Raw genomic sequence first — 111,364 nt, forward strand, 5'->3', positions numbered from 1 at the left:
CACGCGTTGTCCCGGCACGGTTCGTGGCTTGGTATCTGGGGGTAAGCGGCCCCGATGAACGTACTTTGCAGCACTGGATGCGGGCCTTGTTCTGGGACCTATTCCGAAATTTGAGTAACGAGTTGAAAACGGTGCAGGCGGCAGATGAGGCCGCGATGGCACTCGAAACGCACTTATCTGCAGCTATTACCGAACGCAAAGCCGCCATCGCGGAGGGCAAGACGATACCGGACGACGTCATGACACGCTTGCTGCGACTGCAATCCGCGTCATCATTAGCTCTTGACGATGACGGTATCCGTCGCAATCTCACGGGACTGGCGGTCGGCGCCGTCGATACCACAAGCGAGTGTGTTGCCAACGTGCTGGACGTACTACTCGATCATCCTGACATGCTGGCGGCCGCTCAAGAAGCGGCTAATCGCGACGACACGACATTAGACGGCTTTGTCTTCGAGGCGCTGCGCTTCAAACCGCAACACCCGTTCCTTTATCGGGTCTGCGCTTCCGACTGCACGATTGCACGCGGGACTCCGCGTGAGGCTCACATCCCGGCCGGCAGTTTTATTGTGGCTGCAGTGTGGTCGGCCATGTTCGATGAAGCGGTAGTAGATAACCCGGAATCGTTTCGACCGGGGCGCCCGGCTGGCGATTACCTGCTGTTTGGCAGTGGCCGACACACTTGCTTCGGAGCCCACATCAATCGCGTCCAGATATCGGCAATCTGCCGAAGCGTGTTACGAAGGAAGGGGCTTCGACGCAAGGCGGGACAGGAGGGGCAGATGAAATACGACGGACCGTTTCCCGACAGTCTGCTACTGGAATTCGATACTTGACCAAGGCACAAGGAGGGACACATGAGTACGCCAGACAACGATGCTATCGAAATTGGGTCGAGGCAGGCGGATGAGGCTTACGAGTACCGCAGTCAGCAGATTGGTCTAATGGGACTAGCCCCCCCCGGAGCTGGGACTCTCCTGGCTGAGGGCGACTCTTGGTTTGATTATCCGTGGCACGATGTCCTATCGGAGCTCGAAGACCATCACGGCTTCGATGTCGATTCTGTCAGCCATCGAGGCGACCGGATTGAGGATATGGCCTACAACACGGGGCAGCTCATTCCGTTAGTGCGCAAGTTGGAGAAAATGATTCGGTCCAACAAGACGCCGAAAGCCATCCTGATTTCGGGAGGCGGAAATGATGTGGCGGGAGAGTCTTTTGCAGCGCTTTTAAATCACGCCAAAAGCGGGAATCCGGGCCTTAACCAACAGGTAGTGAGCGGTTTTTTGGATGTGCGAATTCGCTCAGCCTACATAACTATCCTCTCGGCCGTGACGGAAATAACAAAACGGCAGTTGGGATATCCCGTACCCATTCTTTTACATGGCTACGATTATGCAGTCGCAGACGGAAGGGGTTACGTGGGCGGTTGGGGACCGTTACCGGGACCATGGTTGGAACCTGGATTTCGGGAAAAAGGCTATGAGGATCCGGTTCAGCGCCAACAGATTGTGACTCAACTAATTGATCGGTTGAACGAAATGCTGGCTTCACTAGGTAATGTCAACGGGCTAGGGCATGTGCGCCATTTGGACTTGCGTGGCACATTGAAAAACGACCACACATACAAAGATTGGTGGGATAACGAACTGCACCCCACGCGACGTGGGTTCCGAGCCGTAGCTGCAAAATATGCAGAAGCACTAAGTTTGTTGCCGCCGACCGAAAACTGACCCAATAGAGGCGCAGAGCGACGTGTTTTCTTGGATCCTCACAGAGGTCGCTATTCGCATTGGTGATCGGCGACTTCAGCCCGAGCAGAGCTGGCAAGCATGCTCGAGCCTTCCTGTGCCATTGGAGCGGCAATCTGGTCTGCAATGACTTCGCTGGCTACAAGGCAGGCTTTGTACTGGGCGTATGGAGATCGGCTGCATGGCCCATGCGCGTCGCAAGTACTTCGATTTGCACGCGACCAACAAGAGCTAGAGCTTCGGGCTGTTCTCCTAGATCTATTCTATTTGGGTTGAGTGAGCTTGGCTAATCCCTGCTTGATGTGCCCGGTGTTCTCGCGGATCGTTTCCAGTGCGCCCCTGACGTTACCGCCTATCTCGATCGCGCTTGACTCTCAACCAGCAGCGTTAGCTCCATAATGGCGGCCTCCAAGGCGTGTTGATTTTCATGCATGCGTTCAAGTACATCGGGGAGAGAGTATTCATTGGTGGCCATGGCTTCGACTCCGTTCGAGGGAGTTGAAAGCGTAGCAGTGATGAGTGGGAATGGAAAAGCCTGCTGCGGGCCGGGCTCATGTGACTTTAAGGGCATGGCTACTTCGGTTTGCGCTCCGTAGTCTTCGATAATCTGTTTGGAGGTATCCAATTAGAGTCAGTGCATGTTCTCATCCGTCTTGAGCAGTTCAATAATCGCGTTATCCATGGTTTCCGCGTTAAATCTCAGGTCGCCAGCACGAACCCTAAGTTTTTGCGCGGTCTCAGTTGCACCCTCCTTTTCCAGCCAGGCCGCGATCTCCTCAAAGGCTTCGCCGATCATCATCTGGTTCAATTGAAGGCTGGCCAGCACGGCGGGAACCAGTTTTGGGTGGGCCATGGTTCATTCCTCCCACAGGGCATTGGGCGCGCAAACAGCAAAAAGCCCACACGTGGCGGGCTCTCTGTCGAAGGGGGCTGATCCATCAGCTACCATCAGTGTAGATGGCGTTTACGGGCGGACAAGGCGGAATCCCCAGTTGTTCAGCGGAATGCGGATTAACGTCTCACTTAGCATCGGCTTGTTACCAATCTGTCGTACTAATTTTCATTCTTTCGCATTTGTTTCGAAAACCTACAACGGCTCACTACATAGGTTGCGAAGTGCCTCAGTGGGCTCTGGAGGATTGTCCAGTAGTTGATACGCCGTGTTGGCATCAAGTACGGTCATGCCCTCGACGTCAAAATCAGCAGCCTTCTCTTCATGCGCAACGGAGCGCATGGCCAATGCCGCAACGACTTTCTTGAGCTCTGCCAGCTCGCGCTCGACGTTCGACAAGTGTGGCGGCCGCACTGAGCGAGTCTTGAGCCCCCCGCTTTGACAAAGAGCGCTCCATGCGAGGCTTTTCGTGGCATGCCGCTCAACCACGGCGTCAGCATTCGAAAGAAGAGCCGTGATCCTACCGCCCTTGCTACGACTGGTAATCGACGTATTCTTTTCGGCGGCGAACCGCGTAGTTTTTGGTTGAGCTGGTTTGTCCACGGTGTATCCCTCTGTGTGTCTGTACTCTACTACATTTCGTTTGACGCCTACGTCCCAGCCCGCCGATGCCAGCAAAGGTAACCGCTCCTTGAAGGGGGAGCGATCCCTACGGTGGCGTTAGTAAGCCTTAGTTTATCTGGTGGCTCGGGCTACCCTACCGCTTGTCACTGGGGCGAATAACGGTTTCTATCAGTCGCATTAAATTCGAAAATTTCGCAGCTATTTCGAAAACCGACACCCGCCACCCACCAGCGCCGGACCGGAAGCCGAGTGGTGTGGCTGGCGAAACGGGCGTTGCGGCCAATGGCTCAAGGGCACGCAACTGGCCACCGACTGGATGGCTGCGACCTCCAGGGCCTCGCTCTCGGCCAGTGGCGGCAACAGTCCTGGCAAACGGCTCGCCAGCAAGGTCTTGCCGGTACCCGGTGGCCCGCTGAACAACAGGTTGTGAGCCCCCGCGGCGGCAATCAGCAAGGCCCGCTTGGCCCCGGCCTGGCCTTGTACTTCATTCAGGTCGGGGTAGGGCTTGCTGGCCGAGAGCAGCCCATTGGACACGAACGGCTCGACCGGCGTGTGGCCGTTGAAATGCGCCACCGCCTCGAGCAGGTGATCCACGGCGATCACCTTCAGCCCCGAGGCCAGGCAGGCTTCCTCGGCATTGGCCCGTGGCACCACCAGCATGCGCCCGGCCTTGCGCGCCGCCAGCGCTGCGGGCAATACCCCACGCACCGGACGTACCGCGCCGGACAAGGCCAGTTCACCCAGGCATTCCACGTCGTCCAGCGTCAGGGTCGGCACTTGCACGCTGGCCGACAGGATCCCCAAGGCGATGGCCAGGTCGAAGCGGCCGCCGTCCTTTGGCAGGTCTGCCGGCGCCAGGTTCAGGGTGATGCGCCGCGCCGGAAAATTCAGCCCCGAGTTGATGATCGCGCTGCGCACCCGATCCTTGCTTTCCTTTACCGCCGCCTCCGGCAGGCCAACCATCGTCAGCGACGGCAAGCCATTGGCCAGGTGGACTTCAACGGTAACGGCAGGAGCCTCGACCCCCACTTGGGCGCGGCTGTGGACAATGGCGAGCGACATGAATCGTTCCTTGAGTGAATGGGAGGCCGCGTCCTGCGACTTTTGAAGGGTAGTCGTGGGGATGAACTTGGGCGCAGCAATTGAGGGGAGAAAATTTGGCAGGATGTTTCGACTGTCAGTGACAGCCGGGGCGGCAAGCGCGATACGGTTCAGCCGATGCCATCCTTCACCCGCCCAGGCGAAATGCCCGGGACCGGCCTAGACTCCGACTTGCCCAGTCGGCACTTGGCGGTATCAACGGCACAGGGAGGAAGTGGCCATGAACGATCTGCTGGCTCTGTTAACTGACAAGCGCTTTATGCCCCATGGGCACTGCTACATGTGGCGGCCGGATCTGCTGTGGACCAATGTCATTGCCGATGGTTTGATCACCCTGTCCTACGTCACCATTCCCTTCACGCTCCTGTACTTTATCCACAAGCGCAAGGACGTGCCGTTCGACTGGATGCTGGCGGCCTTTGGCGTATTTATCCTGGCCTGCGGGACCAGCCACGTGATGGAAATCCTGACCATTTGGCAGCCTTATTACTGGTTGTCGGCGCTGGTCAAGGTGATCACCGCGATTGCCTCGGTGATTACCGCCATCCTGCTGGTCCGGCTGGTGCCGGCGGCCCTGAAGATCCCCAGCCCGCAGCAATTGGCCAAGGTCAACGAAGAGTTGCGCGAGGCGCAGGCCGAGCTAGTGACCACTGCGCGCCGGGCCGGCATGGCGGAGATCGCCACCAATGTGCTGCACAACGTGGGCAATGTGCTCAATAGCGTCAACGTGTCAGCCCAGGTCCTCTACGAGAAGGTGCACACCTCCAAGGGGCCCGGGGTGGCCAAGGTCGTCCAGTTGATGAAGGAGCATCCCGACGACCTCGGCGACTTCATCAGCAGCGATCCGAAAGGGCGCGCACTACCGGACTATCTCGACAAGCTGGCCGACGCGCTGGCCGTCGAGCAGCAGGGCATGATCGCCGAGTTGGCGCAGTTGACCCGCCGAATCGACCACATCAAGGAAATCGTCGCCACCCAGCAATCCTATGCCGGCAATGCCAGCGTTCTGGAGCCGGGCTCGCTGCGAGAGCTGGTCGAGGATGTCGTGCGCATTTGCGATGTGTCCCTGGCGCGCCACCACATCTCGCTGATCAAGGAGTTCAGCGATATACCGCAAATGCCACTGGACAAGCACCGAGTGCTGCAGATCCTGGTCAATCTGATCAACAACGCCAAGCAGGCGCTGGACGCCGGTGTGAACCGGCCGCCGCGGATCATCCTGCGCCTGAAGGTCGTTGACGATGGGCGCGTGCGGGTCGAGGTCGAGGACAATGGCGAGGGGATCGCGCAGGACAATCTTGCGCGGGTGTTCGAGCACGGCTTCACCACGCGTGTCGACGGTCACGGCTTTGGTTTGCACAGCTGCATTCTGGCGGCGCACGAGATGGGCGGCGATCTGACCGCGCAGAGCGCCGGGCCAGGCCGCGGCGCGCTGTTTATCCTGGAGCTGCCGCTGGTACTGACCCCGGCTCCCTCTCAGCGGACGGCGGGTGGTTGAACAGGCCTTACACCTCCCTCAGCAATTGATCGGCGATACGAATGCTCAGTGCGGCCCCAGTCAACGTGGGGTTCACACAGGACGATGACGGCATCACGCTGGTCCCGGCGATAAACAGGTTGGCGTGGTCGTGGCTACGGCAGTCGCGGTCGACCACCGAGTTCTTCGGGTCGTCGCCCATGATGGTGGTGCCCATGATGTGCTGGCGGTTCTGGAAGTTGACGTCGGTGCTGAGGATGTCGGCGTCGAGCAGGTGGGCGAACTGCTTGAGGTCTTCCAGGGCCTTTTCCTTGCCCGCGTGCCAGTAGTCGGGAACGCTGTAGTAGATCTCCGGTACCGGCAGGCCAATCGCGTCGAAGCGAGTCTTGCTCGGGGTGACGCGGTTTTCCGGCAGCGGCAGGGTTTCGAAGTCCACCGCCCAGTTCAAGGAGCGCGCCGACTGCAGGCGGATCTGTTCGTCGAGCTTGGAGCCCAACACACCCTTGGCGATCAGGTTGGTGGTGATCTGCGAGGTGGGCACCGTGTTGCGAACCTTGATCTTGTAGCTCGGGTAGTCCTTGCGGAATGCGCCGTCGCGGCTGTTCAGGTAGACCAGCAACTGGGTCGGTCCCTCGCCGGGCCACATGTCCTCCTTGGTCATCACGTTCATGCTCACGCCGGTGTGGTCCATCAGGTTGCGACCGACCTGATCGGAAGTATTGGCGATGCCGTTGGGGTATTTCTCGGACGTGGACATCAGCAACAGCTTCGGCGATTCGATGCCATAGGCCGCCAGCACGAAGTACCGGGCGGTCAGGCGATGCTGGGTCTTGTCGGGGCGCATGTACCAGATCGCGCTGATCTTGCCGTCATCGCCGGCCTCGATCTGGTACACCACCGAGTTGTCCAGGACCTTGGCGCCATGACGCTCGGCCTCGTCGATATGCATCGAGCCGTCGTACTTGGCGGCAATCGGGCAGACCGGGTTGCAGTTGTTGTTGCCCGCGCACGGTGGGCGTTTGCCATAGGGGCGGGTGGCGCGGCCATTGGGTTCGAGGATCGGGTTGTAGCCGCCCTTGCTCAACAGGCTCGAGAGGCGCTTGAACATGTAGCTGGGCTTCAGGCCTTCCATCGGGTAGGGAATCGAGCGCGGTGGGTAGGCCGCGCCACCCTGGCCACTTTCATCCTGGCCGTCGACCCCGGACACGCCCAGCTCGGTCTCGGCGCGGGCGTAGAAGGGTTCCAATTCGTCATAGCTGATCGGCCAGTCACGCCCGCGTCCGTAGAGGGAGTTGAGACGGAAGTCGTTGGGCAGCATGCGCCACAGCGAGGAGCCGAAGTGCCAAGTGGTACCGCCGACCACCCGCAGGTAGGAGGTGTTGTATTTCACCGGGCCGACCTGCTGCAGGTAGTCGCCATAGGTGGAAGGTGCATGAGGCAGGCTCGGATAGGGCGAGCCGGCACCCTGCAGCTTGGCGTTGGCCAGCGAGAGCTTGACCGGCGCATTGCGGAAGGTCTCGACGATGTCACGGCGGTTCACCCGTGGGCCCGCTTCGAGGACGATCACGGATTTGTTCGCCTTGGCCAGCTCGCTGGCAATCAAGCCACCCATCACGCCGGAGCCGATGACGACCACATCGGCGTCGTAAACAACGCTGCTCATAGTTTGAAATCCTGCGTGTCGGCTGGCTTGGCGCCCCAGGATTCGGGGCCGCCACCGTAGGTTGGAATGATGAGGATGCCGTGGGTCGGGCGATACATCAGCGCCTCGGAGTAACTGATCAGTTCGGCATCGGCGAGCTCGCCGACGATGCCCAAGTACCAGGCCGAGATGATGCTGGTGGCCGTCGCTTTCAACGATGGGTCCGGGTTGGCCTGGGCCAGGTATTCATCCACATGCTTGAAGCCCTGCCCATCGACCAGTTGCTTGAGGGCGCCGACATTGCCGCTGAAGTTCGGTGCGCGCTGGCTCAGGGCGCGGTAGTAGCGCGCCGCCAGGACCGGGTTGACCGGACGGCTGACAAGGAATTGCGACAGGGCGATAAAGTCCTGGTCGCCCTCAGCCATCACCGATTGCCAGGGGCCGAGGCCTCCGGCCAGGGCCACCAGGCCCAGGGTGACCGACCCGCGCAGCAGGCTACGGCGGGACAGTCGGGCGGTGGGGGTGGATGAAACGGGCATGTGGGTGTCGGTCATTGAAGTTTCCATTGCTCAGGCCTCCTGCAGCCGGCGACGAGCCTTGAGTCTGTAAAGCCCCAGGAGGATCAGCAGGCCGATCACAACCAGGGCCGGTACGCTGTAGCGCGCCAGCACGGCGATGGGGGCCTTGGGTCCGCCTTCGCGTACCTGTGCCACATCGGCGGCAGTCACGTTCAAGCCGGCGTTGCCGTAGCGGGACAGGACGTAGTTGCTGACGTCGGCGATCTGCTGGTCGTCGAGGCGATCGGTGAACAGCGCGCCCGGACCGAAGGCCGGCATGTCGATTGCCACGCCGTCGACTTCGCGATGCACGCCGTAGACGATGGTCGCGATCAGGTTGTCGCGGCGGCTGGTCGCGGTGTTGTGGAACAGTGACGGATACTCACGGGTGCCCTCGCCGTTGGCCTGGTGACAGTTGGCGCAGGTGCCGCTGAAGATGTGCCAGCCTGGATTGTCCTGCGGCTTGCCGCCGCGCAGGTTGAGTTCGTCGTTCGACGCCTGGCCGAAGGTATGGCGGGCCTGGCGTTCGCCGGTGGCGATTGGCTGGGTCTGCAGCAAGTAGGCGGCGATGGCCTTGAGGTCCTCCTCGCCGAGGTACTGCAGGCTGTGCTCGACCGCCTCGGCCATGGGCCCGGCAGCTTGCGCCTTGCCCTCCACATGGCCGCTGCGCAGGTAGGCAACGAGCTCATCGCTCGACCAGGCGCCGATACCGCTGGTCTTGTCCGAGGTGATGTTCGGGGCGTACCAGGCCCCCAATGAGCCACCGGCAAGCGCCTTGGCGTTATCCGCCGCCATCAGGACATTGCGTGGGGTATGGCAGGTGTCGCAGTGGGCCAGTGCATTGACCAGGTAGTCGCCGCGATTGACCTGCGCGGACTTGCCCGGATCCGCCTCGAAGCGTTTCTGGCTATGGAACAAGGCGTTCCAGCCGAGCATCGAGGCGCGGATATTGAACGGAAAGTCGAGCTCGGTCTTGGGGCTGGGCGTATCCACCGGCGCGACTTCATCCATGAAGTACTGGTACAGGGCGGCGACGTCGCTGTCGGTCATCTTTGCGTAGGAGGTGTAGGGCATCGCCGGGTACAGGTGGGTGCCGTCCGGGGTTACACCGTCGCGCACGGCGCGGGCGAAGTCTGCCTGCGTGTACTGGCCGATGCCGGCGCTCCTGGAAGGGGTGATGTTGGTCGAATAGATGGTGCCCATCGGCGAGTTGAGTGGGTAACCGCCGGCAAAGGGCTTGCCACCGACGGTGCTATGGCAGGCCACGCAATCGGCGGCCACCGCCAGCCGCTTGCCGGGCGAAGCGCTGGTGTCGAGTGTCTCGCCGTGGGTCGCCAGGCTGACCGTCATCAGGACCAGGCCGCCCGCGAGCATATTCATCATGGACTTCACCTTGCCCACGCCGGGCAATGGCTGATCCCTCCTCTGCGGATACATGTGTCACTCCTCATGGATTTCGACGCGTGGCCTTTGGCTCGGCTCGTTAAATTTTCATAGTTGTACGATGTCTTGCGTTGCGATAAAGATTTCACATGATGTAACATTTTGCAACGATTATGGCTAAGAGCTACTATCCGTTTGTTTTTATTACACGGCTCTAGTACGGGCTTTTCAGAAATTGATGAGCAAGATCGTCGTCAACGAGACGAGCAAGAAAGAAAGGAAAATGCTTCATCCAGATTGAGGGTGAACAGAGGGGTGTGGCTTACATTTTCGTGATGTTGTACGACGTCATGACGAAAAAACCATCAAGCGGCACGCCAACGATGCCCTGTCGGCAGACGAGCCCGAGCGGCGATGGAATCAGGACACAGGCCCTTAACCTGGCGTTACGCGGGGCAGGGAAATGCACACATGACCGGGCTGCTGGACCAGCATCCCATGAGGATCCACCGATGAACTGGCTCAACGACGCAAAACTATCGACCAAATTGATCACCTCGTTTTTCCTCTGCGCCCTGATAACGCTCGCCGTGGGCATGCTTGGCGTCAGTGGAGTTTCCGCGCTGTCGACGCGTTTGCAGGGAGTGTTCAACAACAACCTGGTCTCGGTCGCCAATACGTCGCAGACCAAGACCAAGGCGGTCGGCCAGACGCGCGACATGTACCGGCTGTATGTCGCTACTGCCGGCAATGCTCCGCAGAGCATGAAGGATGAGTTTCTCGCTTCGATGAAAGCCAATCAGTTGGCCAGCGAAAAGGCTTTCGCCGATTACCGCAAAGGCAATCTGGCTGAAGACGAGCGCATCGCCGGCGACCAGATGGCCCGCGATTGGCCGGTCTACCAGGCCATGGTGCAGCAGTACGTGGCGATGATGGCGGCTGGCGACCTGGAAAACGGCCGCACTCTGTTGCTCGGTGACTTGCAGAAGACTTATCGCAAGGTGATGGACCAGTTGACCATCATGATCGACTCCAATGACCGTCAGATCAGCGAAGACGCCAAGGCCGCCACGCAGCAGGAGCTGACGGCCAAGACCGTGTTGTACAGCGGCATCGTCGTGGCGTTTATCGCCGCGCTGCTGTTGGGCATGTTTATCAGTCGCCTGATCAGTCGACCGATTGCCGTGGCGGTCGATTGCGCACAACGCATCGCCCAGGGCGATCTCACTCAGCACATCACCAGCAACAGTCGCGACGAGGCCGGCCAGTTGCTCAAGGCCCTGGGTGACATGCAGACGAGTTTGAAGACCACCATCCAGCAGATTGCCAGCGCTTCGGACCAATTGGCTTCCGCCGCCGAGGAGCTGACGGCGGTCACCGATGATGGCAGTCGTGCCTTGATCCGACAGAATGATGAAATCCAGCAGGCCGCCACGGCCGTGACCGAGATGACTTCCGCCGTCGAGGAAGTGGCCCGCAACGCGGTCTCCACTTCACAGGCTTCGCAATCGACCAGTTCACAAGCCAGCGATGGGCGTGATCAGGCCCGTAGCGCGGTGCAGGCGATCAATACTGCAACCCAGGAAATCACCGCGTCCACCGGGCTGGTCAGGGATCTTGCCGTGCAGGTGCGCGATATTGGCAAGGTGCTGGATGTGATCCGCGGGATCGCTGAACAGACCAACCTGCTGGCGCTCAATGCGGCCATCGAGGCGGCACGCGCCGGGGAACAGGGTCGCGGTTTTGCCGTGGTGGCCGATGAGGTTCGCGCCCTGGCGGCCCGCACCCAGGCGTCAACCGGTGAAATCGAGAGCATGATCCACGCGGTACAGGACCGTGCCGACAGTGCGGTTGATGCGATGGGCAAGAGCCAGGCGCTGGTGACCGAGACCCAGGGCCTGGCCCGGGCCACTGGCGAGGCGCTGGAGCAGATCGCCGACGGCATCTCGCAGATCAATGACCGTAACCTGGTGATTGCCACGGCGTCCGAGGAGCAGGCCCATGTGGCCCGCGAGGTTGATCGCAACCTGGTGAATATCCAGGATCTCTCGACCCAGACTGCGGCTGGGGCGAACCAGACCAATGCTTCGAGCCAGGAGCTGTCCAACCTGGCCCTGTCATTCAATACCCTGGTTGGCCGTTTCCGTCTCTGACCCTTCAGGTTGAATACGCCTGGGCTACCGGGCGTATGTCGCAGGCGCGCTGCTTATTTATTCCTGGGCTGGAGCCAGTCGTGCTTCCAGCTCAGCGACCTTGGCCTCCAGGCTTTCGAGCCGCGCTCGGGTCCGGGCCAGCACGACCATCTGACTGTCGAATTCTTCCCGGCTTACCAGGTCCAGCTTGCTGAAGCCGCTTTGCAGCAGGGCCTTGAACTGGCTTTCGATTTCGCTTTTGGGCAGCGGCGTGTCGCCACTCAAGATACGGGAGGCGTGGCCGCTCAGGGCGTCGAGGAGGTCTTTGGGCGCAAGCATGTGCAGGTGTCCTGGAAACGATGGCGGGCAGTGTACCACGCAGTGTCTATAGTCAATTCGCCAGCCAGGGATGCACGCTTTTCGCGCATGGGGCCGGGCGGCGCTGCACTGTTGTTGTGCGTATCGCTGCGGTTCGTGGTGCGGTGCACGTCGAGCCGGTGGCCAAGGGACTGAAATCAGAGGGTTTGGGCACAGATGGCAAGGTTTCTGCTTAGAGGCTGATGACCCATGCACTGATGCAGTCGCTGTGACGAATGCAGTGCAGCAGGCGGAACGGGGAGTTTCGTCAGGATCGGTTAACTGGCACCTGTCGGGCAACTTGGGCCGACGACGCGTTACAAAGCCAGGCACTGCGCTTAGACTTGAGTCGGGTTTGTTTTCCTGGGGCAAGTCCACCAATTCGGGAGAAAGTTTCATGAAGCTAGTCACTGCCATCATCAAGCCGTTCAAGTTGGACGACGTGCGCGAGTCGTTGTCCGAGATCGGCGTGCAGGGCATTACCGTTACTGAGGTCAAAGGCTTCGGTCGGCAGAAGGGCCACACCGAGCTGTATCGCGGCGCGGAGTACGTGGTCGATTTCCTGCCCAAGGTGAAGATCGATGTCGCCATTGACGACAAGGATCTGGACCGGGTGATCGAGGCAATCACCAAGGCCGCCAACACCGGCAAGATCGGTGACGGGAAGATCTTTGTGGTCAATCTGGAACAGGCTATCCGCATCCGTACCGGCGAAACCGATACCGACGCTATCTAAGCCGCCAAACCCAACGCCCCAGGAGAAAACAATATGACTCTGCGTAAATTCGCAGGGCTAGGAGCCCTGTTGTCCTTCGCAATGCCTGGCCTGGCCATGGCAGAAGAAGCGGCAGCCCCCGTCTTGAACTCCGGCGACACCGCCTGGATGCTCACGGCCACGATTCTTGTACTGTTCATGACTATTCCAGGCCTGGCCCTGTTCTACGGTGGCATGGTCCGGTCGAAGAACATTCTTTCCGTGATGATGCAGTGCTTTGCCATTACCGGTCTGATCAGCGTCCTGTGGGTCATCTATGGCTACAGTATCGCGTTCGACACTACCGGCATGGAGCAGGGCGTCGTCAACTTCAACTCCTTCATTGGCGGTTTCGGCAAAGCGTTCCTGGCGGGTGTCACGCCAGCCAGCCTGACCGGCCCGGCGGCGCTGTTCCCTGAAGCGGTGTTCATCACTTTCCAGATGACGTTCGCCATCATTACCCCGGCCCTGATCGTCGGTGCATTCGCCGAGCGGATGAAGTTCTCCGCCATGCTGATCTTCATGGGCGTGTGGTTCACCCTGGTGTATGCACCGATTGCGCACATGGTCTGGTCCGGCAACGGCGGCCTGCTGTGGGATTGGGGCGTGCTGGACTTCGCTGGCGGCACCGTGGTGCACATCAACGCCGGTATCGCCGGTCTGGTGGCGTGCCTGGTATTGGGCAAGCGCAAAGGCTTCCCGACCACGCCAATGGCACCGCATAACCTGGGTTACACCCTGGTGGGTGCGGCCATGCTGTGGGTCGGCTGGTTCGGCTTCAACGCCGGTTCCGCTGTCGCCGCCAACGGCACTGCCGGCATGGCGATGCTGGTGACCCAGATCGCTACCGCTGCGGCGGCGCTGGGCTGGATGTTTGCCGAGTGGATCACCCACGGCAAGCCAAGCGCGCTGGGCATTGCCTCGGGCGTGGTGGCCGGCCTGGTTGCAATCACCCCGGCTGCCGGCACCGTGGGCCCAATGGGCGCCCTGGTCATCGGCCTGGCGGCGGGCGTGGTGTGCTTCTTCTGCGCCACCACCCTCAAACGCAAGCTCGGTTATGACGACTCCCTGGATGCCTTCGGCGTGCATGGCATCGGCGGTATTCTCGGCGCGATCCTGACTGGTGTGTTCGCCGCACCGGCCTTGGGTGGCTTCGGCACCGTGACCGATATCGGCGCGCAAGTGTGGATTCAATTCAAGGGCGTGGGTTTCACGGTGGTCTACACCGCGATCGTCACCTTCATCATCCTCAAGGTCCTGGACGCCGTCATGGGTCTGCGTGTCACCGAGGAAGAAGAGGCTGTGGGCCTGGATCTGGCCCAGCACAACGAGCGTGGCTACAACCTGTAAGTACACGCAACAAAAAATGCCCGGTTCGCCGGGCATTTTTTTGTCTGGAATTTGTCATTGCTCACAAGGTGTGGCGGTTTTTCCGACGCCTTTTGTTGTGGATGCGACATGGGTTTTTATACCGCCAAAGGCTTACATCGAAGCAAGAATATTAGGGCCTTTGTTTTTTCCCAGAGCGCGCTAGAATGCGCGCCGAACGTGCGGAGATCTGTATGTGGCAACAGACGCTGATAACCCTGCGGGCGAGGCCCCGGGGCTTTCATCTGGTGACGGACGAGTTGCTGGCCGGCCTGCCTGAACTCCAGGCGTGTCGTGTCGGTCTGTTGCATCTGTGGCTGCAGCATACCTCGGCCTCGTTGACCATCAACGAGAACGCCGATCCGGCGGTACGTCGAGACTTCGAACGATTTTTCAATCGGCTGATCCCACAAGGAACCGCCGGCTATGAGCACAACGACGAAGGCTTGGACGACCTCCCGGCGCACTTCAAGGCCAGTGTGCTCGGTTGCCAGCTCAGCCTGCCGGTTACGGCGGGACGGCTGGCATTGGGAACCTGGCAAGGTGTTTATCTGGGCGAGCACCGTGATCACGGCGGTGCTCGTAAAGTCCTCGCCACCTTGTACGGTGAAGGGGCATAACCGCTGATTGCCAGCGGATGTTGAATTTTTTCTGGCAGCCTTCGAACAGATGGCGAAGCTGGGCTATAACTAATCTGCTTTTCGCAAGTCATGAGGTAGAACATGAGCGACGATGATCTGGAAAACGACGACCTCGAAGTAGGCGACGAAGACGAGACCGAAGAAGGCCTTGAAGCGGTAGCTGAAGACGTTGCCGACGACGATGGGGCCGATGTTCCGGCACCTACCGCCAAGGGCAAGGCCAAGGCCGCGGTGTCGGTCGACGAGTTGCCGAGCGTAGAGGCCAAGAACAAGGAGCGTGATGCGCTCGCCAAGGCCATGGAGGAGTTCCTGGCCAGGGGCGGTAAGGTGCAGGAAGTGGAAGCCAACGTGGTCGCTGATCCGCCCAAGAAGCCTGACAACAAGTACGGCAGCCGCCCTATCTGAGTATCGGCTTCTTGCTTGCTGAAAAAGCCCGCCGTCGCTGCGGGCTTTTTCATGGGCGCGATTCTACTCCGGGCCAGGCGCAGCCCCTGTGGGAGCGAGCTTGCTCGCGATAGCGGTGGGTCTGTTGGCATTGATGTTGGATGTGCCGCCGTCATCGCGAGCAAGCTCGCTCCCACAGGTTTCTTTGCCGGGCGGGGAGCTGCGGGACATAGCCGCTCCAGGGTAGGAGCGAGCTTGCTCGCGATAGCGGTGGGTCTGTTGGCATTGATGTGGATGTGCCGCCGTCATCGCGAGCAAGCTCGCTCCCACAGGTTTCTTTGCCGGGCGGGGAGCTGCGGGACATAGCCGCTCCCACAGAGGGGCTTTGGCGGCTGTGAGGCAGGGTTCAGGGTTGGCTATGCCAACCCGTCAACAGCCCCGGCAGTTCGGTCAGGCTGCGAATTTCCGCATCCGGTACATGGTCGGCATTCCAGGGCTTGCCTGCCGGGTTGAACCACACCGCGCGCAGGCCGGCCTGTTGGGCGCCGGCGATGTCGTCGCCCGGGTGATCGCCAACGTGCACGGCGGTCTGTGCCGTGGCGCCGCCGCGCTGCAGGGCTTCGTGGAACAACCGGGCGTCAGGTTTGGCGATGCCGATGTCTTCGGCGCACAAGGCGAACTTGAAGTAGTCCGCCAGCCCCAGGCGTCGCACGTCGGCGTTGCCATTGGTGACCACGCCGAGGGCGAAATGATTGGCCAGGATTTCCAGGGTGGGCTGCACCTCGGGGAAAATCTCCAGCTGATGACGGGCGTGCAGGAACGTCTCGAAGGCCTGGTCCGCCAGTTCAGAGGCGTGCCACTGGTCGTAGCCGGCTTCCTGCAAGGCACGGAACAGCACCCGCCGGCGCAGCGCACTGATGCGATGCTTGAGGTTGGGTTCTTCGCGCAACACCTGCTCGCGAATCGAAAAAAGATGCTCCACCGGCAGCCCGCCCAGGATCGGTGCGTTGTCGCTCAGCCATTGGCGGAGTATGGCTTCGGCGCTGGCGATTACCGGGGCGGTGTCCCACAGGGTGTCGTCCAGGTCGAAAGTGATGAGTTCGATGGTCATGATTCGTCGCCCTTGATGCGTTTGGCCCTGGGGTGGGCACTGTCGTAGACCGTCGCCAGGTGCTGGAAGTCCAGGTGGGTGTAGATCTGTGTCGTCTTGATGTCCGAGTGGCCCAGCAGCTCTTGAACGGCGCGCAGGTCCTGGGAGGATTCCAGCAGATGGCTGGCGAAGGAGTGCCTGAGCATGTGTGGGTGCAGGTTCTGCCCCAACTCGCGTTCGCCGGCGGCCTTGACCCGCAACTGAATCGCCCGCGGGCCGAGGCGCCGACCGCGTTGGCTGACAAATACCGCGTCATCGGCGGGGTTGGCCAGGACCCGCAGGGGCAGCCACAGTTCCAGGGCTTCACGGGCCTTGCGGCCGACGGGCAGCAGGCGGGTCTTGCTGCCCTTGCCGAGCACCTGGACCATGCCGTCGGCCAGGTCCAGTTGATCCAGGTTAAGCCCCGTCAGCTCCGAAAGCCGCAGGCCGGAAGAATAGAACAGCTCGAGAATCGCCTGGTCGCGCCGGGCCAGGAAGTCATCTTCGACGGCGCCTTCAAGCAATTGCAGGGCGCGGTCGGTGTCGAGGGTCTTCGGCAGCCGGCGTTCGCCCTTGGGCGGTGCCAGGCCGGTGGCCGGATCGTGATCGCACAGGCCTTCGCGATTGAGGTAGTGATACAGGCCGCGCACCGCCGACAACAGTCGCGCCAGGCTGCGGGAGGACTGTCCCTGTTGATGCAGGCGGGCGATCAGGCTGCGCAAGCGCTGGATGTCCAGGGCCGACCAACTGCCGATGTTCTGCTTCTGGCACCAGCCCAGCACTTTTTCCAGGTCGCGGCGATAGGCCAACAACGTGTGGGGCGACACCTGGCGCTCACTGCGCAGGTGTTCGCAGTAGGCGTCCAGTTGCCGCTCCATCATCAGCGTACCGAGCGCAGCGAACCGGCGACTCTTGGCAGCACCCGGCCGGTGACTTCGGCGATGTAGCTCAAGAAGAGCGTGCCCACCGAACTCTTGTAGTGCTGCGGATCGCGGCTGGCGATGGCCAGCACGCCGTGCACGCCCTGGTGGGCGATGGCGACGACGGCGGTGGAGCCGATCTGCTTGCGCTGTTCTTCGCCGAACAGGAAGTCCAACTCATGTTCGCGCAGGCTGCCGCTGACGCTTTTGTTTTCCGTGAGCAGGCCGCCGATGGCCGTCTGCGCTTCGGCGTGGGTCACCCAGCGGCCCACCGGCATGGCGTTGTCGCCAAACAGGATCAGGCTGACAAAGGGCACCTGGAAATCCTGGCGCAGGCTGTCTTCGACGCTCATGACCAGGTCTTCGAGGGTGCTGGCGTCCATCAGGGCCAGGATCAGCCGACGGGTCTTGTCGAAGAGCCGGTCGTTGTCCCGGGCCACGTCCATCAGGTGCGAAAGACGATGGCGCATTTCGATGTTGCGCTCGCGCAGGATTTTCATCTGGTGCTCCACCAGCGACACGGTGTCGCCGCGCCGGTGGGGGATGCGCATCGTCGCAAGCAGTTCTTCATGCTCGACGAAGAAGTCCGGATGAGCCTCCAGGTAAGCGGCCACGGCCGCGACGTCTGGAAGGCTGGGAGATTCGTCGGGCTGTGGGGCTGGAACCTGTGGCTGATCGGTCATGGGTTTGGCTCACTCAAAGACGAACTTGTCCTTCGTATACGCGCACTGCCGGGCCGGTCATCATCACCGGTTGGCCAGGGCCTGCCCATTCGATGGACAGGCGCCCGCCGGGCAGGTCGATCAACAATGGCGAATCCATCCACCCCTGGCTGATCGCAGCGACGGCAGCGGCACAGGCGCCGGTACCGCAGGCCTGGGTTTCCCCGGCACCGCGTTCCCAGACGCGCAATTGTGCGCGGTGACGGTCGATGACTTGCAGGAAACCGACATTCACCCGCGCGGGGAAGCGCGGATGGTGTTCGATTTTCGGCCCCAGCTCATGCACCGGGGCACTGTTGATATCGGCCACTCGCAGCACGGCATGGGGGTTGCCCATGGAGACTGCCGCCAGTTCCACCGTGTTGCCATCGACTTCCAATGGATAGCTCAGGGCCTGGGCCGGCGCTTCGAATGGAATGTCCGCCGGTACCAGGCGCGGAGCACCCATGTTGACGCCGATCTGGCCGTCGCTGCGCACATCCAGTTCGATGATGCCGCTCTTGGTCTCGACGCGGATCTGCCGCTTGGCCGTCAGGCGCTTGTCCAGCACGAAGCGGGCGAAGCAGCGCGCGCCGTTGCCGCATTGCTCCACTTCCGAGCCGTCGGCGTTGAAGATCCGATAGCGGAAATCCACGTCCGGGTTGTTGGGCGCCTCGACGATCAGCAACTGGTCGAAACCGATACCAGTGTGCCGGTCTCCCCATTGCTTGGCATGCTTGGGCAGGATATGCGCGTGCTGGCTGACCAGGTCGAGGACCATGAAGTCATTGCCCAGGCCGTGCATCTTGGTAAAACGCAGCAGCATGGTTTTACTCCGGCAGCAGGCTTTCGCCGGCAAACAACTCGGCTACCGTCTCGCGGCGACGCACTTCGAATGCCTGATCACCGTCCACCAGCACCTCGGCGCAACGGCCGCGGGTGTTGTAGTTGGAACTCATGACAAACCCGTAGGCACCGGCCGAATGCACGGCCAGCAAGTCGCCTTCTTCCAGCGCCAGCTCCCGACCCTTGGCCAGGAAGTCACCGGTTTCGCAGATCGGCCCGACGATGTCGTAGGGGCGGGCCGCGGTGTCGCGAGGGCGCACGGCGGTGACGTCCATCCACGCCTGGTACAGCGCCGGGCGGATCAGGTCGTTCATCGCCGCATCGACGATGGCGAAATCCTTGTGCTCGGTGTGCTTGAGGTATTCGACCTGGGTCAGCAGCACGCCGGCATTGGCCACGATATAGCGGCCGGGCTCGAACATCAGCGCCAGGTCACGGCCTTCGAGGCGCTCGCGCACCGTCTTGATGTAGTCGGCCACCAGGGGCGGCTCTTCATCGCGATAGCGCACGCCGACACCGCCACCCAGGTCGATGTGGCGCAGGTAGATGCCGCAGTCGCCGAGGCGGTCGACCAGCGCCAGCAGGCGGTCGAGGGCATCGATGAACGGTTCGAGGGTGGTCAGTTGCGAGCCGATGTGGCAATCGACACCCAGCACTTCCAGGTTCGGCAGCTGGGCGGCGCGTACGTACACGTCCTCGGCGTCGGCAATGGCGATGCCGAACTTGTTTTCCTTCAGGCCGGTGGAGATGTACGGGTGGGTGCCAGCGTCGACGTCCGGGTTCACGCGCAGGGAAACCGGCGCGCGAACGCCCAGCTCGGCGGCGACAACCTGCAGGCGCTCCAGCTCATCGGTGGATTCGATGTTGAAGCAGTGCACGCCGACTTCCAGGGCGCGACGCATGTCTTCGCGGGTCTTGCCGACGCCGGAGAACACGATCTTGTCGGCGCTGCCGCCCGCGGCCAGCACACGCTCGAGCTCGCCACCGGAGACGATGTCGAAACCGGCACCCAGGCGCGCCAGGACATTGAGCACACCCAGGTTGGAGTTGGCCTTGACGGCGAAACACACCAGGTGCGGCATGCCGTCGAGAGCATCGGCGAACGTCCGATACTGGGCTTCGATGTGGGCACGGGAATAGACATAGGTCGGCGTGCCGAAACGTTCGGCGATCGCGGACAGGGCAACTCCTTCCGCGAACAGCTCCCCGCCACGGTAGTTAAAAGCGTCCATGGCGTTCCCTTAGTAAGTGGTGTGGGTGTCGTGCGAGTGTGTCTTGGATTGCGACGACTTGGCCTGTTCTTCAGGGGACTTGCTGTCATCAGGCAGGTACAGCGGACCTTTTTGACCACAGGCTGTCACGAGGCAGGCAACCGCGACGAGCGCAGCAAGGGAAGAGATCAGGCGCTTCATGGCGAAATCCTTGAAAATGCATTAATTGCGCCGGAGTATACCGGCCACCCGTCAGCTTGCCTATGCAACGGGGCGCCCGTCCGGCGGCACTGTTGTCGTTGATCGGTATATCCTTTGCAATCGCCGGGCGGCGTCCGTATCTTGCGGCGCTTGAGCATGAGCAGACATTTTCGAGGTTGCCGCAAATGAGTTTGACTGAAGCCCGTTTCCACGATCTGGTCGATGCGACCCAGCAAACGCTGGAGGATGTGTTCGATGACAGTGGCCTGGACATTGACCTGGAAATCTCCGCCGGTGTACTCACCGTCAAGTTCGAAAACGGCAGCCAACTGATCTTCAGTCGCCAGGAGCCGTTGCGGCAGCTGTGGCTGGCGGCGGTCTCCGGCGGCTTTCATTTCGACTACGACGAGGAAAGCGAGCACTGGATGTGCGACAAGAGCGAAGAGCAACTGGGCGAGATGCTCGAGCGCATCGTCAAGCAGCAGGCGGGCGTGGAGCTCGAGTTCGAAGGCTTGTGACGGCGTGATCCAGACCGCCCCGCCACGGCCTCCCAAGCCGCTCTACAGCAACGTCAGCCCCGCCGTGCCGTCGCCGTGTACCAGCGTGTGCAAGCTGGATGAACAGAAGGTCTGCCTCGGCTGTTTCCGCCATGTGGAGGATATCCGCGAATGGCGCTCGGCCGATGATGAGCGCCGGCGGGTCATCTGTGCCGAGGCGGCTAAGCGCAAATCTCTGGGGTAACTTGTTTATTTATTGAGCTGTGATAGTGTCCGGTTACGCCTCAATTCGTCGAGGCCCGTGAAAACCCCGCCTTTTTGTGGCGGGGTTTTGCTTTTTTTGTGCAGAAGAAAGGAGTCTGCCTGGATCATGACCGCACCTTCCATCACCCTTACCCGCCTGGACGTACAGCGTCTGGAACGCCTGATCGACAGTCTTGATGAAACGCTGCCAGGCGTGATTGCGTTGCAAACCGAACTGGATCGCGCCGAGAACGTGGTGGGCCACGAAGAAGTGCCTGCCGATGTCGTGACCATGAACTCGCGTGTGCATTGCCGCGAAGAAAGCAGCGGCAAGGACTATCACCTGACGTTGGTTTATCCACAGGACGCCAATGCCGACGAAGGCCGGATCTCGATCCTGGCGCCGGTGGGCAGTGCCTTGCTGGGCCTGAAGGTCGGCCAGCACATCGACTGGCCGGCCCCGGGCGGCAAGACGTTGAAGCTGACCTTGCTGGACGTCGAATACCAGCCCGAAGCAGGCGGCGACTTCCACCTCTGAGTGCCCGGGCGCTTCAGACCAGGGCCAGCGCCTCGTTCAGGGCGCGTTCCAGGTCGGCCTTGTAGCGCAGGTACAAATTGCTTGAGCAGGCCCCATCGCCCACCAGCCCCGAGAGGTCCAGGTCGGTGATGTAGCAGCGATAGCGCTGGGCTTCGCGGCGCTGTTCGACGATCTCCCTGGCGACCACACGGAACAGTTGGTCGCCATGTTCCAGTTCGGAAAACTCCTGCTGATCGCAGTACAGGGTGACGTGCACCTGCCCGTGCGCCGCCTTGCCGATGATCGCCTGCACGTCATAGAACGGCTTGTTGACCGGTGTCTGTGGGGCTTGCCGCGCTTCGATCCGGCGCGCCCGGCCACCTGACGGCAGCAACTGGTAGTACAGGGTTTCCAGGGTCAGCGGCTGGGCGGCGTCCAGCGGCAGCAGGGCGTCGCGACGGTACAGCACCGATTGCAGAAAGCGCTGCAGCGGTACCAGCAGGCTTTGTTCGTCGTGATAGGGCACGTGTTGTTGCCACAGCGCGTTGAATTCATCGAGCACGTACAGATCGGCTTCGTCCTCGTTGGTCCGGTAGAACACCTGGATGCACTCGGGCTGGCCCATGGGCAGGATCAGCGCCAGGTCGTGGTCTTCCAGGGCCATCGGGTCCAGATGCAAGGGGCTGTAGGCCGTCAGTTCCTCGCCCAGGTAATCCATCAGCGCCGACAAGCTGCCCAGGGCTATGTGATTGACTTGGCCGGGCACCAGTTCCAGCACGTGGTAATGCTGCTGGACCTGAAGCAGGTAGCGGTGATTGAGCCTGCTCAACAACAGGGTCTGCGCCGTTTCGATGACTTCCTCGACACGCCGCGCAATGAACTGGGCGCGGTTGTGGCAGAAGCAGCGCACCTGCAAGCGCGGTTGGCGCTGGGTGACGGGCAGGTCGTTGAGGTAGTCGCGCAGGCAGTCGAGCAGGGCGTGTTCACCGTCGAAACGGTTGACCAGCACTTCATTCCAACTGTTGAGCGTAACCTGGTCGAGGGTCAGCACCAGGTTTTCCCGGACCCCGGCGTAGCTCAGGGAGTCGGTACGCTCGGTGGTCATCAGGATGTTCAGGTCGCGATGGTGCTTGAGCGGGTCGACGCCGACGTTCACCAGGATCAGCACTTCGCTGGGCACGCTGGCGCGCAGCAACTGCGCTTCATCCACCGTGACCAGGGGCAGGGCGATGGACTGTTGCAGGCTACCCAGCAGGTTGAACAGTTCGAACTCGCTCAGGTCGCTGTCACCTGGGTGTAGCGCCAGGCGCGTGCTGCTGTCGATCACGCCGTTGCGATGGCACCAGGTCAACAGCTCCAGCAACTCGCGGCAACGCTTGATGGGCGCGAAATTCTCCCACTCCAGGGCGTTGAGGCTGCCGTTGTACAGGCCCCACTGGTTCTGCCCCGGTTCCTTCTTGTTGGGTGACTGGACCAGCGTCAGGGTGTCTTCGGCCAAGTCCGGCGCGATACCGGGGTTGATGAACTCGACCTTGTCGGCCTTGCGCTCGAAGGCGGCATACAAGCGCCTGCCAAGCACGTTGAGATCGCGCTTGTTGATCAGGCTGACGGTTTTCTCGGTGCGGGCGAACTGGGTCAGGAAGCGGTAGCTGTGGGTGAGTTCGTTGACCAGTGCGCGCCGCTCGTGGCTGACCTGGCGGACTTTCCACTGGCTGCGGCTGTCCAGCAATGCCAGTTGACGCTGGTCCCAGCCCCATTCCCGGGCCAGTCGCTCAAGCAGTACCCGCTGCCAGCCACTGCTGCGCGCCTGGCCGGTGAGTTTGCGATTGACTTTCAGGTACAGCGCGCGGCGGATCAACTCCAGGCGTTCGGGTTCGCCACGGGCATCGAGGTATTCCTCGATGCGGCGGTAAACCAGCATGTACGGGTCCAGCTCTTCCAGGTCCAGGCGATTGGCGAACACAGCCTGTTTGAAGCGCAGGCTCAGGCAGCGCACGTTCGGGTGTTCGCTGGCATAGACCTCGGTCAGCAGCAGCTTGAGCACGGACTTGTAGGGCGATTCGATACCCTTGAACAGCTGCCAGAGCCCGGCGCCGACGAATTCGCCCGGCGGAATATAGGCCAGGTGTCCCAGGTCCAGGGTTTCATCCGCGCGAATGAAGCGCTTGGACATCAGCGTATGGGTGTACTGCTCGTAGTTCTCTTCTTCATAGACCGGCACCAGCCACCAGATCGGCGTGCGCCCGGCCAGCCAGATCGCAGTGCGGTAGAACTCGTCCAGCAGCAGGTAATGCTGGGTGGTGCCGCAATCGTCGGAGCTGAGCTGGTTGTCCCGCTCGCCCCGCACGAAACGCGCCGGGTCGATCAGGAAAAAGTGGGCTTCGGCGCCCTGGGTCGCGGCCCAGATCTCCAGCAACTGGCATTTCTTGCGCAGCTCGGCCAGTTCATCGTCGCTCAGGTCCGGCCCGTGGCACACCCACACGTCCATGTCGCTCTGGTCGGCCTGGGCCAGGGTGCCGAGGCTGCCCATCAGGAACAGGCCAAGGATCGGCCGCGGCGGGTTGCTGCCGTGCCGGGGCTTGTAGGAAAACGAACGGGTCAGCCGCTGGGCTTCGGCAAGGACGTTGGCGTCAGGCTCGTAGTTCGACAGCCCGGCGGGCGTGCTGCCGGAGACGTAGCCGGGCAGCAGCGGATGGTTGACGTGGAAAAACAGCGGCAGCAGCGTCAGTACGCCTTGCTGGCGGGGCGACAGGCCTTCGAGGGCGCGCTCCAGCCGCACGGTGTTGAGCTTGAGAAAACGTGCGCGCAATTGGCTCAGCACCTTGCGGTCGATTCCCTCGTCCAGATCGGGGCGTATTTCGTGATTGCGGGTCATGTCAGCTCAAACCGGCTCGCGGCGTCGAACGTGGGGTGATGGCAGGTTAGCGCCCGGTCTTGGGAATACTTAAGCTGAAAACAGGATTTTTGATGCCGGTTCTTTACGCCGGGCGCCAGTGCGCCTGCGGAAATCCCGTAGAGGAGATTTCCGTGGGCGGCAGGGGGATCAGGCGGCTTCTTGTTGAACGCTGAGTATCGTCAGGACGGTTTGGACATTTTGGGCGGCATCCCGTCCCAGGCTGGTCAGGTAACCACCGTCGGGCTGGGTGATCAGGTCTTTCTCGTACAGGCGTTGGGCAGCGGCAATCGCTTTAGGGGCAGCGGTCTGATGAATTTTCAGGCCTTCCTGGGAACTGTCCAGGTTGAAGAGTGCAAGGATTTCCAGTTCGGCAACCAGCTCAGGGGTAAGCGACATAAGGACTCCAGACTTTCTAGGAATTTGGTCGACAGCGTCACTAAGGTGAGCGCACTCGGCCGAGCTGTCCAGTGTCAGTGGCATGCTTTTTTTGTTTCGGGTGACCAGGGGAGCCATTTGTTGTGGCGAGGGAGCTTGCTCCCGTTCGGCTGCGCAGCAGTCGTTAAGCTATTGGGGCCGCTTCGCGCCCCAGCGGGAGCAAGCTCCCTCGCCACAGAAGCAACTTTGCCTGTTGGTTCAGTTCTTTTCCGGCGGCAACTCGGGAAGGGCGCGCAGCGCCGTTTCGTACCATTGGGTGTCGAACGGGCGGTCTTCTTCGAGGATGGCGTCGATCTCATGGGCCAGTACATGGGCCATGAGGTTGAGGATTTCTTCGCGCTCGTAGCCCACCAGGGTCAGTTTGTTGAACGTGGCCTTGGCCGCTGGCGGGTTGTCGCTTTCGATCTGGTTTTCGATGGCTTCGATCAGCGTGTTCTCGACAAAATCTTCTTCGTCGGTGTCGATATCGGTTGGCTCGCTCATGGCAGGCTCCTGTAAGAAAGGTCGCCAGTTTACCCGCATTCAGCGGCGTGATGCGCCTGGCAAGAAACCCCTCGACGGTCTATAACGCAAGGCTGCCAACCCCCCGCACGGCCTGGAGGCATTTGTAATGCTCAAGCTTTATGGTTTCTCTGTCAGTAATTATTACAACATGGTCAAGCTGGCACTGTTGGAGAAGGGCGTGCCTTTCGAAGAAGTGCAGTTCTTTGGCAACCAGACCCCGGAAGTCCTGGCCATCAGCCCGCGCGGCAAGGTGCCGGTGCTGAAGACCGAGCAGGGTTTTATCAACGAGACCAGTGTCATCCTTGAATACATCGAGCAAACCCAACCGGGTAAAGCCCTGCTGCCGACCGACCCGTTCGAGCGCGCCCAGGTGTTGGCCTTGTGCCGGGAAATCGAGCTGTACATCGAGCTGCCGGGGCGGGCCTGCTATGGCGAGGCATTTTTCGGCATGACGGTGGCCGATGCCATCAAGGAAAAGTCCAAGTCCGAATTGTTGCTGGGGTTCGCCTCGCTTGGCCGGCACGGCAAATTCTCGCCCTATGTGGCGGGCGACAGCCTGAGCATTGCCGACCTGTATTTCTACTACAGCCTTTCGCTGGCCTTGCAAGTGGGCAGGAAGGTCTTCGATATCGATTGGCTGGCGGACATGCCGGCGGCCAAGGCGCTGATGGAACGCTTGGAGCAGAACCCGAACGTACGGCGGATCGCTGCGGACAGGGAGGCAGAGATGCCGGCGTTTTTGGCGATGATTGCCGCCAAGAAGTGAGCTTTTCGGTGATTTGAAGTCAGCTATCGCGAGCAAGCTCGCTCCCACATCTGAATCTCTGAATGCTCACAAGGCGTGTGTTCACGGGAGATCCATTGTGGGAGCGAGCTTGCTCGCGATGCTTCTGGCTTTTAGCGGCTGGCGAGCAACGCCTGGCCGCGCACAACCGCTGCCTTGACCTGCGCCGGCGCGGTGCCGCCGATGTGGTCACGGGCATTGACCGAGCCTTCGAGGGTCAGCACGGCAAACACGTCCTGCTCGATCTGGTCGCTGAACTGGCGCAGTTCGTCCAGGCTCATTTCCGCCAGGTCCTTGCCGGTGTCCACGCCGTATTTCACGGCATGGCCGACAATCTCGTGGCAATCACGGAACGGCAGGCCACGGCGCACCAGGTAGTCGGCCAGGTCGGTGGCGGTGGAGAAGCCGCGCAGGGCCGCTTCGCGCATCACCGCATGCTTGGGCTTGATGGCCGGGATCATGTCGGCGAAGGCCCGCAGCGAGTCGCGCAAGGTGTCGGCGGCGTCGAACAGCGGCTCCTTGTCTTCCTGGTTGTCCTTGTTGTAGGCCAGCGGCTGGCCTTTCATCAGGGTCAACAGGCCCATCAGTGCGCCGAACACCCGGCCGCTCTTGCCGCGCACCAGTTCCGGCACGTCGGGGTTTTTCTTTTGCGGCATGATCGAGCTGCCGGTGCAGAACCGGTCGGGCAAATCGATGAATTGGAACTGCGCGCTGGTCCACAGCACCAACTCTTCGGAGAAGCGCGACAGGTGCATCATCGCGATGCTCGCGGCGGCGCAGAATTCGATGGCGAAATCGCGGTCCGAGACGTTATCCAGCGAGTTGCCGCCCACGGCGTCGAAGCCCAGCAGTTGCGCGGTGTATTCACGATCGATCGGGTACGTGGTGCCGGCCAGCGCAGCGCTGCCCAGGGGCATGCGGTTGGTGCGCTTGCGGCAGTCCACCAGGCGCTCGTAGTCGCGGCTGAGCATTTCGAACCAGGCCAGCATGTGATGCCCAAACGTTACAGGTTGAGCGGTTTGCAGGTGCGTGAAGCCCGGCATGATGCTCTCGGCCTCGCGCTCGGCCTGTTCCAGCAGGCCTTTTTGCAGGCGCGTGATTTCGCCCAGGATCAGGTCGATTTCATCCCGCAGCCACAGGCGGATGTCGGTGGCGACCTGGTCGTTGCGGCTGCGGCCGGTGTGCAGCTTCTTGCCGGTCACGCCAATGCGGTCGGTCAGGCGTGCTTCGATGTTCATGTGCACGTCTTCAAGGTCGACGCGCCAGTCGAATTGGCCGGCCTCGATTTCCGTCTCGATGGTCTTCAGGCCATCGATGATGCTGTCGCGCTCGGCATCGGTCAGCACGCCGACCTTGGCCAGCATGGTGGCGTGGGCGATCGAACCCATGATGTCGTGGCGATACAGGCGCTGGTCAAAGTTGACGGAGGCGGTGAAGCGGGCGACGAAGGCGTCGACGGGTTCACTGAAGCGGCCGCCCCAGGACTGATTGGTCTTGTCAGTGCTCATGAATTCGCTCGTGATCGGCTGTGGAAAAAGTAGCGGTTAAAGGCTGCGGCGGATGATAGCAGGGTTGCCGGGACTGGCGCTGGCACTGGTCGGCAGGTTTTTTCGATCTGGACCCGGGATCCAACCGGTTTTCGCATAACGATATTTTTCGATTGAGCAATATCATCGTGGCAACCGTCTACAGTGGACGGTAGGACTTTTGCTTTTTCCATCCATGGCGCACCGGACACATAGAAAAAGGGGGAGCTCATATTGGTCAGATCGACAGTTAACAATCCCTACGGCAACGCCGTGCGACAACGGGCCTCGGGCATCGGTCGGCAAGCGCTGGTAAAGATAGGCAACCGCCTCGCGGCACTTTTTGGCCCTCGAGCGAGTCTTAGCGTGGATCGCGGTGACGGATGTCACTTCCCCTGTCTACGCTATCCTTGTGCGAGACTCACGCAGGAATCCAGCGCAATATGAATGTCCTGATCGTTGATGACGAACCACTGGCCCGCGAGCGCCTGAGCCGAATGGTTGGCGAGCTCGAGGGTTACAGTGTCCTGGAGCCGAGCGCCACCAATGGCGACGAGGCATTGGCCCTTATTGACAGCCACAAGCCGGATATCGTGCTGCTCGACATTCGCATGCCTGGCCTGGACGGCCTGCAGGTGGCGGCGAAGTTGTGCGAACGAGAGTCGCCGCCCGCCGTGGTGTTCTGTACCACCCGGGACGACTTTCCACCCGAGGTGTTGCAGGCCGGTGCCGTGGGTTACCTGGTCAAGCCGGTGGCGTCCGAGGCGTTGCTCGAAGCCTTGCGCAAGGCCGAGCGACCCAACCGCGTGCAACTGGCGGCGCTGACCCGTCCGGCCGCCGAAAGCGGCAGTGGCCCACGCAGCCACATCAGTGCGCGCACCCGCAAAGGCATCGAGTTGATCCCCTTGAACCAGGTGGTCTACTTCATTGCCGACCATAAATACGTGACCTTGCGCCATGAGAGTGGCGAGGTGTTGCTGGACGAACCTCTCAAGGCCCTTGAAGACGAGTTCGGCGAACGCTTTGTACGCATCCACCGCAACGCCCTCGTGGCCCGCGAGCGCATCGAGCGTTTGCAACGCACCCCCCTTGGGCATTTCCAACTGTTCCTCAAAGGCCTCAATGGCGACGCGCTGATTGTCAGCCGGCGGCACGTGGCCGGCGTGCGCAAGATGATGCAGCAGCTTTAAGCCAGGCGGTCCAAGGCGTTCAACGCGTTTCATTTCCAGGATCTGGCGGCCAGGGAGGCCTTGGGGTCGTGATTCAAATCAAAGCGGTTTTGACTGAGCTGTTATTATCTGCCGTATCTTTTAAGTACGGATTGATCCATGTCCCCTCGCGAGATCCGCATCGCCACCCGTAAAAGTGCCTTGGCCCTCTGGCAGGCCGAATACGTCAAAGCCCGCCTGGAAGCGGCCCATCCCGGCCTGATCGTGACCCTGGTGCCCATGGTCAGTCGCGGTGACAAGCTGCTGGACTCGCCGCTGTCGAAAATCGGCGGCAAGGGCCTGTTCGTCAAAGAACTGGAAACCGCGCTGCTGGACAACGAAGCCGACATCGCCGTGCATTCGATGAAAGACGTGCCCATGGACTTTCCCCAAGGCCTGGGGCTGTTTTGCATCTGCGAGCGGGAAGACCCGCGCGATGCGTTCGTCTCCAACACCTTTGCCAGCCTTGAGGCGCTGCCTGCCGGGAGCGTGGTCGGCACGTCCAGCCTGCGTCGCCAGGCCCAATTGCTGACGCGTCGTCCGGACCTGCAAATCCGTTTCCTGCGCGGCAACGTCAACACGCGCCTGGCCAAGCTCGATGCCGGTGAGTACGACGCCATCATCCTCGCCGCCGCCGGCCTGATCCGCCTGGGCTTCGAAGACCGCATCACCTCGGCCATCAGTGTCGACGACAGCCTGCCAGCCGGTGGGCAAGGGGCGGTGGGTATCGAGTGCCGCAGCGCCGACAGCGACATCCATGCCCTGCTGGCACCGCTGCACCATACAGACACCGCCACGCGAGTATTCGCCGAACGCGCGCTGAACAAACACCTCAATGGCGGCTGCCAAGTACCGATTGCCTGTTACGCCGTGCTGGAGGGCGAACAGGTCTGGTTGCGCGGCCTGGTGGGGGATCCCAACGGGGGCCGGCTGCTCAGCGCCGAAGCCCGGGCACCGCGCCAGGATGCCGAGGCGTTGGGCGTGCGGGTGGCTGAAGACTTGTTGAGCCAGGGCGCCGCCGACATTCTCAAGGCGGTCTACGGCGAGGCCGGCCACGCGTGACGGGTTGGCGGCTGTTGCTCACCCGGCCGGCGGACGAGTCGTCGGCGCTGGCGGCTGTCCTGGCCGAAGCGGGGGTCTACAGCAGCAGCTTGCCGTTGCTGGATATCGAGCCGGTCCCGCTGTCCGATGCCGGGCGGGCGATATTCCAGGCACTGGATCAATACTCTGCCGTGATCGTGGTCAGCAAGCCGGCCGCACGCCTGTGCGTCGAGCTGCTGCGCCAACACTGGCCCCAGCCTCCAGACCAACCCTGGTTCAGCGTGGGCGCGGCCACCGGACAGATCCTTGCCGATGCCGGCCTCACGGTGTTTTATCCCGATAACGGCGACGACAGCGAAGCCTTGCTGGAACACCTGGTCTTGCGCCAGGCTGTTTCGCGGCCCGACCCCAAGGTCTTGATCGTGCGGGGCGAAGGCGGGCGTGGCTTGCTGGCAGAGCGTTTGCGCGAGCAAGGTGCTAGTGTCGATTATCTGGAATTGTACCGCCGCCACTTGCCCAGTTACGGTGAAGGGGCGTTGCCGGCGATAGTCGAAGCGGAACGCTTGAACGCACTGGTGGTCAGCAGTGGGCAGGGCTTCGAGCATCTGCAGCGGTTGGCCGGCGATGCGTGGCCAGCCCTGGCGCGGTTACCGTTGTTTGTTCCAAGCCCAAGGGTTGCCGAGATGGCGCGTGCCGCCGGGGCCCGAACAGTTGTGGATTGCCGTGGCGCCAATGCCGCGGCTTTGCTGGCGGCGTTACGGGAACACTCCGTGCCGTTTTCTAATGCAAAGGATGGATACGTGAGCGAAACAGCCTTGCCAAAAGAAGATCTAGACCAGCCAGCGATCGATGCGCCGGTTGAACCCCCGCCCCCAGTTGCGCCGCGCCGCGGCAACGGGTTGGCCATTGTTGCCTTGCTGCTCGGCGCCGCCGGTGTCGCTGTGGGCGGTTGGGGCGTGTGGCAGGTACGTCACCTGCAAACCAATAACCAGCAGCAGTCCGCCCAGGTCCAGGCGCTGAACGACCAGGCCCAGACCCTCAAGCTCAACGAGCAACGCCTGAGCGAGCGCCTGGCGCAATTGCCCCCGGCCGAAGAGCTGGAGGAGCGGCGGCGCCAGGTGGCCCAGTTGCAAGGTGATCAGCAGCACCTGAACCAGCGCCTGGAAACCGTGCTGGGTGCCAGCCGCAAGGATTGGCGCCTGGCGGAGGCCGAGCACCTGTTGCGCCTGGCCAGCCTGCGTCTTTCCGCCCTGCAAGACATCGACAGTGCCCAGGCGCTGGTCCAGGGCGCTGACGAAATCCTGCGCGAACAGAACGACCCCGGTTCGTTCGCCGCCCGCGAGCAACTGGCCAAGACCCTCGCTGCGCTGCGCAGCACCGAACAACCGGATCGTACCGGGCTGTTCCTGCAACTGGGCGCCTTGCGTGACCAGGTGCTGCAACTGACCGAACTGGCACCCGAGTACAAGGATCGGGGCGAGTCGCTGCTGGGCCTGACCGCCGACGGCGATGGGGCCAGCCGGTGGGCGCAGTGGTGGGACCAGATCTCGCGCTACATCCGCATCGACTTCAACGCCGACGAGAACGTCCGTCCGCTGCTGGCCGGACAAAGCCTCGTGCAAGTGCGCCTGGCCTTGAGCCTGGCGCTGGAGCAGGCGCAATGGGCCGCCCTCAATGGTCAGGCGCCGGTATACACCCAGGCGCTGACCGAGGCCCGGGACGTATTGGCGAACAACTTCAACCAGGACAATCCGCAAAGCAAAATCATGCTCGAACGCGTGGGTGAGCTGTCCAAGCAGCCGGTGACGGTGGTCACCCCGGACCTCACGGGCACGCTGAGCAGCGTCCAGGCCTACCTTGAGCGTCGCAACCTCAATGCCCAGGAATCGGTCAAGCCGCTGCCCGCGCCAGGCGCGCAGGAGGCCACGCCATGAAGCGTCTCTACGTGATTCTGTTCGTGGTCATCGCTGCCGCAGCTTTGCTGGGCGTAGCGATTGCCGAGCATTCGGGTTACGTGTTGGTGGCGTACAAGAACTTCCGTTATGAAGCTGGCCTGTGGGTCACCCTGGCCCTGGTGGCGGTGCTCTGGCTGGTGTGGCGAGGCCTGAGGGCGCTGATTGGGCTGGTGACCACGTCCAGCGGCGTGGTCAACCCGTGGTCGCGACGCAACCGCAGCCGTCGGGTGCAAGTGGCGATCGAACACGGCCAGTTGGACCTGGCCGAAGGTCGCTGGGCCAGTGCCCAACGCCATCTGCATCGTGCCGCCGAAGCCGAGCGCCAGCCGCTGCTGTATTATCTGGGGGCCGCCCGCGCGGCCAACGAACAAGGGCTTTACGAACAGAGCGACAGTTTGCTCGAGCGCGCCCTGGAGCGTCAGCCCCAGGCGGAACTGGCCATTGCCCTGACGCACGCGCAATTGCAGATGGATCGAGGTGACACGGATGGCGCATTGAGCACGCTGCAAGCCATGCATGAGCGTCACCCCCATAACGCCCAGGTCCTGCGCCAATTGCAACGGCTGCATCAGCAGCGCGGCGATTGGTCGGCGGTGATCCGGCTGTTGCCGGAGCTGCGCAAGGATAAAGTCCTGCCGCCGGCCGAACTGGCTGAACTGGAGCGGCGTGCCTGGGGCGAAAACCTGACCCTGGCGGCCCACCGCGAGGAGGACGGCAGCGTCGGTTTGCAGTCGCTCAATCGCGCCTGGCAACAACTGACCTCCGCACAGCGCCAGGAGCCGGCGCTGGTGCTGGCCTATGCCGAGCAATTGCGCCAGTTGGGCGCCCAGGTCGAAGCCGAAGAGGTGCTGCGCAGCGCGCTCAAGCGTCACTATGACAGCCATCTGGCGCGCCTGTACGGGCTGGTGCGCGGCAGTGATCCGATCCGCCAGTTGCAAGCGGCCGAAGGCTGGCTCAAGGACCACCCGGCCGACCCGAGCCTGTTGCTGACCCTGGGGCGCCTATGCCTGCAGAACAGCTTGTGGGGCAAGGCGCGGGATTATCTGGAAAGCAGTTTGCGCGTCCAGCGCAATCCCGAAGCCTGCGCCGAACTGGCACGCCTGCTGGCGCAACTGGGGGATGCCGAGCGCAGCAACCAGTTGTTCCAGGAGGGGTTGGGGCTGTTGGATGAGCGTCTGCTGGCCGCGCCGCTGCCGGTTCCGGCCCAGGTCTTCTCCACTTGAGATGAGTCATTGTGGCGCTCCCGCATGGGTGGGAGCAAAGCTTGCTCGCGAACAGGCACCTCGGTTTCTCAAAGACCGCGTCGTCTTCATCGCGGGCAAGCCTTGCCCCCACCGGTGACACCCGTTTGTTTTTGGAGCTTTGGTCATACCTTCAGCAAAGTCCTACAGCTGACCGCGCCGAATCCTCTTCGACCTGTCGGGAATTCCCTACACCCCTGATGAAGTGTCTGCGCGGGGCTGCCTTGAAAGGCCCGAGGGCTTTCCTCTACCGTAACTGCTTGTCTCTTCTGTTACGGAATCGCCATGTCTTTGGCCAGCTCACGCTTCTCGTTTCTCATGGCTTCCATCGCCGCCGCCCTGGCTTTGGGCATCAGCACTTATCTGGAGTATTCGGCCGGCCTGACGCCTTGCAGTCTGTGTGTCTTGCAGCGGTTGTGCCTGATGCTGTTCCTGGCGAACAGCCTCGTAGCGTGCGTACACGGTCCAGGCCAACGAGGCAGTCTCTTCTATGGCGCCGCAGGATTGGTTTTTGCGACCGGGGGCATGACCCTGGCGTGGCGTCAGGTCCTGATGCAAAGCCGCTCGTTCGAGTCGTTATCCGATTGTGCCGCACAGCTCAACCCGACGAGGTCATGGTGGTGCGCGTTGCATCGTGTCCTCGACGGCGACGTCGACTGCGCGAATATCACGTGGACGCTGTTCGACCTGAGCATCCCCGAGTGGAGCCTGTTATTTTTTCTCGCGGTGTCCAGCGCCATGACTTACCTGCTGCTGCGCCTTGCCTGGAGTGCTCTGGTACGACCGCTCAGCGGCGAGACGTCGCAGTTGGTCCGGGCCCTGGATTAAACACTTGTATGAACTTTATCTCCTGCGTACCTTGAAGCCGTTGTCGTGCGGGCATAATCTGGCCCGCACGTGTTATTGGAATTGTGCCGCTCGATCATGTTGTGTCTGGCTTGTCCCTGGTCATCAGGCGTGCACAGGCTGCGAGGGGGCATGACTCACAAGGGAAGAAATCACCATGCTCGAAAGTTGTCAGAATGCTCAGGAACGCTGGGGTGGAGTGCATCTGCTGATCGATCGCTGGCTGCAGGAGCGTCACGAACTGGTTCGGGCCTACGATGATCTCGGCGCCAAGCCTGAAGCCCTGAGCGAAAGCCGCAAACCCTTGCAGGATTTCTGCGGCGTGCTGGTCGACTATGTGTCTGCCGGTCATTTCGAGATATACGAACAACTGACGGGCGAGGCCAAGGCCTTCAACGACAAGCGCGGCCTTGAACTGGCCGAGACGATCTACCCGCGCATCGATGTCATCACCGAGAAGCTGCTGGCGTTCAACGACCTGTGCGATGAAGGCAAGTGCGTAGCGGAAAAATTCAAGGAGCTGGGCGGCTTGCTGCACGAGCGTTTCGAGTTGGAAGACTGCCTGATCGAAGTGCTGCACAACGCTCACAAGGAAGAAGCTGCGGTCCAGGCCTGAGGGTTCGCGGTCATGAAAAAACGGTGCGCATTGCGCACCGTTTTTCGTTGGGTCAGGGCCGGCGTCAGGTCGTCGCGCCCAGCAACTCGATTTCAAACACCAACGGTGTGTACGGCGGGATCACATCCCCGGCCCCTTCAGCGCCATAGGCCAGGGACGACGGAATCACCAGCCGCCATTTCGCGCCGACCGGCATTTGCGGCAATGCACTGCGCCAACCATCAATCACACTGTCAAGATTGAACCACTGTGCCTGGCGGTTTGAATCGAAGACGGTGCCGTCTGGCAATCGACCGGTATACAGCACCTGGACCTTGCCGTGAGGGCTGGCTTTGGCGCCATGGCCCGGCTTGATTTCGGTCAGCAGGATGCCGTCAGCCAGTTGCTGGACCCCGGGCCGGTTTTTTTCTTCGGTGAGAAATTTCTGCTCGGTTTTCAACGCAGCTTCGGCCTGCGGCGTTGTCGATGGCGCGTTCAGTTGCGCCTGGTGCTCGGCCAGGATCTGTTCGATGCGTTCATCTTTCAGGGCCAGCGGTTTGCCCAGGTAGGCCTGTTGCAAACCTTCGACCAAGGCTTTGATCTGCAAGTCCGGCACGTCCTGGCGCAGGCGTTCGCCGAGGCTGGCGCCCAGGCTGTAAGCCAGATCGTGGGCATCGTTTGCGCTGGTTTTTTCAACGGCCTGGACCGTGGCGCAAGCCATGCACAGGAATAAAAACAGGTGACGCGACATGTGTGCTCTCCGGCCTCGAATCGAGGAATTATGCCAGTGTCGATATCTGTAGAGGTGGATTGCCAAGGCACTGGCGCAGAAGATTTTTCGTCCCTTGCAACGCAACGTCTTGTGTACTGTCAACATGCCCTAGCGGCGGTTGCAGCAGAGGTCTAGTATGAGCCGCACTCACGTCAGTCAGGAGGTAAACCATGTCGGCCACCAAGAAGCCTGTAAACACTCCGTTGCACTTGCTCCAACAACTCTCGGGCAGCTTGCTCGAACATCTGGAAAACGCCTGCTCCCAAGCCCTGGCTGATGCTGAAAAACTGCTCGCCAAACTGGAAAAGCAACGCGGCAAAGCGCAGGAAAAACTGCACAAGTCGCGCACCAAATTGCAAGACGCAGCTACCGCTGGCAAGGCCAAGGCGCAAGCCAAGGCCAAAGATATCGTGAAAGAGCTCGAAGACCTGCTCGATGCCTTGAAGGATCGTCAGTCCGAAACCCGCGCCTACATTTTGCAACTCAAGCGTGATGCCCAGGAAAGCCTGAAACTGGCCCAGGGTGTCGGTCGTGTGCAAGAAGCTGCGGGCAAGGCGCTGTCGCTTCGTGCTGCCAAGCCTGCCGCTGTATCGGCCAAGAAGCCGGCGGCTAAACCCGCCGTGGTAAAAGCACCGGCCAAAGTCGCAGCCAAACCTGCCGCCAAGGCACCGGCCAAGGCGGCCAGCAAACCAGCTGCCAAACCCGTCGCTGCCAGCGCTGCAAAACCTGCGGCAAAAAAACCAGCCGTCAAGGCTGCTGCCAAGCCAGCCGCAAAAACGGCGGCCGCTAAACCTGCCGCTGCCAAGCCCGCTGTAAAAGCCGCCGCTAAACCAGCAACAAAAGTTGTAGCCAAGCCTGCCGCTAAAACCGCCGCCGCAAAACCTGCCGCGCCGAAAACCGCTGCCGCTAAACCGGCTGCCAAAGCGGCGGTAAAATCCACTGCCAAACCTGCTGCGGCCAAGCCTGTTGCGAAAACGGCTGCCAAGCCCGTCGCTGCCAAAGCAGCGACTAAACCCGCTGCCAAACCAGCCGCTGCCAAGCCTGCTGCCGCGAAACCAACGGCTGCCAAACCAGCCGCTGCCAAGCCTGCTGCCGCGAAGCCAACGGCTGCCAAACCAGCCGCTGCCAAACCTGCTGCCGCGAAGCCAACAGCTGCCAAGCCCGCTACGGCCAAGCCAGCTGCCGCCAAGCCCGCCGCCAAGCCCGCCGCTAAACCGGCCGTGAAAAAGCCAGTCGCTGCAAAACCTGCGACTGCGCCAGCCGCCAAGCCTGCGACACCGGCTCCGGCTCCGACCGCGACGCCTGCGCCTACCGCCAGCACTCCGGCCTCGGCGACCAGCCCAGCCGCCGTTGCGCCGACCACCAGCAGCACCCCAACCAGCGCTTCCTAAGTGCCGGACACCGCGACGCGCAGCTGATGCAGCGCGTCGCGGCTCGCTGGTTCGGCATTCGCCGCCAGCCGTTGCAGCCATAGCGCTGAATCGTTCCGTTGTTCCTCAGGCCAATCCTCGGCCGCCGCCTGCAATCGTTCCAGCAATCGTCGTTCGGCTTCCAATTCCAGTCGCTTGACCTGTTCGCGCAGGCTATCGAGTGCCGTGTCTTGCCGGGCACCGGTTTTCCACTGGCTGCGAAGCGCGCGCAAGGGTCTTACCACCTCTGCCTCCCAAGGCTCGGTCAATTGTCGAAGCTGTTGCAGCCGTTGTTCATTGCAGGCCACGCCGCGTCGTTCCAGCCACAGTCCGCAAAGCAGCAGGCAGACATTGACGCCGGCGCTCTGCAGCGTCAGGCACGCAGGCTCCACGCCAGGCTTGGCATAGAGGTCGAGGGAGAAACTCCACAGGTCAGGGGACATCGTGCTACTCGCGCCAGTTGCGAGCGAAGCTGGTAGACTCCGCCGCCATTATGATCCGACTTCAGAACCTGACTTTACAGCGTGGCCCGCAACGTCTGCTAGAAGACGCCGAGCTGACCCTGCACGCCGGCCACAAAGCCGGCCTCATCGGTGCCAACGGCGCCGGCAAATCGAGCCTGTTCGCCTTGCTGCGAGGCGAGCTGCACCCGGACTCGGGCGATTGCCTGCTGCCGGCCGACTGGCGTATCGCTCACATGCGCCAGGAGGTCGACACCCTCGATCGTCTGGCGGTGGACTACGTGCTCGATGGCGACCTGCGCCTGCGCCAGGTGCAGCGTGACCTGGCGGCAGCCGAAGCGGCCCACGACGGTGCCGCACAGGCCCGCCTGCACGCGGAACTCGACAGTGCCGACGGCTATACCGCCGATGCCCGCGCGCGCAAGCTGCTCGCTGGCCTGGGTTTTACCAATGAACAGATGGACCGCCAGGTCGGGGACTTCTCCGGTGGCTGGCGGATGCGCCTGAACCTGGCGCAGGCCCTGATGTGCCCTTCGGATCTGCTGCTGCTCGATGAACCGACCAACCACTTGGACCTCGACGCCATCATCTGGCTCGAAGACTGGCTCAAGGGTTACCCGGGCACGCTGCTGCTGATTTCCCACGACCGCGATTTCCTCGACGCGGTGGTGGATCACGTGGCCCATGTCGACCAGCGCAAGCTCACCTTGTACCGCGGCGGCTACAGTGCCTTCGAGCGCGCCCGTGCCGAACGCCTGGCCCAGCAACAGCAGGCCTACGAGAAGCAACAGGCGCAACGTGCGCACATGGAAAGCTACATCGCCCGCTTCAAGGCCCAGGCCACCAAGGCCCGCCAGGCCCAGAGCCGGATCAAGGCGCTGGAGCGGATGGAAGAGCTGTCGGCGGCCCACGTCGATTCACCGTTCGATTTTGTCTTCCGCGAATCGACCAAGATTTCCAGCCCGTTGATCGACCTGTCCGACGCGCGCCTGGGTTATGGCGACAAGACCGTGCTGGAGAAGGTCAAGCTGCAACTGACCCCGGGTGCGCGGATCGGTCTGCTGGGCCCCAACGGTGCCGGTAAGTCGACCCTGATCAAGAACCTCTCGGGCGAACTCCAGCCATTGGCTGGCCGCTTGACCCGAGGCGAGAACACCGTCGTTGGCTATTTCGCCCAGCACCAGCTCGATTCCCTGGATTCCAAGGCCAGCCCGCTGCTGCACCTGCAACGCCTGGCGCCAACCGAGCGCGAGCAAACCCTGCGCGATTTCCTCGGTGGGTTCGATTTCCGCGGGGCGCGCATCGACGAGCCGGTGTTGAATTTCTCCGGTGGCGAAAAGGCGCGCCTGGCGCTGGCGTTGATCGCCTGGGGCCGGCCGAACCTGTTGCTGCTCGACGAACCGACCAACCACCTGGACCTGGAAATGCGCCTGGCCCTGACCATGGCCTTGCAGGAATTCACTGGCGCGGTGTTGGTGGTGTCCCATGATCGGCATTTGCTCAAGAGCACCACGGATAATTTCTTCCTGGTCGCCGACGGCAAGGTCGAGGAGTTCGACGGTGACCTGGAAGACTATGCCCGTTGGCTGGTGGAATACCGCCAGCGCAACGCGCCGGTCAGCAGCACGCCGGTCAACCCGGACAAGACCGACAAAAAGGCCCAGCGCCAGGCCGCCGCCGCATTGCGCCAGCAACTGGCGCCGCACAAGCGTGAGGCCGACAAGCTCGAAGCCGAGCTGGGCAAGCTGCATGAAAAGCTGCAGAAAATCGAAACCAGCCTGGGCGACAGCGGTCTCTACGAGGCGGCGCGCAAGGATGAGTTGCGTGACCTGCTGGCCGAACAGGCCAAGCTGAAGGTTCGGGAAGCGGAGCTCGAGGAGGCGTGGATGCAAGCGCTGGAACTGCTGGAAAACCTGCAAGCGGAGTTGGAGGCGTTGTCCTGATGGAAGCGTTGGCGTTGCCTGTTCCTGTCATGTGGATCGAGCCGATCTGGCTCGGTGTGCAAATCCTGCTGATCCTGGTGGCCGGTTATGTCTCGCAGCGCTTCGTCGCGCGTGCGCTCACAGGCCTGGGTGAGCGTTACCCGCTTCCACCCCAACTGGTGATTATCCTGCGGGGCGTGCTGCGCTGGCTGATCATGGGGACTGCGGTGCTGGTGGTGCTCGAACGCCTGGGCGTCTCGGCCACGGTGCTGTGGACGGCTCTGTCGGGTTTTGTCGCGGTGGCAGCGGTGGCGTTCTTCGCCATCTGGAGCGTGCTGTCCAACCTGTTCTGCGCCGTGTTGATCTACACCGTCGGACCGTTTCGCCTGGGCGATGTGGTCGAGTTGGTGGATACCACCGACAAGCCCGGCATCAAAGGGCGCGTGGTGGCGATCAATCTGCTGTACACCACGCTGATCGAGCCCGAGGAACTCGGCACCGGCAGCGCCATGGTGCAAGTGCCCAACAGTCTGTTTTTCCAGCGTTCGGTACGGCGCTGGCGTGGCAGCGAAGCGTTTCCGGTGGGTGGGTTCGTCGAATAACCTGGTCTCGCCGATTGGCTTTTTTTTGCAAAAAAGCGATGGTCAATCCTGCGGCGGCGCATTAGCTTAGTCGTTTTCGACGAGTCCGAGCCGAGGTGTGCAATGGTGCTGGAAACATGGCTGGCGTTTTTCGCCGCCTGTTGGGTGATCAGTCTTTCCCCGGGCGCCGGTGCCATTGCATCGATGTCCAGTGGCTTGCGCTACGGGTTTTGGCGCGGTTACTGGAATGCCCTGGGCCTGCAACTGGGCCTGGCGCTGCAAATCGTGATCGTCGCCGCGGGTGTTGGCGCGATCCTCACGGCGTCGGCCACCGCGTTCTATGCAATCAAGTGGTTCGGCGTGGCCTACCTGGTCTACCTGGGGGTCAAACAGTGGCGAGCCATTCCCGGTGACATGACTGATGACGCGGCCCCGCGGCCCATCGGCAAACCCCTGGCACTGGTGTTTCGCGGCTTTCTGGTCAACGTCAGCAACCCCAAGGCGCTGGTGTTCATGCTGGCGGTGTTGCCGCAGTTCATCAATCCCCATGCACCGTTGATCCCGCAATACCTGATCCTGGGCGTCACAATGATCGTCGTCGATCTCATCGTCATGGCCGGGTACACCGGGCTGGCGTCCAAAGTCCTGCGCCTGCTGCGCACACCGAAGCAGCAACGGCGGATGAACCGCGCCTTCGCGGGTATGTTCATTGGCGCGGCGGGTTTGCTCGCGACGATTCGCAAGGCTGCGGTGTAGCCGGCTTATACACAACACCTGTGGCGAGGGAGCAAGCTCCCTCGCCACAAAAGCACCTACCTATCCCGCGGTGTGGCTCAGCGCAGGATCACCGGCGCGGTATCCCGGGGCAGATTGTTGCGCTGCATCGGCTCGCCGGGCTGTTGGTAGCTCGGGCCACCGAGTTGTTCGCTCAGCTGCCGCGCCACGTCTTCACCCAGGGCCTTGGACACTTCGCGCACCACCCGTGGACGGTTGAGGCTGATGCGCACGTCCCGGTGGTTCAACAACTTGGTGTCCTGGCCTTCGCCCATGGCCGTAAAGGCCGAGGTGATTTCGTAGGTCTTGGTGTTGATCAAGCTGAAGTCCGCCACCAGGGTCAGCGCCAGCACGGCCGAGTAGCTGTCGGTGTTGGCCAGTTCGTTGATGTCGCGGGTGAAGTCGATGTCCGACACCGTGCCGAACAGCACGTAGTCGGCACCCTTGAAGTTCCCGGCCTTGATGCGCTTGATGACGTCATAGACGTCGCCACTGGACGCCGCCGTGTGGGGCGTGCCCTGGGTCAGCTGGAACATCCCGCTGCGCAGGATCTCGCCCTTGATGTCGCCGGTGAATTTGCGCAGTTCACCCTGCTCGATGTAGCTGCTGGTGGCTTCCATCTCGTCGTAGCTCGAGGAAGCGCTGGCGCTGTAGGGGTTCGCCTGGAAGTTGCTCTGCGCTGAAACGGTGTGGATGTATTCCTCCACCCGCTCCTGGTACGCCAGGTCGGTCACCGCGACTTTTGGGGCCGCCTGCGCGCTGAATGCGCAGGCCAGGGCCATGATGCCTATCCATGTGCGCATGGCTTAGCGCTCCGTGGTCTTGCGGATTTCTTTTTCGTCCATCCACTCGGCCAGACCGCTCTCGACGTCGATCAATTGCAGGCTGAATTTGTAGAAGACGTCCTTGTAGTCGCTGCTGCGCTTGACGATCGAGCTGATGGAGCCCTCGAGGCGGTACTTGGCCGCGATCATGTTGCCGGTCTTGGCCACGGTGCTTTTCTTGTACAGGCCGCTCTGGTTCTGCAGCTTGAGCTGGTCGACCTGGCTGTCCATGGCGGTGTTGTCGCTGGCGAAACGGGCAGCGCCGGTCTTCATCAGCTGGGTCTTGATGCTGGTGGTGATTTCGCGGGTGTCGATGTATTCGCTGGTCTTGTTCTTCACGTCATAGACCTGGACCACCGGGCGACCCTGCAGGATGCCGGACTGGGCCAGGGAGCGGGTCATGGACTCGGCGATCATTTGCAGGTCGGTGGAGCCGAACTCGTTGGTCACGGTTTCCACGGCCTTGGTATCGCCGTAGCTGATGTTCTTGTTGCCCAGGACCGGCGAGTTGTTGGCACAGCCGCTGACCAGCAGGGCGGCGAGGGCGAGGGATGAAATGCGTACGAACATGTAGGGGCTCTCGAAAACTGAAAAAGGGATAACGCGTCACTCGGGCGTTTTTGTGGGAGCGAGCTTGCTCGCGATAGCCGTGTGTCAGTCACATCATGGCTGGCTGATCCAGCGCTATCGCGAGCAAGCTCGCTCCCACAGTTTTTTGCGTTTTTAAGGGGTATTGATTTCCAAGCGGAAGTCCACGGCCTTGGGCGTCGGGGCGATGGCCGGCAGGAAGCTGGTCTGTTCGCCGTACAGCGTCAGGCTTTTCCAGGTTTCTTCCTCGGCGATCGGAAAACCTTCCGGCCCCAACCAGGCAAAGCGGTAGTACATCGTCTTGTTGTTGTAGCTGGTGTTGCTCAACTGGACATTGACGGTCATGTAGCCGTTTTCCCGGGCCACGCGCATGGCGCCGACCACGATGTTCTTGGTCTTGCCCATCGCCACGACCTTGCTGGCGGCGCTGCCCGGCTCCGGTGGCGGCGGGGTGGCGCAACCGGCCAGCAAGGCCAGGGCGCCGACGGCGATCAGTTTTAAACGCATGTGAACAAGACTCCGTTCTTAAGGTTGCTTGAGGGCAATGGCGGTCGGGTTGGCGCTTGGCATCACCTGGGCCGCGAGGCCACCGGCGAACACTTGGTTACCCACCGCGCGAAGGCTGATGACCTGGTAGCGCTGGTCGACGGTGACCTTGACCACCGAGCCGCCCACGGCGCTTGGCAAGGTGACCTGGTGCTCGCCTTTCTTCAGGCGCAGGCGCACCACCTGGGTGTAGTCGGGCAGGGTGCGCCAGGTCCGGGTGTCGGCCCCTTCGAATACCGCCGAGGTCAGGCCGACGGCCAGGCCGGCCAGGGGATTGGTCTCGTTGATCTGCTTTTGCGCCACGCCACGGGTGACGGCGCGCACGGTGGTGCGCAGGATGATGCCCGGCATGTCGTCGCGCAGGGCCCGACGGGACATGGCGGTGGTGCTGTTGAGTTGGGTCAGGTCCAGCTGGCGGCCGTCGACACCGATCTGGCCGAAGGTGGCCGTGGAAGTGTCTGGCTTGATCAGTGGGAACGACAACGGCGTGATGACCAGGTTGCCGCTGATTGGCAAAGGCAAGGGAATGCGGATCGAGTCCCGGGACGGTGCCAGGCCACTCTGCACCACGATCAGGATGTCGCTGTCGTCGCTCTTGGCGGCGGGCTTGTCGAGGTCACGCAGGGCCTGCTCCAGCAACGGTGTGTTGGGGCGCAGTTCGGCGGCCTTGCGATAACCCGGTGCGGCCAGGTCCTTTTCACCCAGGGCTTCGTAGACGAAGCCGGCCAGGTAATGGCTGAACGCGCTCTGGTAGCTGTTCTTGAGGCTGACCACTTCCGGGGCGTCGAGGCTGGCCACCGGGTAACCCTGGAGGTCCTTGTACTCGGTCTTGACCCCTTGTTTCTCGGCTTCTTCCTCGCGCTTGAGGTATTCCTTGTCCCGCAGGTCGGCGATCACCGCTTCGCGTTCGTGGGTCTTCTTGATCTGGGTCCGCGCGCCGTCGAAGTCATTCACCGCCAGCAGATTCAGGGCCATCTGCGTGGTCAGCATGACCTTTTCGTAATCGTAGCCTTCGTAGCGACGGACTTTATCGTTGACCAGGAAGCTGCCGAACTGAGCCAGGTACTTGGCCGTGTCGAGCTTGACCGCATCTTCCCACTGGGCAACTTGTTGGTCGGCGCTGCTCCAGGCGGTCGGACAACAAGGTGATCGCGCCGAGGGCGACCGAAAGAACGGCACGGGATGCCATGAACATTTTCTTCCCTGATAGCAGCCGGGGTGTGCGGGTCGGGCTGGAGCGATCCCACGGACAAGCGTCGGTACGCTGTCGGTTCCTCATAAAAAGAGGAGCTTTTATGCCATCGAATGATAAGAAGGCGGCGGGATTATAAACATGGCGCTTGGCTATGTAATGGCTTTTCAATGCCTAAATGCCGTTTTTGTGACATCACCTCCAAAGCATGAAAATCCGATGAAAATCGGCTCCCAAGCCACATCCGCCCTTGAGCCGAAGCCATTGGAAGTGAACAATGTGTTACTTCTTATTACCAACTGAGAGTCATTCATGACTGCGCCGTACCGTTTCCTGGCCTGGCTTGTACTGCCATTGCTTGCTTTGTGCAGCACTGCGCTGCAGGCCGACACCCTCGAGAGTGCCCCCCAGGCGCTGCATTTATTGGATTACATCGGGGCGGATTACCCGGCGACGGTCGAGGCGGGCAAGGTCATCGACGAGGCGGAGTACCGCGAGCAGTTGGAATTTACCCAGGCGCTGGAAGGGTTGGTCGCCGGGTTGCCGGCCAAGCCGGAAAAGACTGAGCTGGTCCAGGGCATCGGCACCTTGCGCACGGCGATCACCCAGCGCCAGGACGGCGGCGATGTTGCGCGCCTGGCGCGGCAACTGGGGGCCAAGCTGGCGGTAGCGTATGAAGTCAGCCAGGCACCGGTCATCACGCCCGACCCGACCCGCGGCGCGCCGCTGTATGCGCAGAATTGCTCGGTGTGCCACGGCGCCAGCGGTGCCGGCGACGGTCCTGCCGGTGTTGGCCTGGAACCGCCGCCCGCCAACTTGCGCGACGCCCAGCGCCTGGATCGCCTGAGTCTCTACGCAATCTATAACACCCTCGGCATGGGCATCGAAGGCACCGACATGCCGGCCTTCGCCGATCAGCTCGACGACCGTCAGCGCTGGGACCTGGCAACCTACATCGCCAGCTTCAGCGCCGACCCGGCCGCGGCCAAAAGCGAACAGGTCTTCAATCTCGCTGACCTGGCGCGCCAGACTCCAGCCGAAGTGCTCGCCGCGCAAGGCCCCGCAGCGGCGGCGACATTCCGTGCCCAGCGCGCCCAGCCGCCGCAGGTGCAACGTGGCCCGGCGCAGTTGCTCGACTACACGGCCGCCACCCTGGATAAAAGCATCGCGGCGTATCGCGCCGGTGACCACGACCAGGCCTATGACTTGTCGGTAGCGGCTTACCTGGAAGGTTTCGAGCTGGTGGAAAGCTCGCTGGACAACGTCGATGCCAACGTGCGCAAGGACACCGAAAAGGCCCTGATGGCCTACCGTCAGTCGTTGCAGGACGGTTTGCCGGTGGAGCAGGCCGTACAGCGCCTGGACGCGGCCAAGGCCAAGTTGAAGGAGTCCGCTGGCCTGCTGGGTGGCGATGGCTTGAGCTGGTCGCTGAGCTACATTTCCGGGTTGCTGATCCTGCTGCGTGAAGGGTTAGAGGCGATCCTGGTGCTGGCGGCGATCCTGGCGTTCCTGCGCAACACCGGTCAGCAGTCGGCGGTGCGCAGCGTCAACGTCGGTTGGGGCCTGGCGCTGCTGGCCGGCCTGGCGACCTGGGGGCTGGCGGCGTATGTGATCGACGTCAGCGGCGCCCAGCGCGAGCTGCTCGAAGGCGCGACGGCGTTGTTCGCCAGTGTGATGGTGCTGTGGCTGGGCGTCTGGATGCACGACCGTCGTCACGCGGCAGCCTGGCAGGATTACATCAAGAGCAGCCTGGTGGGCGGCGGTGGTCGGTTTGGTTTTGCGATCCTGGCGTTCTTCTCGGTCTATCGTGAACTGTTCGAAGTGATCCTGTTCTACGAAACCCTGTGGTTGCAAGCGGGTCCTGCCGGGCATAACGCAGTATTGGCTGGCGGCGCGACGGCGCTGGTGTTGCTGGTGGGGCTGGCCTGGGTGATCCTGCGCGGCTCGGCGAAACTGCCGCTGGCGCTGTTCTTCAGCATCAACGCCGCGTTGCTGTGCGCACTGTCGGTGGTGTTTGCCGGTCATGGCGTGAAGGCGTTGCAGGAAGCCGGGATCTTCGGCACCCACCCGGTGGCGTTCTTCGACTTCGACTGGCTGGGCATTCATGCCGATGCCTATTCGCTGGCCGCTCAAGTGGTGGCGATCCTGGCGATCGTGGTGCTGTATGGGCGCAGTTGGGTGGCGGAGAAGCGTCGGGTCCAGGTTTCCTGAACAGCGGCATTCGCTGCGCTCATGATCGCGAGCAAGCTCGCTCCCACACGATGTAGGCTGTCCTGTGTGGGAGCGAGCTTGCTCGCGATGCATTTAAAAAGAGGAACAATCCCGATGCGCGTATGGATCGACGCCGATGCCTGCCCCAAGGCGGCGAAGGAGCTGGTGGTCAAGTTCGCCCTGAAGCGCCGGTTCGAGGTGGTGCTGGTGGCCGGTCAACCGCAGATCAAGCCGGCCCTGGCCTGTGTGAAATTGATCGTGGTGCCCAGCGGCCCCGACGCGGCGGACGACTACCTGGTGGAACACGCCGTGCCGGGTGAGCTGGTGATCTGCAGCGACGTGCCCCTGGCTGATCGGTTGGTGAAGAAGGGCGTCGCGGCCCTGGACCCGCGAGGCAAGGAGTTCGATGCGCAAAACATGGGCGAGCGGCTGGCGGTGCGAAACCTGTTCACCGATCTGCGCGAACAGGGCCATATGGGCGGCGGCCCGGCAGCGTACAGCGAGCGGGACAAGCAGGGGTTTGCCAATGCTTTGGATCGGATATTGACGCGTCTGACCCGATTGCCTTGAATCATGCCCACCCCCCCTGTGGGAGCGAGCTTGCTCGCGATACGGTGTATCAACCAATGCAAATGTAGCTGAACCGACGCTATCGCGAGCAAGCTCGCTCCCACAGGGGCTCGGCGTGTCGCTAGGCGTCATTCTCGTGCGTCAGCTCCAACACCCGGTCCACCAGCTTGTTGATGCCTGAAGCCGCTTCGCTGATGTTCTGCGCCAGCATGTAGGCCGGGGTGCTGACCAGTTTGCGCGCGCGGTCTTCAACGATGTCGGTGACCGCGCACTCTTCGTGAGTGCCACCCATTTTGCCCACGGCTGCCGCCGTGTCCGGGTCGTTGCCGATGGTGCACGTCACCCCCGGGCCATAGATTTTGGCCGCCAGGGCCGGAGAGATGCAGATCAGCCCGACCGGTTTACCCGCCTCGGCAAAGGCCTCGGTCAAGGCCAGGACCTCTGGCTGGACGGTGCAGCCGGCGCCTTCGACGGCAAAGTTGGAGAGATTTTTCGCCGAGCCAAAACCACCGGGTACGATCAAGGCGTCGAAATCCTCGGCCCTGGCTTCACGCAAATCCTTTACGTTGCCCCGGGCGATCCGCGCCGACTCCACCAACACGTTGCGGCTCTCGGGCATTTCCTCGCCGGTCAGGTGATTGATCACATGCAACTGGGCAATGTTGGGGGCGAAGCACTGGACCTGCGCCCCGCGCTGGTCGAGACGCAGCAAGGTGATCACGCTTTCGTGGATCTCGGCGCCGTCATAGACGCCACAGCCGGAAAGGATCACTGCAATTTTTTTGCTCATGGGCTTTTCTCCAGATTCATGGCGTTAAATGTCTACTAATTTGTCACTCGTTGCCATAGGGGGATCGGGCAGCTACACCTAATCTGCCGACTATCTCCTTGCCTCGCGTGCCTGGGTTGCGTCATGAACTTCATCCTGTATGCCGTGCCGTTCTTCTTCGTGCTGATCGCCGTCGAGTTGCTGGCCGATCGCTGGCGGGGTGTGAGCCACTACCGCGTGGCGGACGCGATCAACAGCTTGAGCACCGGCGTGCTGTCGACCACCACGGGCCTGTTGACCAAGGGCGTGGGGCTGCTGACCTACGCCTTTGCGCTGAAACACCTGGCCGTCATCGAACTGCCTGCCGACCGGGCCTGGACCTGGGTGTTCGCCTTCGTGCTCTACGACCTCTGTTACTACTGGCTGCACCGCATGGGCCATGAGCGCAACATCCTCTGGGCTGCCCATTCGGTTCACCACCAAAGCGAGGACTACAACCTGTCCACCGCGTTGCGCCAGACCAGCACCGGGTTCCTGTTGAGCTGGATCTTCTACGTCCCGCTCGCCGTGCTGGGCGTGCCGCTGGTGGTCTTCGTCAGCGTCGCGGCGTTGAATCTGCTGTACCAGTTCTGGGTCCACACCCAGCACATTCCCAAGCTCGGCTGGCTGGAGTGGTGCTTCGTGACGCCGTCCAATCATCGTGCCCACCATGCACAGAACCCTCTCTACATGGATCGCAACTACGGCGGGGTGTTCATTATTTGGGACCGTCTATTTGGCACCTTCCAAGAAGAAGACGATAACGAACCGGTGATTTTTGGCGTGACCACGCCGCTGGCGAGTTGGAATCCGTTGTGGGCCAACCTGCAGTTCTATGCACAGCTGTGGGCCGATGCGCGGCGGACCGGGCGCTGGAGGGACAAGCTGCGGATCTGGTTCATGCCCACCGGCTGGCGTCCGGCGGACGTCGCGGCCCAGTACCCGCTGAACAAGCCGGACCTGAGCCAGTTCCGCAAATTCACCGTGCCGCTGGACCCGCGCCAGCAGTGGTACGTGGGGCTGCAGTTCTGCGTCTACATTGCCTTGGGCAGTTATTTGATGAACCTTGAAAGCAGCCTGCCGGTCGCCGCCCTGGTGCTGGGGTGGGGCGCGGTGGCGTTCGGTCTGTTCGTGTTGGGCGTGGCCCTGGAGAATCGCCCGTGGGCGCTGAAACTGGAGTTGTTGCGGCTGGCCTCGAACCTGCCGCTGGTGTGGCTGGCGCCCTTGGCCGGGTTGTGGCCGGCCAGCGCTGTGGCCTGGGTCGGGCTGCTCAGCTACAGCCTGCTCAGTGGCATCGGGCTGTATTGCTGCCGCAGCCGGTTTACTCGGTTGGCGTCGTAGGTGCGTCGGACCTGGCTTGTTCCAGGCGTTCGGCTTCGAGGACTTTCCTGGCCAGCCGCGCATTCTTGATGCGTCGACGCAGCCACAGGCCCAGGCCCAGCACCAGCAGCGCGCCGAGTACCCACAGCTCATATTTCTTGATGCTGCCCAACATGCCTTCCAGCACGGCGCCGAAGTGGTACGCGGCAGCGGCCAGGGCCGTGGCCCAGATCGCCGCGCCGATGCCGTTGAGCAACAGGTAGCGGCCCGGCGGGTAGCCTGACAGGCCGATCGCCACCGGCATCACCGTGCGCAGGCCATAGACGAAGCGGAAGCTCAGCACCCAGATGTCTGGATGCCGGCGGATGTGCTCCAGCGCGCGATCTCCCATCAACTGCCAACGCGGCTTGCGCGCCAGGAGCTTGCGGCCGTGCTTGCGTCCCAGGAAATACCACAGCTGATCGCCCGCGTAGCTGCCGCAGAAAGCCACGACCACTACCAGGTTGATGTCCATATAGCCACGGAACGCCAGGAAACCTGCGAGCACGAGGATGGTTTCGCCTTCGAAGAACGTGCCGATAAACAAGGCCAAGTAGCCGAAGTCATGCAGAAATTGTTGGAGCATTGTCTGGGTGCTGGCGAAATGAACGCGCAGCCTAACCCTTCAGGCACATTCAGGAAAGTATCGAAATGTGTCTCGACGTGAACAATTCCTACAGAAGACAATGACTGCGACTACCGGACGCGCCTTAGCACAACTGTCACACGTTCGTCATAATGTCCGCTTATAACTGTCACGCTCGCCCGTCTGCGGGCTCAGGAGTCTGCCGTGAGCTTTACCCCCGCCAATCGTCTGTTCCCTGCTACCCGCCTGCGTCGCAACCGCCGTGATGAGTTCTCTCGTCGGCTGGTGCGTGAAAACGTGCTGACCACCGATGACCTGATCCTGCCGGTATTCGTGCTGGACGGTGAGAACCGTCGCGAAGCGGTGGCGTCGATGCCCGGGGTGGAACGCCTGACCATCGACCTGCTGCTCGAAGAAGCCGCCCACTGGGTCGAGCTGGGCATTCCGGCGCTGGCCCTGTTCCCGGTCACGCCACCGGCGCTCAAGTCCCTGGACGCCGCCGAAGCCTGGAACCCGGAGGGCATCGCCCAGCGTGCGACGCGTGCCCTGCGTGCGCGTTTCCCGGAGCTGGGGGTGATCACCGACGTGGCGCTGGACCCGTTCACCACCCACGGGCAGGACGGTATCCTCGATGAAGAGGGCTACGTGCAGAACGACATTACCGTCGATGCACTGGTCAGGCAGGCGCTGTCCCACGCCGAGGCCGGTGCCCAGGTGGTGGCCCCCTCGGACATGATGGACGGGCGCATCCAGGCGATCCGCGAAGCCCTCGAGGTGGCCGGTCACGTCAACGTGCGGATCATGGCCTATTCGGCCAAGTACGCCAGCGCCTATTACGGCCCGTTCCGCGATGCGGTCGGCTCGGCCCTGAACCTGGGCAAGGCCAACAAGGCCTCTTATCAGATGGACCCGGCCAACAGTCAGGAAGCCTTGCACGAAGTGGCGGCTGACTTGTCAGAGGGTGCAGACATGGTCATGGTCAAGCCTGGCATGCCCTACCTCGACATTCTTTGCCGGGTCAAAGACGAATTCAAAGTGCCGACCTTTGTTTATCAGGTCAGCGGCGAGTACGCCATGCACATGGCCGCGATCCAGAACGGTTGGTTGGGCGAAGGGGTGATCCTGGAGTCCTTGACCGCTTTCAAACGCGCAGGTGCCGATGGCATCCTGACTTACTTTGCCGTGCGCGCCGCCCAATTGTTACGAGAGCAGAAATAGCCTCCCAGGAACTTGCGATGAATACCGAAGGACTCTCCGAAGTTGCCGTAAAAGACGCTCAACCCGTGGTCGAGCAAGTTGCCGAAACACCGCCGGAGCTGGAGCCCGCTCCCCCGGCCGTCATCGAGCCCGCCCCGGCGCCGGCGATTGCCATTCCGAACCTGGATGACAGCAGCCTGTACATCCATCGCGAGCTGTCGCAACTGCAGTTCAACATCCGCGTGCTGGAGCAGGCGCTGGACGAGTCCTATCCGCTGTTGGAGCGGCTGAAATTCCTGCTGATCTTTTCCAGCAACCTGGATGAGTTCTTCGAAATCCGCGTGGCCGGCCTGAAGAAGCAGATCACCTTCGCCCGTGAACAGGCGGGTGCCGACGGCTTGCAACCGCACCAGGCCCTGGCCCGCATCAGCGAGCTGGTCCACGGCCATGTGGACCGGCAATACGCGATCCTCAACGACATCCTGTTGCCGGAGCTGGAAAAGCATCAGGTGCGCTTCATCCGCCGGCGCTACTGGAACACCAAGATCAAGACCTGGGTGCGCCGCTATTTCCGCGACGAGATCGCGCCGATCATCACGCCGATCGGTCTCGATCCGACGCACCCGTTCCCGCTGCTGGTCAACAAGAGCCTGAACTTCATCGTCGAACTGGAGGGCATCGACGCCTTCGGTCGCGATTCCGGCCTGGCGATCATTCCGGCGCCGCGCCTGTTGCCGCGCATCATCCGTGTGCCGGAAGATGTCGGCGGCCCCGGCGACAATTATGTGTTCCTGTCGTCGATGATCCACGCCCACGCCGATGACCTGTTCCAGGGCATGAAGGTGAAGGGTTGCTACCAGTTCCGCCTGACGCGTAACGCCGACCTGTCGGTGGACACCGAGGACGTCGAAGACCTGGCCCGCGCCCTGCGCGGTGAGCTGTTCTCCCGTCGCTACGGCGATGCGGTGCGCCTGGAGGTGGCCGACACCTGCCCGAAACACCTGTCCGACTACTTGCTCAAGCAGTTCAACCTGCACGAGACCGAGCTGTATCAGGTCAACGGTCCGGTCAACCTGACCCGACTGTTCAGCATCACCGGCCTGGACAGTCACCCGGAGCTGCAATATTTGCCGTTCACGCCGCAGATCCCGAAACTGTTGCAAAACAGCGAGAACATTTTCAGCGTGATCAGCAAGCAGGACATCCTGCTGTTGCACCCGTTCGAGTCGTTCACGCCGGTGGTCGACCTGCTGCGCCAGGCCGCCAAGGATCCTCACGTCCTGGCGGTGCGCCAGACCCTGTACCGCAGCGGCGCCAATTCGGAAATCGTCGATGCCCTGGTGGACGCGGCGCGAAACGGCAAGGAAGTCACGGCGGTGATCGAATTGCGCGCCCGTTTCGACGAAGAATCCAACCTGCAACTGGCCAGCCGCCTGCAAGCAGCCGGCGCGGTGGTGATCTATGGCGTGGTCGGCTTCAAGACGCACGCCAAGATGATGCTCATCCTGCGCCGCGAGGCCGGTGAGATCGTGCGTTACGCCCACTTGGGCACCGGCAACTACCACGCCGCCAACGCCCGCCTGTACACCGACTACAGCCTGCTGACCTCCGACGATGCCTTGTGCGAAGACGTCGGCAAGCTGTTCAGCCAGTTGATCGGCATGGGCAAGACCCTGCGCATGAAGAAACTGCTGCACGCGCCGTTCACCTTGAAAAAGGGCATGCTCGACATGATCGCCCGGGAGACGCAGTTCGCCCTGGACGGCAAGCCGGCCCACATCATTGCCAAGTTCAACTCGCTGACCGATCCGAAGATCATCCGTGCGTTGTACAAGGCCAGCCAGTCGGGCGTGCGCATCGACCTGGTGGTGCGGGGCATGTGCTGCCTGCGGCCGGGCATCCCGGGGGTGTCCCACAACATCCATGTACGCTCGATCATCGGGCGGTTCCTGGAGCATACCCGGGTGTTCTACTTCCTCAACGGCGGGGAGGAGCAGATGTTCCTGTCCAGCGCCGACTGGATGGAGCGCAACCTCGACAAGCGAGTCGAGACCTGCTTCCCGGTGGAAGGCAAGAAGCTGATCCTGCGGGTCAAGAAGGAATTGGAAAGCTACCTCACCGACAACACCCATAGCTGGAGCCTGCAGTCGGATGGCCGTTACATCCGCAACACGCCGACCGGCAACCAGAACCCGCGCAGCGCCCAGGCGACGTTGCTGGAGCGCTTGAGCAGCCCGGTGTTGGCGGTTCGTTAAAAAAACGGGGGAGGGGAGGCAGGCTTCGCTTGTGTGGCGAGGGAGCTTGCTCCCGCCGGGCTGCGAAGCAGCCCCAAGTCTTGGGAGGGCTTCGCCCTCCAGCGGGAGCAAGCTCCCTCGCCTCAGAGATCTGTGTTGTAGCGGGGCTCAGTGAATGTTCAGCACAATCCCGACCCGGGTCAGCCACTCGGCTTCCTGGGCGAAGTCGGCCTGGGTCAGCTGGTTTTCTTCCAGCCATCCGTCGGGGAACATCACGTCCAGTTGATCGCTGTCGGCATGCAGGGCGACCTGGGGCATTTCCTGGGTGCCACGGATGTGGTGGAACAGGATTGCAAAGCGCAGCAGTACGCACAGGCGAATCAGCTTGATGCCGTCATCGCCGAACTCGGCGAATTTATCCTTGGGAATGTTGCGCCGATGGCCGCGCACCAATAGCGCGAGCATCTGCTGGTCTTCCCGGGAGAAGCCCGCCAGGTCCGAGTGCTCGATCAGGTAGGCGCCATGCTTGTGGTAGTGATAGTGGGCAATGTCCAGGCCCACTTCATGGACCTTGGCGGCCCAGCCCAGCAGTTCGCGCCAGACCCCGTCGTTCAAGTCCCAGTCATCGGCCACCTGGTCGAAGGCATGCAGTGCCTTGCGTTCGACTCGTGCGGCCTGCTCCAGGTCGACGTGATAACGCTCCATGAGCGAGCCCAGGGTGCGCTCACGCACGTCTTCGTGATGATGACGCCCCAGCAGGTCGTAGAGCACGCCTTCGCGCAGAGCGCCCTCGCAGTGGTCCATGCGTTGCAGTTCGAGGGCGTCGAAAATCGCTTCGAGGATCGCCAGGCCCGCCGGGAAAATCGCCCGGCGGTCGGGCTTGATGCCTTCGAAATCGATCTTGTCCGCTTCACCGAGCTTGAACACCCTGCGCTTGAGCCAGGCCAGGCCCTCGGCGTTGACCTCGCCCGTACCATGGCCGCCAGCCTTGAGCGCCAGGCCGATGGCGCGAATGGTCCCGGAGGAGCCGATGGCTTCGTCCCAGGTCAGGCGGTGCAGGGCGTGTTCGATACTCATGATTTCCAGGCGCGCCGCTGTGTAGGCCTGGGCGTAGCGGGCCGGGGTGATCTTGCCGTCGCGGAAATAACGCTGGGTGTAGCTGACGCAGCCCATCTGCAGGCTTTCGCGCAACAGCGGTTCGAAGCGCTGGCCGATGATGAATTCGGTACTGCCACCACCGATGTCCGCCACCAGGCGCTTGCCCGGGGTGTCCGCCAGGGTGTGGGAGACGCCAAGGTAGATCAGGCGGGCTTCTTCACGGCCGGAGATGACTTCCACCGGATGGCCGAGGATCTCTTCGGCGCGACGGATGAATTCGCCACGGTTGCGCGCCTCGCGCAGGGCGTTGGTGCCGACGATCCGCACCGCGCCCAGGGGCATACCGTTGATCAGTTGGGCAAACCGCTTGAGGCAATCGAGCCCGCGCTGGATGGATTCTTCGCTGAGCTTGCGTTCTTCGTCGATGCCGGCGGCCAGTTGGACCTTCTCGCCGAGCCGCTCAAGAATGCGGATTTCCCCGTTCTGGGCCTTGGCGACGACCATGTGGAAGCTGTTGGAGCCCAGGTCGATGGCGGCGATCAGGGACAGATTCTTGGCTTGGGATTGCGGCATGGTCAAAAAGTCTCGGTCGATAACCTCGCCATCCTGCCACGATCGACCGCTTACGCCAACGCAAAGGCGACCGCTTCGCGGTCAATCGCGAGCAAGCTCGCTCCCACACGTGTTTTGTCTCGCCTGCGCGATAGCCGGCAACCGAGAACCTGTGGGAGCGAGCTTGCTCGCGATGAGGCCGGAGCCGGCACCACAAACCTCAGGCCACAGGCTCGACGGTCCCGATGAAATTCGCCAGCTCCGCGGTCTGCGGATCGGCGAACAGCACCTTGGGATCGCCCACCTCATGCACCTTGCCCTGGTGCATGAACACCAGTTTGTCGCCCACTTCCCGGGCGAAACGCATTTCGTGGGTGACCATGATCAGGGTCATGCCTTCCTTGGCCAGTTGCCGCACCACGCTGAGCACTTCATTGACCAGTTCCGGGTCCAGGGCCGAGGTGATTTCGTCGCACAGCAGCACTTTCGGCGACATCGCCAGCGCGCGGGCAATCGCCACCCGTTGCTGCTGGCCGCCGGACAACCGGTCGGGGAAGGCATCGAATTTCTCCCCAAGCCCGACCCGCTCCAGCATCTGCCGCGCCAGCTCGGCCGCCTTGGCCTTGGGCACTTTTTGAACAACTTGCGGCGCGAGCATCACGTTCTCGCCCACCGTCAGGTGCGGGAACAGGTTGAATTGCTGGAACACCATTCCGACTTTCTGCCGCAGGCTGCGCAGGTCGGCGCGGGCGGCATCGAGGTATTCGCCGTCGACTTCGATCACGCCGTCGTTGATCGACTCCAGGCCATTGAGGGTGCGCAGCAAGGTGGATTTGCCCGAGCCGCTACGGCCGATGATCGCCACCACCTGGCCTTCCTCGACGGTCAGGTCGATGCCTTTGAGCACGTGATGATCGCCGTAGTATTTATGCAGGGCGGTAATTCTAAGCAGAGGCATGCAGTCTCCTTTCCAGGTAGCGCGCACTGAGGGACAAGGGGTAGCAGAGCAGGAAGTAACCGAGGGCGACCAGGCCATAGACCATGAACGGCTCGAACGTGGCGTTGGCGAGCATGCCGCCGGTCTTGGTCAGTTCGGTAAAGCCAATGATCGACGTCACGGCTGTGCCTTTGACCACCTGCACGGAAAAGCCCACGGTCGGCGCCACGGCGATGCGCAGGGCCTGGGGCAGGATCACGTAGCGCAACTGCTCCAGCGGGTTGAGGGCCAGGCTCGCCGAGGCTTCCCACTGGCCGTTGGAAATCGAGTCGACACAACCGCGCCAGATCTCCGCCAGGTAGGCACTGGTGAACAGCGTCAGGGCAATGGCCGCCGCCATCCACGGCGAAATCTCCACCCCGGCCAGGGCCACGCCGAAGAACACCAGGAACAGTTGCATCAACAGCGGCGTGCCCTGGAACAACTCGATGTAGGTGCGGGCAATGTTGCGGGGCAGGGCGCTTTTGGAGATGCGCAGCACCATCACCAGCAGGCCGATTACGCCGCCGCCGATAAACGCCACCAGCGACAGCGCCAGGGTCCATTGCAGGCCGGTGAGCAGGTTGCGCACCACGTCCCAGAAAGTGAAATCGCTCATTGGCCGCTCCTGGCAATGTAGCGGCGCCCCACCCAGTTCAGGAACTGGCGGATCAGCAGCGCCATGCACAAATAGATCAGCGTGGTCAGTGCGTAGGTTTCAAAGGCGCGGAAGTTGCGCGACTGAATGAAGTTGGCGGCAAAGCTCAACTCTTCGGTGGCGATCTGCGAACAGACCGCCGAGCCGAGCATCACGATGATGATCTGGCTGCTCAGGGCCGGCCAGACCTTGCCCAATGCCGGCAGCAGCACCACGTGGCGGAAGGCCTCGAAGCGGCTCATGGCCAGGGCCGCAGCCGCTTCCAATTGCCCCCGCGGGATCGCCTGGATACCGGCGCGGATGATCTCGGTGGAGTAGGCGCCGAGGTTGATCACCATCGCCAGCACCGCCGCCTGCCATTCGGAAATCTGCAGGCCCAGGGACGGCAAGCCGAAGAAGATGAAAAACAACTGCACCAGGAACGGTGTGTTGCGGATCAATTCCACGTACACACCGAAGATCGCCGCGAACGGGCGAATGTTCCACGCCCGCACCACGCCGCCGACGATGCCCAGGCCGACCCCGAGCAACGTACCGATGGCCGTCAGTTCCAGGGTGAACAGCGCACCGCGCAGCAGCAGCTCGGTGTTTTGCACCACCGGCAGAAAATCGAACTGATAAGCCATGCTCAGCCTCTCAAGCGACGGTCAGAGATCGGCCGGCAGCGGCTGCTTGAGCCAGGTCTGGGAATTCTTCTCCAGGCTGCCATCGGTCTTGGCGGTGGCCAGGATCTGGTTGACCTTGTCCAGCAGCGCCTGCTCGTTCTTGTTCACGCCCACGTACACCGGCGAGTCCTTGAGTTTCACCTTCAGCGCCGGAACACGCTTGGGGTTGCGTTCGCTGATGGCGACCATCACCACGTTGCCGCTGGCGATCAGGTCTACCTGGCCGGCCAGGTAGGCGGCGATGGTCGAGTTGTTGTCTTCGAAGCGCTTGATGGTGGTGCCTTCGGGGGCGACCTTGGTCAGCTCGATGTCTTCGATGGCGCCACGGGTGACGCTGATGGTCTTGCCCTTGAGGTCGTCCAGGGTGCTGATGGCGGCATCAGGCGGGCCGAACACGGCCAGGTAGAACGGCGCATAGGCACTGGAGAAGTCGATGACTTTTTCCCGCTCCGGGTTCTTGCCCAGGCTGGAAATCACCAGGTCGACCTTGCCAGTGGTCAGGAAGGGGATACGGTTGGTGCTGTTGACCGGCGTCAGTTCAAGCTTGACCTTGAGCTGGTCGGCCAGCAGTTTCGCGGTGTCGATGTCCAGGCCACGGGGTTTCATGTCCGGGCCGACCGAACCGAATGGCGGGAAGTCCTGGGGCACGGCGACCTTGAGGGTGCCACGCTTGACCACGTCTTCCAGGCCATCGGCGTGGGCGGGCAACTGACAAAGCATCAGGCTGGCAAACAGGGCTGTGAGAAGGACGCTGCAACGCTGAATCATGGCGAATCTCCGCAATCGGTGATGTGATTTCTGCGTTCGGACAGAGCACAGGCCATGCCAAGGCGACTTTTAATCGGCCAAAGCCACGGTTTTGCTGGTGGGCAGCGGTCTTACTGGTCTGAACAGTTGTGTCGTGTTTCGCACCGTTATCGGGCGTCGGCATTTGTCGCCGAACCCTGCTGGGGCACGACTTGCCGGGCGCGGCGAATAGCTTTACAACTAGCCGCTCACTGGCCCGGTTCGTCTGAAAAAATCATGAATTCCATCGCTCGTGCCGTTCCTGAAGTGGCTCTGCAAGCCATCCGCAAATTGATCGTCGATGAAGGCTTCGGCCCAGGCGATGCGTTGCCGTCGCAACGGGACCTGGCGCTGCAACTGGGCGTGAGCCGGGCGTCGTTGCGCGAAGCGCTGTCCTCCCTGAGTGCCTTGGGCATGATCAGCGTGCAGCCAGGCAAGGGGGTGTTCGTGCAGGCGCCGGTAGAAGCCCCGCGCAACGAGTCGGCGCCGGGTTGGCCGTTCGCGGCCCAGGCTTCGCCGGTGGACATCTTCCAGTTGCGCTACGCCCTGGAGGGCTTCGCGGCAGGGTTGGCGGCGGTGACGCTCAGCGCCGATGAACTCGACCGGTTGCAAGACAATGTCGAAGCCATGCGCCGGGAGTTGAAGGTCGGCGATTTCGACGCCGCCGCGCGGCTGGATTTCGAATTCCATCGGCGAATCCTGCTGGCCAGCGGCAACCAGGCGATGTTGAGCATCCTTACCGCCAGCGCCGACATCTTCCTGGAAAGCCAGAAACTACCGTTCATCCGGGCGGAGCGGGCGATGGAAACCTGGCAGGAGCACCGCAAGATCCTTCGCGCCCTGGCCCGTCGGGCTTCTGCTGCCGCGCAAAAAGCCATGCAGGAACATGTACGTAACGCTGCACTGCGTACCGGGATTTCGTTCGTCGCGCCCACGGCTTCATGAGCCGGGCCATACTCAAATACATCCTGCGCCATAGCGAGACTCAATCAACTGCGGCTTCCTGAACCCGGGAAGGGCCGCTATGATGGGCCACGTTTTTTTGCTGATGACCCCGGAGATTTCCATGAGCAGCGATCTGATCAAACACGTTAGCGACGCTAGCTTCGAAGCTGACGTACTCAAGGCCGAAGGCGCGGTACTGGTCGACTATTGGGCTGAGTGGTGCGGTCCCTGCAAAATGATCGCCCCAGTCCTGGACGAGATTGCCGAGACTTACAAGGGCAAGCTGACCGTTGCCAAGCTGAACATCGACGAGAACCAGGAGACTCCGGCCAAGCACGGCGTGCGTGGTATCCCGACCCTGATGCTGTTCAAGAACGGCAACGTCGAAGCCACCAAGGTCGGTGCGTTGTCGAAGTCGCAACTGGCTGCTTTCCTCGACGCCAACATCTAAGCGCCGAATGCCACTGAAAAAGCCCCGCAAATCGCGGGGCTTTTTCGTTATCCGGGGCTAGACGCTTGCAAACCCAGGTGTTACATTCGGCCCCGCACTGGTTTCTCCATTGCCCCCTGCAAGCCGTCGCCGACGCTCTCCTTTCGAATAAGTACGCGATCCTGTCGCCTTCTCTGCGGCGCGGCCTCATTAAGCCAAAAGCTTAATTTCCCCCCTCCATAAATGATTACGTCATTCCTATATGAATCTGACTGAACTCAAGCAAAAGCCGATTACCGAACTGCTCGAATTGGCCGAACAGATGGGCATAGAAAATATGGCCCGTTCGCGCAAGCAGGACGTGATTTTCTCCCTGCTCAAGAAGCACGCGAAAAGCGGCGAGGAAATCTCCGGTGATGGCGTGCTGGAGATTCTCCAGGACGGCTTCGGCTTCCTTCGCTCCGCAGACGCTTCCTATCTCGCCGGTCCAGACGATATCTACGTCTCGCCGAGCCAGATCCGTCGCTTCAACTTGCGCACCGGTGACACCATCGTTGGCAAGATCCGTCCTCCGAAGGAAGGCGAACGTTATTTCGCCCTGCTCAAGGTCGACACGATCAACTTCGATCGTCCGGAAAACGCGAAGAACAAGATTCTCTTCGAGAACCTGACCCCGCTGTTCCCGACCGTGCGCATGAAGATGGAAGCCGGCAACGGTTCCACCGAAGACCTCACCGGTCGTGTCATCGACCTGTGCGCACCCATCGGCAAGGGCCAGCGTGGCCTGATCGTGGCGCCGCCGAAAGCGGGCAAGACGATCATGCTGCAGAACATCGCGGCCAACATCGCCCGTAACAACCCTGAAGTTCACCTGATCGTGTTGCTGATCGACGAACGTCCGGAAGAAGTGACCGAGATGCAGCGCACCGTGCGCGGCGAAGTGGTCGCCTCGACGTTCGACGAGCCGCCAACCCGCCACGTGCAGGTTGCCGAAATGGTGATCGAGAAGGCCAAGCGCCTGGTCGAACACAAGAAAGACGTGGTGATCCTGCTGGACTCCATCACCCGTCTGGCCCGTGCCTACAACACCGTGATCCCGAGCTCCGGCAAGGTGCTGACCGGTGGTGTCGATGCCCATGCGCTGGAAAAACCGAAGCGTTTCTTCGGCGCCGCGCGGAACATCGAGGAAGGCGGTTCGCTGACCATCATCGCCACCGCGCTGGTTGAAACCGGTTCGAAGATGGACGAAGTGATCTACGAGGAATTCAAGGGCACCGGCAACATGGAGCTGCCTCTGGATCGTCGTATCGCCGAGAAGCGTGTCTTCCCGGCCATCAACATCAACCGTTCCGGCACGCGCCGCGAAGAGTTGCTGACCGCCGACGACGAGTTGCAGCGCATGTGGATCCTGCGCAAGCTGCTGCATCCGATGGATGAAGTCGCCGCCATCGAGTTCCTGGTCGACAAGCTGAAGACGACCAAGACCAACGATGAGTTCTTCCTGTCGATGAAACGCAAGTAAATCGCCAAGACAGGCCAGCAAGAGCCGGGGAAACCCGGCTTTTTGCTATCTGTGCATTCACTATTCTGGACGGGCGGCGTTAAACTCGGGCCCCCGAACGCCACGGCCACCATGAGGCTTTTGCATGCAGTATCGCGACTTGCGCGACTTTATCAGCGGGCTGGAACAGCGCGGCGAACTCAAGCGCATCCAGGTGCCGGTGTCTCCTGTCCTGGAAATGACCGAGGTCTGCGACCGTACCCTGCGCGCAAAAGGCCCGGCGCTGTTGTTCGAAAACCCGACGGGTTATGACATTCCGGTGCTGGGGAACCTGTTCGGCACGCCGGAGCGCGTGGCCCTGGGCATGGGCGCCGAAGCTGTCAGCGAATTGCGCGAGATCGGCAAGCTGCTGGCCTTCCTCAAGGAGCCCGAGCCGCCGAAAGGCCTGAAGGACGCTTGGTCCAAGCTGCCGATTTTCCGCAAGATCATTGCCATGGCGCCGAAAGTCGTCAAGGACGCGATCTGCCAGGAAGTGGTCATCGAGGGCGACGACGTCGACCTGGCCATGCTCCCGGTGCAGACCTGCTGGCCGGGCGACGTGGGGCCGCTGATCACTTGGGGCCTGACCGTCACCAAAGGCCCGAACAAGGACCGCCAGAACCTGGGCATCTACCGTCAGCAGGTGATTGGCCGCAACAAGGTCATCATGCGCTGGTTGAGTCATCGCGGCGGTGCGTTGGACTACCGTGAGTGGTGTGAGAAACACCCCGGCCAGCCCTTCCCGGTGTCGGTGGCCCTGGGCGCGGACCCGGCGACCATCCTCGGCGCCGTCACGCCCGTGCCCGACAGCCTTTCCGAATACGCGTTCGCCGGCCTGTTGCGGGGCAACCGCACGGAGCTGGTGAAATGCCGTGGCAACGACTTGCAAGTACCGGCTACCGCCGAGATCATTCTTGAAGGTGTGATCCATCCCGGCGAAATGGCCGATGAAGGTCCGTACGGCGACCACACCGGCTACTACAACGAAGTGGACAGCTTCCCCGTGTTCACCGTCGAGCGCATCACCCATCGGGTCAAGCCGATCTACCACAGCACCTACACCGGCCGTCCACCCGATGAGCCGGCCATTCTCGGGGTGGCGCTGAACGAAGTGTTCGTGCCGATCCTGCAGAAGCAGTTTCCGGAAATCACCGATTTCTATTTGCCGCCGGAAGGTTGTTCGTACCGAATGGCCGTGGTGACCATGAAGAAGTCGTATCCGGGGCACGCCAAGCGCGTGATGCTCGGGGTCTGGTCGTTTTTGCGACAGTTCATGTACACCAAGTTCGTTATCGTCACTGACGACGATATCAACGCACGGGACTGGAACGACGTGATCTGGGCCATCACCACGCGCATGGACCCCAAGCGCGACACGGTGATGATCGAGAATACGCCTATCGACTACCTCGACTTCGCCTCGCCGGTGTCTGGCCTGGGGTCGAAGATGGGACTCGATGCCACGCATAAATGGCCCGGTGAGACCACTCGCGAGTGGGGCCGGGTTATCGTCAAGGATGAAGCCGTTACCCAACGGATCGATGCCATCTGGAATCAGTTAGGAATAGATTGATGCGTGTAACCTTGCAGCCTTCCGGGGCGGTGCTGGAGATACGGCCCGCCGAGCGGATTCTCGATGGCGCGCGGCGCCTGGGCTATGAATGCCCGCAAAGCTGCCGCAACGGCAACTGCCACGTCTGTGGTGCGTTGTTGGTGGAAGGCCGTGTGGAACAGGCGGGCGAGGTGCGCGATCACGGTGAGATCTTCACGTGCATCGCCGAGCCGTTGGAGGATTGCGTGGTGTTGTGGGATGGCGTGCTGTCGCCGGGCGAGCTACCGGTACGCAACCTGGCGTGCCAGGTGATCGAGTGCGCCGACGTGGGCGGCGATGTCTGGCGAGTGCGCTTGCGGGCGCCAGCGGGCAAGCCACCGCGCTATCACGCCGGGCAGTATCTGATGATCGAACGGGAAAACGGCGAAAAATCGGCGTTCTCCCTGGCCTCGGCGCCGCATTCCGGGCGCGAGCTGCAGTTGCATGTGTTGGTGCGCGAAAGCAGTGCACAGGCGCTGCTGGAACAACTGCAACGCAACCCCAGCGTGCGCATCGAAATGCCTTTTGGCGACACGCATTTGTCCGAGTTGCCGGACGGACCGTTGGTGCTGATCGCCGCCGGAACCGGCATGGCGCAGATGCACAGCCTGATCGAGCATTGTCGTGCTGCGGGCTTCAAGCATCCGGTGCATCTGTACTGGGGCGTGCGGCGGCCGGACGATTTCTATGAAATCGAGCATTGGGATGAATGGAAAAAACTGCCGAACCTGTTCCTGCACAAAGTCGTCAGCGACTTGTGCGGTTGGGAAGGGCGCTGCGGAATGCTCCATGAAGCGGTGTGCGAGGACCTCAGCGATCTTTCCGGCGTGCACGTCTACGCCAGCGGCTCGCCGGCCATGATCTACGCCACGCTCGATGCGCTGGTAGAAGCCGGCATGGACGCCCATCAGATGCGCGCCGATGTGTTTGCCTATGCGCCGCGGGCTTAGCGGCTGACCTGAAATCTGGATTCATGCGCTTTTGTGATCTGGATCGTGCGCTTTTTGTGGCGAGGGAGCTTGCTCCCGCTCGGTTGTGCAGCAACCGCCTCCTATGCAGTCCAGCGGGAGCAAGCGCCCTCGCCACACAACAGCCCATGTCCACCCATCGATATAACTGCATATATTTCGTTTCGATATTTAGTCTCAAGGCTAGATACCGATAACGTATATAGGGAGTGGATGGCATTTAACTTGCCTTGATCCCTGTAAACGTCAACCCCATGACGGGCCCCATTCACTTTCCGACCCGCGAGGAGCCAACCGCTACCGGCCATGACCGCTATCGAATCCGCCATTACCTGTGCCTTGTACCCGCCACGACTCGAGCTGGGGCCGCAGCTGACCCGTGAGCAATTGCTCGCCTCGATGCAATTGACCATGAGTCTCCACCAGGGCGGTCCGGTCTGGCTGTTCGCGTACGGTTCATTGATCTGGCGGCCGGAATGCACGGCGGTGCAGCGCATGCGCGGTCGGGTCCATGGTTATCATCGCGGTTTGTACCTGTGGTCCCATGAGCACCGCGGCACTCCGGAGTTGCCGGGGCTGGTGTTCGGGCTGGATCGCGGCGGTTCGTGCAGCGGGTTCGCCTACCGATTGCCGGAAGAGAATCTCGAGGACTCGCTGTTTGCCCTGTGGCAGCGCGAGATGCCGGTCCCGTCCTATCGTCCGCACTGGCTCAGTTGCCGTCTCGAGGATGGCAGCCGGGTGCAAGCCTTGGGGTTTGTGCTGGAGCGGCACCTGCCCAGCTATGCCGGCAACGTGCCGGACCATGTGCTGAGCCAGGTGTTCGAAAGCGCCTGTGGGCGTTACGGCACCACTCGCGATTACGTCGAGCAGACCGTCCACGCCCTGCGCAGCCACGCCATGCCAGACCGGAATCTGGAGGCGCGGCTCAAGCGCTGCCAATCAGCGCTGGATCAGGCGACCGCTTCGCGGCTCTGACTGGCTATTTGCTTGTGCCACAGCGTGGGCGCGAGGAATGCCATTGCCAGCAGGCAGGCGCCGATCAGCAGCACAAAGCCACCGTCCCAGCCGAAATGGTCCACGGTGTAGCCCATGGCGGCGCTGGCCGCGACCGAGCCACCCAGGTAACCAAACAGACCAGTGAAGCCGGCAGCTGTACCGGCGGCTTTCTTCGGTGCCAGTTCCAATGCCTGCAAACCGATCAACATCACCGGGCCGTAGATCAGGAAGCCGATGGAAACCAGGGCGATCATGTCGACGGTCGGGTTGCCGGCCGGGTTCAGCCAGTACACCAGCGTGGCCACGGTCACCAGGGCCATGAACACCATGCCGGTCAGGCCACGGTTGCCACGGAAGATCTTGTCCGACATCCAGCCACACAGCAGCGTGCCGGGAATGCCCGCCCACTCGTAGAAGAAATAGGCCCAGGAACTCTTGTCCACTGTGAAGCCCTTGGCTTCCTTGAGGTAGGTCGGCGCCCAGTCCAGCACGCCGTAGCGCAGCAGGTAGACGAAGACGTTGGCCATGGCGATGTACCAGAGCATTTTGTTGCGCAGCACGTATTTGACGAAAATTTCCTTGGCGCTGAATTCGTTCTCGTGGCTCGCGTCGTAGCCTTCGGGGTAGTCGTTCTTGTATTTCTCGATGGGCGGCAGGCCCACGGATTGCGGCGTGTCGCGCATGGTCACGAAGGCAAACACCGCAACGGCGAGCGCTACGGCAGCGGGCACATAGAATGCCGCGTGCCAGTCGTTGAACCAGCCCATCCCCAGCAGGAACAGCGGGCCGATCAGGCCGCCGCCGACGTTGTGCGCCACGTTCCACACCGAGACCACGCCGCCACGTTCCTTCTGCGACCACCAGTGCACCATGGTCCGTCCGCTTGGCGGCCAACCCATGCCTTGGGCCCAGCCGTTGATGAACAGCAGGATGAACATCATGGTCACGCTGGAGGTTGCCCAGGGCGCGAAACCGAACACGAACATCACCCCCGCCGATACCAACAAGCCGAAGGGCAGGAAGTAGCGCGGGTTGGAACGGTCGGACACCAGGCCCATCAGGAACTTCGATAGCCCGTAGGCAATGGCGATGGCCGACATGGCCAGGCCCAACTGGCCACGGGTATAGCCCTCGTCGATCAGGTACGGCATGGCCAGGGAGAAGTTCTTGCGCAGCAGGTAGTAACCCGCATACCCAATGAAAATCCCGGCGAAGATCTGCCAGCGAAGGCGTCGGTAGGTGCTGTCTATTTTTTCTTCAGGCAATGGAGCCTGATGGGTGGCGGGACGAAAGAAAGCAAACATTCAAGAGCTCCAGATTTCTTGTTTTGACTGCGGATGCGAATGTTACAGTTTCGTTACCGAAAATAGCATCGGTTCGCATCAACAAAAAAGCAGGAATGTTGGCGACATCGTGTTCTTTTATGAACATGTCGCTCAGGTATAAATGATGGGCGGCGTGGGAATGGCGAAACCGGGTCGCAGGGTTGCGGCCCGGTATGAAACAGTTCGGGTAAGCAGTCAGCGAACCTGGACCACCACTTTTCCGACCGCCTTGCGTTGGCCAAGATCATTGATGGCTTGTGCCGCGTTGCTCAGCGGGTATACCTGCGACACCAGCGGCTTGAGCTTGCCCTCGGCGAACCAGCCGAACAATTGCTGGAAGTTGGCGGCGTTGTCCTGGGGTTGGCGTTGGGCGAAGGAGCCCCAGAATACGCCCACCACGGCGGCGCCCTTGAGCAGCGCCAGGTTCACCGGCAGTTCGGGGATGCGCCCGCTGGCAAAGCCCACCACCAGCAGCCGGCCGTTCCAGGCGATGGCGCGGATGGCCTGGTCGAACAGGTCGCCACCCACCGGGTCGTAGATCACATCGGCGCCCTGGCCGTCGGTAAGGCGCTTGATTTCATCCTTCAGGCTGGTTTCGCTGTAGTTGATCAGTTCGTCGGCGCCGGCTGCCTTGGCCACGGCAAGTTTCTCCGCGCTGCTGGCGGCGGCGATGACCCGGGCGCCCATGGCCTTGCCGATTTCCACGGCCGCCAGGCCAACGCCACCGGAGGCGCCGAGCACCAGCAAGGTTTCGCCGGGTTGCAGGTTGGCCCGTTGCTTGAGGGCGTGCATCGAGGTGCCATACGTCATGCTGAAGGCGGCGGCGGTGTTGAAGTCCATGGACGCGGGAATCGGCAACACGTTGTAGCCCGGCACCGCCACTTGTTCGGCAAAGCTGCCCCAGCCGGTCAGCGCCATCACCCGGTCGCCGACCTTCAAGTGGCTGACTTTCTCACCCACCTCGCTGACCACGCCCGCGGCTTCGCCACCGGGGGAAAACGGGAAGGGGGGCTTGAATTGATATTTGCCCTCGATGATCAGCGTGTCAGGGAAATTCACCCCGGCGGCGTGCACGTCCAGCAGCACTTCGTTCTTCTTGGCGACGGGGCTGGCGACGTCTTCCAGCACCAGCGATTCGGCTGGGCCGAATTCTTTGCACAGTACGGCTTTCATCAGGGCTATTCCTTTGGGAGTGATGGCCGATAAGTGTAGGTGTGAGAGACAACGGGTCAACGAGCATGCCCCGCCCTGATAGCCGGCCATAAGCTTGTGCTTGAACGGTGGGGCGGTATGCTGGGCCGCAAATCGGATGAGGAGTCAATTGTGAAAGCGCGGATCATGTTGATGCTGGCCCTGTCGTTGCCTGTGGCGGCAATGGCCGAAGAGGCCAAGGAAGCGAAAGAGGGCGAGGCACCGAAAGTCAGTTACATCACCCTCAGCCCGCCATTCGTGGGCAACTATGGCTTGGACGGCACGGCGAAGCTGAAGGTCTACAAGGCCGATGTGGCCCTGCGCGTGACCGGTGACGCCGCCGCTGCGGCGGTCAAGGCCAACGAGCCGCTGATTCGTAACCAATTGGTGGCGTTGTTCGCCCAGCAGACCACCGAGACGATGAACAACCTCGAAGCCAAGGAAAAGCTGCGTCAGGAAGCCTTGAAGCAGACCCAGCAGGTGATGAACGACGAGACCGGCAAGCCGATGGTGGACGATCTGTTGTTCAACAACCTGATCATTCAATAAGCGCTGGCACACAGCCTTGGACAGGGCCTGGGTTTCCAGGCTCTGTCCAAGGCTTTTTTTTATCAAGAGGCCAGGCTTTTACGAAAACGCCCCAGGGCGATAGCGAAGAACGACAGCCCGATGACCGCCAGTGCCAACAGGTCTGGCCAGACCACGCCAACCCCTGCGTCACGGAACAGGATCGCCGCGCTGAGGCTGACGAAATGGGTCGAAGGCGAGCCTTGCATCACCCATTGCAGCCATTGCGGCATGCTGTCCAGCGGAGTGCTGCCGCCGGACAACAACAGCATCGGGATGATCACCGGGATCGACAGCAAGCCGAACTGCGGTGTCGAGCGCGCCAGGGTGGCGAGAAAGATACCCAGGGCGGTGCTGGCGAACAGGTAGAGCGCCGTCACCAGCAGGAACAGCAACATGGAGCCGGCCAGCGGCACACCCAGGGCGAACTTGACGATGATCTCCAGCGACACCCAGGTGCACAGCACGACCACCAGCATGTTGCTCCAGATTTTCGCCAGCATGATCTCCAGCGCCGTCAGTGGCAGCACCAGCAAGTGATCGAGGGTGCCGTGCTCGCGCTCGCGCAGCAGGGCGGTTCCCGTCAGGATGATGGCCAGGATCGTAATGTTGTTGACGATCTGGATCACCGCCAGAAACCATCCGCCCTCAAGGTTGGTGTTGAACAGCGCACGGGTGGTCAGCCTGATGGGCGTTTGCTCGCTCGCTTGTGCCTGGCCGCTGTAGGTCAGCAATTGCTGTTGGAAAATCCGCCCGATGTAGCCGGCTCCCATGAACGCCTGGCTCATGGCCGTGGCATCGACGTTCAGTTGTAACGCCGGTTCGCGTCCGGCAAGCAGGTCGGCCTGGAAGTTGGCGGGCACGTTGATGACGAAGGTGTAGCGGCCACTGTCCATGACCTTGTCCAGTTCGGCATAGGGCAGCGCCATCGGGGCCTGGAACTCCGGCGGTTGCAGGGCCTGGGCCAGTTGGCGCGAGAGGTGGCTCTGGTCTTCATCCACCACCGCCACGCTGGCGTTGTGAACGCCAATCACCGAGCCTGCGGCCGGCATATAGATCGCCACGGTGAAGGCGTAGGCCAAAAACAGCAGCAGGACAGAGTCGTGCCGCAAGCTGGTCAGTTCCTTGAGGCCCAGGCGCCAGATGTGTGAAAGCGTGCGCATCAGGCCTCCTGCTTCTTCAGCATGACCAGGCTGAGCCCGGTGAACCCCAGGAAGAACCCGAACAACGCCAGGCATTGCGGCCATAGCTGGCGCAGATCCAGGGCCTTGGTGAAGGTGCCGACGGCGATGTCCAGGAAATGGCCAGCAGGGAACAACTGGCCCATCACCGACGCTGCGCCTTCCAGGGACGAGCGCGGCACGATCAGCCCGGAGAACTGGATGGTCGGCAGGCTGGTGATGATCATGGTGCCGAGGATCGCTGCGATCTGGGTGCGGGTGAACGCCGAGATCAACAAGCCCATGCTGGTGGTCGCCAGCACGTAGAGCAGGCCGCCCAGTGCCAGCGTCAGGCCGCTGCCCTTGAACGGCACGCCGAACAACCAGCGATTCATGGCCGTCAGCAGGGCCAGGTTGACCAGACTGATGACCAGGTAGGGGGCCTGTTTACCCAGCAGGAACTCCAGGCGGGTCAGCGGTGTGGCGTAGAAGTTGGTGATCGAGCCCAGCTCCTTCTCCCGCACGATGCCCAGGGCCGTCAACATGGCGGGAATGAACGCAAGGATCAGTGCCATGACCCCCGGCCCGATGGCATTCACACTGACCACGTCCTGGTTGTAGCGAAACCGGGTTTCCAGCTTGGCCGCGGTGTGCGGGTTGCGCGCCGGGCTGCTCTGTTCGGCCCATTGCTCGAGGTTGGCCTGGTGCACGGCCTCAACGTAGTTGCGACTGGTCTCGGCGCGGAATGGCATGCCGCCGTCCAGCCAGGCGCCGACGGTGGGCTGCCGGCCGGCGTACAGGTCGCGACCGAAACCGGGCGGTATTTCCAGGGCCAGCTTGATTTCCGAGCGTTGCAGGCGTCGATGCAGTTCGTTGGCGTCGCGGATAGCCGGTTGCTCCTCGAAATAGCGCGAGCTGCGAAAAGCCTCCAGGTAGGTGCGACTTTGTGGGCTCTGATCCTGGTCGAACACGGCGAAGGCGAGTTTTTCCACGTCCAGGGAGATGCCGTAGCCGAAGATCACCATCATGAACAGGGCGCCGAGCAGGGCGAATGCCATTCGCACTTTGTCCCGCAACAGTTCCTTGCCTTCTCGGCTGGCGACGGCCAACAGGCGACCAAGGCTGAGGCCGTGCCGGTCCCGCGGGGTGTCGGCCTGGTCGAGGGCCACGGGGGTGGAGGCTTGCTGTGCCTCGCCCTGGGCCTGTTCCAGGCAGGTGACGAACGCGGCTTCCAGGGTCTGGCCGTTGAACTGCGCCTGCAGGGCCGCAGGCGTATCGCAGGCCAGGACCTTGCCGGCGTGCATCAGCGAAATACGGTCGCAGCGCTGGGCTTCGTTCATGAAGTGCGTGGAGAGGAAAATCGTCACGCCCTGTTCGCGAGACAACTCTATCAGCAGGCGCCAGAAGTCATCCCGGGCGGCCGGATCGACGCCGGAGGTCGGCTCGTCGAGGATCAGCACTTCCGGGCGATGCAGCACCGCCACCGCCAGGGACAAACGCTGGCGCAGGCCCAGGGGCAATGCCCCGGAAGGCTGGTCGGCGAGGTCCTGCAACTTGAAACGTTGGATCAGGTCTTCGATGCGGATGGTGCTTTCGGTCTTGGGCAGGTCGAACAGCTTGGCGTGCAAGGTCAGGTTCTGGCGCACGCTCAGCTCGCCATACAGCGAGAAGCTCTGGGACATGAAGCCCACCCGTTTGCGAGTGGCGAGGTCCTTGGCGTTGACCGGGTTGCCCAGCAGGCGGGCGCTGCCTTCGCTGGCAGGCATCAGCCCGGTCAGCACTTTCATGGTGGTGGTCTTGCCGCAACCGTTGGAGCCCAGGAAACCGAAAATCTCACCACGACCAATCGCGAAGCTGACGTGATCGACCGCGGTGAAATCACCGAAGCGCAAGGTGAGGTCATGGGCTTCGATGGCAATGTCGGCGGTGCTGTCGCCCCTGGGAGGGATCGTCAGCGGCTCGGCGTCGCGACCGCTGTCGCCCTGGAAATGGGTGAAGGCCGAGTCGAGCTTGCCGTCCGGCGTGACAGCGGCCAGGTCCGCGCTCAATCCCTGGGCGATCAGGCGACCGTTGTCGAGCATCAGGCAATGCTCGAATTGTTCGGCTTCTTCCATGTAGGCCGTGGCGACCAGCAGGGTCAGTTGCGGTCGTTGGCGGCGCACGTCTTCTATCAGTTCCCAGAAGCGTCGCCGCGACAGCGGGTCCACGCCAGTGGTGGGTTCGTCGAGAATCAGCAGGTCCGGCTCGTGGATCAGTGCGCAACACAGGCCGAGCTTCTGTTTCATGCCACCGGACAACTTGCCCGCCGGGCGGTCGGCAAAACGCTGCAGGTCGGTCGCCAGCAGCAGCGTGCCCATGCGTTGTTCGCATTCCGCCCGCGATAGTCCGAACAGCGTGCCGAAAAACCGGATGTTCTCGCGTATCGACAGATCAGGATAAAGGTTGCCCCCCAGTCCTTGAGGCATGAAGGCGATACGTCGGTAGAGGGTGTTGCGATGATGCCGGTCCTCGATCGATGCACCCAGTACGTCCAGTTCGCCGTGCTGGAGTTTCTTCACCCCGGCAATCAATCCCAGCAGGCTCGACTTGCCGGCCCCGTCCGGGCCGATCAGGCCGCAGCGAGTACCGGCGGGCAGATGGAAAGCGATGTCGTCCAGGGCGGCATGGGCGCCGTAGCGGTGCTTGAGGCCCGAGGCGCGCAGCGCCGGTTCGCCGCCGCCGGCGTTCATTGCAGGTTGGCCGGCCAGTCGATGGGGGCCGTGCGCAGGTAGCCGGCACCCGGCATGCCGGGTTTGGCCTGGGGCACCTCGCCGGGCCGGGTCAGGCGTACCTTGACGCGGAACACCAGCTTCTGGCGTTCGTCACGGGTTTCGACTTCCTTGGGGGTGAACTGGGATTTTGCCGCGACGAAGCTGATCGTGGCCGGCAGCGGACGCTCGGGCAAGGCGTCGAGCAGTACTCGTGCTTCGTCGCCTACCGCCAGTTTCCCGGCCACGGACGCCGGCAGGTAGAGGTTCATGTACTGGTCGTTCGGATCGATCATCAGCAGCACCCGCCCACCAGCGCCCAGTACTTCGCCCGGTTCGGCCAGGCGCAGTTGGATCACGCCGTCGATGGGCGCGCGCAAGCGGCTGTCGTCGATTTCGCTGGTCAGTTGGGCCACCTGGGCGAGGGTCGCGCCGATGGCGGCGTTTGCCGCCGATACCTGAGCCCGGGCCGCATTGACCGCGGCGTTGGCAGTGTCCATTCGGGCCTGCTGTTGGTCGATGACCTGGCCGCTGGCAAAACCACGCTTGAACAGTTCCCGGGTCCGCTGGAGTTCCTGGTGGGCGAGCAATTGTTCGCTCTGGCGCAGCTGTACATTGGCCTCGGTGGCCGCGAAATTTTCCCGGGCCCGCAGTACTTCGGCTTCGGCCTGGTTGCGCTGGGCTTCCAGGGTACGGGTGTCCATGCGCGCCAGTAGCTGGCCTTTGACGACCTTGTCGCCCTCATTGGCAAGCACTTCGGCCAGGCGACCGGGGGTCTTGCTGGCGATCTGGACTTCGGTGGCTTCGAGGCGCCCGTTGCCCATGCTCAGGCCTTCCGGCAGGCGGTCATGTCGAGACTTCCAGTAGCCGAACCCGCCGGCGGCCAACAGGACCGCCAGCAGGGCGAGGGCGAAGAAACGAGAGGTATGAGGGGGCGTCGACATGTCCGGCATCCTGCGGCTGTAGCGTCCAGTTTGCTGGATCCGCTACCGCCCCAGCTTGATATCCATCAATACATGGATGTTCAGCGCAGGGCAATCACTGCCGCCCACTGCTCGGCGGTCACCGGCATCACCGAAAGCCGCGAGCCTTTCTGCACCAGCGGCATCTCGGCCAGGGCGGTCTGTTGCTTGAGGTAGTCGAGCTTGAGGACACGGGGGAAGGTCTCGACATGCGCCACGTCGATCGCGGTCCAGGGGTTTTTATCCGGGCCGGCCTTGGGGTCTAAGTAGGGGCTGTCGGGGTCCAGGGCCGTTGGGTCGGGGTAGGCCGCCTGGATGATTTTGCCAATCCCGGCGATGCCTGGCTCGGGGCAACTGGAATGGTAGAAAAAGAACGTGTCACCCACCGCCATGGCCCGCAGGAAATTGCGTGCCTGGTAGTTGCGAACGCCGTCCCAGCGGGCCTGGCCGAGCTTTTCCAGGCCCTGGATGGACAGTTCGTCGGGCTCGGATTTCATCAGCCAATAGGCCATGATTGCTACTCCTTGGCGGTGTTGAAAAAATAGTTCAGCGATTTTATGACAAACCGACGGTCGGTTGACGCCAGCATTTGCGTGTCGGGGCCGGTTGCCGCAAAATGCCGGCCTTCCAAGCTTGACGCTGCTGCACGGCCAATAAGAAAACCGCTGCTGTCATCGTGTGTGATATGCCTTGAGGGGGGCAATCGATGAAACGCAAACCGGATTTGTTGTGGATCTTGGTCATTCTGTTCGGTCTGGGTGTCGTGACCACGGGTTACGCCCAGAGCCTGTGGGCCAACAAGACCGATGCGCCGGTGGATATCACCCAGCCCGCGCCATCGCTCAAGCGCTGAACCTGCTTTCCAGGCGCCGCTGATTACCGCGGCGTCAACCCCGCGATATACCATTGCCTGTCGCTGACCGTTCCCTGTAGCGGCACGTCCCAGCTTGCCTGCGCCAATCGTTCGACCTTCTGGCATTCATGGGCCAGCCCCAGCAGCGTTGGCTTGCGCCACTGCTTGCGTCGCGCCAGGTACGCCAGGCTGCGGTCGTAAAAGCCGCCGCCCATGCCCAGTCGACCTCCCGCATCGTCAAACCCCACCAATGGCAACAACACCAGGTCCAACGTCCAGACCTTGCGTTGTCGGGCGATGTTCTTGCGTGGCTCGGGGATGCGAAACCGGTTGGGCTGCATTTTTTCTCCGGGGTGGATGCGCTGGAACACCATCTTGGTCTGCGGCCACGGGCTGAGCACCGGCAGATAGGTGGCCTTGCCCCGGCGCTGGGCCGCGCGCAGCAGCAGGCGCGGGTCGATCTCGCCATCGTTGGGCAGGTACAGGGCGATGTGCTTCGCACGGCGGAACAATGGATGCTGGGCCAGTTGTTTGTACAGCCCGCGGGCGGCTTGCCGTTGCTGGGCGGGCGTCAGGGCGCGACGGGCCTGGCGTAGCAGGCGGCGAAGTTGCGGGCGGGGCAGCAGCGCGGGTTCAGTCATGTCGAGGCTTCACGCAGTGGCGATGCCGTACAGCGTAACCGCAAAACAGGACGCTCAGAAATGCCTGCGCCCGGAAACGACAATGCCAGTCCACATGGACTGGCATTGTCTGGAGTCAGGCTCCCCGGATGAACCGCTGTCGGCTTAGCCCTTGAACCCGAAAGTTCAAGGTGGAAGTTGCAGGAGGCGTTAAGGCTTTCCGTCAAGCGGACATGCACACCGGCCCCAACGTGCAACCCCCGTGGTTGTGCGTATCGGCTCAGGGACATCACCAACTGGCAAGCACCCCAGGGAGTGAGGCGAGTATACCCCAGGCAGCCTCGCGAATCAGCCCTTGCTGACGTCTGGATCGGTGGCGAGCACCAGATCCACCCGATCGAGCAGGTCGCGTACCTGCTCGCGGGTCGAGCCACTGACCTGTACGTCCGGCGTATCCTGGCGATGCAGCAGGTCGTGGGTGATGTTCAAGGCGGCCATTACGGCGATGCGGTCGGCGCCGATGACTTTGCCGCTGCTGCGGATTTCGCGCATCTTGCCGTCCAGGTAACGGGCGGCGCTCACCAGGTTGCTGCGCTCTTCCTGGGGGCAGATGATCGAATATTCTTTGTCGAGGATCTGCACGGTAACGCTATTGCTTGAACTCATGAGTCTTGCTCCAGGGCCTTGAGGCGCGAAATCATCGATTCGACCTTACGCCGGGCGATTTCGTTTTTTTCAATGAGGTGCGCGCGTTCCTCGCGCCAGGTCTTTTCCTGAGCTAATAGGAGTCCGTTTTGGCTCTTAAGTTGCTCGACCCGGTCAATTAGCAGTTCGAGTCTGGCCATCAGCGCTTGCAGGTCGGTGTCTTCCATTGTGTCCACTGAAGAATGTGTCTGATGGAGGGATGTGGGTCGCACAGCCTCTGATAGTCTTGGCGAGTCTGTCGATGTAGGATACAAGGCCTCCATTCTAGACATAGCGCCGTCTGGCGCCTAGCTGCCCATGCCCATTCAGAATTCCCCGTATCAAGCATTCGCCACCCTGCTGAGCACCAGCGGTCACCCTGTATCGCCTGCCGAACTGCATGGCCTGTTGCTCGGCCGCAGTTGCGCCGGCGCCGGTTTCGATGCCGACGGCTGGTTGGCCGACGCCGCCGAGCTGCTGGAAGGCGAGCCGGCGGACAACGTCCGTAACGCGCTGATCGGCCTGCAGGAAATGGTCAAGGGTGAGTTGACCAGCGATGACATGACCGTCGTCCTGCTGCTGCCCACCGACGACGCCCCCCTGGCCGAACGCGCCGCGGCGCTGGGCCAGTGGTGCCAGGGCTTCCTTGCCGGCTTCGGCCTCACCCGCCGCGAATACGCGCTGAGCGAAGAGGCCAAGGAAGTGCTGCAGGACTTGGCCGCGATCTCCCAGGTCCAGGATGCCCTGGAGGAGTCCGATGACGGCGAAAGCGACTACATGGAAGTGATGGAGTACCTGCGGGTCGCACCATTGCTACTGTTCACAGAGACCAAGAAAACCGATGCAGCGGCTCCCAAGCCGTCCTTGCATTGAATTTCAGAGGGAACCCCGTCTGCCCATGATTCATATCCCGAAATCGGAATACAGCCGTCGCCGCAAGGCCCTGATGGCGCAGATGGAACCCAACAGCATCGCAATCCTGCCCGCCGCCGCCGTTGCGATCCGCAACCGCGACGTCGAGCATGTCTACCGCCAGGACAGTGACTTCCAGTACCTCAGCGGCTTCCCCGAGCCGCAAGCGGTGCTGGTGCTGATGCCCGGCCGCGCCCATGGCGAATACATCCTCTTTTGCCGCGAGCGCAACGCCGAACGTGAGTTGTGGGACGGCCTGCGCGCGGGCCAGGAAGGGGCGATCCGTGACTTCGGCGCCGACGACGCGTTTCCCATCACCGACATCGACGACATCCTGCCGGGCCTGATCGAAGGCCGCGACCGGGTGTATTCGGCCATGGGCAGCAACCCGGAGTTCGACCGGCACCTGATGGAGTGGATCAACGTGATTCGCTCCAAGGCCCACCTCGGCGCCCAGCCGCCGAACGAATTCGTTGCCCTGGATCACTTGCTGCACGATATGCGCCTGTATAAATCGGCGGCGGAACTGAAGGTCATGCGCGAAGCGGCGCGGATCTCCGCCCAGGCGCACATCCGGGCGATGCAGGCGGCGCGCCCGGGGTTGCACGAGTTCAGCCTGGAGGCCGAGCTCGATTATGAATTCCGCAAGGGCGGGGCGAAGATGCCGGCCTATGGCTCGATCGTCGCGGCGGGGCGCAACAGCTGCATCCTGCACTACCAGCAGAACGATGCGCTGCTCAAGGACGGCGACCTGGTGTTGATCGATGCCGGCTGTGAAATCGACTGCTACGCCAGCGATATCACCCGTACCTGGCCGGTCAGCGGCAAGTTTTCGCCCGAGCAGAAGGCGATCTACGAAGTGGTGCTGGCCGCCCAGGAAGCCGCGTTTGCCCAGATCGCACCGGACAAGCACTGGAACCAGGCCCACGAAGCGACGGTCCGGGTCATAACCGAAGGGTTGGTGCACCTGGGGCTGCTGGAGGGTGAGGTGGACGAGTTGATTGCCAGCGAGGCCTACCGGGCGTTCTACATGCACCGCGCCGGCCATTGGCTGGGCATGGACGTGCATGATGTGGGCGAATACCGGGTTGGCGGCGAGTGGCGGGTCCTGGAAATCGGCATGACGCTGACGGTGGAGCCGGGCATCTATATCAGCCCGAACAACCGCAGTGTCGCGAAAAAATGGCGCGGCATTGGCGTGCGCATCGAGGATGACGTGGTAGTGACCAAAACCGGTTGTGAAATCCTGAGCCGAGGCGTGCCGAAAACGGTCGCCGACATCGAGGCCCTGATGGCCGCCGCCCGGACGCAAGCGGCATGAGCCGGGTCAGTCTGGCGATCATTGGCGGTGGCCTGGTCGGCGCGAGCCTGGCGCTGGCCATGCAGGCCGGTGCCAAGGCCCGGGGCTGGAGGATCATCCTGATCGAGCCCTTCGCCCCCGGCGACGCCTGGCAGCCAAGCTACGATGCCCGGTCTTCGGCGTTGTCCTACGGTGCCCGGCAGATTTATCAACGCTTGGGTGTCTGGCAGGAGATTTCCCGTCGTGCCGAACCGATCAAGCAGATCCATGTGTCCGATCGCGGACGGTTTTCCACGGCGCGGCTCTCGGCCATGGAAGAGGGCGTGCCGGCGCTGGGCTACGTGGTGGAAAACGCCTGGCTCGGCCAGTGCCTGTGGCAAGGCCTGGACCCGGAGGTGGTCAGTTGGCGCTGCCCGGCGCAGGTTACGCGTATGGAGCCACTGGTCGGCGGTTATCGCCTGACCCTCGACGACGAAACCACCCTGGAGTGCGACCTTGCCGTTCTGGCCGATGGTGGTCGCTCCAGCCTGCGCGAGCAGTTGGGCGTCGGCGTACGCAGTCGTCCCTATGACCAGAGCGCCTTGATCGCCAACATCACCCCCAGCGAAGCCCACAATGGCATGGCCTTCGAACGCTTCACCGATGACGGCCCGATGGCCTTGTTGCCGCTGCCGGAGAATCGTTGCGCGCTGGTCTGGACCCGCCAGGGCATGGACGCGCAACGGCTGGCGGCCCTCGACGAGCGCAGCTTTCTCGCCGAATTGCAGGGTGTGTTCGGTTATCGCCTGGGGACGCTGAAGCAGGTGGGTGTACGGCACCTGTACCCGTTGGCGCTGGTGGAGGCCGAAGAGCAGGTCCGTCCGCACCTGGCGATCCTGGGCAATGCTGCCCACAGCCTGCATCCGATTGCCGGGCAGGGGTTCAACCTGTCCCTGCGCGATGCCCAGGCCCTGGCCGATGCCTTGCTCGACAGCGATCGCGAGCCGGGGGATTTTGCCGTGTTGCAAGCCTACCGCGAGAGCCAGCGCATGGACCAGGCCCTGACCGTGGGCTTCTCCGACCAGGTCACGCGGCTGTTCGGCAGCAGCCTGCCGCTGGTGTCCCTGGGCCGCAACCTCGGCTTGCTGGGCCTCGACCTGCTGCCGCCGGCCAAGCGCTGGTTCGCCCGCCAGGCCATGGGGCTGGGGACGCGTCCCGATGCTTGAGGCTGGGGTGGTCATTTCTTTTCATGGGCGGCTGATGTCGCCCGCAAAACAGGCTTAGAGCATGGAATTGCGTGCAGATCTGCTGATTGTCGGCGCCGGTATGGTCGGCAGCGCCCTGGCGCTGGCGTTGCAGGGCAGTGGCCTGCAAGTGTTGTTGCTCGACGGCAGCCCGATGAGCGTCAAGCCCTTCGATCCCCAGGCCGCGTTCGAGCCCCGGGTCAGTGCCTTGTCGACGGCCAGCCAGCGGATCCTCGATCGCCTGGGCGTCTGGCAGGGCATCACCACCCGGCGTACCAGCCCTTACACCGACATGCACGTCTGGGACGGCAGTGGCACCGGGCAGATCCATTTTTCCGCGGCCAGCCTGCATGCCGAGACGCTTGGGCACATCGTGGAAAATCGCGTGGTGCAGGATGCCCTGCTGGACCGCCTGCATGACTGCGACCTGGGCTTGTTGGCCAACGCCCGGCTGGAGCAGATGCGTCGTTCTGGCGACGACTGGCTGCTGACCCTGGCCGACGGCCGCACGTTGCGGGCGCCCCTGGTCATTGCCGCCGATGGCGCGAATTCCGCTGTGCGCCGCCTGACCGGCGTGGCGACGCGTGAATGGGATTACCTGCACCACGCCATCGTCACCAGCGTGCGCAGCACCCGGCCGCATCGGATGACGGCATGGCAGCGCTTCACCGACAACGGCCCGCTGGCGTTCCTGCCCCTTGAGCGTGATGGCCAGCACGACTGGTGCTCGATTGTCTGGTCCACCACCCCCGAAGAAGCGCAGCGCCTGATGGCGCTCGATGACAGCGAGTTCTGCAACGAACTGGAACGCGCCTTCGAAGGCCAGCTTGGCCCGGTACTGAGCGCCGACCCGCGCCTGTGCGTGCCGCTGCGCCAGCGACATGCCAAGCGCTATGTGGCCGACGGGCTGGCGTTGATCGGCGACGCGGCCCATACCATCCATCCATTGGCCGGGCAGGGGGTGAACCTGGGCTTCCTCGACGCCGCCGTGCTGGCCGAAGTGCTGTTGCACGCGGCCGGCCGTGGCGAGCGGTTGGCGGACGTGAAGGTGTTGAGCCGCTACGAGCGCCGACGCATGCCTCACAACCTGGCGCTGATGGCGGCGATGGAGGGCTTCGAGCGGTTGTTCCAGGCCGATCCGCTGCCGGTGCGCTGGTTGCGCAACACCGGGCTGAAGCTGGTGGACCGCCTGCCTGAGGCCAAGGCCTTGTTCGTGCGCGAGGCGCTGGGGTTGAGTGGGGACTTGCCGGATTTGGCCAAGGCCTGAGATGTGGGTTGGGGCTCATGGCCTCATCGCGAGCAAGCTCGCTCCCACAGTCGTCACCGGTTCGAATGTGGGAGCGAGCTTGCTCGCGATGAGGCCGTCACAGCCACCTCACTCCATCTGTGCAACATTTGGAAATGTGTCCGCCCACTGTTCGATTGAGATGCCAAATGTGAGTCCTTATCATTTGCGCCTCTTTCGCCATCCAGAGACCGCTATCATGTTGGCAACCAAGCGCCTGCTGTCCGTCCTCGCCTTGACCCTGATCGGCACCACTGCCGCCCAGGCCGCCGATGAGGTGGTGGTCTACTCCTCGCGTATCGATGAACTGATCAAGCCGGTCTTCGATGCCTACACCCAGAAAACCGGCGTCTCGGTGAAGTTCATCACCGACAAGGAAGCGCCGTTGATGCAGCGGATCAAGGCCGAAGGCGAGAACGCCACCGCCGACCTGCTGCTCACCGTCGATGCCGGCAACCTCTGGCAGGCCGAGCAGATGGGCATTCTCCAGCCGTTCACCTCCCCGGTGATCGACGCCAACATCCCGTCCCAATACCGCGCCTCGTCCCACGCCTGGACCGGCTTGAGCCTGCGGGCGCGGACCATTGTCTATTCCACCGACCGGGTTAAACCGGGCGAATTGACCACCTATGAAGCGCTGGCCGGCAAAGAGTGGGAAGGCCGTCTGTGCCTGAGGACCTCGAAAAAGGTCTATAACCAGTCCCTGACCGCCACGCTGATCGAAACCCACGGTGCGGAAAAAACCGAGGAAATCCTCAAGGGCTGGGTCAGGAACTTGTCCACCGACGTGTTCTCCGATGACACCGCATTGCTTGAAGCGATCAATGCTGGCCAGTGCGATGTCGGTATCGTCAACACCTACTACTATGGCCGCCTGCACCAGCAGAAGCCGGACCTGAAGGTGAAGCTGTTCTGGCCGAACCAGGCTGATCGCGGCGTGCACATCAACCTCTCGGGCATTGGCTTGACCAAGCATGCGCCGCATCCGGATGCCGCCAAGAAACTGGTGGAGTGGATGACCACACCAGAAGCGCAAAGCATCTTCGCCGACGTGAACCAGGAATTCCCGGCCAACCCGAAGGTCGAGCCGTCCAAGGAAGTGGCGGCCTGGGGTGCGTTCAAGGCCGATACCTTGCCGGTGGAAGTCGCGGGTAAACGCCAGGCCGAAGCCATTCGCATGATGGATCGCGCTGGCTGGAATTAACCCCAAGCCAGACACGATTCCCTGTGGTGGTTATAAAATAGATGCCCGCGCCAATGCGCGGGCATCATCATTTGAACGAGAGCTCCCCTTGGCCCACCCCGCCCAACGCCGCTGGTACCCCCTGGTCTTCGCCATCGCTGCGCTGGTCCTGTTGCCCTTGAGTGTCTTGCTGCTGTCCTGGCAGAGCATCGACCAGCAAATCTGGTCCCACTTGTGGGATACGCAGATGCCGCGCTTGTTGGGCAACACCCTCACCTTGATCATTGGCGTGGGTGTCGGAGTGACCTTGCTGGGTGTCAGCCTCGCCTGGCTCACCAGCCTGTGTGAATTCCCGGGACGTCGCTGGCTCGATTGGGCGTTGATGCTGCCGTTCGCGATTCCGGCCTATGTGTTGGCGTTCGTTTTCGTTGGCCTGCTGGATTTCGCCGGTCCGGTGCAGACGCTGATGCGTGAATGGTTCGGCAGCGGCCTGCGCCTGCCCCGGGTTCGTTCCACCGGCGGGGTGATCCTGGTGCTGGTGCTGGTCTTTTACCCTTATGTCTATTTGTTGGCGCGCAGTGCCTTCCTGGCCCAGGGCAAGGGCTTGATGGAGGCTGCCCGGGTGCTGGGGCAGTCGCCGTGGCAGGCGTTCTGGCGCGTGGCGCTGCCGATGGCCCGGCCAGCCATCGGTGCGGGCGTGGCGCTGGCGCTGATGGAAACCCTGGCGGATTTCGGCGCGGTGTCGGTGTTCAACTTCGACACCTTCACCACCGCCATCTACAAGACCTGGTACGGCTTCTTCAGCCTTTCCAGCGCTGCCCAACTGGCCAGCCTGCTGTTGCTGGCGGTGATGCTGGTGCTCTACGGCGAACGCCGGGCCCGCGGCGCTCACCGGACCAGTAACGAGCGGCCCCGGGTCAAGGCGTTGTACACGTTGCGCGGCCTCAAGGCCGTGGCGGCCAGTGGCTGGTGCTTCCTGGTATTTGCCTGCGCGTTTGTCATCCCGGTGCTGCAGTTGGTGGTGTGGTTCTGGCAACGCGGTCGTTTCGACCTGGATGAGCGTTATGCCGGGCTGATTGTCCATACCCTCTACCTGGGCGGCCTGGCGGCGCTGGTCACCGTCTGTGTGGCCTTGCTGCTGGCGTTCGCCCGGCGGCTGGCGCCGACCCGTCCGATTCGTGCCGGCGTCGGCCTGGCGAACCTGGGGTATGCCTTGCCCGGTTCGGTGCTGGCGGTGTCGATCATGCTTGCGTTCAGCTACCTGGACCGTGAGCTGGTCATCCCGCTGTCGACCTGGCTCGGCGGTGCAGGCAAGCCATTGTTGCTGGGCAGCCTGTCGGCGCTGTTGCTGGCGTACCTGGTGCGTTTCCTGGCCGTGGCCTACGGGCCGTTGGAGAGCAGCCTGGCGCGCATTCGTCCGTCCTTGCCCGAAGCGGCACGCAGCCTTGGGGTCAGTGGCCCGCGACTGTTTTTCAAAGTGTATCTGCCGTTGCTGTTGCCCGGCACCTTGAGCGCGGCGTTGCTGGTGTTCGTCGATGTGCTCAAGGAAATGCCCGCGACGTTGCTGATGCGCCCGTTCGGCTGGGACACGCTGGCAGTGCGGATCTTCGAGATGACCAGCGAAGGGGAGTGGGCCCGGGCCGCGTTACCGGCGCTGACGTTGGTATTGGTGGGGCTGTTGCCGGTCATCGGATTGATACGACGTTCGGCCCATCGAAACAGCTAGGTGCCAGTCCTACCTCATGCGGCTACAATGCGCGGCATTCGGTGCGGTCCGTCTGTCGGACCGGGCAACTGAGAGCGTCAGAAAACTCCTTTTTTCAGACGTTCGCGCTACGCAGTGTCCGTCCGCACCTTCGCCAAGCCCGGAAGGAGAAACCCATGGGACAGCGTACGCCTCTGTATGACCTTCATCTCGCCCTTGGCGCGAAGATGGTCGATTTTGGCGGTTGGGATATGCCTTTGCATTACGGCTCGCAGGTCGAAGAACACCATCAGGTGCGTCGCGACTGCGGTGTGTTCGATGTATCCCACATGACCGTGATCGACGTCGCCGGCCCCCAGGCCAAGGTCTGGCTGCAGCGCTTGCTGGCCAATGACGTCGACCGCTTGCAAGACACAGGCAGTGCCTTGTACAGCGCGATGCTCAATGAGCGCGGCGGCATCGTCGACGACATGATCATCTACCGTGTCGAAGACGGTTATCGCCTGGTCTTCAACGCATCGACCCGCGATCAGGACCTGGCCTGGATGCAGGCACAACTCGGTGACTACGACGCGCAACTGCATGAGCGCCCCGAGCTGGCGATGCTGGCGATCCAGGGCCCCCACGCCCGACAGAAGATTGCCGAGCTGGTCACGCAATCCCGTGGGCAAATCATCCAGCAACTCAAGCCTTTCGAAGGGCGCGCCGACGGCGAATGGTTCATCGCCCGGACCGGCTACACCGGCGAAGATGGCCTGGAAATCGTCCTGCCCGCCCAGGAGGCCCCGAGTTTCTTCAACGACCTGGTCGGCGCTGGCATTTCGCCCATCGGCCTCGGCGCCCGCGACACCTTGCGCCTGGAGGCCGGCATGAACCTCTACGGCCAGGATATCCATCAGGATATTTCCCCGCTGGCCTCGAACATGGCCTGGAGTATCGCCTGGGAACCGGCGAGCCGTCAGTTCATCGGGCGCAGTGCGCTGGAGGCCGAGTTGGCCAGCGGTGTGCAGCACAAACTGGTCGGGCTGGTGCTGGAGGAGCGGGGTGTTTTGCGCGCCCATCAGGTGGTTCGCATCGCCAATGTTGGCGAAGGGGAGATCACCAGTGGTAGTTTTTCTCCTACGCTTAGCAAGTCGATCGCCCTGGCACGTGTTCCGATGGCAACCGCCGACCGTGCCGAGGTAGAAATTCGCGGCAAGTGGTACCCGGTACGGGTGGTCAAACCGACCTTCGTCCGCCATGGCAAAACCCTGATCTAACCTTTTGCGGCGGGCCGCTGGCCGCTGACACTTTCTATTGAGGACACAGAATATGAGCGATATCCCTGCCGAACTGCGTTTTGCCGAAAGCCATGAGTGGGCGCGTCTGGAGGCCGACGGCTCCGTTACCGTGGGTATCAGCGACCACGCGCAGGAAGCCTTGGGCGATGTGGTGTTTGTCGAACTGACCGAGGTCGGCACGGTCTTTGAGGCGGGCGCCCAGGCCGGCGTGGTGGAGTCGGTCAAGGCCGCTTCCGATATCTATTCCCCGATCGCAGGTGAAGTGATCGCGGTCAATGAGGAGTTGGGCGGTTCGCCTGAGCTGCTGAACTCCGATCCGTACGGCGCCTGGATCTTCAAGCTCAAGCCAAGCAACACGGCTGAGCTGGACAAGTTGCTGGACGCGGCGGGTTACAAGGCTGCCATCGGCGAATAAGGACGACTGCACCTGTGGGAGCGAGCTTGCTCGCGATAGCGGTGGATCAGCGGCATTGATGTGGGCTGACACTCTGCTATCGCGAGCAAGCTCGCTCCCACAGGGGGGATTTTCACCGGGCAAAAAAATGCCGCTCATCGAGCGGCATTTTTCATTGGCCGGGCATCAGTCCTGGGCGACGGCGTTTTTTGCCAGGATCGCGTTGGCCAGTTCCATGTCGGTGGCTTGCAGGCCTGGGTTGTCGGCACGCACTTTCTGCATAGCCGCTTCCAGATAAGGGCCACGGATACCGCCATCACTGGCGACGAAGCTACCGGCATCGTCCTGGGCGGCGACGATCAGTTTGTGATCCTTGAAGGTCAGATAGGTGGAACCGGTGGTCGCACCGGACGAGATGACGTTACGCCAAAACGTGTCGGCCATTGCCGAGCCAACAGGAAGAGACAGCAAGGCTAGGGTAGCGACAGCAAGTTTGAGACGCATGATAGGTGACTCCACTGGGTTAACTATGACGTTGGATTACCTGCGTCTCGATTCAGTTCCATGACTTGTCAGTCAGCCCGTTCCACCTGCAGCACCGCGCCCTCCTGCGCCACCACCCTGACCCGCGTGCCAATGGACGACTCGGGCCCCTTGGCCAGCCAGACACTGTCGGCCACCTTGATCTTGCCGCGGCCATCGACAATCGCTTCATGCACCAGGAAGACCTTGCCGATCAGTTCCTGCCCGCGCAGGTTCAGGTGCGGCTGATCGCTTTGGCGCACAGCGCTGCGCTGGCGTCGCCACCAGTACAGTGCCGTGGCGATGGCGAACAGGCCGAACAACAGGAACTGCAGCTCCCACGGCATCTGCGGCAGGAAGAACGTGAGCACGCCGACTGCCGCGGCGGCCATGCCGATCCACAGCAGGTAACCACCGGCGCCGAACACTTCAAGGATCAGCAGGATGACGCCCAGCGCCAGCCAGTCCCAGTACGACATGTGTTGCAGGAACCCCCACATACGCGCGCCTCAGGCTTTCTTGCTGTCGAAGGTGGCCCTGACGATCTCGCCGATGCCACCGACCGCACCGATGACCTGGCTGGCTTCCAGCGGCATCAGGATCACCTTGCTGTTGTTGGCCGACGCCAGTTTGCCCAGTGCATCGATGTATTTCTGCGCGACGAAGTAGTTCACGGCCTGGACGTTACCGTCGGCAATGGCCTGGGACACCACCTGGGTGGCCAACGCTTCGGCTTGCGCCTGGCGCTCGCGGGCCTCGGATTCCAGGAACGCCGCCTGGCGGCTGCCCTCGGCCTCGAGGATCTGCGCCTGCTTCTTGCCTTCGGCGGTGAGAATCGCCGATGCGCGCAGGCCCTCGGCTTCGAGGATCTGGGCACGCTTGATACGTTCGGCTTTCATTTGCCCCGACATGGCGGCCATCAGGTCGGCCGGGGGGCTGATGTCCTTGATTTCGATCCGGGTGATCTTGATGCCCCACGGCGCCGTGGCTTCATCGACGGTGCGCAGCAATTTTTCGTTGATGCCGTCGCGCTGGCTCAGCATCGCGTCCAGCTCCATGGACCCCAGCACGGTGCGGATATTGGTTTGCAGCAGGTTGCGGATGGCGTGTTCGAGGTTGTTGACCTCGTAGGCCGCCTGGGCCGTATTGACTACCTGGAAGAAGCACACGGCGTCGATCTGTACCGTGGCGTTGTCGGCGGTGATGACTTCCTGGGGCGGGATGTCCAGCACGCTTTCCATGACATTGATCTTGCGCCCGATGCGATCCATCACCGGGATGATGATGTTCAGGCCCGGCTTGAGGGTGTTGGTGTAGCGGCCGAACCGCTCGACAGTCCATTGGTAGCCCTGGGGCACGACCTTGAAGCCCATGAAGAGAATGGCGACCACCAGGCCGATGAAAAGTAAAAGTACGCTACCGATCTGCATGACGGTTCCCTGTGCGAGTTGAGATGGACCTGCGAGCCCTGAGTGTAGGGCAAGCGGCCATTATCCTCACTCTGTGGGAGCAAACTCTGTGGGAGCAAAGCTTGCTCGCGATGCAGGCGCCTTGCCTCCCCGGGAGGCCGCGTCATTTTCATCGCGGGCAAGCCTTGCTCCCACAGCCTTTCGTCACAGCTACTTCTGTTCGCTCTGCGGTGTCACGCGCAGGACTTCCTCAACGGTGGTCAAGCCCGCCGCCACCTTTTGCGCCCCCGACAGCCTCAGGCTGCGCATGCCTTCCTTGAAGGCCTGGCGGCGCACCGCCAGCAGGTCGGTGTCGGGGTGGATCAAGGCCTTGATGCTGTCGGTCAGTTGCATGATTTCGTAGACACCGGCGCGGCCGCGGTAACCGGTGTCGCGGCATTCCAGGCAGCCGACGGCCTGTTGGGCATTGCTCGGCAACGGTGCCTGCCAGGGCCGCGTCAGGGTCTGCCAGTCGTCTTCGTCCAGGGCCAGCGGGGCCTTGCATTGCGGGCACAGGGTGCGCACCAGCCGTTGGGCCATGACCCCGAGCACGGTGGCCTTGATCAGGTAATGGGGCACACCCAGCTCCAGCAGGCGGCTGATGGCGCTCGGCGCGTCGTTGGTGTGCAGCGTCGACAGCACCAGGTGCCCGGTCAGCGCCGCCTGGATCGCCATTTCAGCGGTTTCCAGGTCACGGATCTCACCGATCATGATGATGTCCGGGTCTTGCCGCATCAGTGCCCGTACCCCGGCGGCGAAGGTCAGGTCGATGTTGTGCTGGACCTGCATCTGGTTGAAGGACGCCTCGACCATTTCAATCGGGTCCTCAATGGTGCAGAGGTTCACTTCCGGCGTCGCCAGTTTCTTGAGCGTGGTGTAGAGGGTGGTGGTCTTGCCGGAACCGGTAGGCCCGGTCACCAGGATGATGCCATTGGGCTGGCGGGTCATGTCCTGCCAGCGGCGCAGGTCATCGGCGGAGAAACCGAGCTGGTCGAAATCCTTGAGCAGCACTTCCGGGTCGAAGATCCGCATGACCATTTTTTCGCCGAACGCCGTGGGCAAGGTCGACAGGCGCAATTCCACTTCGCCGCCGTCCGGGGTCTTGGTCTTGACCCGGCCGTCCTGGGGTTTGCGTTTTTCCGCGACGTTCATCCGCCCCAGGCTCTTGAGGCGGCTGACGATCGCCATCGTGACCTGCGGCGGGAATTGATAGACGGTGTGCAGCACCCCGTCGATGCGAAACCTTACGGTGCCCTGCTCGCGGCGCGGTTCGATGTGGATATCGCTGGCCCGCTGTTGGAATGCGTATTGGAACAGCCAGTCGACGATATTGACGATGTGAGCGTCGTTGGCGTCCGGTTCCTGGTCACTGGCCCCCAGGTTGAGCAACTGTTCGAAATTGCTCAGGTTGCTCGGTTGCTGGTCGGTCGTGGTGGCGCCGCTGACCGATTTGGCCAGGCGATAGAACTCCACGCTCAAGCGCTGGATATCCACCGGGTTGGCGACCACCCGCTTGATCGGCAGCTTGAGCACGTGGGTCAGGTCGGCTTCCCAGCTGCTGACGTAGGGTTGTGCGCTGGCAACGGTGACGGCGTCACGATCGACGGCTACTGCGAGGATCTTGTGGCGCTGGGCAAAGGCATAGGACATCAAGGGCGTCACGGCCGCTACGTTGATTTTCAGCGGGTCGATGCGCATGTAGGGTTGGCCGGCCTGCTGGGACAACCACAGGGTCAGGTTCTCCAGGTCCAGGCGCTTGCCGGGTCGACTGAGGTCGTCCAGGTGTTGGTTGGCAATGAACTCCAGCGGATGCAGCTGGCTATTGGCGCTGTGGCGTCGGCGGGCGTTGAGCGCGGTTTCGGCTGAATCCTGGCTGATGAAGCCCTGGGTGACCAGTTGGCGCAGCAGATCATTGAGGTCCAGCCAGCGGTCCTGAGTGGCGTGTTTGGTGGACATGCGGGTTCCTATTGGACAATTGCAGCAAAGCCGCGATACAGACGCTTCGGCGTCCTCGCTCGGTCTGCAAAAGAATAGTCCCGACCCTGTGGTCCGTTGGGCCACTACCCGACCAATGCGTTACCAGGTCTTGCCCGTGGGGCGCTCAGCCGGCCGCCTGGGTCGGCTCAACCCTCGTAAATTCAGCGCTTTGCAGGTCCACCGAGCACATGCCGATCAGGTTACGTAGTTTTTCAGCGATCACCTGGGCTCGGTGCCAACTCAGCCCATCCAGGCCGATGTCCAGCGACAGCAGATCGTCGAGGCGCTCGACGCGCACGTGCCGTGGCGTCAGGCCCTGCAAGGCAAACAGGTTCAACGCCCGGCACAGCAGATCCGGCTCGGCCTCGGCCAGCATCTGGTACTGCACTCGGCAATGGGCATTGGCGGCGTGCCAGACGTCCGCGCGGGTCGTGGTTGTGGCAACGGCTTCGAGTGGGGGCATGGGTGGTCTCCTGGGGGCGGGAGAAATATTTACATGTGTCGCGGGGTATTTCTTATCTAAGATGAGTGGTTATGGCGATTTTTCGAATCGCTTGATTCTCCAAATCATTCATTGTGGGTTTTTTTATGCAAAGTGAGCTGGATGGCTACGACCGCCGGATACTGGCGCTGTTGCAAGAGGATGCCTCGTTGTCCAGTGCGCAAATCGCCGAGCAGGTCGGCTTGTCTCAATCGCCGTGCTGGCGGCGGATCCAGCGGATGAAGGAGGAGGGCATCATCCGTGCTCAGGTGACGTTGCTGGATCGCAAGAAAATCGGCCTGAACACGCAGATCTTCGCCGAAGTGAAACTCAACGCCCATGGCCGTTCGAACTTCACCGAGTTCACCGAGGCGATTCGCGGCTTCCCCGAAGTGCTGGAGTGTTATGTGTTGATGGGGTCGGTGGATTTTCTGCTGCGCATCGTCACGGCGGACATCGAGGCGTATGAGCGATTCTTTTTCGAAAAGCTGTCGATGGTGCCGGGGATCCAGGAAGTGAATTCGATCGTGGCGCTGTCGGAGATCAAGTCGACGACGAGTTTGCCGGTAGTGCGCTGAGTTCTGTGGAGGATATGCTGGCCCCATCGCGAGCAAGCTCGCTCCCACAGTTGATCTTCAGCGGCCACTAGATGTGGTTACAACGCTGAACCCCTGTGGGAGCGAGCTTGCTCGCGATGGCGGCATCACAGGCGCAGCAAAGTCTTCCAAGCCCGATTCTGGTACACCGCAATCGCCTGCTGCTTGCGCGCATCCAGCGTTTCGTCGGTGATGGGTTGGTTGGCCAGTTGCGCCAGCTTGTTCAGCTCGCCATAAAGGCGATCCATTTCCGGGATCTCCAGCACATGACGGGCGTGGTGCAGCCAGGCCTGGATGCGTTCGATACGCGGCAGTTGCTCGGCGAGGTCTTCCGGCTGTTGCTGATAGCGTTGCAATTGCAGGGACGAGGATTCTTCCCCCAGCAGACGCGGCAGCCAGCTGCCCAGTTGCGCCGCGCCCTGGCGATTGCCACGGGTGTTGCGCTCGGCGGCCCAGCTGCGGGCCAGCAGCCAGCGTGAAGTGTTGAGGGAGAACAGGCCCCAGCGCGGGTCTTGCAGCTCTTCAAGGAACTGTTCCGGCGCGGCCTTGCGCACGTCTTCGTCGTCCAGGCCAGCCTGGACCAGCGGACGCCAGTCTTCCAGCAACGCGTCCAGGGCCAGGCGCAGGTCGTGGGTCGATTGGCGTGGCGCGGCCTGGCCGAGGCTGCTGAGCAGGGCACGCAGTTCGGCGAGGTTTTCCACCCAGTCCTGCAGCAGGCGCCAGTGGCCGTTGAAACGGTATTGTTCGGCCAGGCGCTGGCTGCTGCCGAGCAAATGCCAGCTCAGCGCGGCGAAGGCGTCATCCAGCGGCGTTTCGGCGGTCAACTGCGGGGCCGGCAGGCTCAAGGCATAGCTGCCCGCGTCATGCAGGCGATAGCCACGCTCGGCCTTGCTGATGTCGCAGGGCATCAAGGGCAGGGTCGCGGCCAGCTCGGCGGCCAGTTCCAGCAGAGCGGCGGGCTCGCCTTCGCGCAATTCCAGCTCCAATTCGCAGATTTCTTCCTTCTGCTTGCCCACCACGACGTGGCCCAGGTCCAGGGCGGCTTCGATGACCACCTTGCTTTTGCCACGGCCCCAGGCGATTTCAGCGCGTTCGCGGACGAAATCGGTGGTGAAGATGGCCTTGAGGGTTTTTTTGTCCAGTTCGGCCAGGGCCTCGGGCCAGCACTCGCCGTCGAGCTTCTTCAGGTCGAGCTTGGCCTTGGGCAGGTGCCAGTCGTACTCATTGCGTTCGGACAGGCCGGCGACACTCTGGCCACGGGTCTTGAGGGTCTGGATCACCTCTTCACCGTCGCGCCGCAGGCGCAGGGCGACCTTGGCCCGGGCCAGGTCGCGCTCTGGCGTGTCGAAATACTGGTTCATCAATTCGTGGCGTTCCCAGCCACTCTTGTTGCGTTTTTTCAGCAGCGGATGCTCGCGCAAGGCTGTCAGGGTCTCGCGGCTGACGCGGAGTTTGATTTCGGTTTCTTTCTGCATGGCCGGAAAATCCAGGGATCGGGTGCGCAGCCGGGGGAAGGTGTGGCTGCCAAGGCCGTGCAGTGTACAGGACTCGCTCATCCTACGCGCCGCGACGGTTTATTCCTTGCGCCGGATGGTTCTATGATGGACGTCAATCTGTAAGCCTGGAGTCAGCGATGCCTTTGCCGTCCATGAAAGATCAATTCGCTGCCCTGATCGCCACGCCTTCGGTCAGCTGTACCCAACCTGGGCTCGACCAGTCCAACAGTGCCGTGATCGAGCTGCTGGCAGGCTGGCTCACCGAGCTGGGGTTCTCCTGCGATGTCCAGCAGGTCAGCCCCGGCAAATTCAATTTGCTGGCCAGTTTCGGCAGTGGCCCCGGCGGCCTGGTGTTGGCGGGCCACAGCGACACGGTGCCGTTCGACGGTGCGTTATGGCAGACCGATCCATTGAAGCTCACCGAGGTCGATGGCCGTTGGGTGGGCCTGGGCAGTTGCGACATGAAGGGTTTTTTCGCCTTGGCCATCGAAGCGGTCAAGCCGCTGCTGGACCAACCGTTCAAGCAACCGCTGCTGATCCTCGCGACCTGTGACGAAGAAAGCTCCATGGCCGGCGCCCGGGCCCTGGCCGATGCCGGCCGACCGTTGGGGCGCGCGGCGGTGATCGGCGAGCCGACCGGCCTGCGACCGATTCGCCTGCACAAAGGCGTGATGATGGAACGCATCGATATTCTCGGGCGCAGCGGCCATTCCTCCGACCCAAGCCTGGGCCACAGCGCCCTGGAAGCCATGCACGATGCCATGGGCGAATTGCGTGGCCTGCGCCTGCAATGGCAGCGTGAATTCCGTAATCCGCAGTTCAGCGTGCCACAACCGACCCTGAACTTCGGTTGCATCCACGGTGGCGACAATCCCAACCGGATCTGCGGCCAATGCTCCATGGAATTCGACCTGCGCCCGTTACCGGGCATGGACCCGCAAGTGCTGCGGGCGGCGATCCGGCAGAAGCTCGAGCCGATTGCCGAGCGACACCAGGTCAAGATCGACTATGCGCCGCTGTTCCCCGAAGTGCCACCGTTCGAGCAGGCCGAGGACGCCGAGTTGGTCCGCGTGGCCGAACGACTGACCGGCCATCGCGCCGAAGCAGTGGCGTTCGGCACCGAAGCGCCTTATCTTCAGCGCCTTGGCTGTGAAACCCTGGTGCTCGGTCCTGGCGATATCGCCTGTGCCCACCAACCGGGCGAGTACCTTGAAATGTCACGTTTGCAACCTACCGTACAGCTGTTGCGGCAGTTGATCGGCCATTACTGCCTGACGCCGGCCACGGCCGGTTAAATTGCGCCCTTGCGGGCCCGTATTCATCACATGAGGAGAGCGCGCGTGTCGCCAAGCCTGTTCCGACGATAACCACCAGCCCGTTGTGCGTTCTGTTTCGTCTTTTTTTGGCTGTTATTTATTACAGGTCCAGGTTCATGCCCGAATACGTCAATTGGCTTCGTCACGCTTCGCCCTACATCAACGCCCACCGCGATTGCACCTTCATCGTCATGCTGCCCGGCGACGGGGTGGAACACCCCAATTTCGGCAACATCGTCCATGACCTGGTGCTGCTGCACAGCCTCGGCGTGCGCCTGGTGCTGGTCCATGGTTCGCGCCCGCAGATCGAGACCCGCCTCGCGGCACGGGGCCTGACGCCCCATTACCACCACGGCATGCGCATCACCGATGCGGCGACCCTGGAGTGCGTGATCGACGCGGTCGGCCAGTTGCGCATCGCCATCGAGGCACGCCTGTCCATGGACATGGCCTCCTCACCCATGCAGGGCTCGCGGCTGCGGGTCGCCAGCGGCAACCTGGTCACCGCGCGTCCCATCGGCGTGCTCGAAGGCGTGGATTATCACCACACTGGTGAAGTGCGCCGGGTCGATCGCAAGGGCATCAACCGCCTGCTGGACGAGCGCTCCATCGTGTTGCTATCGCCGTTGGGTTATTCGCCCACTGGGGAGATCTTCAACCTGGCCTGTGAAGACGTCGCCACCCGTGCGGCCATCGACCTGGCGGCCGACAAGCTGTTGCTGTTCGGCGCCGAGCAAGGGCTTATCGGCGAGGATGGACGGCTGGTTCGGGAATTGCGCCCGCAACAGGTCCCGGGCCACATGCAACGCCTGGGCAGCGACTATCAAGCCGAACTGCTGGATGCGGCGGCCCAGGCCTGTCGTGGCGGCGTCGCACGCAGCCATATCGTCAGCTATGCCGAGGATGGCGCGCTGTTGGCTGAACTGTTCACCCGCGATGGCAGCGGTACGCTGGTGGCCCAGGAGCAATTCGAAGTGGTGCGCGAAGCGGCCATCGAAGATGTTGGCGGCCTGCTGGACCTGATCAGCCCGCTGGAAGAGCAGGGGATTCTGGTGCGTCGCTCCCGTGAAGTGCTGGAACGCGAGATCGAACAGTTCAGCGTGGTCGAGCGCGAAGGCATGATCATCGCCTGCGCGGCGCTGTACCAGATCGCCGACTCGGATGCCGGGGAGCTGGCCTGCCTGGCGGTGAACCCGGAATACCGCCACGGTGGCCGGGGCGATGAACTGCTGGAGCGAATCGAAACCCGGGCTCGGGCCCAAGGGCTCAAGACGCTGTTCGTACTGACGACCCGGACCGCCCACTGGTTCCGCGAACGCGGTTTCGAGCCCAGCAGCGTCGACCGTCTGCCGGCAGCGCGGGCGTCGCTCTACAACTATCAGCGCAATTCGAAGATATTCGAAAAAGCCCTGTAGAGCTGTCCTGAATCCTTGCGCGACCGCGATCTTGATTTCAGACAATGAGCAGCTAGTCTGGAACGCTCAAGATCGCACCGTGCGCGAGCCGTCGTGATTATGATCGAAGCCATGGGAGGCGCCGGAGCCTATTTCGCCGCAGGATGTGCGGCCCTCGCAAAAGCCCGATAAAACACCATTCAGTAATCCTCAACGTCGCCGATAAGCCTTGTCACGGCTTGATGACACTTCGATGGCAACCATATGTCGAAACGAGCTGAAAACTAACGAAACAATTCTTTTTGGATTTATAGAGAATCCATTATCCTGCGGGCCGGTGTCGCAGGGTTAGACCATGGTCGTAGTCACAAATGGTTACGATTGACTTGTTAGTCACGGTCTGGCGCTAATCGCGCATCCGCGGATTCCGGGCGTTCGATCCGGAACCAAAGACACACAAGAATTAGAAAACGAGAGGAGCGAAGCATGAACAAGTCCACCTTGGCCCTGGCTGTGGCCGTTGGGGTTTTGGCGCAGCAGGCAGGCGCCGCCGGTTTTATCGAAGACAGCAAGGCTACCTTGGGTCTGCGTAACTTCTACATCAACACGGATAACCGTGATTCGGCTGCTACAACGAACAAGTCTGAAGAATGGGGCCAAGGTTTCGACCTGCGCTTCACTTCCGGCTACACCCAAGGCACCGTCGGCTTCGGTATCGATGCCATCGGCCTGCTGGGTATCAGGCTGGATTCGGGCGGCGGTACCAACGGCGCCTCCAATAACAGCTACGGCGGCACGGTCTTCCCGAGCAAGTCCAACGGCGAAGCGGTGGATAACTTCTCCAGCCTGGGCCTGACCGCCAAGGCGAAGATCTCCCAGACCGAGCTGAAGCTGGGCACCCTGCAGCCAAAACTGCCGGTCATCGTGACCAACGATGGTCGTCTGCTGCCGCAAACCTTCCAAGGTGGCCAGATCACCTCGAACGAGATCAAGGACCTGACGCTCGTCGGCGGCCAGATCGAGCACGCCAAGGGTCGTAACTCCAGCAACAACGAGGAGTTGTCCATTGCCGGTGCGAACGGTCGTACCGCCAGCGGTCGCGACAGCAACAAGTTCATCTACGGTGGCGGTGACTACAAAATCACCAAGGACCTGACTGCCCAGTACTACTACGGCAACCTGGAAGACTTCTACAAGCAACACTTCCTGGGCCTGATCCACAACTGGGCCATCGGCCCGGGTGTACTGAAGTCCGACCTGCGTTATTTCAACAGCCGCAGCGACGGCGCCAATGGTCATGACTCCACCTACTACACCACTGGCTACTATGGCGGCAGCGTCACCAAGGGCAAGGTCGACAACAACCTGTACAGCGGCCTGTTCCTGTACACCGTTGCCGGTCACACCTTTGGTGGTGGTTACCAGGCGAGCAACGGCGACAGCGATTTCCCTTGGCTGAACCAGGGCGACGGTTCGTCGGCTTACCTGACCACCGACATGCAAATCGCCAAGTTCGCCCGTGCCGGTGAACGTACCTGGCAGGGTCGCTACTCGTACGACTTCGCCAAGCTCGGCGTTCCTGGCTTGACCGCTGGCGTCATCTACCTGCGCGGCGACAACATCGACCACGCCACCGGTGACAAGACCGAGTGGGAACGTGACATCACTGTTGGCTACGTCGTACCGGAAGGTGCGCTGAAGAACGTTGGCGTGATGTGGAAAAACGCTACCTGGCGCAACGACATCCCAGGTCAGCGCGACCAGGATGAAAACCGCCTGATCGTCAGCTACTCGATCCCGCTGCTGTAAGCAACGCGCTCACCTGACGAAAAAAAGCCCCGCCCGGCACACGCCGGGCGGGGCTTTACGTTTTTGGGTCAGGAGTCGTTATCAGGATGGCCGAATCCTGGCGAGTGAAATCAGTCGCGAAGGTAGCGGGATCCTTCTCGTATCCTCCCGCACCCTGGCGACGCAACGCTCGATACTCGCTGCTTTGTTGATCAGTACGTCATCGGTCATACACGACGCCTTCCTTGTAAATATCTTCGAGCAAGCTTGCCCTAGCCTCGTCGAGAGCGGTCTTTTCGCTGAGAATAAAACACTCGAACAACCCGGCCTGTACGTCTCTGGCCCAGAGTCTCTGGCCTCGGGTCACGATCTGATATTGCATGACGGTGGTTGCCGCACGTAGGTCAATCAGATCCACCGGACTGCCAGCGATATCCGCCAAATCCCCTGAAAGCTGCCATAACGACACAGGGTCAACCTCGCCGGACAAGAGCACAGCCAAATCGACATCACTGTCAGGCCCGGCGGTGCCCTGTGCATGGCTACCAAAGAGGTAAACCGCCAGCAGACCAGGGAGTTGGTTTTGCAGATGAGTCAACAAGGCTTGAGTGTTCATGTTGCCTATCCTAGCCGCTCGTCCTGAAATCGCGTCAATAATTTCCGTAGTGTGGGTACAAAACAAAAAAAGCCCCGCCCGGCATCACGCCGGGCGGGGCTTTACGTTTTTCGAGTCGGGCCCACCCCTGTAGCCTTCCTCGAAACTTCTCCTCTTTCAGCAACTCGAGGCCTTCTCGAACCTCGATGCCGATCTTGGGCCGGTAGGTGGAATGGCGCCAGTGAACAGTTTTTTATATTCACTAATGATCTAGATAAATGGATATTTATTCTTTTTAAATCAATCGAAATCGGTGCAAAGTTGAGCTCACGACAACCTCATCCAGGAGCCGCACCATGAGCCTCAGACTTGGCGACATCGCCCCCGACTTCGAACAGGATTCCAGCGCCGGCAAGATTCGCTTCCATGAATGGCTCGGCGATAGCTGGGGTGTGCTGTTTTCCCACCCGGCGGACTTCACACCGGTATGCACCACCGAGTTGGGCCTCACCGCCAAGCTCAAGGACGAGTTCGCCCAGCGCGGGGTCAAGGCCATTGCCCTTTCGGTGGACCCGGTGGACTCGCACCACAAGTGGATCGAGGACATCAACGAGACCCAGAACGCCGTGGTCAATTTTCCGATCCTGGCCGATGCCGACCGCAAGGTGTCGGACCTGTACGACCTGATCCACCCCAACGCCAGCGACACCTTGACCGTGCGCTCACTGTTCGTGATCGACCCGAACAAGAAGATTCGCCTGACCATCACCTATCCGGCCAGCACCGGGCGCAATTTCAACGAGATCCTGCGGGTGATCGATTCCCTGCAGTTGACCGACAACTACAAAGTCGCCACCCCGGCCAACTGGCAGGACGGTGATGAAGTGGTGATCGTGCCGTCGCTCAAGGATGAAGAGGAACTCAAGCAGCGCTTTCCCAAGGGTTACCGCGCCGTGAAGCCCTACCTGCGCCTCACCCCGCAACCCAATCGCTGACGCAGCACCTGATCCGAACCTGTGGGAGCGAGCTTGCTCGCGATAGCGGTGTATCAGCCGACATCGACGCTGGCAGATCCGACACCATCGCGAGCAAGCTCGCTCCCACAGGTTGGTCTTTCTGTGCACCAAGGGTTTTGGCCGTTTCGACGGCCTTTTTTTATTGCGCCAAGGAAAGGATATTGAATATATCTATATTGCATAACCAAATGAATAAATATGATTTAAAGATATATGAATCCCCTGTTATGGTTTGACCCATGCAGCGAGATCGCCCGCCGCGAATCGCACGTGACAGTTAAGGAAGGGTAGGCATGTTGGTCGTCTCACTCGGTGGCAGTCCCAGCCAACGCTCCCGCTCAGGGGTGCTGCTGGAACGTTCGCAACGCTGGTTGCAGCAGCAAGGTGTGGAAGTGGTGAGTTATCAGGTACGCGACTTCCCGGCCGAAGATCTGCTCCATGCCCGTTTCGACAGCCCGAAGGTGGTCGACCTGCTCCAGCAGATCGAAAACGCTGATGGCCTGTTGATCGCCACGCCGGTGTACAAGGCGTCTTTTTCCGGCGCGCTGAAGACTGTGCTGGACCTGCTGCCTGAGCGCGCCCTGGCCCATAAAGTGGTGTTGCCGATGGCAACCGGCGGCAGCATCGCTCACATGCTGGCGGTGGACTACGCCCTCAAGCCGGTGTTGTCGGCGCTCAAGGCCCAGGAAATGCTCCACGGGATCTTTGCCGAAGACAGCCAGATCGCTTACGGCGAGGGCAGCGCCCAGGCGCAATTGACGCCGGCCCTGCAGCAGCGTCTGGACGAGGCGCTGGAACAGTTTTTCAGTGCCATGGCCCGTCGGCCCAGGCCACTGGACCCCAATGTATTGAACGAACGTTTGCTGAGTGCTCGCTGGAGCATTTGAACCCCGAACACCCTGATTCAACTCACCTTACTCAGCCGCCAACGGCTCAGCAGGTGCAGCCAAAACCCCACAGCAAAAAGGAGAGGCGCCATGCGCACTGTCATTTTGCGTCGCGGGCTGGTCGCTCTGTTTGCTGCGGCTGTGTCCCTCGGCGTCATCGCTCAAGCTCAAGCCGAGACCTTGCGGATCGGTTATCAGAAATACGGCACCCTGGTGCTGCTCAAGGCCAAGGGCTCGTTGGAGAAACGCCTCGCCGCCCAAGGCGTGGACGTGCAATGGACCGAGTTCCCCGGCGGCCCGCAGCTGCTGGAAGGCTTGAACGTCGGTTCCATCGACTTTGGCGTGACCGGTGAAACCCCGCCGGTGTTTGCCCAGGCCGCGGGCGCCGATCTGCTCTATGTCGCCTACGAACCACCGGCACCCACCAGCGAAGCCATCCTCGTGCCCAAGGGCTCGGCCATCCAGTCGGTGCAAGACCTGAAGGGCAAGAAAGTCGCGCTGAACAAAGGCTCCAACGTCCACTACCTGCTGGTGCGGGCGCTGGAAGACGCCGGCCTCAAGTATTCCGATATCCAGACCGTGTTCCTGCCGCCGGCCGATGCTCGTGCCGCGTTCGAGCGGGGCAGCGTGGACGCCTGGGTGATCTGGGACCCGTACCAGGCTGCCGCCGAACAACAGTTGCAGGCACGCACCCTGCGTGACGGCAAAGGCATCGTCGATAACCACCAGTTCTACCTCGCCACCAAACCCTATGCGCAGAAGCACCCGCAGGTCATCACGACCCTTGTGGAGGAAGTGCGCGCAGTCGGCGAGTGGTCCAAGGCCAACCCTGAAGACGTGACCAAGCAGGTCTCGCCGCTGCTGGGCCTGCCGGCGGACATCACCCTGACGTCGGTGAAGCGCCAAGGCTACGGGGCGCTGTTCCTCACGCCGGAAGTGGTGGCGGCACAACAGAAAATCGCCGACAGCTTCTACCAGCTCAAATTGATTCCCAAGCCCTTGAGCATCAAGGACGTGATCTGGACGCCGCCAGCGGCCGTCGCGAACGCGCAGTAATTCGATTCCTTTAGGAGACCACTCCATGAGCCTCAATATCTTCTGGTTCCTGCCTACCCACGGCGACGGCCATTACCTTGGCACTGCCGAAGGCGCCCGCGCCGTCGATCACGGTTACCTGCAGCAGGTCGCCCAGGCGGCGGATCGACTGGGTTTCGGCGGCGTGCTGATCCCCACCGGGCGTTCCTGCGAGGACTCCTGGCTGGTGGCCGCTTCGTTGATTCCCGTGACCCAGCGCCTGAAATTCCTCGTGGCCCTGCGCCCCGGGATCATTTCCCCGACGGTGGCGGCGCGTCAGGCCGCGACCCTCGACCGGTTGTCCGGCGGGCGGGCGTTGTTCAACCTGGTGACCGGCGGTGACCCGGACGAACTGGCCGGCGATGGCCTGTTCCTCGACCACGAGCAACGCTACCAGGCCTCAGTGGAGTTCACCCGCATCTGGCGCCGGGTGCTGGAAGGCGAGACCGTGGACTACGACGGCGAGCACATCAGTGTGAAGGGCGCCAAGCTGCTCTATCCGCCGATCCAGCAACCGCGTCCGCCGCTGTATTTCGGCGGCTCGTCGGAAGCCGCTCAGGACCTGGCGGCCGAGCAAGTGGAAATGGTGCTGACCTGGGGCGAGCCGCCCGCGGCCGTGGCGGAAAAAATCGCCCAGGTACGGGCCAAGGCGGCGAAGCTGGGCCGTACCGTGCGCTTCGGTATTCGCCTGCATGTGATCGTGCGGGAAACCAACGCTGAAGCCTGGCAGGCGGCCGACCGGCTGATCTCCCACCTGGACGATGACACCATCGCCCGTGCCCAGGCCTCCCTGGCGCGCTTCGATTCGGTGGGCCAACAACGCATGGCCGCCCTGCACGGTGGCCGTCGCGACAAGCTGGAAGTCAGCCCCAACCTCTGGGCCGGTGTCGGTCTGGTTCGCGGCGGTGCCGGTACGGCGCTGGTGGGCGATGGCCCGACCGTGGCGGCGCGGGTCAAGGAGTACGCTGACCTGGGCATCGACACCTTTATCTTCTCCGGTTATCCACACCTGGAAGAATCCTATCGCGTGGCGGAACTGCTGTTCCCGCACCTGGACGTGGAGCGCCCTGAGCTGCCGAAAAGCCAGGGTTATGTGAGCCCGTTCGGCGAAATGGTCGCCAACGACATCCTGCCCAAAGCCGCGTCCCAGAGCTGAGGCGGCCATGAAGAAAATCATCCACAACCTTGCGCCCTGGGCGGTGCCGCTGCTGTTGCTGGCGGTCTGGCAACTGTCGGTATCGGCTGGCTGGTTGTCCACGCGGATCCTGCCGGCACCGGTGGCGGTGATCGAAGCCGGGGTCAACCTGGTGCGCAGCGGCGAAATCTGGACGCACCTGGCGATCAGCGGTTGGCGCGCAGCGGTCGGTTTCCTGATCGGCGGCGGCATCGGCCTGACCCTGGGCTTCATCACCGGGTTGTCGAAATGGGGCGAACGCCTGCTGGACAGCTCCGTGCAAATGGTCAGGAACGTCCCGCACCTGGCGCTGATTCCGCTGGTGATCCTGTGGTTCGGCATCGACGAGTCGGCGAAGATTTTCCTGGTGGCCCTGGGCACTTTGTTTCCCATCTACCTCAACACCTACCACGGGATTCGCAACGTCGACCCGGCGCTGGTGGAGATGTCCCGCAGCTACGGCTTGTCCGGCTTCAGCCTGTTTCGCCAGGTGATCCTGCCGGGGGCCTTGCCTTCGATCCTGGTGGGCGTGCGCTTTGCCCTGGGTTTCATGTGGCTGACGCTGATCGTGGCGGAAACCATCTCGGCCAGCTCCGGCATCGGTTACTTGGCGATGAATGCCCGGGAGTTCCTGCAGACCGATGTGGTGGTGCTGGCGATTCTCCTGTACGCCGTGCTGGGCAAATTGGCCGACCTGGCCGCTCGCGGGCTTGAGCGGGTCTGGCTGCGCTGGCACCCGGCGTACCAAGTGAACAAGGGAGGTGTGGCATGACCGCCCAACAACCTCCGCATCTGCTGCGTGGCATCCCGCTGGCGGTGCGCAAGCTGCAAAAAACCTTCGGCACGCGCCAGGTCTTGCGCGATATCGATCTGCATATTCCGGCCGGTCAGTTCGTGGCCGTGGTCGGTCGCAGTGGCTGTGGCAAAAGTACCTTGCTGCGTTTATTGGCTGGCCTCGATCAGCCCACCGGTGGACAGCTGTTGGCCGGTTCGGCGTCGTTGAACGATGCACGGGAAGACACGCGGCTGATGTTCCAGGAGGCACGTTTGCTACCCTGGAAAAAAATCATCGATAACGTCGGCCTCGGCCTCAAGGGCAATTGGCGCCCGCAAGCGTTGCAGGCACTGGAAGCGGTGGGCTTGGCCGACCGCGCCCATGAGTGGCCGGCGGCGCTGTCCGGCGGCCAGAAGCAACGGGTGGCCCTGGCCCGCGCATTGATTCATAAGCCCCGGCTGTTGCTGCTCGACGAACCCTTGGGAGCGCTGGACGCCCTGACCCGTATCGAGATGCAGCAACTGATCGAAAACCTCTGGCGGCAGCACGGCTTCACGGTGTTGCTGGTGACCCACGACGTCAGCGAAGCGGTGGCGATTGCCGATCGGGTGATCCTGATCGAGGACGGTCAGATCGGCCTCGACCTGGCCATCGACCTGCCGCGTCCACGGGCTCGCGGCTCTCATCGCCTGGCGAGCCTGGAAACCGAAGTCCTCAACCGTGTGCTGTCCTTGCCCGGCCAACCGCCGGACCCCGAACCCGTTTCACCCTTGCCCACGCAGTTGCGTTGGGCGCAATAACTTCATCCAGACAGGAATCGACACCATGACTATCAAAGCCATCAACGTACGCAACCAGTTCAAAGGCACCATCAAGGAAATCGTCGAAGGCGACGTACTGTCGGAAATCGACGTGCAGACCGCTTCCGGCATCGTTACGTCGGTCATCACCACCCGCTCGGTCAAGGAGCTGGAACTGGCGATCGGCAGCGAAGTGATCGCCTTCGTCAAATCCACCGAGGTGTCTATCGCCAAGTTGTGAACGATGCTTCACCCACAGCCCCGGACGGCGCGAGCCCTTCGGGGCTTTTCTATAGCGTAGTGCCGGTCAGTCAAGGCCCAAGCGGCGCAGAAATCTGGGGGAGCAAAGCTTGCTCGCGATTGGGCATGACCGTTGAAAACCGTATCGGCTGGACCACCGCTATCGCGAGCAAGCTTTGCTCCCACGGGTCAACTGACAGTGGCTGTCATCACCGGATGGTTTCACGCTTGGGCAAATACGGCGGCAGGTACAGCCCCAGGTACGCATCGAACACCCGCATGCCTTCTTCGGCCATGCGTGGGGTGATCTGGCCGTGCTGCTGTATCGAGCGGGCGTAGACGCGATCGCCCAGCTCCATGGCCAGGGCGAACACATCGACGTCGCCGGGCAGGGGCGGCAGGGCGAAATGGTGGTCGAACACCTTGTGCATCAAGTCACTCAGCTCGAGATCGTGTTGGCGATCGGCCTGGGTGACTTCGGTCAGGCCGTGCTGGGCCAGGATCAGTTGGCGAGCGGCGGCGTCCTGGTTGTAGATGGCGAGCATGCGCTGTTCCACCAGCCGTGACAGGTCGTGCCAATGGTTCAGCGCTGCATGATCGATCGGTGCTTGCAGGCCAGCGCGAAAAGCGGCGTGGACGTCGGCGGTCAGGGCTTCGAGCAGGGCCGGGACGCTGGCGAAGAAGTGGTACACGGAAGAGGGCGGGATCCCGGCGCGCTCGGCGACACTGTAGATCGACAGGCTGGCCACGCCTTCGGCGGCAAGCAGCGTACGGGCGGCATCGAGAATGGTGTCGATCCGGGCCTGGCTGCGTGCGCGGGGTTTGCGGGGTGTGGCGATGCGTGTCATGAAGCTCTCCTGCGGGGCTGCCGGGCATTGTACGAGTCGGGTCCGGTGTTGTCTTCCCGGCTGCCATTGCTCTCACAGGGGGATGGCGGTGACCGGGATGTTGAAGGCATCACCGAACACAGTGTGGGAGCGGGCTTGCTCGCGATGGCGGTGGGACAGGCACTGATGAGTGTTGACTGAAAGGGCCCCATCGCGAGCAAGCTCGCTCCCACAGGGGATGGCGGTGGCCGGGATGTTGAAGGCATCGCCGAACACAGTGTGGGAGCGAGCTTGCTCGCGATCCGCCGAAGGCGGCCATCCCTCCAAATACAAAAAAACGCCGCAGCCCCGAAGGCCTGCGGCGTTTCTTTTTTACCGCAACCGCTTACACGGTATGCAGGTACCAGTTGTACTCGAGGTCGGAGATGGAGTGTTCGAACTCCTCCAGCTCACTCTCCTTGCAGGCCACGAAGATATCGATGTATTTCGGATCGATGTACTTGGCCATGACTTCACTGTCGTCGAGCTCGCGCAGGGCATCGCGCAAGTTGTTCGGCAGGCTTTGCTCGTTTTGCTCGTAGCTGTTGCCTTCCACCGGCGCACCGGGCTCGATCTTGTTGACCAGGCCATGGTGCACGCCCGCCAACACTGCCGCCATCAGCAGGTAGGGGTTGGCATCGGCGCCGGCGACGCGGTGTTCCAGGCGCACGGCATCGGCCGAGCCGGTCGGCACGCGCAAGGCCACGGTGCGGTTGTCCAGGCCCCAGGTCGGCGAGTTCGGCACGTAGAACTGTGCGCCGAAACGACGGTAGGAGTTGACGTTCGGGCAGAGGAAAGCCATCTGCGCGGGCAGGGTCTCGAGCACACCGCCGATCGCGTGACGCAGTGCGGCGTTCTGCTCGGGATCCTCGCTGGCAAAGATATTCTTGCCGTCTTTATCCAGAATCGAAATGTGGACGTGCAACCCATTGCCCGCCTGGCCCGGATACGGCTTGGCCATGAAGGTGGTGTCCATTTCATGGTCGTAGGCGATGTTCTTGATCAGGCGCTTGAGCAGGACCGCATAGTCGCAGGCCTTGATCGGATCGGCCACGTGGTGCAGGTTCACTTCGAACTGCGCCGGGGCACTTTCCTTGACGATGGCGTCGGCGGGAATGCCTTGCTCCTTGGCCCCTTCCAGAATGTCCTGGAGGCAATCGACGTATTCGTCGAGGTCATCGATCAGGTAGACCTGTGTCGAATGCGGGCGTTTGCCGGAAATCGGCGAGCGAGGCGGTTGTGGGCGTCCATTCACGTTCTCCTGGTCGATCAGGTAGAACTCCAGCTCGAATGCGGCGCAGATGGTCAGGCCCAGTTCATCGAACTTGGTCACCACTTGGCGCAGGACTTCACGCGGATCGGCGAAGAAAGGTTCGCCTTCGAGTTCGTGCATGGTCATCAACAGTTGCGCAGTCGGGCGCTTCTGCCAAGGCTCGTTGCACAGGGTGTCAGGAATTGGATAGCAGATCCGGTCAGCATCACCGATGTCCAGGCCCAGGCCGGTGCTTTCCACCGTAGAGCCATTGATATCCAGAGCAAATAAAGAGGCCGGCAGGTTGATGCCTTTCTCGTAAACCTTGTGGAGGCTGGTGCGTTCTATGCGCTTGCCGCGCACCACACCATTCATATCCGCAATCAGAAGGTCAACGTACAGAACCTCAGGATGTTCCTTAAGGAACGCGTTCGCTTCGTTAAGCTGAACGGCACGCGGGGGTACCGACATGATGCAACACCTTTGTTGTTAAAAATATCAATCATTGATCTCTTCGAAAGCCAGTCAACCCGAACGGCATGCCGAAGTCAAGCAGGGCCTTTTTTGCCCTAAAAAAGCACCTGCAGGGCTTTTTTGAGGCAATTTAGGGCGTTTTTTCCCCTTTAGGGGCCTTGGCGCCCGCAGGCTTGAGCGGGCCGTGTTGTATTTTTTACGGGGGTGTTGTGTAAAAAAATGAACAAGGCTAAGCTCGATTCAAACCCATAACAGCAATAATACCGGGGTGCTTCATGTCTCGCCTGCCGTTAATCGGCGTCACCACCTGCTCCAGGCAGATGGGTCTGCATGCTTATCACACCAGTGGCGATAAATATGCCCGGGCTGTCGCGACAGCCGCCAAGGGCTTGCCAGTGCTGGTCCCGTCCCTGGCGGATCTGTTCCCGCCGTCCGATATTCTGGACGCCCTGGACGGCATTCTTCTGACCGGCTCTCCTTCCAATGTAGAACCTTTTCATTATCAGGGCCCAGCCAGCGCGCCAGGCACTGCCCATGATCCTGCACGGGACGCCACCACCCTGCCGCTGATCCGCGCCGCTGTCGAGGCGGGCGTCCCGGTGCTGGGCATTTGTCGTGGTTTCCAGGAGATGAACGTAGCCTTTGGCGGCAGCCTGCATCAGAAAGTTCATGAAGTCGGAACGTTCATCGATCATCGTGAAGACGATACTCAAGCGGTGGAGGTCCAATATGGTCCTGCCCACGCCGTGCACATCCAGCCTGGCGGCATACTGGCAGGCCTGGGGCTGCCCCAGTCGATTGAGGTCAACTCGATCCACAGCCAGGGCATCGAGCGCCTGGCGCCTGGGCTGCGGGCCGAAGCGGTGGCGCCGGATGGCCTGATCGAGGCTGTTTCGGTGCCAGAAGGCAAGGCTTTTGCTTTAGGTGTGCAATGGCACCCTGAATGGGAGGTAAGCTCTAACCCGCACTACCTTGCGATTTTCCAGGCATTTGGCGATGCCTGCCGAGCAAGGGCAACACAACGCGACGCAGATGCGTCAAACAACGCCTGACAACTAATAGCAGTCAGGAAACTCACGCCTAGAGGCATTTATGAGTAACAACCTCGACCAGCTCACCGATTGGTTGAAAGACCACAAGATCACAGAAGTCGAATGCATGATTGGCGACCTGACCGGTATCACCCGGGGCAAGATCTCGCCGACCAACAAGTTCATCGCCGAGAAAGGCATGCGCCTGCCCGAGAGCGTTCTGCTCCAGACCGTTACGGGCGACTATGTCGAAGACGACATCTATTACGAACTGCTCGACCCGGCTGACATCGACATGATCTGCCGCCCGGACGAGAACGCCGTGTTCCTTGTGCCCTGGGCCATCGAGCCCACCGCCCAGGTCATCCACGACGCCTACGACAAGCAGGGCAACCCCATCGAGCTGTCGCCGCGCAACGTGCTCAAGAAAGTGCTCAAGCTCTATGCCGACAAAGGTTGGCAGCCTATCGTCGCGCCGGAAATGGAGTTCTACCTGACCAAGCGCAGCGACGACCCGGACTTTCCGCTGCAACCGCCCATTGGCCGCTCCGGCCGCCCGGAAACCGGTCGCCAGTCTTTCTCGATCGAAGCGGCCAACGAATTCGATCCGCTGTTCGAAGACGTCTACGACTGGTGCGAACTGCAGGAACTGGACCTCGATACCCTGATCCACGAGGACGGCACGGCGCAGATGGAAATCAATTTCCGTCACGGCGATGCCCTGTCCCTGGCCGACCAGATCCTGGTGTTCAAGCGCACCATGCGCGAGGCGGCACTCAAGCACGACGTGGCCGCCACCTTCATGGCCAAGCCCATGACCGGCGAGCCGGGCAGTGCGATGCACCTGCACCAGAGCATCATCGACAAGGAAACCGGCAAGAACGTCTTCTCCAATGAAGACGGGACCATGAGCGATCTGTTCCTGCATCACATCGGTGGCTTGCAGAAGTTCATCCCCGAGCTGCTGCCGCTGTTCGCCCCCAACGTCAACTCGTTCCGCCGCTTCCTGCCGGACACCTCGGCACCGGTGAACGTGGAGTGGGGCGAAGAGAACCGCACCGTGGGCCTGCGCGTGCCGGATGCCGGGCCGCAGAACCGTCGGGTGGAAAACCGCTTGCCGGGCGCCGACGCCAACCCGTACCTGGCGATTGCCGCCAGCCTGCTGTGTGGCTTCATCGGCATGGTTGAAGGCATCGACCCGAGCGCGCCGGTGGTGGGCCGTGGCTACGAACGCCGCAACCTGCGTTTGCCGCTGACCATCGAAGACGCCCTGGAACGCATGGAAAACAGCACCACCATCGAGAAATACCTGGGCAAGAAATTCATCACAGGCTACGTCGCGGTCAAGCGGGCCGAGCATGAAAACTTCAAGCGCGTCATCAGTTCGTGGGAGCGGGAATTCCTGCTCTTTGCCGTCTGAAGCGCCGGGCGAGGCTGCCTCAGGCAGCTTCGCCCCCACCGATAACAGGAGAATTCGCATGACCCGCAATAACCCGCAAACCCGTGAATGGCAGGCCCTGAGCAACGATCATCACTTGGCGCCGTTCAGCGATTTCAAGCAGCTCAAAGAGAAAGGCCCGCGCATCATCACCCACGCCAAGGGCGTCTACCTCTGGGACAGTGAAGGCAACAAGATCCTCGACGGCATGGCCGGCCTCTGGTGCGTGGCCGTCGGTTATGGCCGCGAGGAACTGGCCGACGCCGCCAGCCAGCAGATGCGTGAACTGCCGTACTACAACCTGTTCTTCCAGACGGCCCACCCGCCGGTGCTGGAATTGTCCAAAGCCATCGCCGACATCGCCCCTGAAGGCATGAACCATGTGTTCTTCACCGGCTCCGGCTCCGAGGGCAACGACACCATGCTGCGCATGGTCCGCCACTATTGGGCGATCAAGGGCCAGCCGAACAAGAAAGTCATCATCAGCCGCAAGAACGGTTATCACGGTTCGACCGTCGCGGGCGCGAGCCTGGGCGGCATGACCTATATGCACGAGCAGGGCGACCTGCCGATCCCGGGCATTGTCCACATCGCCCAGCCTTACTGGTTCGGTGAAGGCGGCGACATGAGCCCCGAAGAATTCGGCGTGTGGGCGGCCAACCAGTTGGAAGAAAAGATCCTGGAGATCGGCGTGGACAACGTCGGGGCCTTCATCGCCGAGCCGATCCAGGGCGCCGGTGGCGTGATCGTGCCGCCGGACAGCTACTGGCCGCGCATGAAGGAAATCCTCGCCAAGTACGACATTCTGTTCGTGGCCGACGAAGTGATCTGTGGCTTCGGCCGCACCGGTGAGTGGTTCGGTACCGACCATTACGGGTTGAAACCGCACATGATGACCATCGCCAAGGGCCTGACCTCCGGCTATATCCCCATGGGTGGGCTGATCGTGCGCGACGACGTGGTCGCGGTGCTCAACGAAGGCGGTGACTTCAACCACGGCTTTACCTACTCCGGTCACCCGGTGGCCGCGGCGGTGGCCCTGGAAAACATCCGCATCCTGCGCGACGAGAAGATCATCGAGCGTGTCCACGGCGAAACGGCACCCTATTTGCAGAAGCGTTTGCGGGAACTGAACGATCATCCGCTGGTGGGTGAGGTGCGCGGGGTCGGTTTGCTGGGGGCGATCGAACTGGTCCAGGACAAGGCCACGCGCAAACGCTACGAAGGCAAGGGCGTGGGCATGATCTGCCGGCAGTTCTGCTTCGATAACGGGCTGATCATGCGCGCGGTGGGCGACACCATGATCATTGCGCCGCCGCTGGTGATCAGCAAGGCCGAGATCGATGAATTGGTGACCAAGGCGCGGCAGTGCCTGGACCTGACGCTCAGTGTGTTGCAGGGCTAAGTGCTAGGCTCTGAGCGAGGTGCCGGTACAGGCCTCGCCCAGCGTGAACAAAAGGCTGGGCTTGTGTTGAAAGCCTGCCCTGTAACTTGCCAGACTACCGACTGTTCAAGTTGCCCGCGAGCCGGCTACTGAACGTGGCTAAAAAGAATAACTGGAGCATCAATCCATGAAGGCATTAGGTATGAAGATAGCTGGCAAGACCCTCCTCGCCATGTCCCTGATGGGCGTGATGGCGGGCGCCGTCCAGGCGGACGACAAAGTGCTGCATGTCTATAACTGGTCCGACTACATTGCGCCGGACACCGTCGCCAAGTTCGAGAAAGAAACGGGGATCAAAGTCGTCTACGACGTGTTCGACAGCAACGAAACCCTGGAAGCCAAGTTGCTGGCCGGCAAGTCCGGTTATGACATCGTGGTACCGTCGAACAACTTCCTGGCCAAGCAGATCAAGGCCGGGGTCTACCAGGAGCTGGACAAGTCCAAGCTGCCGAACTGGAAGAACCTGGACACCGACCTGCTCAAGGCTGTCGGCGATGCCAGCGACCAGGGCAACAAACATGCCTTCCCTTACATGTGGGGCACCATCGGCATCGGTTACAACCCCGAGAAGGTCAAGGCCGCATTGGGCGTCGACAAGATCGATTCCTGGGACACCCTGCTCAAGCCCGAGAACATCGCCAAGCTCAAGAGCTGCGGCGTGAGCTTCCTCGATTCGCCAACCGAAATGATTCCGGTGGCCCTGCATTACCTTGGCTACCCGACCGACAGCCAGGACAAGAAGCAACTGGCCGAGGCCGAAGCACTGTTCCTCAAGTTGCGTCCATCGATCGGTTACTTCCACTCTTCCAAGTACATTTCCGACCTGGCCAACGGCAACATCTGCGTCGCCGTGGGCTACTCGGGTGATATCGAGCAATCCAAGAGCCGTGCTGCCGAGGCTGGCGGCAAAGTGAAAGTGGCCTACACCATTCCCAAGGAAGGTGCCGGTTCGTTCTACGACATGGTCGCCATTCCCAAGGATGCCGAAAATGTCGAGGCGGCTTATAAATGGATGAACTTCATCATGCAGCCGGAAATCATGGCGCAGATCACCGACAACGTGCGTTTCCCTAACGGCAACAAAGCCGCCACCGCGTTGGTGGACAAGGAAATCTCCGGTGACCCGAGCATTTACCCATCGGACGAAGTGAAGGCCAAGCTGTACGCCATCAGCGATCTGCCGCCAGCGACTCAGCGGATCCTGACCCGCAGCTGGACCAAGATCAAATCCGGTAAATAAGCCGGTCTGAAGCATCCTCCTGTTGTCGCTGGCATCGCCGCGGCGGCAACAGGAGCAGCTCAATAACTAAAAGTTTTGCTGGATCGGTTTATCGAGGGTAAGTTGCGCGCCGGTTTTGTTGCAGGGTCCATCGTGGCCAAGTAACGGGGGCAACTTGGGCCCAACTATTTAAGAGGACCTCCACGTGCCAGTCTTTTCTTTGTTACGCAACGCCTTGCTGGTCGGCGCCGGCCTGACGCTCGCCGTCAGTGTCCAGGCCGCTTCCACCGTGCATATTTATAATTGGTCGGACTACATCGGCGAGACCACCCTGGCGGATTTCGAAAAAGCCACTGGCATCAAGCCGGTGTATGACGTGTTCGACTCCAACGAAACCCTGGAAGGCAAGTTGCTGGCCGGGCGTACCGGTTACGACGTGGTCGTGCCGTCCAACCACTTCCTGGGCAAGCAGATCAAGGCCGGGGCGTTCCAGAAGCTCGACAAGGCGCAGTTGCCCAACTACGCCAACCTCGACCCTGTGCTGCTCAAGCGCCTGGAAAAGAACGACCCGGGCAACCAGTACGCCGTGCCTTACCTCTGGGGCACCAACGGCATCGGCTATAACGTCGAGAAGATCAAGGCGGTCCTGGGCGTCGAGAAGATCGATTCGTGGGCCATGCTGTTCGAACCGGAGAACATCAAGAAGCTGTCCAGCTGCGGTGTTTCGTTCCTCGACTCGGGCGACGAAATGATCCCGGCGATGCTCAATTACCTGGGCCTGAACCCCAACAGCGAAGACCCCGAAGATTACAAGAAGGCCGAGGCGCAGCTGCTCAAGATCCGGCCTTACGTGACCTATTTCAATTCCTCCAAGTACATCTCCGACCTGGCCAATGGCGAGATCTGCGTGGCGGCCGGTTTCTCCGGCGACATCTTCCAGGCCCGTGCTCGTGCCAGCGAGGCCGGCAAGGGCGTCAACATCGCCTACGTGATTCCCAAGGAAGGCGGCAATCTCTGGTTCGACATGCTGGCGATCCCGCGCGACGCCACCAACGTCAAGCAAGCGCATGCCTTCATCAACTATGTGCTCAAGCCTGAGGTCATCGCCCAGGTCAGCGACGTTGTCGGTTATGCCAACCCGAACCCGAAGGCTGGCGAACTGATGGACCAGAAAGTACGCACCGATGAAGCGGTTTATCCACCGCAAGCGGTCGTCGACAAGCTCTACGTCAACTCCGAGTTGCCGCCCAAGATCCAACGACTCATGACCCGCAGCTGGACCAAGGTCAAGTCGGGTAAATAACCTCAACACTCTTGTTCGTCCGCGTGGGGCGAACTGCAAATTCTGTGGGAGTTTCGTAAATGGCAGTTGCCTCCGGCGCCTATAAGAAAGCCCTCGAGGGCGACCAGACACCCAAGCAGGTGCTGGTCAAAATCGACCGGGTCACGAAGAAGTTCGACGAGACGATTGCCGTGGACGACGTGTCCCTGGAAATCAAGAAAGGCGAGATCTTCGCCTTGCTCGGCGGTTCGGGATCGGGCAAATCCACCTTGCTGCGCATGCTGGCCGGTTTCGAGCGGCCCACCGAGGGGCGGATTTTCCTCGACGGTGTGGATATCACCGACATGCCGCCCTATGAGCGGCCGATCAACATGATGTTCCAGTCCTACGCCCTGTTCCCGCACATGACCGTGGCGCAGAACATCGCCTTCGGCCTGCAACAGGACAAGATCCCGAAGGCCGAGATCGATGCCCGCGTGGCGGAGATGCTCAAGCTGGTGCAGATGAGCCAGTACGCCAAGCGCAAGCCGCACCAGCTCTCCGGCGGCCAGCGCCAGCGTGTGGCCCTGGCCCGCTCCCTGGCCAAGCGGCCGAAGCTGTTGTTGCTCGACGAGCCGATGGGCGCGCTGGATAAGAAACTGCGCTCGCAGATGCAACTGGAGTTGGTGGAGATCATCGAGCGGGTTGGCGTGACCTGCGTCATGGTGACCCACGACCAGGAAGAGGCCATGACCATGGCCGAACGTATCGCGATCATGCACCTGGGCTGGATCGCCCAGATCGGCAGCCCGATCGACATCTACGAGACCCCGACCAGCCGGCTGGTCTGCGAGTTCATCGGCAACGTCAACATCTTCGAGACCGAAGTGGTGGACGACGCCGAAGGCCACGCGGTGCTGACCTGCAAGGACCTGGACCGCAACATCTACGTTGGCCACGGCATCAGCACCTCGGTGCAGGACAAGTCCGTGACCTACGCCATTCGCCCGGAAAAACTGCTGGTCACTTCCGAGCCGCCGACCTGCGAGCACAACTGGTCCAGCGGCAAGGTCCATGACATCGCCTACCTGGGCGGCCACTCGGTGTTCTACGTCGAGCTGCCGAGCGGCAAGCTGGTGCAGTCCTTCGTCGCCAACGCCGAACGCCGTGGCCAGCGCCCGACCTGGGGCGACCAGGTGTTCGTCTGGTGGGAAGACGACAGCGGCGTGGTGCTTCGCTCATGAACATGCGCAAACTCAAACGCCGACTCGATCGAATAACGCCCGGTGGCCGCCAACTGGTCATCGGGGTGCCCTTCATCTGGCTGTTCCTGTTCTTCATGCTGCCGTTCTTCATCGTCCTGAAGATCAGCTTTGCCGAAGCCGACGTGGCCATCCCGCCGTACACCGAGATCTACAGCTACGTCGACCAGAAGCTGCAGGTGCTGCTCAACCTCGCCAACTACGCGATGCTGAGCGAGGACGAGTTGTACATCGCCGCCTACCTCGGCTCGCTGAAGATGGCCCTGATCAGCACGGTCTTGTGCCTGCTAATCGGCTACCCGATGGCCTATGGCATCGCCAATGCCCGCAAAGAGATGCAGACGGTGCTGGTGCTGCTGATCATGATGCCGACCTGGACCGCGATCCTGATCCGCGTCTATGCGTGGATGGGCATCCTCAGCAACAACGGTTTGCTCAACGGCTTTTTGCTGAGCATGGGCTGGATCAGCGAACCGCTGCAGATCCTCAACACCAACCTGGCGGTGTATATCGGGGTCGTCTACTCCTATCTGCCGTTCATGATCCTGC

General features: G+C 61.9%; 107 protein-coding genes, 1 other RNA gene and 7 pseudogenes (2 of these 115 only partly in view). 64 read left to right on the forward strand and 51 right to left on the reverse strand.

Features of this window, described 5'->3' with window-relative positions:
* From J4E63_RS28645 to J4E63_RS28655, 3 genes and pseudogenes are all read left to right on the forward strand, one after another.
* Positions 1–836, forward strand: partial view of a cytochrome P450 gene (locus J4E63_RS28645; protein WP_207284016.1) — the 3' portion only. 442 nt of this gene lie to the left of the window's left edge; 836 of the gene's 1,278 nt are visible here — the last part of the coding sequence; its start codon lies beyond the left edge, outside the window; its stop codon occupies positions 834–836.
* 21 nt (positions 837–857) lie between these two features.
* Positions 858–1,733 carry an SGNH/GDSL hydrolase family protein gene (locus J4E63_RS28650; protein ID WP_207284017.1) on the forward strand — a complete coding sequence of 292 codons (876 nt, stop codon included), beginning with the start codon at positions 858–860 and terminating at the stop codon, positions 1,731–1,733.
* A gap of 62 nt (positions 1,734–1,795) precedes the next feature.
* Positions 1,796–1,983, forward strand: a pseudogene (locus tag J4E63_RS28655) (transposase); the annotation flags it as partial.
* A gap of 31 nt (positions 1,984–2,014) precedes the next feature.
* Here J4E63_RS28655 and J4E63_RS28660 read toward each other — a convergent pair.
* From J4E63_RS28660 to J4E63_RS28675, 4 genes and pseudogenes are all read right to left on the reverse strand, one after another.
* Positions 2,015–2,226, reverse strand: a pseudogene (locus J4E63_RS28660) (hypothetical protein).
* A gap of 156 nt (positions 2,227–2,382) precedes the next feature.
* A complete protein-coding gene (locus tag J4E63_RS28665) occupies positions 2,383–2,604 on the reverse strand; it encodes a hypothetical protein (RefSeq protein ID WP_207284018.1) in 222 nt (73 codons plus the stop codon).
* Between the two features lie 234 nt (positions 2,605–2,838).
* Entirely contained in the window at positions 2,839–3,246 is a 408-nt protein-coding gene (locus J4E63_RS28670; protein WP_207284019.1) for a hypothetical protein, read from the reverse strand.
* A gap of 231 nt (positions 3,247–3,477) precedes the next feature.
* Positions 3,478–4,329, reverse strand: a pseudogene (locus J4E63_RS28675) (YifB family Mg chelatase-like AAA ATPase); the annotation flags it as partial.
* A 259-nt stretch (positions 4,330–4,588) separates the two neighbouring features.
* Between J4E63_RS28675 and J4E63_RS28680 the strand changes: the two are divergent.
* A complete protein-coding gene (locus J4E63_RS28680) occupies positions 4,589–5,866 on the forward strand; it encodes a sensor histidine kinase (protein ID WP_207284020.1) in 1,278 nt (425 codons plus the stop codon).
* Positions 5,867–5,873: 7 nt separating this feature from the next.
* Here the strand turns inward: J4E63_RS28680 and J4E63_RS28685 are convergent, their stop codons facing one another.
* Genes J4E63_RS28685 through J4E63_RS28695 form a run of 3 tightly spaced genes read right to left on the reverse strand, consistent with a single transcriptional unit; the run spans position 5,874 to position 9,427 of the window.
* A complete protein-coding gene (locus tag J4E63_RS28685) occupies positions 5,874–7,508 on the reverse strand; it encodes a GMC family oxidoreductase (RefSeq protein WP_207284021.1) in 1,635 nt (544 codons plus the stop codon).
* Complete coding sequence (locus J4E63_RS28690) at positions 7,505–8,053, reverse strand: sugar dehydrogenase complex small subunit (RefSeq protein WP_207284022.1); 549 nt, start codon at positions 8,051–8,053, stop codon at positions 7,505–7,507. Before J4E63_RS28690 ends, J4E63_RS28685 begins: the two co-directional genes overlap by 4 nt.
* A 3-nt stretch (positions 8,054–8,056) precedes the next feature.
* Entirely contained in the window at positions 8,057–9,427 is a 1,371-nt protein-coding gene (locus J4E63_RS28695) for a cytochrome c (protein ID WP_207284204.1), read from the reverse strand.
* Between the two features lie 512 nt (positions 9,428–9,939).
* Between J4E63_RS28695 and J4E63_RS28700 the strand changes: the two genes are divergently transcribed.
* Complete coding sequence (locus J4E63_RS28700) at positions 9,940–11,580, forward strand: methyl-accepting chemotaxis protein (RefSeq protein ID WP_207284023.1); 1,641 nt, start codon at positions 9,940–9,942, stop codon at positions 11,578–11,580.
* Positions 11,581–11,637: 57 nt separating this feature from the next.
* Here the strand turns inward: J4E63_RS28700 and J4E63_RS28705 are convergent, their stop codons facing one another.
* Positions 11,638–11,898 carry an accessory factor UbiK family protein gene (locus J4E63_RS28705; protein ID WP_060740084.1) on the reverse strand — a complete coding sequence of 87 codons (261 nt, stop codon included), beginning with the start codon at positions 11,896–11,898 and terminating at the stop codon, positions 11,638–11,640.
* Between the two features lie 415 nt (positions 11,899–12,313).
* On the opposite strand from J4E63_RS28705, the gene glnK reads away from it, so the two are divergent.
* The 4 genes from glnK to sutA all read left to right on the forward strand — a co-directional run bounded on the left by glnK (position 12,314) and on the right by sutA (position 15,084).
* Positions 12,314–12,652, forward strand: coding sequence for a P-II family nitrogen regulator (glnK, locus tag J4E63_RS28710; protein ID WP_002555808.1), 339 nt, complete (start codon positions 12,314–12,316; stop codon positions 12,650–12,652).
* A gap of 33 nt (positions 12,653–12,685) precedes the next feature.
* On the forward strand, positions 12,686–14,020 hold the full coding sequence (locus J4E63_RS28715; protein ID WP_207284024.1) for an ammonium transporter: 1,335 nt from the start codon (positions 12,686–12,688) through the stop codon (positions 14,018–14,020).
* Between the two features lie 212 nt (positions 14,021–14,232).
* On the forward strand, positions 14,233–14,658 hold the full coding sequence (locus J4E63_RS28720) for a secondary thiamine-phosphate synthase enzyme YjbQ (RefSeq protein ID WP_003177301.1): 426 nt from the start codon (positions 14,233–14,235) through the stop codon (positions 14,656–14,658).
* 102 nt (positions 14,659–14,760) lie between these two features.
* Positions 14,761–15,084 carry a transcriptional regulator SutA gene (gene sutA, locus J4E63_RS28725; protein ID WP_092204737.1) on the forward strand — a complete coding sequence of 108 codons (324 nt, stop codon included), beginning with the start codon at positions 14,761–14,763 and terminating at the stop codon, positions 15,082–15,084.
* 385 nt (positions 15,085–15,469) lie between these two features.
* Here sutA and J4E63_RS28730 read toward each other — a convergent pair whose 3' ends face one another.
* From J4E63_RS28730 to J4E63_RS28755, 6 genes are read right to left on the reverse strand one after another with little or no spacing between them, the layout of a single operon-like run.
* Positions 15,470–16,174: an HAD family hydrolase gene (locus tag J4E63_RS28730; protein WP_207284025.1), complete on the reverse strand. Its 705-nt coding sequence runs from the start codon at positions 16,172–16,174 to the stop codon at positions 15,470–15,472.
* A complete protein-coding gene (gene xerC, locus J4E63_RS28735) occupies positions 16,171–17,070 on the reverse strand; it encodes a tyrosine recombinase XerC (RefSeq protein ID WP_207284205.1) in 900 nt (299 codons plus the stop codon). The genes J4E63_RS28730 and xerC overlap by 4 nt, the downstream gene beginning before the upstream one ends.
* 2 nt (positions 17,071–17,072) lie before the next feature.
* Positions 17,073–17,795 carry a DUF484 family protein gene (locus J4E63_RS28740; protein ID WP_092174855.1) on the reverse strand — a complete coding sequence of 241 codons (723 nt, stop codon included), beginning with the start codon at positions 17,793–17,795 and terminating at the stop codon, positions 17,073–17,075.
* Between the two features lie 13 nt (positions 17,796–17,808).
* Positions 17,809–18,639, reverse strand: a complete 831-nt coding sequence (gene dapF, locus J4E63_RS28745; RefSeq protein ID WP_060740090.1) for a diaminopimelate epimerase — start codon at positions 18,637–18,639, stop codon at positions 17,809–17,811.
* A 4-nt stretch (positions 18,640–18,643) separates the two neighbouring features.
* Positions 18,644–19,891, reverse strand: a complete 1,248-nt coding sequence (gene lysA, locus J4E63_RS28750) for a diaminopimelate decarboxylase (protein ID WP_092174851.1) — start codon at positions 19,889–19,891, stop codon at positions 18,644–18,646.
* Between the two features lie 9 nt (positions 19,892–19,900).
* The gene (locus J4E63_RS28755; protein WP_072406122.1) at positions 19,901–20,071 is read right to left on the reverse strand and encodes an LPS translocon maturation chaperone LptM; all 171 of its coding nucleotides are present in this window, start codon (positions 20,069–20,071) and stop codon (positions 19,901–19,903) included.
* A gap of 185 nt (positions 20,072–20,256) precedes the next feature.
* On the opposite strand from J4E63_RS28755, the gene cyaY reads away from it, so the two are divergent.
* The 3 genes from cyaY to rnk all read left to right on the forward strand — a co-directional run bounded on the left by cyaY (position 20,257) and on the right by rnk (position 21,349).
* On the forward strand, positions 20,257–20,589 hold the full coding sequence (gene cyaY / locus J4E63_RS28760; protein WP_207284026.1) for an iron donor protein CyaY: 333 nt from the start codon (positions 20,257–20,259) through the stop codon (positions 20,587–20,589).
* 4 nt (positions 20,590–20,593) lie between these two features.
* On the forward strand, positions 20,594–20,812 hold the full coding sequence (locus tag J4E63_RS28765; RefSeq protein ID WP_207284027.1) for a DUF1289 domain-containing protein: 219 nt from the start codon (positions 20,594–20,596) through the stop codon (positions 20,810–20,812).
* Positions 20,813–20,938: 126 nt separating this feature from the next.
* A complete protein-coding gene (gene rnk / locus J4E63_RS28770) occupies positions 20,939–21,349 on the forward strand; it encodes a nucleoside diphosphate kinase regulator (RefSeq protein WP_060740094.1) in 411 nt (136 codons plus the stop codon).
* Positions 21,350–21,362: 13 nt separating this feature from the next.
* On the opposite strand, the gene J4E63_RS28775 is transcribed toward rnk, so the two are convergent.
* The 3 genes from J4E63_RS28775 to J4E63_RS28785 form a co-directional block, all read right to left on the reverse strand.
* The gene (locus J4E63_RS28775; protein ID WP_207284028.1) at positions 21,363–24,203 is read right to left on the reverse strand and encodes a class I adenylate cyclase; all 2,841 of its coding nucleotides are present in this window, start codon (positions 24,201–24,203) and stop codon (positions 21,363–21,365) included.
* A 168-nt stretch (positions 24,204–24,371) separates the two neighbouring features.
* Positions 24,372–24,620 carry a TIGR02647 family protein gene (locus J4E63_RS28780; protein WP_060740096.1) on the reverse strand — a complete coding sequence of 83 codons (249 nt, stop codon included), beginning with the start codon at positions 24,618–24,620 and terminating at the stop codon, positions 24,372–24,374.
* A 237-nt stretch (positions 24,621–24,857) separates the two neighbouring features.
* Positions 24,858–25,142, reverse strand: coding sequence for a hypothetical protein (locus J4E63_RS28785; protein WP_207284029.1), 285 nt, complete (start codon positions 25,140–25,142; stop codon positions 24,858–24,860).
* 127 nt (positions 25,143–25,269) lie between these two features.
* On the opposite strand from J4E63_RS28785, the gene J4E63_RS28790 reads away from it, so the two are divergent.
* The gene (locus J4E63_RS28790) at positions 25,270–25,929 is read left to right on the forward strand and encodes a glutathione S-transferase family protein (RefSeq protein ID WP_207284030.1); all 660 of its coding nucleotides are present in this window, start codon (positions 25,270–25,272) and stop codon (positions 25,927–25,929) included.
* A gap of 131 nt (positions 25,930–26,060) precedes the next feature.
* Here J4E63_RS28790 and argH read toward each other — a convergent pair whose 3' ends face one another.
* Positions 26,061–27,455 (reverse strand): argininosuccinate lyase, encoded by a 1,395-nt coding sequence (gene argH, locus J4E63_RS28795; RefSeq protein WP_060740099.1) that lies wholly within the window; start codon positions 27,453–27,455, stop codon positions 26,061–26,063.
* A gap of 234 nt (positions 27,456–27,689) precedes the next feature.
* On the opposite strand from argH, the pseudogene J4E63_RS31450 reads away from it, so the two are divergent.
* From J4E63_RS31450 to J4E63_RS28830, 8 genes and pseudogenes are all read left to right on the forward strand, one after another.
* Positions 27,690–27,920 (forward strand): annotated as a pseudogene (locus tag J4E63_RS31450) (sensor histidine kinase); the annotation flags it as partial.
* On the forward strand, positions 27,917–28,663 hold the full coding sequence (locus J4E63_RS28805; protein ID WP_060740100.1) for a LytTR family DNA-binding domain-containing protein: 747 nt from the start codon (positions 27,917–27,919) through the stop codon (positions 28,661–28,663). The pseudogene J4E63_RS31450 and the gene J4E63_RS28805, both read left to right, overlap by 4 nt.
* Positions 28,664–28,801: 138 nt before the next feature.
* On the forward strand, positions 28,802–29,743 hold the full coding sequence (gene hemC, locus J4E63_RS28810) for a hydroxymethylbilane synthase (RefSeq protein ID WP_207284031.1): 942 nt from the start codon (positions 28,802–28,804) through the stop codon (positions 29,741–29,743).
* A pseudogene (locus J4E63_RS31025) lies at positions 29,740–30,486 on the forward strand (uroporphyrinogen-III synthase); the annotation flags it as partial. The gene hemC and the pseudogene J4E63_RS31025, both read left to right, overlap by 4 nt.
* A gap of 36 nt (positions 30,487–30,522) precedes the next feature.
* Positions 30,523–31,656 carry a uroporphyrinogen-III C-methyltransferase gene (locus J4E63_RS31030; protein WP_310650723.1) on the forward strand — a complete coding sequence of 378 codons (1,134 nt, stop codon included), beginning with the start codon at positions 30,523–30,525 and terminating at the stop codon, positions 31,654–31,656.
* On the forward strand, positions 31,653–32,900 hold the full coding sequence (locus J4E63_RS28820) for a heme biosynthesis protein HemY (RefSeq protein WP_207284033.1): 1,248 nt from the start codon (positions 31,653–31,655) through the stop codon (positions 32,898–32,900). Before J4E63_RS31030 ends, J4E63_RS28820 begins: the two co-directional genes overlap by 4 nt.
* 303 nt (positions 32,901–33,203) lie before the next feature.
* Entirely contained in the window at positions 33,204–33,746 is a 543-nt protein-coding gene (locus J4E63_RS28825) for a disulfide bond formation protein B (protein ID WP_192262542.1), read from the forward strand.
* A gap of 175 nt (positions 33,747–33,921) precedes the next feature.
* Complete coding sequence (locus J4E63_RS28830) at positions 33,922–34,380, forward strand: Rsd/AlgQ family anti-sigma factor (RefSeq protein WP_060740104.1); 459 nt, start codon at positions 33,922–33,924, stop codon at positions 34,378–34,380.
* 64 nt (positions 34,381–34,444) lie between these two features.
* Here J4E63_RS28830 and J4E63_RS28835 read toward each other — a convergent pair whose 3' ends face one another.
* Positions 34,445–35,110, reverse strand: a complete 666-nt coding sequence (locus tag J4E63_RS28835; RefSeq protein ID WP_192262544.1) for an FKBP-type peptidyl-prolyl cis-trans isomerase — start codon at positions 35,108–35,110, stop codon at positions 34,445–34,447.
* A 191-nt stretch (positions 35,111–35,301) separates the two neighbouring features.
* On the opposite strand from J4E63_RS28835, the gene J4E63_RS28840 reads away from it, so the two are divergent.
* Positions 35,302–36,522: an AlgP family protein gene (locus tag J4E63_RS28840; RefSeq protein WP_207284034.1), complete on the forward strand. Its 1,221-nt coding sequence runs from the start codon at positions 35,302–35,304 to the stop codon at positions 36,520–36,522.
* On the opposite strand, the gene J4E63_RS28845 is transcribed toward J4E63_RS28840, so the two are convergent.
* Positions 36,519–36,983, reverse strand: a complete 465-nt coding sequence (locus J4E63_RS28845) for a TIGR02444 family protein (RefSeq protein WP_207284035.1) — start codon at positions 36,981–36,983, stop codon at positions 36,519–36,521. The two genes, J4E63_RS28840 and J4E63_RS28845, sit on opposite strands and share 4 nt — an antisense overlap.
* Positions 36,984–37,033: 50 nt before the next feature.
* On the opposite strand from J4E63_RS28845, the gene J4E63_RS28850 reads away from it, so the two are divergent.
* From J4E63_RS28850 to rhtB, 3 genes are all read left to right on the forward strand, one after another.
* Complete coding sequence (locus tag J4E63_RS28850; protein WP_207284036.1) at positions 37,034–38,944, forward strand: ATP-binding cassette domain-containing protein; 1,911 nt, start codon at positions 37,034–37,036, stop codon at positions 38,942–38,944.
* Positions 38,944–39,525 carry a mechanosensitive ion channel family protein gene (locus J4E63_RS28855; RefSeq protein WP_060740109.1) on the forward strand — a complete coding sequence of 194 codons (582 nt, stop codon included), beginning with the start codon at positions 38,944–38,946 and terminating at the stop codon, positions 39,523–39,525. Before J4E63_RS28850 ends, J4E63_RS28855 begins: the two co-directional genes overlap by 1 nt.
* Positions 39,526–39,627: 102 nt before the next feature.
* Complete coding sequence (gene rhtB, locus J4E63_RS28860) at positions 39,628–40,260, forward strand: homoserine/homoserine lactone efflux protein (protein ID WP_060740110.1); 633 nt, start codon at positions 39,628–39,630, stop codon at positions 40,258–40,260.
* A 77-nt stretch (positions 40,261–40,337) separates the two neighbouring features.
* Here the strand turns inward: rhtB and J4E63_RS28865 are convergent, their stop codons facing one another.
* The 4 genes and pseudogenes from J4E63_RS28865 to J4E63_RS28880 all read right to left on the reverse strand — a co-directional run.
* On the reverse strand, positions 40,338–41,081 hold the full coding sequence (locus tag J4E63_RS28865; protein ID WP_060740111.1) for a hypothetical protein: 744 nt from the start codon (positions 41,079–41,081) through the stop codon (positions 40,338–40,340).
* 3 nt (positions 41,082–41,084) lie between these two features.
* On the reverse strand, positions 41,085–41,672 hold the full coding sequence (gene lpoB, locus J4E63_RS28870; protein WP_003177333.1) for a penicillin-binding protein activator LpoB: 588 nt from the start codon (positions 41,670–41,672) through the stop codon (positions 41,085–41,087).
* A gap of 153 nt (positions 41,673–41,825) precedes the next feature.
* On the reverse strand, positions 41,826–42,197 hold the full coding sequence (locus J4E63_RS28875) for a YcfL family protein (RefSeq protein WP_003206754.1): 372 nt from the start codon (positions 42,195–42,197) through the stop codon (positions 41,826–41,828).
* Positions 42,198–42,215: 18 nt separating this feature from the next.
* Positions 42,216–43,367: pseudogene (locus J4E63_RS28880) on the reverse strand (COG3014 family protein); the annotation flags it as partial.
* Between the two features lie 373 nt (positions 43,368–43,740).
* Between J4E63_RS28880 and J4E63_RS28885 the strand changes: the two are divergent.
* Positions 43,741–45,639: a cytochrome c/FTR1 family iron permease gene (locus J4E63_RS28885; RefSeq protein WP_207284037.1), complete on the forward strand. Its 1,899-nt coding sequence runs from the start codon at positions 43,741–43,743 to the stop codon at positions 45,637–45,639.
* Positions 45,640–45,753: 114 nt separating this feature from the next.
* On the forward strand, positions 45,754–46,209 hold the full coding sequence (locus J4E63_RS28890) for a YaiI/YqxD family protein (protein WP_060740113.1): 456 nt from the start codon (positions 45,754–45,756) through the stop codon (positions 46,207–46,209).
* A gap of 121 nt (positions 46,210–46,330) precedes the next feature.
* On the opposite strand, the gene elbB is transcribed toward J4E63_RS28890, so the two are convergent.
* Positions 46,331–46,999 (reverse strand): isoprenoid biosynthesis glyoxalase ElbB, encoded by a 669-nt coding sequence (gene elbB, locus J4E63_RS28895; RefSeq protein WP_207284038.1) that lies wholly within the window; start codon positions 46,997–46,999, stop codon positions 46,331–46,333.
* A 123-nt stretch (positions 47,000–47,122) separates the two neighbouring features.
* Here elbB and J4E63_RS28900 point away from each other — a divergent pair, with 123 nt between their 5' ends.
* Positions 47,123–48,358: a sterol desaturase family protein gene (locus tag J4E63_RS28900; protein WP_207284039.1), complete on the forward strand. Its 1,236-nt coding sequence runs from the start codon at positions 47,123–47,125 to the stop codon at positions 48,356–48,358.
* Here the strand turns inward: J4E63_RS28900 and J4E63_RS28905 are convergent.
* Entirely contained in the window at positions 48,339–48,962 is a 624-nt protein-coding gene (locus J4E63_RS28905; protein ID WP_207284040.1) for a DedA family protein, read from the reverse strand. The two genes, J4E63_RS28900 and J4E63_RS28905, sit on opposite strands and share 20 nt — an antisense overlap.
* Before the next feature lie 204 nt (positions 48,963–49,166).
* Between J4E63_RS28905 and hemB the strand changes: the two genes are divergently transcribed.
* Both hemB and ppk1 read left to right on the forward strand, forming a co-directional pair.
* Positions 49,167–50,180, forward strand: coding sequence for a porphobilinogen synthase (hemB, locus tag J4E63_RS28910; protein ID WP_072405986.1), 1,014 nt, complete (start codon positions 49,167–49,169; stop codon positions 50,178–50,180).
* Between the two features lie 17 nt (positions 50,181–50,197).
* Complete coding sequence (ppk1, locus tag J4E63_RS28915) at positions 50,198–52,414, forward strand: polyphosphate kinase 1 (protein WP_060740118.1); 2,217 nt, start codon at positions 50,198–50,200, stop codon at positions 52,412–52,414.
* 147 nt (positions 52,415–52,561) lie between these two features.
* Here ppk1 and ppx read toward each other — a convergent pair whose 3' ends face one another.
* The 5 genes from ppx to J4E63_RS28940 all read right to left on the reverse strand — a co-directional run bounded on the left by ppx (position 52,562) and on the right by J4E63_RS28940 (position 57,110).
* Positions 52,562–54,064, reverse strand: a complete 1,503-nt coding sequence (gene ppx / locus J4E63_RS28920) for an exopolyphosphatase (RefSeq protein WP_207284041.1) — start codon at positions 54,062–54,064, stop codon at positions 52,562–52,564.
* Between the two features lie 199 nt (positions 54,065–54,263).
* Complete coding sequence (locus J4E63_RS28925) at positions 54,264–55,001, reverse strand: amino acid ABC transporter ATP-binding protein (protein ID WP_060740120.1); 738 nt, start codon at positions 54,999–55,001, stop codon at positions 54,264–54,266.
* Positions 54,988–55,638 (reverse strand): amino acid ABC transporter permease, encoded by a 651-nt coding sequence (locus J4E63_RS28930; RefSeq protein ID WP_053126442.1) that lies wholly within the window; start codon positions 55,636–55,638, stop codon positions 54,988–54,990. The genes J4E63_RS28925 and J4E63_RS28930 overlap by 14 nt, the downstream gene beginning before the upstream one ends.
* Positions 55,635–56,303 carry an amino acid ABC transporter permease gene (locus tag J4E63_RS28935; protein WP_072405981.1) on the reverse strand — a complete coding sequence of 223 codons (669 nt, stop codon included), beginning with the start codon at positions 56,301–56,303 and terminating at the stop codon, positions 55,635–55,637. The genes J4E63_RS28930 and J4E63_RS28935 overlap by 4 nt, the downstream gene beginning before the upstream one ends.
* Before the next feature lie 21 nt (positions 56,304–56,324).
* Complete coding sequence (locus J4E63_RS28940) at positions 56,325–57,110, reverse strand: transporter substrate-binding domain-containing protein (protein WP_207284042.1); 786 nt, start codon at positions 57,108–57,110, stop codon at positions 56,325–56,327.
* 255 nt (positions 57,111–57,365) lie between these two features.
* Between J4E63_RS28940 and J4E63_RS28945 the strand changes: the two genes are divergently transcribed.
* From J4E63_RS28945 to J4E63_RS28970, 6 genes are all read left to right on the forward strand, one after another.
* Positions 57,366–58,073: a FadR/GntR family transcriptional regulator gene (locus J4E63_RS28945; protein ID WP_092203218.1), complete on the forward strand. Its 708-nt coding sequence runs from the start codon at positions 57,366–57,368 to the stop codon at positions 58,071–58,073.
* Between the two features lie 121 nt (positions 58,074–58,194).
* A complete protein-coding gene (gene trxA / locus J4E63_RS28950) occupies positions 58,195–58,524 on the forward strand; it encodes a thioredoxin TrxA (RefSeq protein WP_003206727.1) in 330 nt (109 codons plus the stop codon).
* Positions 58,525–58,765: 241 nt separating this feature from the next.
* A complete protein-coding gene (gene rho / locus J4E63_RS28955) occupies positions 58,766–60,025 on the forward strand; it encodes a transcription termination factor Rho (RefSeq protein WP_003206716.1) in 1,260 nt (419 codons plus the stop codon).
* A 124-nt stretch (positions 60,026–60,149) separates the two neighbouring features.
* Positions 60,150–61,616 (forward strand): 4-hydroxy-3-polyprenylbenzoate decarboxylase, encoded by a 1,467-nt coding sequence (gene ubiD, locus J4E63_RS28960; protein WP_024619800.1) that lies wholly within the window; start codon positions 60,150–60,152, stop codon positions 61,614–61,616.
* Positions 61,616–62,584, forward strand: a complete 969-nt coding sequence (locus tag J4E63_RS28965; RefSeq protein ID WP_060740125.1) for a CDP-6-deoxy-delta-3,4-glucoseen reductase — start codon at positions 61,616–61,618, stop codon at positions 62,582–62,584. The genes ubiD and J4E63_RS28965 overlap by 1 nt, the downstream gene beginning before the upstream one ends.
* Before the next feature lie 324 nt (positions 62,585–62,908).
* A complete protein-coding gene (locus J4E63_RS28970) occupies positions 62,909–63,577 on the forward strand; it encodes a gamma-glutamylcyclotransferase (protein ID WP_207284043.1) in 669 nt (222 codons plus the stop codon).
* On the opposite strand, the gene glpT is transcribed toward J4E63_RS28970, so the two are convergent.
* On the reverse strand, positions 63,553–64,902 hold the full coding sequence (glpT, locus tag J4E63_RS28975; RefSeq protein ID WP_207284044.1) for a glycerol-3-phosphate transporter: 1,350 nt from the start codon (positions 64,900–64,902) through the stop codon (positions 63,553–63,555). The two genes, J4E63_RS28970 and glpT, sit on opposite strands and share 25 nt — an antisense overlap.
* A 216-nt stretch (positions 64,903–65,118) precedes the next feature.
* Positions 65,119–66,096 carry an NADPH:quinone oxidoreductase family protein gene (locus J4E63_RS28980; RefSeq protein WP_092474748.1) on the reverse strand — a complete coding sequence of 326 codons (978 nt, stop codon included), beginning with the start codon at positions 66,094–66,096 and terminating at the stop codon, positions 65,119–65,121.
* A 150-nt stretch (positions 66,097–66,246) separates the two neighbouring features.
* On the opposite strand from J4E63_RS28980, the gene J4E63_RS28985 reads away from it, so the two are divergent.
* The gene (locus J4E63_RS28985) at positions 66,247–66,663 is read left to right on the forward strand and encodes a flagellar basal body-associated protein FliL (protein WP_060743112.1); all 417 of its coding nucleotides are present in this window, start codon (positions 66,247–66,249) and stop codon (positions 66,661–66,663) included.
* Positions 66,664–66,725: 62 nt separating this feature from the next.
* Here J4E63_RS28985 and J4E63_RS28990 read toward each other — a convergent pair whose 3' ends face one another.
* From J4E63_RS28990 to J4E63_RS29005, 4 genes are all read right to left on the reverse strand, one after another.
* Positions 66,726–67,844, reverse strand: a complete 1,119-nt coding sequence (locus J4E63_RS28990) for an ABC transporter permease (RefSeq protein WP_207284045.1) — start codon at positions 67,842–67,844, stop codon at positions 66,726–66,728.
* Positions 67,844–70,570, reverse strand: a complete 2,727-nt coding sequence (gene rbbA, locus J4E63_RS28995) for a ribosome-associated ATPase/putative transporter RbbA (protein ID WP_207284046.1) — start codon at positions 70,568–70,570, stop codon at positions 67,844–67,846. The genes J4E63_RS28990 and rbbA overlap by 1 nt, the downstream gene beginning before the upstream one ends.
* Positions 70,567–71,532, reverse strand: a complete 966-nt coding sequence (locus tag J4E63_RS29000) for an HlyD family secretion protein (protein WP_207284047.1) — start codon at positions 71,530–71,532, stop codon at positions 70,567–70,569. Before J4E63_RS29000 ends, rbbA begins: the two co-directional genes overlap by 4 nt.
* 80 nt (positions 71,533–71,612) lie before the next feature.
* Positions 71,613–72,062: an EVE domain-containing protein gene (locus J4E63_RS29005; protein ID WP_207284048.1), complete on the reverse strand. Its 450-nt coding sequence runs from the start codon at positions 72,060–72,062 to the stop codon at positions 71,613–71,615.
* 194 nt (positions 72,063–72,256) lie between these two features.
* On the opposite strand from J4E63_RS29005, the gene J4E63_RS29010 reads away from it, so the two are divergent.
* Positions 72,257–72,403, forward strand: a complete 147-nt coding sequence (locus J4E63_RS29010; protein WP_192262594.1) for a hypothetical protein — start codon at positions 72,257–72,259, stop codon at positions 72,401–72,403.
* A gap of 23 nt (positions 72,404–72,426) precedes the next feature.
* On the opposite strand, the gene J4E63_RS29015 is transcribed toward J4E63_RS29010, so the two are convergent.
* The 4 genes from J4E63_RS29015 to J4E63_RS29030 form a co-directional block, all read right to left on the reverse strand.
* Entirely contained in the window at positions 72,427–73,044 is a 618-nt protein-coding gene (locus tag J4E63_RS29015) for a 5-formyltetrahydrofolate cyclo-ligase (RefSeq protein ID WP_103309018.1), read from the reverse strand.
* A 117-nt stretch (positions 73,045–73,161) separates the two neighbouring features.
* A non-coding RNA gene (ssrS, locus tag J4E63_RS29020) (6S RNA) lies at positions 73,162–73,341 on the reverse strand.
* Between the two features lie 30 nt (positions 73,342–73,371).
* The gene (locus tag J4E63_RS29025) at positions 73,372–73,689 is read right to left on the reverse strand and encodes a cell division protein ZapA (protein ID WP_039590276.1); all 318 of its coding nucleotides are present in this window, start codon (positions 73,687–73,689) and stop codon (positions 73,372–73,374) included.
* Positions 73,686–73,895, reverse strand: a complete 210-nt coding sequence (locus J4E63_RS29030; protein WP_003177365.1) for a TIGR02449 family protein — start codon at positions 73,893–73,895, stop codon at positions 73,686–73,688. The genes J4E63_RS29025 and J4E63_RS29030 overlap by 4 nt, the downstream gene beginning before the upstream one ends.
* A 130-nt stretch (positions 73,896–74,025) precedes the next feature.
* Here J4E63_RS29030 and J4E63_RS29035 point away from each other — a divergent pair, with 130 nt between their 5' ends.
* The 8 genes from J4E63_RS29035 (at position 74,026) to gcvH (ending at position 83,010) form a co-directional block, all read left to right on the forward strand.
* Positions 74,026–74,580, forward strand: coding sequence for a YecA family protein (locus J4E63_RS29035; protein ID WP_060740134.1), 555 nt, complete (start codon positions 74,026–74,028; stop codon positions 74,578–74,580).
* A 25-nt stretch (positions 74,581–74,605) separates the two neighbouring features.
* On the forward strand, positions 74,606–75,940 hold the full coding sequence (gene pepP / locus J4E63_RS29040) for a Xaa-Pro aminopeptidase (protein WP_192262596.1): 1,335 nt from the start codon (positions 74,606–74,608) through the stop codon (positions 75,938–75,940).
* Positions 75,937–77,124: a 2-octaprenyl-6-methoxyphenyl hydroxylase gene (gene ubiH / locus J4E63_RS29045; RefSeq protein ID WP_207284049.1), complete on the forward strand. Its 1,188-nt coding sequence runs from the start codon at positions 75,937–75,939 to the stop codon at positions 77,122–77,124. Before pepP ends, ubiH begins: the two co-directional genes overlap by 4 nt.
* A 67-nt stretch (positions 77,125–77,191) precedes the next feature.
* On the forward strand, positions 77,192–78,409 hold the full coding sequence (locus tag J4E63_RS29050) for a 2-octaprenyl-3-methyl-6-methoxy-1,4-benzoquinol hydroxylase (RefSeq protein ID WP_207284206.1): 1,218 nt from the start codon (positions 77,192–77,194) through the stop codon (positions 78,407–78,409).
* A 217-nt stretch (positions 78,410–78,626) separates the two neighbouring features.
* Positions 78,627–79,631, forward strand: coding sequence for an extracellular solute-binding protein (locus tag J4E63_RS29055; RefSeq protein ID WP_207284050.1), 1,005 nt, complete (start codon positions 78,627–78,629; stop codon positions 79,629–79,631).
* 88 nt (positions 79,632–79,719) lie between these two features.
* Positions 79,720–81,336: an iron ABC transporter permease gene (locus J4E63_RS29060; RefSeq protein WP_207284051.1), complete on the forward strand. Its 1,617-nt coding sequence runs from the start codon at positions 79,720–79,722 to the stop codon at positions 81,334–81,336.
* A 155-nt stretch (positions 81,337–81,491) separates the two neighbouring features.
* Positions 81,492–82,574 carry a glycine cleavage system aminomethyltransferase GcvT gene (gene gcvT / locus J4E63_RS29065; RefSeq protein ID WP_207284052.1) on the forward strand — a complete coding sequence of 361 codons (1,083 nt, stop codon included), beginning with the start codon at positions 81,492–81,494 and terminating at the stop codon, positions 82,572–82,574.
* 52 nt (positions 82,575–82,626) lie between these two features.
* Complete coding sequence (gene gcvH, locus J4E63_RS29070) at positions 82,627–83,010, forward strand: glycine cleavage system protein GcvH (protein ID WP_103311393.1); 384 nt, start codon at positions 82,627–82,629, stop codon at positions 83,008–83,010.
* Positions 83,011–83,175: 165 nt separating this feature from the next.
* Here the strand turns inward: gcvH and J4E63_RS29075 are convergent, their stop codons facing one another.
* The 5 genes from J4E63_RS29075 to J4E63_RS29095 all read right to left on the reverse strand — a co-directional run bounded on the left by J4E63_RS29075 (position 83,176) and on the right by J4E63_RS29095 (position 87,399).
* The gene (locus tag J4E63_RS29075) at positions 83,176–83,496 is read right to left on the reverse strand and encodes a DUF2388 domain-containing protein (protein ID WP_170846005.1); all 321 of its coding nucleotides are present in this window, start codon (positions 83,494–83,496) and stop codon (positions 83,176–83,178) included.
* 65 nt (positions 83,497–83,561) lie between these two features.
* A complete protein-coding gene (locus J4E63_RS29080) occupies positions 83,562–84,011 on the reverse strand; it encodes an NfeD family protein (protein ID WP_207284053.1) in 450 nt (149 codons plus the stop codon).
* A gap of 9 nt (positions 84,012–84,020) precedes the next feature.
* The gene (locus J4E63_RS29085) at positions 84,021–84,941 is read right to left on the reverse strand and encodes an SPFH domain-containing protein (RefSeq protein ID WP_014340768.1); all 921 of its coding nucleotides are present in this window, start codon (positions 84,939–84,941) and stop codon (positions 84,021–84,023) included.
* 189 nt (positions 84,942–85,130) lie between these two features.
* Positions 85,131–86,915: a GspE/PulE family protein gene (locus J4E63_RS29090; protein ID WP_060740144.1), complete on the reverse strand. Its 1,785-nt coding sequence runs from the start codon at positions 86,913–86,915 to the stop codon at positions 85,131–85,133.
* Positions 86,916–87,060: 145 nt separating this feature from the next.
* On the reverse strand, positions 87,061–87,399 hold the full coding sequence (locus tag J4E63_RS29095) for a hypothetical protein (protein WP_060740145.1): 339 nt from the start codon (positions 87,397–87,399) through the stop codon (positions 87,061–87,063).
* Between the two features lie 125 nt (positions 87,400–87,524).
* Between J4E63_RS29095 and J4E63_RS29100 the strand changes: the two genes are divergently transcribed.
* Entirely contained in the window at positions 87,525–87,995 is a 471-nt protein-coding gene (locus tag J4E63_RS29100) for an Lrp/AsnC family transcriptional regulator (protein ID WP_207284054.1), read from the forward strand.
* Positions 87,996–88,120: 125 nt separating this feature from the next.
* Here J4E63_RS29100 and J4E63_RS29105 read toward each other — a convergent pair whose 3' ends face one another.
* Positions 88,121–89,488 (reverse strand): inorganic triphosphatase, encoded by a 1,368-nt coding sequence (locus J4E63_RS29105; RefSeq protein WP_207284207.1) that lies wholly within the window; start codon positions 89,486–89,488, stop codon positions 88,121–88,123.
* Positions 89,489–89,646: 158 nt separating this feature from the next.
* Here J4E63_RS29105 and argE point away from each other — a divergent pair, with 158 nt between their 5' ends.
* From argE to J4E63_RS29120, 3 genes are all read left to right on the forward strand, one after another.
* Positions 89,647–90,804: an acetylornithine deacetylase gene (argE, locus tag J4E63_RS29110; protein WP_092254415.1), complete on the forward strand. Its 1,158-nt coding sequence runs from the start codon at positions 89,647–89,649 to the stop codon at positions 90,802–90,804.
* A gap of 137 nt (positions 90,805–90,941) precedes the next feature.
* Complete coding sequence (argA, locus tag J4E63_RS29115) at positions 90,942–92,240, forward strand: amino-acid N-acetyltransferase (protein ID WP_053126389.1); 1,299 nt, start codon at positions 90,942–90,944, stop codon at positions 92,238–92,240.
* Positions 92,241–92,705: 465 nt separating this feature from the next.
* Positions 92,706–94,028, forward strand: a complete 1,323-nt coding sequence (locus tag J4E63_RS29120) for an OprD family porin (protein ID WP_063323888.1) — start codon at positions 92,706–92,708, stop codon at positions 94,026–94,028.
* Between the two features lie 82 nt (positions 94,029–94,110).
* On the opposite strand, the pseudogene J4E63_RS31035 reads toward J4E63_RS29120, so the two are convergent.
* Positions 94,111–94,238, reverse strand: a pseudogene (locus J4E63_RS31035) (toxin-antitoxin antitoxin component); the annotation flags it as partial.
* On the reverse strand, positions 94,228–94,623 hold the full coding sequence (locus J4E63_RS29125) for a type VII toxin-antitoxin system MntA family adenylyltransferase antitoxin (protein ID WP_192262610.1): 396 nt from the start codon (positions 94,621–94,623) through the stop codon (positions 94,228–94,230). The gene J4E63_RS29125 and the pseudogene J4E63_RS31035, both read right to left, overlap by 11 nt.
* 335 nt (positions 94,624–94,958) lie before the next feature.
* Between J4E63_RS29125 and J4E63_RS29130 the strand changes: the two genes are divergently transcribed.
* The 7 genes from J4E63_RS29130 to J4E63_RS29160 all read left to right on the forward strand — a co-directional run bounded on the left by J4E63_RS29130 (position 94,959) and on the right by J4E63_RS29160 (position 100,569).
* Positions 94,959–95,597 (forward strand): peroxiredoxin, encoded by a 639-nt coding sequence (locus J4E63_RS29130; RefSeq protein ID WP_024617266.1) that lies wholly within the window; start codon positions 94,959–94,961, stop codon positions 95,595–95,597.
* Positions 95,598–95,911: 314 nt separating this feature from the next.
* Positions 95,912–96,505 (forward strand): NADPH-dependent FMN reductase, encoded by a 594-nt coding sequence (ssuE, locus tag J4E63_RS29135; protein WP_092203163.1) that lies wholly within the window; start codon positions 95,912–95,914, stop codon positions 96,503–96,505.
* 90 nt (positions 96,506–96,595) lie between these two features.
* Positions 96,596–97,561, forward strand: coding sequence for a sulfonate ABC transporter substrate-binding protein (locus J4E63_RS29140; protein ID WP_060740149.1), 966 nt, complete (start codon positions 96,596–96,598; stop codon positions 97,559–97,561).
* 25 nt (positions 97,562–97,586) lie between these two features.
* A complete protein-coding gene (gene ssuD / locus J4E63_RS29145; protein ID WP_060740150.1) occupies positions 97,587–98,735 on the forward strand; it encodes an FMNH2-dependent alkanesulfonate monooxygenase in 1,149 nt (382 codons plus the stop codon).
* Between the two features lie 7 nt (positions 98,736–98,742).
* Positions 98,743–99,525, forward strand: coding sequence for an aliphatic sulfonate ABC transporter permease SsuC (gene ssuC / locus J4E63_RS29150; protein ID WP_060740151.1), 783 nt, complete (start codon positions 98,743–98,745; stop codon positions 99,523–99,525).
* Positions 99,522–100,328, forward strand: coding sequence for an aliphatic sulfonates ABC transporter ATP-binding protein (gene ssuB, locus J4E63_RS29155; RefSeq protein WP_207284055.1), 807 nt, complete (start codon positions 99,522–99,524; stop codon positions 100,326–100,328). Before ssuC ends, ssuB begins: the two co-directional genes overlap by 4 nt.
* A gap of 25 nt (positions 100,329–100,353) precedes the next feature.
* The gene (locus J4E63_RS29160) at positions 100,354–100,569 is read left to right on the forward strand and encodes a molybdopterin-binding protein (RefSeq protein ID WP_003177394.1); all 216 of its coding nucleotides are present in this window, start codon (positions 100,354–100,356) and stop codon (positions 100,567–100,569) included.
* A 208-nt stretch (positions 100,570–100,777) separates the two neighbouring features.
* Here J4E63_RS29160 and J4E63_RS29165 read toward each other — a convergent pair whose 3' ends face one another.
* Both J4E63_RS29165 and J4E63_RS29170 read right to left on the reverse strand, forming a co-directional pair.
* Positions 100,778–101,416 (reverse strand): TetR/AcrR family transcriptional regulator, encoded by a 639-nt coding sequence (locus tag J4E63_RS29165; RefSeq protein ID WP_192262612.1) that lies wholly within the window; start codon positions 101,414–101,416, stop codon positions 100,778–100,780.
* 364 nt (positions 101,417–101,780) lie between these two features.
* Positions 101,781–103,157: a glutamine synthetase family protein gene (locus J4E63_RS29170; protein ID WP_025216023.1), complete on the reverse strand. Its 1,377-nt coding sequence runs from the start codon at positions 103,155–103,157 to the stop codon at positions 101,781–101,783.
* A gap of 278 nt (positions 103,158–103,435) precedes the next feature.
* Here J4E63_RS29170 and J4E63_RS29175 point away from each other — a divergent pair, with 278 nt between their 5' ends.
* The 7 genes from J4E63_RS29175 to J4E63_RS29205 all read left to right on the forward strand — a co-directional run.
* A complete protein-coding gene (locus J4E63_RS29175) occupies positions 103,436–104,212 on the forward strand; it encodes a gamma-glutamyl-gamma-aminobutyrate hydrolase family protein (protein ID WP_207284056.1) in 777 nt (258 codons plus the stop codon).
* Between the two features lie 40 nt (positions 104,213–104,252).
* The gene (locus tag J4E63_RS29180; protein WP_060740155.1) at positions 104,253–105,611 is read left to right on the forward strand and encodes a glutamine synthetase family protein; all 1,359 of its coding nucleotides are present in this window, start codon (positions 104,253–104,255) and stop codon (positions 105,609–105,611) included.
* 58 nt (positions 105,612–105,669) lie between these two features.
* Positions 105,670–107,034 carry an aspartate aminotransferase family protein gene (locus J4E63_RS29185; protein ID WP_207284057.1) on the forward strand — a complete coding sequence of 455 codons (1,365 nt, stop codon included), beginning with the start codon at positions 105,670–105,672 and terminating at the stop codon, positions 107,032–107,034.
* Positions 107,035–107,215: 181 nt separating this feature from the next.
* Positions 107,216–108,313 (forward strand): polyamine ABC transporter substrate-binding protein, encoded by a 1,098-nt coding sequence (locus J4E63_RS29190; RefSeq protein WP_060740157.1) that lies wholly within the window; start codon positions 107,216–107,218, stop codon positions 108,311–108,313.
* A 184-nt stretch (positions 108,314–108,497) separates the two neighbouring features.
* On the forward strand, positions 108,498–109,595 hold the full coding sequence (locus tag J4E63_RS29195) for a polyamine ABC transporter substrate-binding protein (RefSeq protein WP_060740158.1): 1,098 nt from the start codon (positions 108,498–108,500) through the stop codon (positions 109,593–109,595).
* Between the two features lie 59 nt (positions 109,596–109,654).
* Positions 109,655–110,797, forward strand: a complete 1,143-nt coding sequence (locus J4E63_RS29200) for an ABC transporter ATP-binding protein (protein ID WP_060740159.1) — start codon at positions 109,655–109,657, stop codon at positions 110,795–110,797.
* Positions 110,794–111,364, forward strand: the 5' portion of a protein-coding gene (locus J4E63_RS29205) for an ABC transporter permease subunit (RefSeq protein ID WP_057449505.1). 350 nt of this gene lie beyond the right edge of the window; 571 of the gene's 921 nt are visible here — the first part of the coding sequence; it begins with the start codon at positions 110,794–110,796; the stop codon falls past the right edge of the window. The genes J4E63_RS29200 and J4E63_RS29205 overlap by 4 nt, the downstream gene beginning before the upstream one ends.

Origin of the sequence: Pseudomonas sp. FW300-N2F2, assembly GCF_017351655.1 — a bacterium.
Classification (GTDB): domain Bacteria; phylum Pseudomonadota; class Gammaproteobacteria; order Pseudomonadales; family Pseudomonadaceae; genus Aquipseudomonas; species Aquipseudomonas fluorescens_AA.

Excerpts from the sequence above, each read along its gene's own strand:
- J4E63_RS28650 (WP_207284017.1), top strand. The coding sequence starts at position 858 with ATGAGTACGCCAGACAACGATGCTATCGAAATTGGGTCGAGGCAGGCG.
- J4E63_RS28665 (WP_207284018.1), bottom strand. The coding sequence starts at position 2,604 with ATGGCCCACCCAAAACTGGTTCCCGCCGTGCTGGCCAGCCTTCAATTG.
- J4E63_RS28680 (WP_207284020.1), top strand. The coding sequence starts at position 4,589 with ATGAACGATCTGCTGGCTCTGTTAACTGACAAGCGCTTTATGCCCCAT.
- J4E63_RS28685 (WP_207284021.1), bottom strand. The coding sequence starts at position 7,508 with ATGAGCAGCGTTGTTTACGACGCCGATGTGGTCGTCATCGGCTCCGGC.
- J4E63_RS28690 (WP_207284022.1), bottom strand. The coding sequence starts at position 8,053 with ATGGAAACTTCAATGACCGACACCCACATGCCCGTTTCATCCACCCCC.
- J4E63_RS28695 (WP_207284204.1), bottom strand. The coding sequence starts at position 9,427 with ATGATGAATATGCTCGCGGGCGGCCTGGTCCTGATGACGGTCAGCCTG.
- J4E63_RS28700 (WP_207284023.1), top strand. The coding sequence starts at position 9,940 with ATGAACTGGCTCAACGACGCAAAACTATCGACCAAATTGATCACCTCG.
- J4E63_RS28705 (WP_060740084.1), bottom strand. The coding sequence starts at position 11,898 with ATGCTTGCGCCCAAAGACCTCCTCGACGCCCTGAGCGGCCACGCCTCC.
- glnK (WP_002555808.1), top strand. The coding sequence starts at position 12,314 with ATGAAGCTAGTCACTGCCATCATCAAGCCGTTCAAGTTGGACGACGTG.
- J4E63_RS28715 (WP_207284024.1), top strand. The coding sequence starts at position 12,686 with ATGACTCTGCGTAAATTCGCAGGGCTAGGAGCCCTGTTGTCCTTCGCA.
- J4E63_RS28720 (WP_003177301.1), top strand. The coding sequence starts at position 14,233 with ATGTGGCAACAGACGCTGATAACCCTGCGGGCGAGGCCCCGGGGCTTT.
- sutA (WP_092204737.1), top strand. The coding sequence starts at position 14,761 with ATGAGCGACGATGATCTGGAAAACGACGACCTCGAAGTAGGCGACGAA.
- J4E63_RS28730 (WP_207284025.1), bottom strand. The coding sequence starts at position 16,174 with ATGACCATCGAACTCATCACTTTCGACCTGGACGACACCCTGTGGGAC.
- xerC (WP_207284205.1), bottom strand. The coding sequence starts at position 17,070 with ATGGAGCGGCAACTGGACGCCTACTGCGAACACCTGCGCAGTGAGCGC.
- J4E63_RS28740 (WP_092174855.1), bottom strand. The coding sequence starts at position 17,795 with ATGACCGATCAGCCACAGGTTCCAGCCCCACAGCCCGACGAATCTCCC.
- dapF (WP_060740090.1), bottom strand. The coding sequence starts at position 18,639 with ATGCTGCTGCGTTTTACCAAGATGCACGGCCTGGGCAATGACTTCATG.
- lysA (WP_092174851.1), bottom strand. The coding sequence starts at position 19,891 with ATGGACGCTTTTAACTACCGTGGCGGGGAGCTGTTCGCGGAAGGAGTT.
- J4E63_RS28755 (WP_072406122.1), bottom strand. The coding sequence starts at position 20,071 with ATGAAGCGCCTGATCTCTTCCCTTGCTGCGCTCGTCGCGGTTGCCTGC.
- cyaY (WP_207284026.1), top strand. The coding sequence starts at position 20,257 with ATGAGTTTGACTGAAGCCCGTTTCCACGATCTGGTCGATGCGACCCAG.
- rnk (WP_060740094.1), top strand. The coding sequence starts at position 20,939 with ATGACCGCACCTTCCATCACCCTTACCCGCCTGGACGTACAGCGTCTG.
- J4E63_RS28775 (WP_207284028.1), bottom strand. The coding sequence starts at position 24,203 with ATGACCCGCAATCACGAAATACGCCCCGATCTGGACGAGGGAATCGAC.
- J4E63_RS28780 (WP_060740096.1), bottom strand. The coding sequence starts at position 24,620 with ATGTCGCTTACCCCTGAGCTGGTTGCCGAACTGGAAATCCTTGCACTC.
- J4E63_RS28785 (WP_207284029.1), bottom strand. The coding sequence starts at position 25,142 with ATGAGCGAGCCAACCGATATCGACACCGACGAAGAAGATTTTGTCGAG.
- J4E63_RS28790 (WP_207284030.1), top strand. The coding sequence starts at position 25,270 with ATGCTCAAGCTTTATGGTTTCTCTGTCAGTAATTATTACAACATGGTC.
- argH (WP_060740099.1), bottom strand. The coding sequence starts at position 27,455 with ATGAGCACTGACAAGACCAATCAGTCCTGGGGCGGCCGCTTCAGTGAA.
- J4E63_RS28805 (WP_060740100.1), top strand. The coding sequence starts at position 27,917 with ATGAATGTCCTGATCGTTGATGACGAACCACTGGCCCGCGAGCGCCTG.
- hemC (WP_207284031.1), top strand. The coding sequence starts at position 28,802 with ATGTCCCCTCGCGAGATCCGCATCGCCACCCGTAAAAGTGCCTTGGCC.
- J4E63_RS28820 (WP_207284033.1), top strand. The coding sequence starts at position 31,653 with ATGAAGCGTCTCTACGTGATTCTGTTCGTGGTCATCGCTGCCGCAGCT.
- J4E63_RS28825 (WP_192262542.1), top strand. The coding sequence starts at position 33,204 with ATGTCTTTGGCCAGCTCACGCTTCTCGTTTCTCATGGCTTCCATCGCC.
- J4E63_RS28830 (WP_060740104.1), top strand. The coding sequence starts at position 33,922 with ATGCTCGAAAGTTGTCAGAATGCTCAGGAACGCTGGGGTGGAGTGCAT.
- J4E63_RS28835 (WP_192262544.1), bottom strand. The coding sequence starts at position 35,110 with ATGTCGCGTCACCTGTTTTTATTCCTGTGCATGGCTTGCGCCACGGTC.
- J4E63_RS28840 (WP_207284034.1), top strand. The coding sequence starts at position 35,302 with ATGTCGGCCACCAAGAAGCCTGTAAACACTCCGTTGCACTTGCTCCAA.
- J4E63_RS28845 (WP_207284035.1), bottom strand. The coding sequence starts at position 36,983 with ATGTCCCCTGACCTGTGGAGTTTCTCCCTCGACCTCTATGCCAAGCCT.
- J4E63_RS28850 (WP_207284036.1), top strand. The coding sequence starts at position 37,034 with ATGATCCGACTTCAGAACCTGACTTTACAGCGTGGCCCGCAACGTCTG.
- J4E63_RS28855 (WP_060740109.1), top strand. The coding sequence starts at position 38,944 with ATGGAAGCGTTGGCGTTGCCTGTTCCTGTCATGTGGATCGAGCCGATC.
- rhtB (WP_060740110.1), top strand. The coding sequence starts at position 39,628 with ATGGTGCTGGAAACATGGCTGGCGTTTTTCGCCGCCTGTTGGGTGATC.
- J4E63_RS28865 (WP_060740111.1), bottom strand. The coding sequence starts at position 41,081 with ATGCGCACATGGATAGGCATCATGGCCCTGGCCTGCGCATTCAGCGCG.
- lpoB (WP_003177333.1), bottom strand. The coding sequence starts at position 41,672 with ATGTTCGTACGCATTTCATCCCTCGCCCTCGCCGCCCTGCTGGTCAGC.
- J4E63_RS28875 (WP_003206754.1), bottom strand. The coding sequence starts at position 42,197 with ATGCGTTTAAAACTGATCGCCGTCGGCGCCCTGGCCTTGCTGGCCGGT.
- J4E63_RS28885 (WP_207284037.1), top strand. The coding sequence starts at position 43,741 with ATGACTGCGCCGTACCGTTTCCTGGCCTGGCTTGTACTGCCATTGCTT.
- J4E63_RS28890 (WP_060740113.1), top strand. The coding sequence starts at position 45,754 with ATGCGCGTATGGATCGACGCCGATGCCTGCCCCAAGGCGGCGAAGGAG.
- elbB (WP_207284038.1), bottom strand. The coding sequence starts at position 46,999 with ATGAGCAAAAAAATTGCAGTGATCCTTTCCGGCTGTGGCGTCTATGAC.
- J4E63_RS28900 (WP_207284039.1), top strand. The coding sequence starts at position 47,123 with ATGAACTTCATCCTGTATGCCGTGCCGTTCTTCTTCGTGCTGATCGCC.
- J4E63_RS28905 (WP_207284040.1), bottom strand. The coding sequence starts at position 48,962 with ATGCTCCAACAATTTCTGCATGACTTCGGCTACTTGGCCTTGTTTATC.
- ppk1 (WP_060740118.1), top strand. The coding sequence starts at position 50,198 with ATGAATACCGAAGGACTCTCCGAAGTTGCCGTAAAAGACGCTCAACCC.
- ppx (WP_207284041.1), bottom strand. The coding sequence starts at position 54,064 with ATGCCGCAATCCCAAGCCAAGAATCTGTCCCTGATCGCCGCCATCGAC.
- J4E63_RS28925 (WP_060740120.1), bottom strand. The coding sequence starts at position 55,001 with ATGCCTCTGCTTAGAATTACCGCCCTGCATAAATACTACGGCGATCAT.
- J4E63_RS28930 (WP_053126442.1), bottom strand. The coding sequence starts at position 55,638 with ATGAGCGATTTCACTTTCTGGGACGTGGTGCGCAACCTGCTCACCGGC.
- J4E63_RS28935 (WP_072405981.1), bottom strand. The coding sequence starts at position 56,303 with ATGGCTTATCAGTTCGATTTTCTGCCGGTGGTGCAAAACACCGAGCTG.
- J4E63_RS28940 (WP_207284042.1), bottom strand. The coding sequence starts at position 57,110 with ATGATTCAGCGTTGCAGCGTCCTTCTCACAGCCCTGTTTGCCAGCCTG.
- J4E63_RS28945 (WP_092203218.1), top strand. The coding sequence starts at position 57,366 with ATGAATTCCATCGCTCGTGCCGTTCCTGAAGTGGCTCTGCAAGCCATC.
- trxA (WP_003206727.1), top strand. The coding sequence starts at position 58,195 with ATGAGCAGCGATCTGATCAAACACGTTAGCGACGCTAGCTTCGAAGCT.
- rho (WP_003206716.1), top strand. The coding sequence starts at position 58,766 with ATGAATCTGACTGAACTCAAGCAAAAGCCGATTACCGAACTGCTCGAA.
- ubiD (WP_024619800.1), top strand. The coding sequence starts at position 60,150 with ATGCAGTATCGCGACTTGCGCGACTTTATCAGCGGGCTGGAACAGCGC.
- J4E63_RS28965 (WP_060740125.1), top strand. The coding sequence starts at position 61,616 with ATGCGTGTAACCTTGCAGCCTTCCGGGGCGGTGCTGGAGATACGGCCC.
- J4E63_RS28970 (WP_207284043.1), top strand. The coding sequence starts at position 62,909 with ATGACCGCTATCGAATCCGCCATTACCTGTGCCTTGTACCCGCCACGA.
- glpT (WP_207284044.1), bottom strand. The coding sequence starts at position 64,902 with ATGTTTGCTTTCTTTCGTCCCGCCACCCATCAGGCTCCATTGCCTGAA.
- J4E63_RS28980 (WP_092474748.1), bottom strand. The coding sequence starts at position 66,096 with ATGAAAGCCGTACTGTGCAAAGAATTCGGCCCAGCCGAATCGCTGGTG.
- J4E63_RS28990 (WP_207284045.1), bottom strand. The coding sequence starts at position 67,844 with ATGCGCACGCTTTCACACATCTGGCGCCTGGGCCTCAAGGAACTGACC.
- rbbA (WP_207284046.1), bottom strand. The coding sequence starts at position 70,570 with ATGAACGCCGGCGGCGGCGAACCGGCGCTGCGCGCCTCGGGCCTCAAG.
- J4E63_RS29000 (WP_207284047.1), bottom strand. The coding sequence starts at position 71,532 with ATGTCGACGCCCCCTCATACCTCTCGTTTCTTCGCCCTCGCCCTGCTG.
- J4E63_RS29005 (WP_207284048.1), bottom strand. The coding sequence starts at position 72,062 with ATGGCCTATTGGCTGATGAAATCCGAGCCCGACGAACTGTCCATCCAG.
- J4E63_RS29010 (WP_192262594.1), top strand. The coding sequence starts at position 72,257 with ATGAAACGCAAACCGGATTTGTTGTGGATCTTGGTCATTCTGTTCGGT.
- J4E63_RS29015 (WP_103309018.1), bottom strand. The coding sequence starts at position 73,044 with ATGACTGAACCCGCGCTGCTGCCCCGCCCGCAACTTCGCCGCCTGCTA.
- J4E63_RS29025 (WP_039590276.1), bottom strand. The coding sequence starts at position 73,689 with ATGAGTTCAAGCAATAGCGTTACCGTGCAGATCCTCGACAAAGAATAT.
- J4E63_RS29030 (WP_003177365.1), bottom strand. The coding sequence starts at position 73,895 with ATGGAAGACACCGACCTGCAAGCGCTGATGGCCAGACTCGAACTGCTA.
- J4E63_RS29035 (WP_060740134.1), top strand. The coding sequence starts at position 74,026 with ATGCCCATTCAGAATTCCCCGTATCAAGCATTCGCCACCCTGCTGAGC.
- pepP (WP_192262596.1), top strand. The coding sequence starts at position 74,606 with ATGATTCATATCCCGAAATCGGAATACAGCCGTCGCCGCAAGGCCCTG.
- ubiH (WP_207284049.1), top strand. The coding sequence starts at position 75,937 with ATGAGCCGGGTCAGTCTGGCGATCATTGGCGGTGGCCTGGTCGGCGCG.
- J4E63_RS29055 (WP_207284050.1), top strand. The coding sequence starts at position 78,627 with ATGTTGGCAACCAAGCGCCTGCTGTCCGTCCTCGCCTTGACCCTGATC.
- gcvT (WP_207284052.1), top strand. The coding sequence starts at position 81,492 with ATGGGACAGCGTACGCCTCTGTATGACCTTCATCTCGCCCTTGGCGCG.
- gcvH (WP_103311393.1), top strand. The coding sequence starts at position 82,627 with ATGAGCGATATCCCTGCCGAACTGCGTTTTGCCGAAAGCCATGAGTGG.
- J4E63_RS29080 (WP_207284053.1), bottom strand. The coding sequence starts at position 84,011 with ATGTGGGGGTTCCTGCAACACATGTCGTACTGGGACTGGCTGGCGCTG.
- J4E63_RS29085 (WP_014340768.1), bottom strand. The coding sequence starts at position 84,941 with ATGCAGATCGGTAGCGTACTTTTACTTTTCATCGGCCTGGTGGTCGCC.
- J4E63_RS29090 (WP_060740144.1), bottom strand. The coding sequence starts at position 86,915 with ATGTCCACCAAACACGCCACTCAGGACCGCTGGCTGGACCTCAATGAT.
- J4E63_RS29095 (WP_060740145.1), bottom strand. The coding sequence starts at position 87,399 with ATGCCCCCACTCGAAGCCGTTGCCACAACCACGACCCGCGCGGACGTC.
- J4E63_RS29100 (WP_207284054.1), top strand. The coding sequence starts at position 87,525 with ATGCAAAGTGAGCTGGATGGCTACGACCGCCGGATACTGGCGCTGTTG.
- J4E63_RS29105 (WP_207284207.1), bottom strand. The coding sequence starts at position 89,488 with ATGCAGAAAGAAACCGAAATCAAACTCCGCGTCAGCCGCGAGACCCTG.
- argE (WP_092254415.1), top strand. The coding sequence starts at position 89,647 with ATGCCTTTGCCGTCCATGAAAGATCAATTCGCTGCCCTGATCGCCACG.
- argA (WP_053126389.1), top strand. The coding sequence starts at position 90,942 with ATGCCCGAATACGTCAATTGGCTTCGTCACGCTTCGCCCTACATCAAC.
- J4E63_RS29120 (WP_063323888.1), top strand. The coding sequence starts at position 92,706 with ATGAACAAGTCCACCTTGGCCCTGGCTGTGGCCGTTGGGGTTTTGGCG.
- J4E63_RS29125 (WP_192262610.1), bottom strand. The coding sequence starts at position 94,623 with ATGAACACTCAAGCCTTGTTGACTCATCTGCAAAACCAACTCCCTGGT.
- J4E63_RS29130 (WP_024617266.1), top strand. The coding sequence starts at position 94,959 with ATGAGCCTCAGACTTGGCGACATCGCCCCCGACTTCGAACAGGATTCC.
- ssuE (WP_092203163.1), top strand. The coding sequence starts at position 95,912 with ATGTTGGTCGTCTCACTCGGTGGCAGTCCCAGCCAACGCTCCCGCTCA.
- J4E63_RS29140 (WP_060740149.1), top strand. The coding sequence starts at position 96,596 with ATGCGCACTGTCATTTTGCGTCGCGGGCTGGTCGCTCTGTTTGCTGCG.
- ssuD (WP_060740150.1), top strand. The coding sequence starts at position 97,587 with ATGAGCCTCAATATCTTCTGGTTCCTGCCTACCCACGGCGACGGCCAT.
- ssuC (WP_060740151.1), top strand. The coding sequence starts at position 98,743 with ATGAAGAAAATCATCCACAACCTTGCGCCCTGGGCGGTGCCGCTGCTG.
- ssuB (WP_207284055.1), top strand. The coding sequence starts at position 99,522 with ATGACCGCCCAACAACCTCCGCATCTGCTGCGTGGCATCCCGCTGGCG.
- J4E63_RS29160 (WP_003177394.1), top strand. The coding sequence starts at position 100,354 with ATGACTATCAAAGCCATCAACGTACGCAACCAGTTCAAAGGCACCATC.
- J4E63_RS29165 (WP_192262612.1), bottom strand. The coding sequence starts at position 101,416 with ATGACACGCATCGCCACACCCCGCAAACCCCGCGCACGCAGCCAGGCC.
- J4E63_RS29170 (WP_025216023.1), bottom strand. The coding sequence starts at position 103,157 with ATGTCGGTACCCCCGCGTGCCGTTCAGCTTAACGAAGCGAACGCGTTC.
- J4E63_RS29175 (WP_207284056.1), top strand. The coding sequence starts at position 103,436 with ATGTCTCGCCTGCCGTTAATCGGCGTCACCACCTGCTCCAGGCAGATG.
- J4E63_RS29180 (WP_060740155.1), top strand. The coding sequence starts at position 104,253 with ATGAGTAACAACCTCGACCAGCTCACCGATTGGTTGAAAGACCACAAG.
- J4E63_RS29185 (WP_207284057.1), top strand. The coding sequence starts at position 105,670 with ATGACCCGCAATAACCCGCAAACCCGTGAATGGCAGGCCCTGAGCAAC.
- J4E63_RS29190 (WP_060740157.1), top strand. The coding sequence starts at position 107,216 with ATGAAGATAGCTGGCAAGACCCTCCTCGCCATGTCCCTGATGGGCGTG.
- J4E63_RS29200 (WP_060740159.1), top strand. The coding sequence starts at position 109,655 with ATGGCAGTTGCCTCCGGCGCCTATAAGAAAGCCCTCGAGGGCGACCAG.